Raw genomic sequence first — 113,003 nt, 5'->3', positions numbered from 1 at the left:
GCTGCGGACGCGTCGCTCCAACTGCGGTGCGATAGTCGGCCAATCCTCGTCCGTCATGGAAAAGAGGGCGGTGGTGCGCCAACTGCCATCCGTTCGCTGGCGGTGCTTGCGGAGCAAGCCCTCGTACTGCGCGCCCAGCTTGGCGATGGCGGCCCGGGATTGTTCGTTGAACTCGTCCGTGTGCCATTCGACGCGGACGGCGCCGAGATCGTCGAATGCCCGACGCAGCAGGAGAAGTTTTGCCTCCGGATTGATCCGGGTTCCCTGAGCGGACTTCGACAGCCACGTGTATCCGATCGCGAGACTGCGATACGCCGGGGCGATTTGATACAGCGAGGTGCTGCCCACTACGGCGTCGGTGCGCGTGTCGATCTGGGCGAACGCTACCCGATCCGGATTCGAGTCGGCTGCCTCGATGTAGGCGACCGCCTCTGCGTGAGTGTTGATCGGTGCGGCTGTCCAGCGGAAGATGCTCGGATCGTCCGACGCGGCAATCAGTGCGTCGGCGTGCTCACGGACCAACGGTTCGAGCCGGACATGCGTGCCGGTCAATGTAGGTGATTGAAACCAGCTTTCGGTCATCTGCTGAGCTCCGGTATCGGTGGGGTTTTCTCGACAGCCGTCCCGGCGAGCGGATAGCGCAGCGGTACCCGCAAGAACAGGAAGAAGAACACGGCCAGCAACACCACATGACCCCACACGCTGGCCTGCACGACGGCTTCGTACTTGCTCGGATCGAGGTTCATGTCGAGTTGGTAGAAGTAGCGGAAGATGCCGATTCCCAGTGCGGCATCGGCCACGAGATACGCGGCGATCCAGAACCATCGGATCTGAAACAGCACCAGGAACGGCAGCAGCCACAAGGTGTACTGCGGCGAATTCACCTTGTGCAGCAAGATGAATCCGCACAACATTGCCGCGCTCACCGCGATCCACGGGAAATAACCGTCGCGCACAAAGCGTCGCCAGCCCAGATACATCGCCAACGCGAACGACAACAGGATCATCAGAGGGGACAGGATGCTCACCAATGCGTCGTAGTCCGCGTTGAGTTCGCGTACACCGAAGCCGTAGAACGGTCGAAGACCCCAGAACCACAGCGAATTGGTGGTGATGTCGGCGCTGCGCTTCTCCTGGAAACTGAAGGACGCACGCCAACCGTCGTACGAGATGAGGGCAAACGGAAGGTTGACGAGAACCACCGTCGCCACCGCGGCACCAGCCGTCATCAGCGCGCCGCGTACGTCGTACTTCTTGCCGTCTCGGCCGCGTGTCAGGACATACGCGAGAAGCGGAAGAACAAAGATTCCCGGATACAACTTCAGGCAGAAACCGATGGCCAGGATGATCGACGCCAGTATCGCCCGCGTCCGAAAAGGTATGCGCTCGAACGTCATCACGAAGATCGCGCCGACGCTGGTTGCGACAACGGGCAGCTCCCAGTTGTGGAACGCGTACAACACCAGTGGCGGGGTGGCCGACCAGATCAACGCGTACGCGCCGCTCATCCGGCCAAGCATCCACGCCGTCAGCAAGCCGAACGGGGCCAGGATCAACGCGGAATGCAGCAGGAACTCGGCATCGTTGTGGGATCCGATTCCGCCCAGCCACATCAGGATTCCGCTGAGCACCGGATACTCGACGGTTCCGCCGTAGAGGAAACCTTCTGGCGTGATGCCTCCAGTGACAAACGGAAAGAGGTGCTGGTCGATGCCGCGTCCGAGCCACAGAAGCTGGATGTCGGAGTAACAGACGCGGACGTTCTTATCGACATCGAAGGCAAGGCTCCGGCCGTCCGGCGCGAAGGGCGCGCCGGCGCATCGCGCCTTGTTGAAGTAGCCCAGAGTCATGGCCAGCCCGCAGAGACCGACGACAAGCGTCAGGATCGACGCCGAGGTTTTCCGGTCCGTTCGCATGAAGCCCACCCTAGGGGCTCGCGCTGCAAGACGGTTCGACGAGCGTCCGTAAGCGTTCTGGGCGTTTCCTGTGATCGGGGACGCGATTTCGCTGGTCAGGGGCACCTCGTGTAACCTACGAGGGTTGCTGACGCAACGACCCTCCTGCCACGGATAGTCCGTGGCCGTTTTCACTTAGTCCACAGGAGGTGATGAGGTCTTATGCGTCATTACGAATTGATGGTCATCCTTGACCCCAGCCTGGACGAGCGCACTGTCGCTCCTTCGCTGGATACGTTCCTCAATGTTGTGCGCCAGCACGGCGGCACGATCGACAAGGTCGATGTCTGGGGTAAGCGTCGTCTCGCCTACGAGATCCTGAAGCATGCTGAAGGTATCTACGCGGTGATCGACATCAACGCCACTCCCGCCACCGTTGCTGAGCTCGATCGTCAGCTCGGTCTGAACGAGTCGGTTCTGCGCACGAAGGTTCTGCGCCACAACAAGTGATTTCTGTCGGTAGCGAACTCTAACCTCGCACCCAACAGACTTACATCAAAAGCAGGAGGAACCACATGGCTGGCGACACCATCATCACCGTCATCGGAAACCTGACGGCTGATCCTGAGCTTCGTTTCACCCCGGCGGGTGCTGCGGTGGCAAACTTCACGGTTGCTTCCACACCCCGCACCTTCGACCGTAATTCCAATGAATGGAAAGACGGCGATGCGCTGTTCATGCGTTGCAACATCTGGCGCGAAGCAGCCGAGAACGTCGCGGAGAGCTTGACCCGTGGCTCACGAGTAATCGTGAGCGGCCGGCTCAAGCAGCGTTCGTACGAAACTCGTGAGGGCGAAAAGCGAACTGTCGTCGAGCTCGAAGTTGATGAAATCGGTCCTTCACTGAAGTACGCCACGGCAAAGGTCAACAAGGCCAACCGTGGTGGCGGCGGTGGCGGCGGCAACTTCGGAGGTTCCTCCGGCGGATCGGGCGGCGGACGTCCGAGCGCTGCACCTTCCGGTGGAGACGATCCGTGGGGCAGTGCCCCTCCGGCTTCGGGCTCCTTCGGTGGCGGCGGCAACGACGAACCGCCTTTCTGATCCGTACCTGATCAGGGACATCCAGAAAAGAGCAAAGACATGCCGAAGCCGCCCTTGCGCGACAAGGTTATGAAGAAGAAGGTCTGCACCTTCTGCAAAGAGAAGAACACGCAGATCAACTACAAGGACACGACGTTGCTGCGTAAGTACGTCAGCGACCGCGGAAAGATCCGTGCTCGTCGTGTCACCGGCAATTGCGTCCAGCACCAGCGCGACGTTGCCATTGCCGTCAAGAACTCACGTGAGGTAGCACTGCTGCCTTACGCCACCGTGGCTCGCTAAGGAAAGGGAGGAAAGAACATGAAGCTCATCCTCACCGCTGACGTGGACAACCTCGGTGCGCCTGGCGACACCGTCGAGGTCAAGGACGGCTACGGCCGTAACTACCTGCTCCCCCGCCGGCTGGCAATCGTCGCTACTCGTGGCGCCGAGAAGCAGGTCGAAGGAATCCGTCGTGCACAGGAACTGCGCGCAGTGCGCGGCCTGGACCACGCCAAGGAGCTCAAGGCCGCTATCGAGGGACTCGAGTCCGTAACGCTGTCGGTCAAGACCGCCGGTGGTTCGGGCAAGCTCTTCGGTTCCGTTACCGCTGCTGACGTCGCTGCTGCGATCAAGGCTGCCGGTGGACCGGTTATCGACAAGCGCACCATCGCGTTGCCGAAGGCTCACATCAAGAACACGGGCAAGCATGCCGTGTCCGTGAACCTGCATCCCGATGTGGTTGCCAAGTTCAACCTGAACGTCGTCGGCGCATAGTCGATTCGTTCTCCGGGCGAGCCCCGCACACTTCGGTGTGTGGGGCTCGACCTTTTTGTGCACATAGCGACTCGATCCGGGGTTGGGGATAACTGTCACAGTGTGACGTTCAACTTGTTGATCCATGATCATTTGGGCTCCGCAACACGCCCGACACGCCGACGCGCCGACTGTCGAGATAGTTTTTTCATCAACAGGTGTGTGAAATTGCACATGCACATCTACCTGGGGTTTTATGGGAAACACCAAAAGTTGTCCCCAGGTTATCCCCAGATGGTGCACACGATTTTTCAGGAGTTTCCACAATTACTCCACAGATTCATCCACAGGGTCGTTTGTTTGTGGGCTGGCAAGTCCCTAACGTCGTCTCGGCGTCTATCTACCGACCGGTGATTTTCCGCCAGCACGATGTCGGTGGGGGCAGGTACAAATAGTGAGGGCCCTGCGTTTTTCTCGCAGTGTCATCGAGTGTTTTACGGGAAGGTCTCTCTGATGGCTGTTGTGGATGATCGAGGACCTTCCGACTACTCCGGACAGGATTACCCGGGGCCTCCCGAGTCCGAGCCTGATCAGGAATTCGGCCGCCAACCACCCCAGGACATGGTTGCCGAGCAGTCCGTCCTCGGCGGCATGCTGCTGAGCAAGGACGCCATCGCTGACGTCCTCGAGGTCTTGCGGCCAGGCGACTTCTACCGGCCGGCCCATCAGTCCGTCTACGACGTGATCCTGGACCTCTACAGCCGCGGCGAGCCTGCCGACCCGGTGACCGTCTCGGCTGAACTGGACCGTCGCGGTGAGCTCCGCAAAATCGGTGGCGCTTCGTATCTGGTGACTCTCACCCAGACAGTGCCCACCGCTGCCAATGCCGCCTACTATGCCGAGATCGTGGCCGAGAAATCGGTGCTACGACGCCTCGTCGACGCCGGCACCCGGATCGTTCAATACGGCTACGCCGGCACCGACGGCCAGGATGTCGCCGAGGTTGTCGACCGCGCGCAGGCCGAAATCTTCGAGGTCACCGAGCGTCGTACCACCGAGGACTTCGTGCCCCTCACCGAACTCCTCCAGCCCACGATGGATGAAATCGACTCCATCGCCAGCCGCGGTGGCATCTCCCTCGGCGTGCCCACCGGGTTCAAGGATCTCGACGAAATCACCAACGGTCTTCACGCTGGTCAGATGATCATCGTTGCGGCTAGACCTGGAGTCGGGAAATCCACCCTAGGAATGGATTTTTTGCGTTCCTGCTCCATCACCCATGGCATGGCCAGCGTCATGTTCTCCCTGGAAATGAGCAAAACCGAAATCGTCATGCGTCTGCTCTCCGCCGAGGCAAAGATCAAGCTCGGTGACATGCGTTCCGGCAAGATGACCGACGACGACTGGACCAAGCTCGCGCGTCGTATGAGTGAGATCAGTGAGGCGCCGCTGTTCATCGACGACTCCCCCAACCTTACGATGATGGAGATTCGCGCAAAAGCTCGACGGCTCAAGCAGAAACACGATATTCGCCTGATCGTCATCGACTACCTGCAGCTGATGAGCTCGGGTAAAAAGGTCGAATCGCGTCAGCAGGAAGTTTCCGAATTCTCCCGTAGCCTAAAGCTTTTGGCGAAGGAGCTCGAAGTTCCGGTTGTCGCAATCTGTCAGCTCAACCGTGGTCCTGAGCAGCGAACCGACAAGCGCCCCCAGGTTGCCGACCTTCGTGAATCGGGCTCGCTGGAGCAGGATGCCGATATGGTCATCCTGTTGTACCGCCCTGATGCGACTGAGCGCGACGATCCTCGCGGTGGTGAAGCCGACCTGATTCTCGGTAAGCACCGTAACGGTCCGACCGCCACAATCACTGTGGCGCACCAACTTCACCTGTCCAAGTTCGTGGACATGGCGCGAGGCTAGCAATGTTGTCGAGATGCAGCGCAGATTAGCGAGACACGCCCCGCTACTTTGACGGGTCTTGGGCGAGTCGCCGAAGTTCGTCAAAGTATGTGCGTCGGACCGCGCGGTAGGTCGAGGTGGCGGGGAAGATATTGGCGGAGCAAACCATTGATGGTTTCGTTGCCGCCGCTATGCCTCTCGTCAGGCAGGCGTAGACGGCGCGTGATCGTCGAACTCATCGCTCTTGGCGGCATGCTTGGCGCGAAGGGCCTCGAGTTGGGCAGACTTGGCCGCGGCCATGCGTTCGCGGGTGGCGGCGGTACGAGCCGGAGCCGGTGCCGGGGCGGGGTCGACGAGGTCGGCGTCGAGGTCGGCGTCGAGGTCGGGGCGACGCGCCCCGGGAGGCGCCCCGACCTCGACGGTGTGCATCGCCTGGCCCAGCAAGATGAACGGGAGGATGAAGACCCAGAGGAAGATTGTGTACTCGCCGCTGTGGAAGAACACGGCCAGGTAGATGCCGTAGCTCAGGAACGCGGTGCCGATGAGACCGTTGACAACGCGGCGGCCGGGGTGCAGCTCGGAGGTCACCAGCGCCAAAACGATCACGCCGATTCCGCTGACGAACAGCGCCGTCACATAGAAGCCGAACACGTATTTCCCCCGTCACGAGCGGATAGAACGATGATCACCCTAGATCACCGGCGCCGGGACCTCTAACGTTTCGCTAATCTTCGCTGCATCTCGACACAACTGCTGCTGCCCCGCTGGAAAATTGGCGGTGTGCGTTGCTGCCGAGTGCGTCGGACCTCCACCACGTTGGTGGACGATGACCTCTTAAAGTGGAGAAAAAGCAGCGAAGTCGATCTGCCGACGAGCGTTGGACAGTGCAGTGACCACGCAGGTGCCGAGCGGGCCTTTCCTGTCGTAGAGGGTGGCAGTACCGATCGAAATTCCCTCGGAGGCAACAGCATTGTCTGCGCGAAGACCCAGTTCGTAACCGAGAGGCAGTCGCGACAACGTGAGGGTCATGTCCGCATTGATGTACCCGGCACCCTCGGATCCCCAATGGCATATGAGGTTTGCGGTGTCACCGAGCACCGCGGCGCGTTGGAACGGCGAGATCGGTTCCCCGTCCACGAGCGCAGGCAGGCTGTGCCACGCATTTTTGCGGTCGCCATTCTGGTTCGCTGCAAAATCGTGTGTCCACTCACGGTCGCTACTCTTGAACAGCGGCGGCGACCCCAGCGGCGAAACGCATCCTTCCGGAGGCACCGGAAGGTCCAGTACCGGACTCCACACACGACCGGCCGGCTCCGATCCAGTAGTCAGGAACACCACCGAGGCTCGTGCCCGCACTTGCTCGTCCTGCACGATGAAAGCATCCGCGGCGGTGATTCGCGTGCCTTGGCGGACAACCTCGCTGCGTACCTCGATCGGGGCAGTCGAGACCGGCTTGAACAAGTCCACTGTCAGCCGGGCCGGAACGAAGCCGGTCGGGCAGTGAGTCTCGAGCTGGCGAGCGAGTAAACCACATACGGCATGACCGCCGACCTGGGTCGGTGCCCAGGCGCTGACCGCCAACTGCTCCGCTATGAGTAGCTCCCCGCGTTTGGTGAAGAAACTGACCATCGTTGCCGACTTCCTTTTCAGTTCATCTCGTCTGCTCGAATATTTCGAAACGTAACATGTTCTAGTTTATTCTGGGTGAATATCGGTTTGCGATACCGATTCCAGGAAGGCTGAACAGTGTTATGAGACAACGCTTTCAGCGTGAACACCCACCACAGGCTCGCCGGCCTCGCCATGCGTGCTGACCGTGCTGTCGACGCTCCTGTGATCATGCGGCGCAGGTTTCGTTCGCAGATCGCTGGGGCCGCGACGTCTGCGGCCCCAGCGCGTTCTCATTCGAAATGGTTCAGTTGGCGGAGGGATCCGTTCTCAAGCTTGACGGCCGACCATGTCGAGAGCGGCGAGGTGACTGAAGAGCATGCTGGTTCCGATCGGGTTTCCGCCGCCGGGATAGACGGTGCCGCTGGGTGCGGCCATCGTGTTGCCTGCCGCGTAGAGGCCCCGAATCGGATTGCCGGCGGTGTCGAGTACCCGCGCTGCGGTGTCGGTCCGCAGCCCTCCCTTCGTGCCGAGGTCGGAGATGCCGAAGGTGGCTGCGTGATATGGGCCGCTGTCGATTGCCACCAAGGGTGATTCACCATTCGTGAACGCACGGTCGTAGGCCTCGTCGCCGCGGCCGAAGTCTTCATCGACACCCTTGGCGACCATTGCATTGAACCGGGCAACTGTTGCGACCAGATGATCGGCTGGCACACCGATCTTCTCGGCCAATTCCTCGAGGGTGTCAGCTGTGTGCCACAGGCCGGCCGCCTCGTACTTCTCGGTCTCGACCGTGGAGACGTTGGTGGCCCGAACCGGTGGACGCTCGCCCTCCTTGTTGTCGTAGATCATCCAGTACGGCAGAGTGACCGAGCCATCCTCCATCTGGTCGATGACATCACGGCCGAGGCGGTCGTAGGCCGACGACTCGTTGACGAACCGCTTGCCGTCCTGATTGACAAAGATGCCGCCGGTGAACCACAGCGCAAACACCGAGCGGCCGTCCGGATGAGTCATCCCCGGAGCCCACCAGGCTTCACTCATCAGGTCGATGTCGGCACCGACTGCCATTCCAGCCTGGTGTGCCCCGCCGAGGTTGCCCCGGGGGCTCACGGTGTCGCGGGCGGTGCCGGGCACACCGTATTTCAGGCGAAGCTCATCGTTGCCCTCGAAGCCGCCGGCCGCGAGCAACACGCCTTTGCTGGCCCGGATCGCGCGGCACTCGCCGTGGTGATCGACAATTGCGCCGACGACAACACCCTCCTCGACTACGAGCTCGACAAGTGGTGTGTTCAACCGCAGGTCGGCGTTCGGATACTTCGCAATTGCTTTGAGGAGTCGACCGATGAGCGACTGGGCCCCGACCAGCACGTCGGGTAGCGGAGCCCCAAGACGTTCCGTGTCGAGAGGTCCTCGCATCGACGCGCGGAGGTCTCCCACCTCTACTGCCGGAATCGGCGTCGGGACGATGTGTCGCTGGCCGTCGAGTCGGGCCTTCGGCGCTTTACCGAAATAATCAGGCCACGGCCGCATTTCGAACTCGAGGTTCTCATCCTGTTCGAGGTATTCGATCAGCGGTGCTCCACCCCGGACGTACGTGTCCTGCAATTCGCGCGGGGTGCGGTCGCCAACTACCGCGTGGTAGTACTCGAGCGCGTCTTCGATCGTGTCGTCGGTGCCGGCACGCTGCAGGACCGGGTTGCATGGGAACCACACACCGCCCCCGCCGGAGTAGGCGGTGGTGCCCCCGAACTTGTCGGTGGACTCGACCAAGATCACCTCGAGTCCTTCTCTCGCCGCGGTATATGCGCCGGTGAGGCCTCCGCCACCCGAACCCGCTATCAACACGTCGCATTCTTCGTTCCAGTTGACCATCGTCACTGTCCTTTCGATTGATACTGATTTTGATGGAAGAGGGCCAACGCCCCGGGTGTTGTGTCGACAGGCGAGGAGCGTCTCAGCGCATCGGTTGGGAAACCGTCGCAGAAGAGTTCATACAAGAAGATGAATTGCATGCCATGGCAACCCCGCCAAAACTCTATAGAGAATATCTCTCGGAAACCGTTGTGTCGCAGTCAAAATTCTCGGCCGATGGGTTCACTTCCTGCAGCGCCTCACGCCGACAATAGGTGATCACACCTATTGCGACAAGCGAACTCCGAAGCGGAATATGAACATCTCGCGCGCTGTGTCGAACAGTATCGGCGTATCGGCGAAACCGAGAATCAAAAGACCAGCTCGCAGCGTTATGAAAAATACATTAACGGCGTAATATGCGGGGCAACAATATAATTGAAAATCTGTACTAAACTTCGTCGAGACTCGTCAGAGTTGGAGCGCGAGGTAGGTTGGATGAAGGCAAGACCTGATTCGGTTCGACGAACTAGGGATCTTCTCCGGGCCGCGGTGCTGCGTGGAGATTTCGTTGACGGCATCCTTCCGGGCGAGCGCGAACTCGTAGGTTCCTATTCGGTGAGTCGGGGGATCGTCCGCGAAGTTCTGACGCTCCTTCGGGACGAAGGGTTGATCGCGCGGACTCAGGGCGTGGGCACGCACGTGGTCGCCCCTACCGCGCACAGGCGTCTCGAGGACATTCAAGACACTGCAGAATCGAAGAGCGACAGTCTCTTCAATGAGAGATTGCGGCTGACATCGTTCGAGAGCACAGTGATCTCAGCGCCCGGTGCTGCATCGAGGGCGCTCGAGGTGCCAACAGGAACACCATGTTTGCGCGTGGACTACGCGGCGGGCACGATCAGTGGAGACGTAGACGCCGCAGCCACCAACTACGTGTTGTTCCCGGAAGCGCAGCGATTGATTGACACTCCCTTCGTTGTCGACTGGTATGCCTACCTCTCGAGTGCCGGAGTGAAAATCGGTGGGTCCGATTTCACGGTCAGTGCGGTGCTCTCAGATGAAACTCTGGCGTCGGTATTGAGAACCACCGAGGGGGCGCCCTTGCTGTTGTTGGAACAAACCATCCGAGACATGTCGGGGCGAGTCTTCAACTACGCGATTGCCCATGCACGACCTGACCGCTTGCGGGTCGTTTCCCATTCCGTGCGGGGCGCAGCGACTTTCGACAGGACAGCTGTCCCTGAACGAGGCGAAAGACCGAACCGAATCCAGTGACTGCCTAAGTGTGTGCGATGGCCGTGCTGAGACCGGCCGTCGTCGCGGGGTGCCAGCTGAGGCGTCGTGCGACCTGGTGGTCACCAACCTCGACGGTGGCGTTCGGGCGCGCCCCCGGCAAAAGCGTTCAAGGCAGTTGGTTGATGCTCGGACCGGCTGGCCTAGCGGCATGTTCTCACTGAGTGAGACCTGGGACACCCTGGTGTGCGTTGGATCGTAATCATGACGCAGACGGATCGCCAGTGTCTGTGCGAATGGCGGTGTTTCGGCTCGTTATGTACTAGTTCATGGAGACTGATGCTGCTGTCCATGTGTGCGCGGTGGTTGTAGTTACGGATCGGATGTGGCCGACTCGCTGCTGCCAGGCCCTTCCTGTTGGATCTGCCGTCTCGATAGCACAAAAATGTGAAAACTACTCCGGCACAGCGTAACCCGCATTTTGCTCCCAGGTATGGACGAAGTCTGCGTTCCTTCGCCTTGTCTCCGGTGAAACAAACACATGCACAAATATTCAATCCTGCACTTGCAATGAATAGGTGCGGCGTAATTCCCCGATGAGGAGTCAGAAATGGCACAGGTTGAGACCGTTCGAGGTTCGATTGATACGTCCGCGCTCGGACGAACCTATATGCACGAGCACATCTTCATTCTCAACACCGAGATGCAACAGAACTTTCCAGAGGAATGGGGAGACGAAGACGATCGCGTCGCGGACGCGGTCGCGAAGTTGCGGGCCCTGGCGGCGCAAGGTGTGCAGACAATTGTAGATCCAACAGTGGTTGGACTGGGCCGTTACATACCGCGGGTTCAGCGTATCGCCGATCAGGTACCCGAGTTGAACATTGTGGTAGCCACTGGCTGCTACACCTTCACCGACGTCCCGTTCTACTTCCAACATCGGGGGCCGGCGCTCAATGCAGTGATGGGCGCGGAGGTTCCTGACCCGATGGTCGATCTTTTCGTCAAGGACATCACCGTGGGCATTGCCGACACCGGAGTCCGTGCCGCATTGCTCAAGTGTGCGATCGATGCTGAAGGGCTCAGGCCGGGTGTGGAACGGGTAATGCGCGCAGTGGCGAAGGCGCACCACCTGACCGGCGCCCCGATTACGGTGCACACTCATCCGGAGAGTAAGACGGCCCTCGACGTCAAGCGAGTGATGTGTGACGAGGAAGGCGTCAAGCCCGAGCGGATTGTGTTGGGCCACAGTGGCGATAGCACGGATCTAGATCATTTGACTGAACTGGCGGAGAGCGGATTCATACTAGGAATGGATCGATTCGGTCTCAACGTCAATGTCTCTTTCGAAGAGCGGGCGGACACGCTGGTCGAGATGTGTCGACGGGGGTACGCCGAGCAGATGGTGCTCTCGCACGACGCGAACTGCTTCTTCGACTGGATGGACCCTGCGCTCAAGGACATGATGCCGGGGTTCGACTACCTGCATATCGAAAAGGAGGTCCTCCCGTACGTGCGTGAGCAAGGCGTCACCGAGGAGCAGATCACGGCGATGTTGTTCGAAGTTCCCCGCCGCTACTTCGAGAACGTCAGCACTTACTAGAGTGAGTTCTCGCGCCGCCGTACTTCTGGGCGAAGACGCTACGTCAGCCCGGAAGTATCGACGCGGCACCGTCAAGTTGTTGAGATCACCTGAGCGGCGACGATGCGGTGGCGTCGTCGATGTCGCTGAAAGTCATTGTCTGGGCGTGCCTCGTGCGATTCACAACCGGGCTCAACGATGATGCGTGGGTCAGTCTTCGGTGGTCCACGCCGAGAGCGCGGCCCGCTCGTCCGCGGACAGGCGACGCAGCGTACCGGCGTCAGGGTCGGCGAACGCGAGTTGGGTTGTGGCGGTGACCGCGGGCTTCGAGTCCGGCGCGGCGTGTGCGGAACGAACCTCGTAGCGGAGGGTGACATCGACGGCGCGGAGCTTCTCGATCCACATGGTGACCGCGAGTGGGCTGTCGGAGTGCTTGAGCGGGGTGCGGTACCGGACCTCGATCCCGGCGACGACGGACGTCTCGAAAAGGTGCGCGATCTCGGGGCCGGCGGAGAGCAGAGAGTCGATGCGGGCTTCCTCGAGGAGCGTCACCATGCGGGCGTGGTTGACGTGTTTGAAGATGTCCATGTCGGACCACCGGACGATGACATGTGAGGTGTAGGTGCGGGCGGTCATCGGTGGAAATCTCCTCGGCTCGTGGTGAGGTTGTCATTGTCGCAGGGCGGATGGCTTCTGGTGGAGACTTGCCCAGCCAGGCTTCGCGAGCCGTGATCCGATCAACGTCCGCTAGATCAGTGCGCCGGAATGCACCCAAGCACTCTCAGGGAGGCGCACCCCGCCATCCGGGAACGACTTGTGTGCAGAATTACCCACACACGCCGGCTAGGGTCCGGATCGGACACCTTCACCGATGTGGAAATATTGCCGCTACGGGTGGTCGAGTAGCGCCGCGACATCCAGCGGATTCGGCCACTGCATGGATTGCTCAGGAAGGGACTGCAAGCCGTCGGCGATGATCCACACTGTGCCCGTTGCGTCGACCGTGATTGCCGGTCGGATTGCGAAGATCGGTGCGCTTTTCACCGGTTCGAGGGTGGCGGCATCCAGGAGCGTGAGCAGTCGATACCGTCGTATCGGATCACAGTCACCTGGCCGCTGTCCGATCGGAGAGGCGTCGCTCGATGGATGAGCCACCGTACAAACATAGGTGCCAACCTGCCTGACGTGGAACGGTTCCCAATCGAGATCGTATTCATCGCCCAGTGACAGGTCGGGGAGGATCGTTGACGCCGTACCGTGATTGAACAGCCGCAGCGGGGATCCAGCGAGGAAGAGACGCTGCCGACGCGGGCCTGGAATCGATGACAGGACAGGCCCTGTGGTGACGTCACCAGCAGTGGTAACCCGCATCAGCCGTCTGCTCGATTCTCGATCGGATACTCTCGCCTCGAGTAGTACGAGAAACGAATCACCCTCTACAGCAATACTGTTGACGTACTCGTCCGGAGCCTTCACTGCAATCGGATCCGCCCCCGGTGTGTGCAACCACCACACTCCGCCCGGTGAGCAGGCCAGCAAGATTTCCCCGACGACAGCACCGGCGTGTACCGGGACGTCGCTGACGCGGCAAGGTTCGAATCCTGTTGTGCATCGATAGGTTCCGTCTGTACCGGCCACCCAGCACCCGCCCGGGGTGGCCCACACGTGCCGTGAAACTCCGGTCGGCCCGGGTAGGACATGTTCGGTGGCAACATGTTCGGAGTCGATACTGGCCACGATTGGGAGTCCGCTGTCGACCGTCCACAGCACATCTCCCGCCGCACTCACATCACCCGGAACGAAACGCGGCCGAACGGGGTGGGGTGGGACGTCGTCGAGGTCGAGTTCGATCCATGCCCCGCTTTCGCGATCCACCTCGTATACGTCGTCGCGCATGAACACGTCGGTGTCGAAGAACCGTGGTGATTCGGTGACCTCGCGCAGTGAGCGGTGTCCTGGCACGATCGCCCACCTGTGACTGTCGGGTTCTCGCCGGTATCGCAAGCTGAGCAACTGGACCCGCGTCACACGGCCACGCACTCGTGAAGTGATCTGGTGACTCAGCGTTCCGTAGAAGCGGCCGCTCAGCTCTACGTGGCCGGAGCGCGGGTGAAATCCTCGCCACGACGCCTCCCACCCGTCACCGCGTAGCACCCCGCTCCATTCCCAGCGGCGCGGTGAATCCTCCCCCGTGTACTGGAAGATCGGGGGATGCCCATCGGCTATGAGGACCGCACGAATCGTTACGGCGTCGATGTTCTCGGCCGGGAGTTCCGTGAAGTGAAGTGGGAAGTCGAGCACCATGCCGATCTTCGGTGGCGGTATCTCCCCATCTTCGATAGCGAGTCCTTCGATCTGCACGGCGAGCGTGCGGTGGCGGCTCATGCGCCTTTCGGTGAAGTCATAGCGTCGACAGTACCCAGCGTCAATCGGCGCGTAATGACTGGCGACATAATTGCCCCAGTAGCCTTGTGCCATGACTGGGCCGTAAATGGGAAGACCGATGGCGCTGCCCTTTCCCCCGATCGTCGAGCGCATGAGCGATCTGGCTGACGCGGCTTCGTTCTCCGTGCAGACGAACACGGGTAGACCGTTGAGCTTCGCACCGGATTCGGTGGCTGACGTCGACGTCTTTCTCGGCGAGATCGCCATCGAAGTTGAGGGCAGCGACGAGCTGGCGGAGTTGATTTTCAAACTGGGTGGCTGGCCAGTCGTGAAACTGCCTTCGGGGTACTACGCGAATCCGATCGACAAGGCTTTCAAGCGCGTGGATAACGGGTCCCAGGACAGCCTTGTGTCGTTCTGGACGGCAGCTGTTGGTGTCTGGGAACTACTTGTCCTGCACCGGAATCGCCCGCGAGATCAGCTCCGAGATCTTTGTCGCCGGCAACTCCCCGTCCGGTGCCTGCGTGATGTTTGTCAGGACAACGATGATCGTGCCGTCTGATTCTCGACGCGTCGTTTGGGTTTGGTAGCCGCTGATATGGCCCTGGTGTCCGGTGAGTCCGTTGAGCTTCGCGATGCCCATTCCGTAGGGCATCGCTCCGCCGGTGACGAAGTCGAGTCGTTCTTCTTGCATTTCGGGATCCAAGAGATCCCCGGCAACGAGGGCGCGGCCCCAGATCGCCATATCGTCGGCAGTGCAAATGGCTTCGCCCGCACCGAATCCCCAGGAGGGATTGGAGTTCGTCACATCGATCAAATCCGGTTTCGGTGCCGGCGGGCTCGGGTTGTCCCACTCAGCGCCGTACTGATAGCCGCGGCTGTACGGGACGGAAAGCGTCGAATCTTCCTGCGCCGGCATCGAACAGCCGGTCATCTGCAAAGGGCTGAAGATGCGATCCTGCACGAGGGCGCCAAGTGAGGCACGGCCGTGCTGTTCGGCGATAAGACCGAGCATTACGTAGTTGGTGTTCGAATAATCCCAGCCCGCCCCTGGCGCAAACTCGGCCGGTTGACCGACCGTGGTAGCGAGGAGTTCCTCCGGACTCCACACTCGTGCAGGATTGTTCGCAAGATCATTCAAGAATTGGTCGGGCGTGTAGGTAGGGATGCCCGACGTCATGTTGAGTGCTTGCCTGATGGTGGCACCGTTGGTATCAAGCGTCGGAAAGTAGGGTGCCAGTGCATCATCGAGGCCGAGCTTGCCTTCTTGGGCGAGCTGCAGGACCACCGTAGCGGTCAGTGTCTTACTGATGCTCCCGATTCGAAAGTGGTTCTCCACCTTCATAGGTTCGTTCGTGTCGATATTTGCGACGCCTGCCGCGATCTTGTAGGTGCCTCGATCGGGACTGGCGACAATGGCAACCAATCCAGGTATCCCCATTTCCTCCATCTGCTCGTTGATGACGGGTAGTACCGCGGACTCGAGCGAGGTTTGTGCAGAATCGGATTCCGTTGATGTCGAATTGGTTTGGCTGGCTTCTCCTCTCGCGCAGGCTGTCAGCGTCACCATCACAATCGCGAGTGTCGTGACTGTGAGTTTCATGGCATCTCCCTGAAGTTGACGACGTCGTCGTTGAGCGGAAGTTGGTTGGTTCGTTCACCGGCATTCGGCCCCGTCACGAAAGCGTCTGTTGCAGTGCATGCTCGGAGCATCAGGCAGCGGGCGGAAAGTCGACGATGGTGGAATACAGAGGGAGCTGATTCTCGCGCTCTCCGGCATCGGGACCCTCCGAGACATTGACGAAAATGCCTTCGCCGGTAGAAGAAGCCTCCACGCCTACAGCTCCGACGAACGTGAACCGGTCGATCTCGTATGCGACGTTGTCACCCGACAGCGGTAGCGGCGCTCGAGACACGTGAAAGTGGAGGTGCGGCGCAGTCGTGTTCCCCGAGTTGCCGAGTTTGCCGATTACCTGCCCTCGGGTGACCGTGTCACCGACCTTTACCGACGCGCTACCCGGGATCATATGCGCGTAGAAGGCGAAGTTCCCGTCACCGATGTCGATAATGACGTAGTTTCCGGCCAACTGATCAACGGCCACGCCCTCCGGAAGGATCTTGGGCGGAACATCCGGCATGTCCGACACCACGGTCACGACCTTGCCGTCGGCCACGGCCAACAGTTCGGCGCCGTATCCGGAGTAGTCCTCGTTTCGGGTTCCGTCGCCGACGGCGACTGCGTTGGCCTGATTGGTTTGCATCCAGTCGATGGCATAGCGCTCGGCGCCGTTCATCCTGCCGCCCAACGCCATCACTACACCTCGGTGCGCATTCATCACGCAACAGCTGTTGTCGGCAATCCAACCATCACCGGCAACCGGCGGCCCGATGATGACGGGCGAGGCCCCACTTGTACGAACCGTCCCGCCGATCTGGGTAGTGCTGTCCGGGTACAACGCGCCGTGTGCTTCCGATCCGGGCGTCGCCGCGCCGAGCGTGGCGCTGATGCGGTGTGTCACTTCGGCCGGAACATCGTCGCGGCTGTCGTAGACGTCATCGAGAAGGAGCACCACCGTGCGACCCGCGGCTATGTCGCCGGACGCCGGCGGAAACTGGAGAGTCCGTGCTGCCACCTCTGCTTGTCCTGCGGTGGTGACGACCATGCCGTCAGGCCCGTCGGCGAGGGTCTCGACCTGCGTGATCGTCACCGGGCGAGGTGTGACGTTGAGCAGCTGGATCTCGTAGGCCACATGAACTTTCCCGTCGGTGCCGGTGACCGGAATCGGATCCGGTCCGAGAGTGTTGATCACCAACGGCGTCGCCACATCTTTGTCGAGGGGATACCCCGGCGGAACCCCGCCGCGAGGATCGACGGTCGGTGTCGAAGCTGTCGTCGAGTCGGTGGAATCGATAGATGAACATGCCGCCAGCAGGGCTGCGCATGCAACGAGAACTATTGGGGCCCTTCGCATTGTCGGTGTCCTTACTTGGGGAAGTTGATGACGTCCGAATTGAGCGGGAGCTGATCGGTTCGCTCTCCCGCATCCGGTCCTTTCACGAGGGAATCTGTGGCCGTCGAGCCCACGAATGTGAAGCGGTCGATCTCGTAGGGCACGTTGTCGCTGGACAAAGGCGCCGGAGCCCGAGAGACATGGAAGTGCAAGTGAACCTCCGTGGTGTTGCCCGAGTTGCCCAAGTCTCCGATTACCTGGCCGCGGGAAACCTTGTCTCCGACCTTCACCGACGCCGATCCAGGGATCATGTGCGCATAGAAGGCGTAATTGCCGCCGCCAATGTCGATGATCACGTAGTTGCCACCGAGTTGATCGAACGTCAGACTTTGGTTGACTTGATGCGGCGGCTCGTCCTTCTTGTCAGACACAACTGACACAACGGTGCCGTCGGCCACCGCCAACAGCGATGCGTAGTAAGCGAAGTAGTCCTCATTCTTCGAGCCGTCACCATCGCTGGAACTGAGAACCGGGTCGTTCATATCGATACGCATCCAGTCGACGGCATAACGTTCGGTCCCGTTGATCCGTCCGCCCACAGCCATCATCGCTCCACGGTGCGATGTGATCACGCAACAGCCGTTGGCCGCCACCCAACCGTCACCGGCGAGGGGTGGCCCGATGGTCACTGGCGATCTTGCACTTGTCTTGACCGCTCCACCGATCTGAGTCACGGTGTCCGGATATCTCGCATTGAGGCCGGAATCCTGCGTGATGAAGGGGCCAAACGAGGTGACCAGCCGATGGGTCACCTCAGCCGGTACGTCCGCGCGAGTGTCGTAGACCCCGTCGAGTACCAACACAACAGTGCGCCCGACGGGGATGTCGGTAACCGGCGCCGCTTCGAAATTTGCCAACGGGAAGGTACGGGCCAGCACCTCGTCTTTCGTCAGGCTCGCTACTACCTCGCCGTCCGGTCCACCGGCCAGTATTTCGATCTCAGTGATGGTCGCTGGGCGCGGCGAGAGGTTGAGTACCGAAATTTCATAGGCGACATGGACTTTGCCGTCTGTACCGGTAACCGGAATCGGATCCGGCCCGAGTGCCGTAATGACAAGTGGCGCCATCACATCGGCATCAAGCGGGTAGCCGGGCGGGATGCCACCGCGGGAATCGACGGTCGATGTCGCCGACGATTCGGTGGAATCGGCAGCTGACGAGCAGGCCGCAAGTAGCGCGGCACATGCAACGAGGACTAGTGAAGCTCTACGCATGGATGGTGTCCTTTTATGAATAGGCAATTCCTCGCCGCCGTAAATCAGTCAGTTTCAGATCCATTCGTCGTCATGAACCCGAGAGCTGAATCAGATATGCCGGGTCGACGTATTGTTCGAGCATATGCACGAAATGCCAGTTTCATCAATGAATTTCGAATCTCGAAATTGCACGGCTGGAGAGCCGCACATGTAGTCGAGGCCACCCAAGCTCGCTCGCACACACGTGACCAGGTAATCAACGTCGTTGCATGGCCTTTCACAAAGAAATGCGTGTTTCCGGACTGGAATATTTCACCCTCCGCTTCACCCTACGTTTCACCCTCGGCTTCAGTGGGGTAGTACGAGAAATTGGCGATCCAGAGAGCAGCAGCTGCTTTCAGCTTCTCCAGCGACACCGAGGCTTGAAGAATTACACTGAGCAAGTTCGTCATTCGCACACAATCGCCTTCCGTTTCCCTCAGAGCTGGACGTTCAATCGCAGCGGGGCTGCCCGACGCCGACCCCGGCGAAATGCGCTGTCAAACAGGCGCTGTCAAGTTGTTTGGGATGCAGCAGTTTTCGGGAATAGCAGGCAATCACCCGGAGCGATCGGTCAAGCAGCGACGTTCAGTTCGGTAGCCTGATTCCATATTTGGAATCGAGCGGCTATCTCGGTGCGGTGGTCGGTGGCGGTCATACGGTGACGGGGCGAGTGGAAGTGTTGGGAGATCCGGCTGAAAACGGCGAGGAATCGTTGGGCTGAGCTGAGAGTGCGAAACCCTTTCATGGTGCGTTCGCGTTGCCGGGTCAGTTGATGGGAGTTCTCGCACCGATTGGTCAAATATTTGTTCTGCCGGTGCTCAGTTGGCGGCATCGTATTCGGGGTACTTGCGGGCAGAATCTTCGAGGAGAACAGATTGGCTGAAAATCGAGCTGGCTCCTTGGCTGTTCTCGGAAAACCGGGAACAGCTCACCGTGAGGGGCGAGCTGTTCCCAGGGTTGGATTTCGTCAGTCGGCTAGGAACTTCAGGACTTCGGGGACGAAGGTCTCGTGGTACTGGAAGATGCCGCCGTGCCCTGAGTTGGGGTAGATCGTGATTTTGGAGTTGGGCAGGCGCCTGGCCAGGTCCTCGGAGTGCTCGCTGGCGACCATGAGGTCGTTGTCGCCGTTGGCGACGAAGACCGGCGCGGTGATCTTCGAGAGGTCGTCCGGTGCGTGGAGTCCGCCGGTGGTGATGGCTCGGAGCTGCGCGATGCGGGCCTGGTTCGAGATCGGCTTGTCGCGGTCGGTGGTTCGTTCGGCGAGGCGGTCGAAGTAGGCGTTTGCGGCTTTCTTGCCCTCCGCGTTGCGGGGGAAGAAGAGGAAGTGGCGGGCGTCCTTGCGGGCCAGCGCCGCCTTGGCGTAGGCGCCGCCGACAATGAACGGCATCTTCCAGATTCCGCCGCCGCCGCGTGGTCCCGTTCCGGCAACGACCATGCGGCGTACGAGGTCGGGTGCCTGTAGGGCGATCATCTGAGCCACGGCTCCGCCCACGGAGAAGCCGAAGAGGTCGACTTTCTCGTGGCCGAGCGCCCGGATGAAGGCGATGGCGTCGGCGCCCATCTGCTCGAGGTCGGCTGGCACCTTGGAGTTGGTGCCGCCGATGCCTCTGTTGTCGAAGGCGATGACGCGGTGTTGGGTGGCGATGCCGTCGATGACGCGGGGATCCCAGTCGTCGAGGACTGCGGTGAAATGGTGCAGGAAGACCACTGGTACTTCGGAGTTGGCTCCGAGTTCGCGGTAGACGTAACGTACTCCGTCCACGTTGATGCTGCTGGTCGGCACGTCTTTCCAGGTGGTCATGAGATCTTCTTCCGTGATGTGGTTGTGGTGGAGCTCTGCTGGTGGGGTCCGCGCTGGCCAAGGCGAGCCAGGACGCCGAGCACCGACGAGATCAGGACGACCTGTCCGTGGTGGGCCGGTACCTGTCTTGGCGCCGTTCCTGCGTTCAGTGTGAGAGGAACTCGACGGCGGAGGGGGTGAACTTGTCGTGGTGTTGGAATATGCCGCCGTGCCCGGAATCGGGGTAGATGATCAGTTCGCTTCCGGGGATTCGGCGGTGCAAGTCTTCGGAGAGGTTCGACGGAACCATGCGGTCGTGATCCCCGTTGGCGATCAAGGTGGGCGCGCTGATCGCAGTCAGATCTACCGGTGTGGAGCGTCCCCATCGTTTGATGGCTTTGAGTTGGGTCTGGAATGCTTTGACCGAGACGGATGTATCGCGGTCGTCGGTCCGCTCTTCGAGTCGTTTGACGAATGCAGCAGCGGCGTGTTTGCCGGTGGTGTTGCGGTTGAAGAACAGGAATTCCTTCGGGTCGGACCGGGTCAGGGTCGCTCGCAGCAGGTCGTAATAGGTTGTGCCGGCGACCTTGTCGATGTCTTTACCGCCGGCGGGGCCGGTGCCGGTGAGGACGAGTCTGCGCACGAGTTCGGGGTGTTGGATCGTGAGTTCCTGGGCAACCATTCCGCCGAGAGAAAAGGAGAAGATGTCTACCTTTTCGAAGCCCAGAGCGTTGATGAAGGTGACGGCGTCATCGGCCATGGCCTCGATACTGTCGGGAACTTTCCCGGTGGAGGCACCGACGCCACGATTGTCGAAGGCGATGACGTGGTGGTCCTTCGCGATGGCGTCAACGATGCGCGGATCCCAGTTGTCGAGGTTCGCGGCGAGGTGTACGAAGAAGACGACGGGGATTCCGCCCTTCGGTCCGAGTTCGCGGTACGCATAGGTGACGTCGCCGGCGGTGACGGTTCGGGTGCGCGCCTTCGCGTAGGACGTGATGACGGGGCCGTTGTCGGTACTCATCGGGATGTTCCTGTTTCGGTGGTGGGTTTGTTGCGTCGGGTGTTACTGATGACAGCTTTGCCGCGGATCCGGCCCTTGCTCAGTGCCTGGAGCGCCTGCGGGGTCTGGTGGAACGGGAAGACCTGTCCGACGACAGGGCGGAGCACGCCGTCGTCGACGAGTCCTGTGATGTGGCGGAGTTGGTCACCGCTGGCGTGCATGAAGAGGAATTCGTAGCTCACGCCCAGCTTGCGGGCCTGGCGTCGGATGCCAAAGCTGAGGCCGGTGATCGCCAGGCGCAGTAGCGGATTGAGGCCGTTCTCGCGGGCGAAGGCGGGGTCCGGGGGGCCGGAGATCCCGATCGCCTTGCCGCCGCGACGCAGCACGCGCAGCGACTTTTCGAGGTTCTCCCCGCCGAGGCTCTCGAGCACGAGATCGTAATCGCGGAGGACCTGCTCGAAGTCCTGGCTGCGATAGTCGATGACGACGTCAGCGCCGAGTTCGCGGACGAAGTCCGCGTTGGCGGCGCTTGCTGTGGTCGCCACAGTTGCGCCGAGATGTTTGGCGAGTTGGATCGCGATGGATCCGACACCACCGGCGCCGGCGTGGATGAGAACTTTCTGTCCTGGCTGGACGTTGCCGCGCTCGACCAGCGCCTGCCATGCGGTTAACGCGACCAGAGGCAATGAAGCTGCTTCCTCGATGCTGATTGATGCCGGTTTGAGGGCAAGATCGGCCTCTGCGACTGCGATGCGCTCCGCGAACGTCCCGATGCGATCCTTGTCGGGGCGGGCGTAGACCTCGTCGCCGGGTTTGAAGGACCGCACTTTCGCGCCGACCTCAATGACAACACCGGCGAGATCGTTGCCGAGGATCAACGGAAGCGTATATGGGAGTATCTGTTTGAATTCGCCGGCACGAATCTTCTCGTCGAGTTGGTTCAGCCCGGCCGCGTCCACTCGCACGAGTACGTCATGCTCACCGACTACCGGCTCTGGGACGTCTGATTCTTGCAGTGGCCCTTTGTATTTGGTGACGACAAACGCTTTCATGGCGTTGATCCTTCTGCTGTGGGAACAGGCAGCTAGCGAGGCGTCGCGGTCATCTCTGTTCCGCGACGCCTCCGCTGGCTGTTCAGGCTTCGGTGGCCTTGAGCTGGGGGTAGAGCGCTTCGATGGGTGCGCTGAGTCCCGACTTGACCTGAGCGGAGGCTTCGTCGGCAAGGACTTCGTACTCGCCGGCCTCGACTGCGTCGAACACAGTGCGCACAAGATCCGCGGGCTGTGTCTTGGGATCAGTGGAGTTCGCAGCCATGGGGGTGTCGACGTAGCCGACGTGTACCCCGACGACATGCACACCCGCAGGTGCGAGTTCGAGTCGCAGGGAATTGGTCGCCGACCACAAAGCTGCCTTGGTGGCGCTGTAAATGCCGGCGACGGCGTACCAGCTCAGTAGCGAGTGGATATCGATGATGACCGACTCGTCCTTGGCAGCAAGGACCGGGGCAAAAGCGCGGGCAAGGAAGAGGGGGCCGAGGAAGTTGGTCTCGACGTTGGTGCGGATCTCCTCATCGGTGTGGGTGAGGATGCCTGGGCTGGACGGCGAGGCGCCGGCGTTGTTGATCAGAACGGTCACGTCCGGTGCGGCGGCGACGGCGGCCTGGATGGACGCGGGATCGGTGACGTCGAGGGTGAGGGGGACGATCCGCTCGTCATCCCACGTACGAGGTGTGCGCGCGGTGGCGTAAACCTTCGACGCGCCGCGGGCAAGAGCTTCGCGGACGAAGTGAGTGCCGATGCCGCCGTTCGCTCCGGTGACGAAGACGACGGATCCGTTGAGTGAAGGCATGTCAGGCTCTTTCTGTTGCGAGGATGGTGGTCAGACGCGCGCGAGTGTCGGGTAGTCGGTATACCCCGTTTCGCCACCGCCGTAGAGCGTGGTCGGGTCCACATCGTTGAGCGGGGCATCGTTGCGCAGGCGTTCGACGACGTCGGGGTTTGCCAGCGCGAACTGTCCCAGTGGCGCGATATCGGCCAGGTCGGCGTCGATGTCGTCGGCGATCTGCTCCCGCGTCCGTCCGTAGCGCACCACGAGTACCGCAGTCGGCCACACATCGCGCAGTGATCGGAGTAGTTCGTCGTCACCGACATGGTGCACGTGAAGATAGGCCAGGTTCAGTGTCGCGAGTTCTCCGACCAAGTGCCGGTATTGGGCGCGGACGCTTTCGACATCGCCTTCGTCGATGCCGCCGAGGGGCATCGACGGCGACAGACGGATCCCCACCCGGTCGGCTCCGATCTCCTCCGCTACGGCTGCGGCGACCTCGATCACGAAGCGGGACCGGTTTTCCACCGATCCGCCGTACTGATCAGCGCGGTGGTTCGAGTTCGGAGAGAGGAATTGGTGCAGCAGGTAGCCGTTCGCGCCGTGAATTTCCACGCCGTCGGCACCGGCCGCGATTGCGGAGGCGGCGGCGTGACGGAAATCTGCGATCGTGGTTTCGATGTCCGCGGTGCTCAGCTCTCGCGGCACCGGAGTTTTCTGCGGACCTGTTGCGGTGAACATGTCCTGATCGGCAGAGATGGCCGACGGCGCTACCGGCTGGCGGTGGTGTGTTGTGTTGTCGGGGTGCGACATCCGGCCAGCGTGCATCAGCTGGATGAACAACGCCCCGCGTTCGGCATGGACCGCGTCAGCGACATTCGACCAGCCCTCGATATGTGCCGGGGTGTAAATCCCCGGTGTGTTCGGGTAACCCTGGCCGTCGTCGGAGGGCTGGGTGCCCTCGGTGATGACCAGTCCGAGCGAGGCGCGCTGGCCGTAGTAGGTCGCTACGAGCGGGCCAGGGGTGCCGTCCGGATTTGCCCGGTTGCGGGTCATCGGCGCCAAGGCGAGTCTGTGCGGAAGTTCGACGCGCCCGAGAGTGAACGGCTGCCAGAGTGAAGGTGAGGTCATGAGTTGGGTGTTCCTTAGGTTGATCGGCCGGCCAGGTAGGTCACCGGCGCGAAGCAGATGTGACTTCTCGTGGGACGATCGAGATGAACACCTGAACCGCATCAATAGTGACTCTACTCAGAACTGAATGTACTCATAATTTATTCCGAAGGATATCCGTCATGTCATCCGTTCCCCAGCCAGCCGGACGGCGCGAGCGAAACAAGCAGCAGAAACTCGACCGCATCACAGCCGCTGCCAGTGAACTCTTCGCCGAGTACGGCGTCGACGAGGTCACCACCCAACAGATCGCCGAGAAAGCCGACGTCGGGACAGGGACGGTGTTCCTGTATGCCAAGACGAAGGGCGAATTGCTCCTACTTGTGCAGAACGCGAACTACAGCGGCGCACTCGAGCGGGGTCGTACAGATGCCGAAAACATCCCCGACGTACTCGAGGCGGTGATGGCGATCGTCCGACCGATCGTGCGATGCAACCGCACCCAGATCGACAACGGGCGCACCTACTTGCGAGAGATGGTCTTCGGTAACCCCGACGAACCGCACCACGCGGAAGCGCTCAACATCGTCGGCCAGACCGAGGAAGCCATCGCAGGCGTGCTGCGCCGAGGCGGACGGGTCGGTGAAGCCGATACCGCGACGCTGGCGCACGTCGTCTCGGCGATCATGTTTCTTGCGATGGCGGCAACGATCAATATGGCTCGTGGTGTCGATGAGATCGAGGAGGACATCAGGGGCCAGGTGGCCGCTCTCCTGCCGCATTGATCGCAAAGCCGACCCCGCGGAGTCTGTCGGCCGGCATTGCCTTTGCTGTCGGTGACGACGCCGTCGGAGGTGTCCGTTGGTCTGGTCGACCTTGTGGCCCAAGGGCGGTGGGACTTGTCAGGGATCGGCCAAGTGTTGTATTGGCGCAGGATCAGACTGCGCCTTCTCGACATTCACTCGATAAGTGGTACTTCCAGCGCGGCGAGGACCAATTGCGCGCGGGTCAGTTCGAGAAACGCCGAACTGCTCGGAGTCGGACCGGCGACGTAGAGATCAGCCGCGTCTTTCAGTTCCTCCAGCGATAGCTCGACTTGCTGAATTGCGCTGAGTAAGTTTGTTATTCGCACGACATCGCCTTCCATTGCTTCCTCCTGGATGCGCAGTGGCTCTCGCCCGTCGACCTAGTGGGGGAGAGTGAACGAGTTTCCAGGGGGCGGCTACGTGCCGCCCCCACGAAACATCGTGTCAATCAAGACTTGTCACGGAACCAGTACAGCTGTGGGCTGTGAATTTCCTTCGGACTTCGCGTCGGGGTGCTCGTCGAGTGCGCGGCCCTCGATATCGAGGTCGGGAATGATCTTGTCCAGCCAGCGCGGGAGCCACCATGCGCTCTTGCCCAGCAGCGCAAGCATCGCGGGCATCAAGATCATACGCACGATGAAAGCGTCCGCGAGGACTCCGACGACAAGCCCGAATGCGATCGACGCCGCGACCGCCATGGTGCTGGTGGCAAAACCGGCGAACACGAACACCATGATCGCTGCTGCCGCAACGAGAACCGGTCCGGATGTCTTGAAGCCGGATATCACCGCGTCCTTGGGCGACATTCCGCGGCTGTGCATTTCCTGGATGCGGGAGACCAGGAACACCTGGTAGTCCATGGCCAGCCCGAACAGCACTCCCACGAGGATGATCGGCAGGACGCTGAGCATCGGATCACCTTGCGGTGCAGGGATGATCGCATCCAACCAGCCCCACTGGAACACTGCGACGCTGCCGCCGAAGGCGGCGCCGACCGAGAGCAAGTATCCGAGTGTGGCGATCAACGGTACGAGTAGGGATCGGAACATGATGGTCAGTAGTACGAAGGACAGAAGGACGATCACCACGACGTATTTGATCAACGCTTGGTGCAGTGCGGCGTCCATGTCGATGCCGATTGCGGTCTCACCGGTCACTTCGAGGTGAACACCAGGCGCCATGTCTGCCCGGTCCCGAATGTTGTCGACCAGCTTCTCGGTGCTCTCGTCGATAGGGCCACCCGTCGGCACGAGGCGGAATAGTGCCGCGGTTCCGTCTTCACTGAGCACGCCCGGATCAACACTCTGTACACCGTCGAGGTTGGTGAGTTGCTCTTGCACCGCAGCGGTATTCGTTGCGTTGTCGCCTTCGGCGATCACCATCAGCGGACTTTGGATGCCGCCGAATTCTTCGACGATCAGATCGTAGGCGTGACGCTGCGTAGACGAAGGATCAAGGCCACCGGGAACGTTCTGCGCGGTTTTCATCCCGAGCAGCGGAATGGCCACGATCAGTAGGACACCGATGCCGGCGACGATCGAGATCACCGGACGCCGCACCAGGAATCCGACCCATGCTGCGAAAAATGCGTTACTACTGCGCTTTTCGTCAGCAGCATGTGACGCGACGGCAGGCACAGCTGCGACAATGTGGCGTTCCTTGCGCGGCAGCGCCCGCAGGCCGAGCGTGCGCATCAGCACCGGCAATAAGGTCAGCGACATCAGTACTGCGACAAGAACTCCGAATGCACCACCCATGCCCATGTCGGTGATGAAGCTGATCCCGACCACGCGCAGGCCGGCCAATGCGATGATGACGGTCAGGCCGGCGAACACGACTGCGGTTCCGGCCGTGCCGACTGCCCGGCCGACAGCCTTCTCGATGCTGTGACCATCGCGTAGTTCGGCGCGGAATCTTGTGAGGATGAACAGGCTGTAGTCGATGCCTACTGCCAAGCCGAGCATGGTGCCCAAGGTGATGGTGGTCGGTTCGATCGGGCTGATGGTGCCGTAGGCGAGGACCCCCAAGGTGCCGACGGCGACGCCGCTGAGCGCAACGAGCATGTTCGCGCCCGCGGCAAGAAGGGAACCGAAGGTGAGAAACAGAACGACGAATGCCACAAGGACGCCGGCAATTTCGCCGATGCCGCCTACCGAGGTCGCGGGTTCGAAGAGTTGCCCACCGACCTCTGCCACCAGGGTGTTCGGAGCGGTGTCCGCGACTGCCAAAATGGCGTCATATGCGGCATGTTGCTGATCTTCGTCCATCGCAGCGAAAATGACAGTCGAGACGGCGGTCGTCATGTCCGCTGAAACGAATGGGTTCGACGAGTCGAACGGGTCGCTGACTGTGACGACATCCGCGACAGTCGATGCAGAGTCGAGTAGACCGTCGATCTGAGTGCGCACATCGGTATCCGTCACGCTCGCGCCGCCGGTTGTCTGCATCACCAACTGCACAGTGCCCGGAGCTCTTTCGGGCTGGCCGGTGGACGGGAACTTCTGGTTCATCACCTCCATGGCCTGTGAAGCCCGGGTATCGGGAATCGACGCCGACGCGCTCTCCTCCGACGACCCACCCGAGACCAATACGCCCGCCAGCGCAAAAAGCGCGAGTAGCCACGCGAGGACGACAAGAAGTCGGTGGCGGGCGCTGAATCGCCCTATCCACGCTAGTACGAGGGGCATGATTCTCCTGACAAGAAAGTGAAAACAGTTCGCACGCAACAACTCATGCGAAGTGGACTGTTTCAGTTTCCCTGGGAAACGGCCCAACGTCGTCGTCCATCGAGACCGAAAAAACTACTGCAAATGAAGTACACCGGCCGGGGCAGGCAGCCCAACACGCGATCAGGCGACCAACCCAGCCTGATAGGCAAATACAATCAACTGGGCACGATCCCGGGCGCCCACCTTGATCATCGCGCGGCCCGCATGAGTCTTCACGGTGAACGGAGACAGGAACATGTCGGACGCAATCTCGGTATTGCTCTTGCCTGCAGCTGCGGCGATTACCACCTCGCGCTCACGAGGAGTCAGCGCAGAGAACCGAGCAGCCAGCGCCGCGTCCACTGTGCGCACGGGTTGTTCGGAGACTCGGCTGATTACCGACGCTGCAGCCGAACCCGACAGTGCGCCACCACCACTGGCTACTGCTTCGATACCAGTGGCTAGTTCGGTGGGACTGACAGCTTTGCTCAGGAACCCGTTGGCCCCGGCTTGCAGTGCTGCCAGCACTGTCGCATCGTGATCGAAGGTTGTCAGAACGATAATTTTGACCGTCTCTGCCGGCGCGAACTCGCGGATGCGTCGAATCGTTTCCACGCCATCGATGCCCGGCATACGAATATCCATCAATATGACGTCGATCTGGTCGGTCCTCGCCACTTCGACTGCCTGGTACCCGTCGGCGACATCCGTCACGACCTCGATACGGTCGTTTCCGGCGAGGATGGCACGCAGCCCTTGGCGAATCATTTCCTGGTCGTCGACAATCATTACCCGTATCACCGGATCGACCTCCCTTGGGTGGGTATGGTCGCTTTCACTGTGAACATCGTTTCGTCGCCTCCGATATCGAGCACACCACCGGCAGATGTCGCACGCTCACGCATCCCCACCAAACCGTAGCCTTCTCCCAGTCGATCTCTCGATCCGACACTGCCGCGTCGATTGGCTACCTCGACGACGATGAAACCGCCTGCGGATCTGAGCGTCAGGTCGACCTCACTGTCTCCGTGCCGATGCGCGTTGGTCAAGGCTTCCTGCACGATCCGATAGGTTGCCGCGTCGACAGTTGGATCCAACTTATCTGCAACTGTGTCGATTTCGGCACTGACGTTCAACCCGATCCGGCGATAGGAATCGATCAGTCCGGAAATCTGATCGACGCCCGGAACGGGTTGGGTCTGATCCTCGATGGGGCTCGAATCACCGCGCAATATATTCAGAATACTTTGAGTCTCGTTGAGTACCGCTGAAACGCCGACGCGGGCCGCGTCGAGCGCCTGCCGAGATCGTTCCGAATCCGGAGGCAGATTCACCTCCGCCACACCAAGATTCATACTCACTACGGCAACTTCATGTCCGACCATGTCGTGGAGATCGCGCGCGATCCGCAAACGTTCTTCTGCGACACGCCGATTCGTTTCACTCTCACGCGTGGCAATCGCATCCAGTGCCCGTTCCTCGAGTGCCTTCCAGTAGCGCTCTCGGTTGCGGAGAGCGTTTCCTGCGGCGGCTGCTGCTATCGCGGAAGCGAATCCCGCAACAGCGGCAGAGTCGAGAAGTCCGGCGGAATCGGCGTACACGGAAGCTGCGTAGGCCACGAAGCCTGCGACCAGGCCGGTGCCCAGCCCGGAGGTCCCACGCAGAGTCAGCGAAAAGACAGTGAAGACCGCAACAGTCCATGGCACCAAAGGATCCCAGAAGATTGCATCGATCACGGACCCTGCCAGTACAACAGTCAGACCAGCCCACGCATAGCGCCGCGATATGGCGACGCCGAGTGCAGTGACTGCGATGGCAACGTACCCACCGAGTGGTGCAGATTCGGCCACCATCCGAAATGCCTCGGTGCATACGGCGAGTATCGAGACCACCAGAGCTATCCGGTCCAGCGCCTCGACCTGCCGGAACCAGGGGCGCCGGATGAGGTTTTCGAATTCGAGCAAGGACATAGTCGCCATTCTCCTCCCCGCCCAGAGGGAGGCGTCGCGGAACGCGGCATCGTCGCTCGTCTGTGCTGGGGATTCGCAACGATCCGCCGCCGTGTGTCAGCGGTTGGTACGTCCTAGGTCCACGGGCAGTTGGATACCGGTGACGTGGCGGGCTTCGTTGGATGCGATCCAGGCAACAGCTGCCGCGATGTCTTCGGACTGGCTCACCTGGTCAGGGAGACTTCCCATGAACAGCAATCCGAGGTCCTGGCGCGTCTCCATCTTTTGATGCAGTTCGGGGACGGTGAGACCTGTGGCGACACCGTGGGGATGGACGGTGTTGACGCGAATTCGATACTTTGCCAGTTCGTTCGCCATCGTCTTCGCGAGACCTGTCACCCCGTGCTTGGCAGCTGCGTAGTCCGCAAGAAACGGTAGGCCCTTCAGTCCGGCGACCGAGCTGGTGAAGACGATCGCGCCGCCGGTCGCCTGTTCGATCAAGATCGGTACCGTCGCTTTGGCGGTGTAGAAGGCGCCGTGCAAGTTGTTGTCGATGGTGGCGTGCCAGTGATCTAGATCGATTTCCCAGGACAGGGATGCGGTGGTCATGCCTGCGTTGGCAACGACTACGTCGAGCCTGCCCAGTTCGCCGACTCCGTGTTCGACTGCGGCTGTGAGGGCATCGAAGTCGGTGATGTCGGTGATGCTTGTGACGATGCGTCGGCCGTGTTGTTCGACCAGCCGGGCCGTTTCTTCGAGGTCTTCCGTTGTGGCGCCGTCATATTCGGTGGTAGGCAAGTCTGCACAGATATCGAGGGCGATGATGTCCGCGCCTTCAGCAGCGAAGCGGACTGCTTCAGCGCGGCCTTGGCCGCGGGCTGCTCCGGTGATGAAGACGACCCTGCCTTCGTAGCGCCGGGCATTGGGTGCGTCGGGGATCGGCGCTTCGGGTATCTCGGCGGTCATGGGGCACTCCTCGGGTGGGGTTGTCTGCACGCTGTACCGATGATGCCGCGGTTTTCCGAGGCGCGAATCGTCCAGATGGATCAACTTCGACTACTGCATTTGGAGTAGATGTGAACCCGTTGCGACGCTCCCAGCGAGGTCGGCGACCGAGTTGCCGTACCTCCCTCTTTCGCAACGCTCGTGAGAATGGTGTGCTGGATGAGTCACCTCCCGGTTTTTTGGACCGGAGCGGATCATCCAAGTGTTCAAGGAAGGCGCCATGACCACGATCCATCTTCACCAGACGACCACCGCGACGCCCGAGCAGGTCCTTGCCGGGCTGACCGACTTCGGCCCGGGGCGCGAGGAAATCTTCGGCCGCAGCGCAGACAACTACCTCAAAGTGCACCACGAAGGCCCCCACGATGCCGATGTCACGGAGGGCTCGGGCGGTATCTGGGAACGACTGCACTACGACTGGACTGACCCGCATCGCGTCGTGATGACGACCACCGACTCGAACTTGTGGGGTGGCGCGTCCGGCCACACCTACACTCTGACGCAGCAACCCACAGGTATAACCGATGTAGATGCAGTTGTGGTCCGCGACGGGAAGAACCTCAAGGGAAAGCTCCTGGCATCAGTACTCGGGCTCTTCGGCTCTCAAGTGTTGGGTAAGTCGTTCAAGAAGTCTGTCGAGGCTATCGAAGCTCGGGGCGGCGGCGCGAACGGAGACGGTAAGTAGAGGCGCTAGAAGTGTGATCCTAAGGGCCGTAGGAAGATTTGCAAGTTCGACGATTACTGCGAAGGTAGTGTTCGCGGCGTAAAACTCAAATCTGTTTCGGGCCACTACACGGATCGGCGATCATTGACGGTATGGAGAACTCGAGCGCCGGCCGGCGCGAAATCGTCCGAGAGTCGTATTCGGCTAGATCCCAGGAGTACACCGATCTCTTCGGCTCGATGGAGTCGACGCACCCATCCGATCGGGCCCTGGTGACCAGCTGGGCCGCCAGCCTGACAGGTCCCGTGCTCGACGCTGGGTGCGGGCCTGGGCAGTGGACGGACTTCTTGGCCCAGTGCGGACTGGCTGTGAGCGGGATTGATCTGGTTCCTCAGTTCGTTGAACGCGCGCGTGCGCAGTTCCCAGATCTTTCCTTCGATATCGGGGGCTTCGAGGCATTGGACGCCGAGGCAGATTCTCTGGGGGGAGTGCTGTCCTGGTACTCACTCATCCACCACAATCCGCAAGATATCGAGGCGCCGCTCGCCGAGTTCGCGCGTGTGATTCGGCCGGGTGGTGGGTTGCTGGTTGGTTTCTTCGAAGGCGCAGCCGTAGAGCCTTTCGATCACGCGGCGACGACTGGCTATCGATGGCCGGTGGCCGAACTCAGCCGGGTTCTGGCTACAGCGGGCTTCGAAGTGGTCGAGACCCATACCCGAACGGGAAGCGGTTACCGACCCCACGGCGTAATTTCTGCCAGGCGGCAGAGCGGCGAGAACACGTAGACGCGCGAAGGGTGAAGCGAGGGTCCATGATGCCGCGAACGGCATCAGAAGACTGCCCGATCCAGTGGACGCGGAAGAGGTTCGAGCGCCCCGGCGCCGCGGAGACGCTCGAATGCTCTGACGACTGCGTCGACCTCACCGGCCGCCGCGATCTGTAACAGCACACCCCCATCCGGTAATGCGGCAATTTCTGCTCTCAGGCCATCGGGGATCGCGCCGGCGCGGGCGGCGGAAAGGTAGCCGACTCGGCCGATCACGGGATCGCCGACGCGATAGTCGGACTCGTCTTCGAGGGCGTCGAGGATGTTGTCGTCGGTGACGTCTCCGAAGTCCGGTTCCCACACCGCGGCGAGCATCCGAAGTAGTTCCGCCTCAGGAACTTCGGCGGTGTCCGGTGTACTGACCGCAAGAACCATCGACTGAAGAATTATCTCCGGTTCGCCACCGGCTAATCCAGATAACTCGAGTCCCCAATCGGGACCGCTACCGGATACGAGCCTCAATCCGATTCCCAGACGATCCGACCAGTCTTCGGCGGCCTGCGCGTTCTCGAGTACCTGTGCCAACTGGTCGACGGTCACGGCAGTAGCAGGTCCAGAGGAATGGATCTGTTGCCACGACCCGCCGACCGCCTCGGGCAACAGGAACTCGACTTGTTCCAAGGTTTGGCGCCACCGGGAGGCCACGGCCTGCACCGATTCCGGACGTCGTCCCCAGAAAACTCGAATAGCGCGTCGTGTCATCGAATCCTCCGGTAAGGATCGTCCATGGGCAGCCATATTCCGTCTTCGTGGATTCCGAGATCAGCGACGTCCTTGGTCAGAGCGTCGACGGCCGCGAGAACAGCAGGGCGCGTTTCGTTCTCGCGACACAGGAGTGACCACGTCCAGATTGCCGCCGGGTCGATCACCTGACGTGCAGTGAGATCGCTTGGCAGCGTGACGGTCTGCCCTTTGGGTGAGTTGACGACCGGACGGCCGACGGCACGGACGTGATCGAAGAATGCCGGACCGGTGATACCACCGTCGTTGATGCGCAGGATCTGTGCGCCGGTATCGCGAGCGAAGTCTTCGGCGTAGACGTTCCACGAATACCAGGAGGTGGTGTCGTCGTCGACGAGTACGACGACGTCGCGTGCCCGCACCGGTGTGGTGTCCTCTCCGGTGGAGACGGCGTACAGCCGATCCGCACCGAGCAGGCTTGCGCTCAGAGCATGTTGGGCGACATCGGTTTTCCGCACCCAGGCGATCGCCAGGTCGAGGCTGCCATTCGCCACCCGCGCGGCCTGCGCGTGCGATGGCACCACCCAGGCGTCGACGTGTAGTTGCGCGACCCCTGAAGTGCGCGCGATCAGATCCGTGGGGAGCCAATTGACGTAGCCGATCCGGACAGGCTCTGCTCCGGACAGACGCTCCGCGCGGCGTCGCAGATTCTCGGCTCTCTCGAGTAGCGCGCGGACGTCGGGGAGCAGCGCCGAGCCGGCCGGCGTCAGAGCGACGGAACGGCGGTCGCGGACGAATAGCTTGACGCCGAGGTCGCGTTCGAGTGCCATGATCTGCTGCGACAATGACGGCCCGGCTATCAGTAACCGCGCCGCGGCTCGGCCGAAGTGCAGTTCCTCGGCGACGACCTCGAAATATCTCAGCTGACGCAGTTCCACGGTCCTTGATGCTACGTGCGGTGGGAGGTTGTGCCTATCAGTCAGGAGCAAAGCGGTCGTGGCGGTCCGGCGCGGCCGGGGCACACGATAAGACCATGACCACAGTCCACAACGATGTCTTCCCGCGAGCGCACGCTGTCCAAGCTGCCGCTGCGCTGGCGGCGAGCATGGGAATCGGTCGATTCGTCTACACACCGATTCTGCCGTTGATGCACACGCAGGCCGGTCTGTCCGCCTCGCTCGGCGCCACCCTGGCGACGGCCAACTACGTCGGGTACCTGATCGGCGCGCTCGCGGGAATCCTCATTCCCGGCGTGGTGCGCTCGGCAGCGGTGATGCGTACGTCGTTGGTGGTCCTCATCGCGACTTTGGCGCTTATGCCCACTACCCACGACGGATCCATCTGGTTCGCCCTGAGACTCGTCGCAGGCATTGCCAGTGCGCTCGTATTCATGATCGCCGTCAGCGCTTTGCACGCGCACCTTCGGGGGCAGTCCCAATTCCTGGCCGGATGGGGATTCGGCGGAGTTGGGTTGGGTATCGCCTTGTCCGGTGTCCTCGTGTTCGTCGTCCGCCTCGTCGGCACCTGGAGTACGGCCTGGTTGGCGTCCGCGGCCCTGGCAGTGGTGTGTGCGGCCGTAGCCTGGGGGCTGACACCGGAACCGCGTCCGGCCATCACACCGGACGCGCCGGGAACTCCCAGTTCCCAACGCGGGTTCACTGCCTTGTTCATCAGTTATTTCCTGGAAGGCATCGGCTACATCATCGCGGGCACGTTCCTTGTTGCCGCAATCGATCTCGCCGCTCCAGAATGGGTCGGCAGCGGCGCTTGGATAGTGGTCGGTCTGGCCGCATTTCCCTCGTGTGCCCTGTGGGCCTGGCTCAGCCTGCGTTGGTCGCGGCCGACCCTCCTACTCGCTGCCCTGTTGATTCAGGCGGTCGGCATAGCGCTGCCTGCTCTGATCGGCGGCGTCGGCCCCGCGCTGATCTCCGCTTTTCTGTTCGGCGTGACCTTCCTCGGTATCGGGTCGATCGTGTTGGCCATCGGCGCGCACCTGCAGTTCCCACGCGCCGTGGCGTTGCTGACCGCTGGATACAGCGTCGGTCAGATTCTCGGTCCACTCGTCGTCACTCCGTTGCTGCGAGACGGGTACCGCGACGCACTGCTACTCGGTGCTGCCATCGTCCTGGCCGCTGCCTGTGCCGCCGCAGCATTGCGGTTCCGATTCCCCCATGATGTCGACGCGGCTCCCCGGAAAGTAACCCCGAATGAGGAGGCAGTTTTTGATGTCAGATGATGAAAACGGTCGGAGCGCTATCCGTCGTAGGAGTGGAGATGTTCGAATGAGTGCACTCACAACCGATCTCGATCTCGAGATCCCCATCATCGCGGCACCTATGGCCGGCGGTGCTTCCACACCGGCGCTCGTAGCTGCTGCTTCTCGGGCAGGCGGGCTCGGCTTCCTCGCCGCCGGGTACAAGACGCCTCAGGCTCTGTCCGACCAGATCGACGCCGTGCGCGCCGAGGGAGTGTCGTTCGGTGTCAACGTCTTTGCTCCCAACCCGGTGCCTGTCGACGTCGATGCCTACCGTGCCTATGCCAGGGCGATCCAGGTTGAGGCGGATCGCTATGACATCACATTGGCTGACGGTGAGCCGGTCGAAGACGACGACTATTTCGCGGACAAGATCGATCTGCTTCTGGCCAGCCCGGTTCCGATGGTCAGCTTCACCTTCGGCTTTCCCGCACCCGGCGTCATCAAGGCGCTGCGCATTGCCGGTTCAATTGTCGTCCTCACTGTGACTTCGGAGGCAGAGGCACTCCTTGCCGTCGACGCCGGTGCCGATCTGCTTGTCGTGCAATCTTCGGCTGCGGGCGGTCACTCCGGAACGCTCACTCCCCTGCAGGTTCCGGCCGAAACGCCGATCGCCGAACTGATCGCACAAATCCGTCATCGCACCTCTGTTCCGCTATTGGCGGCAGGTGGACTGGCGACCTCAGCGGATGTCGCAGCAGCCTTGCGTGCTGGAGCCGAAGCCGCGGTAGTCGGCACCGTACTGCTGCGCACCGAGGAGAGCGGCGCTTCGGCTCCGCACAAGGCAGCTCTGGCCGAGACGTCGCGTGGAAGCACCGTCGTCACAAGATCTTTCACGGGACGTCCTGCACGAGCACTTCGGAACGAGTTCATCGATCGCTACGACGCACAAGCGCCCATCGGGTATCCGGCCATCCATCACCTGACCAACCCGATGCGCAAAGCCGCTGTTGCGCAGGCAGATCCCGAGCGCATGCACCTGTGGGCCGGCACTGGCTATCGCCACGCGACGGAGGAACCAGCCGGGGTAGTGCTTTCGCGATTGGCTAACCTGTGACGGCGCGGACACCGGACATCACATTGCCCGAGGTGGTGACATACGACGGGCTGCCCAGTGGTGCACACTCGCTTCGAGTCAAGCGTCCTGATGATGCATTTCAGCGGCTGCAGACATTCCTGGAAGCCTGCACTGAACCAGTGTCGTTGCCGTCGTGGACGTTCGAGATCTACAAGGGTGGGCCATCCGAGCCGACCGCACAGTTGTCATCGTTCGCTACCGAGCTCTTCGGTGGGCCCCGCCACAAAGCGCAAACCCATACCGAATGGAACGTGGCGGCCGGATCCGTCAACGAAGCGCTCGATGCCCTCGTTGGTTCAGATGCGGTCACAACCTACGGACGTTCTTTGGCGGCACTGACCTACAGCGCGCCCGTACGCCTGATCGACCCGGACACCCGCGCGCCGTACCCCGGCATCACCCCCGACGCGTTCGGCCGCTTTGCCGTCGACGGATACGGCCGGCGTCTGGGGGAGTCGGGCATACGCGCAACCCTTGGCAACGCCGCATCCTCACTGTCTCTGTGGCTCAACCTGCCTGCAGACGAACGGTTGTCGTCCGGTGCTCGTCACCTACAAGACCATCTCCCGTTCCGGCTGTCCGCGAAACACTGGCGACTGTGGCGACCCACCCGTAGCGGAGGCTCGTACCGTTCCAACAAGATTCCTTCGCCCATCCACCTGCACAATTCGTGACTCTCGCACTTCAAGTCGGTGAAGGCCGAACCGCCGGATACCTCGGGTCCGTGCAGTAGGAGACCCTGCCGGCCAGAGCTTGTCGTCGTTCACCGCCGGATTTTCGAATGTCGATGGCCGCCCATCCCGGAGTGGGATGAGCGGCCGCGATTCGTATTGCGTTGGTATCCAACAGGCTAGGACGCCGAGGTCAGGACCCGAAGTTCTCGAGTGATCCGAGAAGTCCGGTCGCAGGTGGCGGAGTCTGGGTGACCTCGATCGTCACATCGGCGAGGACGGCCGGTGTACCGAAGCCGTTGGACGCGGTCATCGAGAAAGTGAACGATCCTGCCGTGGTGGGGGTTCCGGACAGGACGCCGGCCGCGCTGAGTTCGAGTCCGTCGGGCAATGTGCCGTCGGTGACGGTCACCGTGGGGGCGGGTTGTCCGGTCACGGTGAAGGTGTGGGTGTATGGCGTGTTGACGGCGCCCGTGGGAGGTGTCCCGTCGAGGGTGGGTGCCTTGTCGATCGCGATTACGGAGACCAATTGCCGGCTGCTGTCGACGACGTAGGCATGCGCGCCGTCGGGGGTGATCGCAATCCCACGAAGATACGCGCCGACCGGGATCTCTTCGATGACTGCCTTGGTGGCGAGGTCGATCACCGACACCTTGCCGGGGCTGGTGTCGTGGGTGACGTAGGCGCGGCTGCCGTCGGGGGTGATTGCCACGCTGCGAAGCCGCACGCCGACTGTGAACTCTTCGACGACGGTGTTGCTGGCGGTGTCGATCACCGATATATAGCCTGAATTGGTTTCGTGACTGACGTAGGCGCGGCTGCCGTCGGGGGTGATTGCCACCCCGCTGGGCCACCCGTCGATACGTATGGGACCGCCGATGACCGTGCTGGTGGCGGTATCGACCACCCAGACCCCGGCAGGTTCGACGGCGGTTATGTAGGCGCGGGTTCCGTCGGGGGTGAACGCCACCCCGTTGGAATAGGTGGGGATAGCGACTTCGCCGACCTTTGCATTGGTGGCGGTATCGATCACCGATACGTTGCCAGGAATGGTGTCGTGAGTGACGTAAGCGCGGGTTCCGTCGGGGGTGAACGCCATGCCTACCGACCGCGAGCCGACCTCGATGGGGTTGCCGATGACTGCATTGGTGGCGGTGTCGATCACCAACAAAGCGCCGGGATAGGTTTCGTGCGCTACGTAGGCGCGGCTGCCGTCGGGGGAGATCGCCACCCCGCGAGCCTGTGCGGCGACCGGGATGGTGGTGTCGAGGACAGTGTCCGCGGCGGCGATACCGCCGGCATTGCCGAGCGTCATGGCTAGCGCCAGAACCGCAGCGCCGAATGCCGCGGTGGTCCGAGATCGACTCTGAGATAATGCTTTTCGATTGAGAATATCCATAAAGAAGCAAACCCTTCCAGTCGTCAGCGCTCCGTACCGGGATGCGCAGCGGCCACAGGAAGGTAACCACCACATCGGAAGATATAGAACATTTCGCTTGTATGTAAGAGTTTCAAGTGGCCATTAGAGGACACATGCACCTGGTGGCCATGATCGCCCCATGGACTCCGCGACCCCTATCGTCGAGATGAGTGCTGAGATGAGTGCCAATCTCCAGGGTGGCATGACCGAAGCGGACCGAAAACGGTACGCCCGATTGCAAAGTCGCGACTAGCACCGGGTTTGGGCCACGCAGCAGTCATCCTTTGACCTCGTCGGAGACAGGCGTGTAATAGATCCATGAGTCAACGCAAGTCCACATTTTGAAGTTCGGCGGGTGCGACCCTCGAATCTCTCTTGTCGTGAGCACCAACGAAATTGAGGAGACAGACAATGATGCAAGATGAGGTGCCGCTGTCGGTCTACCGAATTACGAGCGACGATCTGGTAGACGAGTACCAATCCCTGTACAACAGGTTTGATCGCCTCACCCCGAACCAAAAAGCACGGTTCTATTTTGTGAACGAAGAAATGAAGGCCCGCGGGCTTGGACACGGCATGCCGACCCCCACCACGCACGATCGCAACGATGCCTGGGACGGGGAAATCTGAGATCGCTTTGGTTCCTCGGTACCCTGCAGCCGAATTCGATGACCAATACACGGTGTCGAAGACAGTCGCCGACTTTTCTTCTGTTGAACTATAGGCAGGTAGGGCGCAGTTTTTACAGATGAAGAGCGAAGAGGAAGAACGTTTGATCGCTCATGCGGTGACGCGGTTGTCCGCGAAGTATCCGTCGGTGTCCGCCGACGTTGTCGCACAAGTGGTGGCATCGGTGCACGCTCATTTCGACGGCCACCGATGCCTGGGACACCCCTCACGATCCGACGGTCGAATCTGCGCGGCTGTGCCAACTCGAGGCCGATTTCGCGTATGGCATGAATGAAGGCCGCAGTTATGCCCGTTTCCAGCACACAGTGACCGACGGCGGGCGTATCTAGTTCTTCGTTGAGCCGGCCCCGAAGGGCGCGAAGTCGAAGCACGCGGGGGGTGGGGGCTGTTGGGGCGGTGTGTGACTGGGCATCCGAAGGAACCGAGTAGAACTGTTCGAGGAGAAGCGGAGCCGCTTCTAATTGCTGTCCGACCGGTGCGAAGAGAAAAGCACTCGTACATTCTTTCGCCCACAGGTCCGAATTTCATCATTGCTTTGCCTTGGCCCCGTGGAGGAGTGTGAGAGAGGGGGATTGACCCGTCGGTGCCGTCGAGGCGCCGACCGAGAAGAAGGGTGTCGATCGTGTATGCACGCTCAACAACCATTGATGCGCAGCCGTCGTTCATCGACGTCGGGATCAAGCACATGCGCGATACCGTGATGCCCGCGCTCGCCGGCATCGACGGCTGCGCCGGACTGTCCCTGCTGGTCGACCACAGCTCCGGTCGGTGCATCGCCACCAGCTCCTGGACGGACGAGGATTCCCTTCGTGCGAGCGAAGGACCGGTCCTGCAGCTCCGCGCCGGCATGGCTGAGGTCTTCCATGGCGCCACTACCGTCGCGCGGTGGGACATTGCCGTCCTGCATCGTGACCACCGCTCACACCGTGGCGCTTGCGTGCGGGTCACATGGCTCGAGGTCGAGCCGGGCCACCTCGAGCGCGCAGTCGACGTGTACAAGATGGCCTCCCTGCCCATGATGCAAGACCTCGAGGGGTTCTGCAGTGCCAGCTTGCTGGTCGATCCTGCCGCCGGTCGCGCCGTGTCGTCGGTGACCTTCGACAGCGCTGCGGCGATGAATGGCAACAGGGAGGAGTCCGAGACCATCAGAACTTCGGGAATCCGTGAGTCCGGTGCGCGGCTTCTCGAGGTAGGTGAGTTCGAGCTGGCGATCGCTCATCTGCACGTACCCGAGATGGCCTGACAACGATCGTCGATGAGGCGTTAGTGGGCCTCGTCGCCCTGGTGTGTGCCTTCGTGCCCTTGGTAGGGGACTTCGTCGCTGTTCCTGCCGGTCTGATCACCGCGACGCCGTACTCGGCGGCGAAACGCTACAAAGCCGACCTCGCGCAAAGTTTGCCGATCGCCGCGATAACGCGATCGGTGCTGCGAACCACCCATACCGCGCGTCCGTCTCGTAATGACGGCATCAAGAATCGGTCCTTCTCAATAGGCCACTGCACAAATCCGCCGGCCAGCTCATCCTGGACTTCTCCGGCGATCAGCACTGTCAGCTCGAGCGTCGACTGTTCGATGTGTGGCCCGCCGAACCCGAGGCCCCTCAGCGGGCTAGTTCCCGCACTCTTGTGCTTCGGCCGCGGGCCAGGCTTGAGTGCGAGGTGGCAGTAACCGTCGTCGAGCAACGAGACCGTCCACTGGCAGTTCTCCATGTACGTATCGGGGGTGTACCGGCATTGCAGATCTCTGCCCACGGCCTGGCACGCCTCGACGACGTTGGCGGGAGCGTCGTCTGGTGCATCCGGCCCCGTGATCGGAAAGGTCCAGACCCCCACGTAGTCGATGTCGGGCACATACATGCCTTCACTGTGGCACGTTGTCAGAACGCGTCTTCCTCGAGTTCCATGATCTCGTTGTCGAGGGAACCCAGGATTTCCTTCGTCGAGGACAGGATGGGCAGGATGTTCTTCGCGAAGTACGACGCGATGACAACCTTGCCCCGATAGAACGACCGGTCCTTTGCAGGCGCGTCCCGGTCCAAGGCTGCCAACGCAACTTCGGCCTGCACCAGCAGGCGCCATCCGATGAGCAGGTCACCTACCGCGTACAGAAAGCGCACCGAGCCGAGGCCTATCTTGTACAACTCGGACGGCTGGTCTTGAGAAGCCATCAGATAGCCAGTGAGCGTCCCGGCCATCTCTTGTACGTCGGTCAGCGCAGTCTCGAGCAGTGCCCGCTCTGCCTTGAGGCGACCGTTTCCGGCGTCGCGGTCGATGAACTTTCGTATCTCGCCGGTCACATGCGCGAGCGCAACGCCACGGTCGCGGGCGATCTTACGAAAGAAGAAGTCCTGCGCCTGGATTGCCGTGGTGCCCTCGTAGAGGGTGTCGATCTTGGCGTCGCGGATGTACTGCTCGATCGGGTAGTCCTGCAGATACCCGGAGCCGCCCAGGGTTTGCAGGCTTTCGGTGAGCAGTTCGTAGGCTTTTTCGGAGCCGACACCCTTGACGATCGGTAGCAGTAGATCGTTGACCCGCGCCGCCAATTCGGCGTCTGCACCCGAAACCAATTCGGCAACATCTGCATTCTGATGCGCCGCGGTGTACAGATAAACCGCTCTGAGCCCCTCGGCGTAGGCCTTCTGCATTGCCAGGCTGCGTCGCACGTCGGGGTGATGGGTGATGGTCACGCGAGGTGCGGTTTTGTTTGTCAGTTCAGTGAGGTCCGCCCCTTGAACGCGCTCCTTGGCGTAGGCGAGGGCGTTGAGATATCCGGTAGACAGTGTCCCGGCGGCCTTGGTGCCCACCATCATTCGAGCATTCTCGATCACCTGGAACATTTGGGCGATGCCGTTGTGTACGTCGCCGACGAGCCAGCCGACGGCGGGTACGTCGGTGGCCCCGAACGTGAGCTCGCAGGTCGGGGACGACTTGAGGCCCATCTTGTGCTCGACACCGGTGACGTACACGCCGTTGCGCTCTCCCAGTTCGAGTGTCTCCGAGTCGAAGTGGAGCTTCGGGACGTAGAACAGGCTCAGCCCCTTCGTTCCAGGGCCGGCTCCCTCGGGACGAGCGAGTACCAGGTGGAAGAGATTTTCGGCAGTGTCGCCGACGTCGCCGCCGGAGATGAACCGTTTGACGCCCTCGATGTGCCACGTGCCGTCGTCCTGCGCGATTGCTTTCGTACGGCCTGCACCCACGTCGGATCCTGCGTCGGGTTCGGTGAGTACCATGGTGGCTGCCCAACCGCGCTCGAAACCTTCTTTTGCCCAATGCTTTTGCTGGTCGGTGCCGACGCCGTAGAGCACGCTCGCCATCAGCGGACCCATGTTGAAAAAGCTCGCCGATCCGTTTGCCGCGACCAACATCTCGCCGATCGCCCAAACCAACGGTGCGGGAGCGGGTACACCACCAATGCCTTCTGGTAGACCGAGCCGCGACCAGCCGGCCTCGTTCACAGCCTCGACGGTCTTGCGTAGAGGTTCCGGGACCACGACGGCGTGGTTCGGTGCGTCGAACTCGACGGGGTGCCGATCCGCGTCGGCGAAAGAGGCGGCGACGGGACCCTCGGCGAGCCGCGCGACCTCGGTGAGGATGTTGCGCACAGTGTCGGTATCGAGGTCGCCGTAGGCGTCGCCGTCCAGTAGCTCGCCGATCCCGAGTATTTCGAACAGATTGAACTCGATGTCGCGCACATTGCTCTTGTAGTGACTCATGATTCTCCGACCTCGGCTCGTCATCAGTACACAAGAAAGCCTGCCCCACAAAGAATTCAGTACGCAACCGTAGGTAGAACATGTGACGAAGCGACGGCGGCCGGAAGTGCCGTTGCTGCAAAATAGCGCGTCGTGGTCAGTTTGAATTCGGCGCAATCGCAAGATTTTGCTTGATGTACCGAGTGGTGTCGTCTGCGAGGATCTCGAGCAAATCTTTTTCGATACCGTCCAAGGCCTGCGCGGCGACATCGGCTGGGTCGATCTTCTGCTCGGCGGGTACATCCGCCGCCATGTCAGTGTCCATGTATGCGACGTGCAGTGCCGAGACGGTGATTCCGCGCGGCGCCAGTTCCTCTCGAGCAGCGTCCGTCATTGCCCACGCCGCCGCCTTGGCTGCGGCATAGGATCCGAGCGCGGCGGGGTGAAACCAGGACAGTACGGAAAGTACGTTGAGTATTGTTCCCCCGCTGTTACTTTCGATGACGGGAGCGAAGGCTCGGGTCACGGCGAGCGGGCCGTAGAAGTTCACGTCTATCTCGCGGCGCACGTCATCGATGTTGCCGCTAATCAGCGGCGCGGAGGTGGAGATTCCTGCGTTGTTCACGAGCAGAGTTGCATCCGACGCGGTGCGGGCGGCAGCCTTGATCGACTCCTCGTCGGTTATGTCCAGCTGCAAGGGAATGACGCCGGGCAGATCGACTGTTTCCGGATTTCGGGCGGCTGCGTACACCTTTGCTCCCCGCTCGACGAGCCCCGCGGCTAGATGGCGTCCGAGTCCTCGATTGGCGCCGGTGACGACGGCAACTGCATTGTTCAGATCCATGATGTCTCCCAGGGGTGAGGTACTGACGGAAATTTAGATTACGAATGCAATCTAAATTCACGCTAAGATAGATGTCAAATGAAATCCAAACGGGAGTGTGGTTGATGGGCCGTGTATCGCAACAGCAAGCGGAAGAGAACCGTCGACGTGTCGTGAAAACCGCCGCCCGCCTGTTCCGAGAGCAGGGCACCCAGCTCAGCGTCGCCGACTTGATGAAAGCGGCCGGGTTGACCCACGGTGGCTTCTACAAGCAGTTTGCCTCGAAGGAAGCGCTCATCGACGAGGCCACCGCCTATGCATTTGCTGAACTGTCGAAGACCTACAAGTCCGAATTCAGCCAGCATGGGGACCAGCGCGTTGCTGCTCAGCAGTCCCTGATCGACACCTATCTCTCCGTCGAGCATCGCGACAACCCGGCAGACGGATGCCCCGCCGCGGCTCTTGCCGTCGACATGGCGCGCGAACCAGAAGATGCCGAGGCTCGTCGGGTTTACACCCAGGGCGTCGGTGCTTTTGCCGAAGGACTCGCCGATGGCGATCAGGATGGCATTGCCCGATTGTGCACCATGGTCGGCGCGATTCTCCTCTCGCGAGCCACTAAGGGATCGACCGTCTCGGATGAGATTCTCACCGCAGCACGCGCTGCGCTGAAACCAACCGACGGGTGATTCGCGGCAAGACGATGGCGTGTCACCCGCGTGCCCGAAAACTTTTTCTCGAGAACTCCCATCCGTGTGCGAAACGGCTACGAATGCCACGCAGACGGTGTGTACCGTCTCCGTGCTCAACTGTGTCGAGACGGTGTTGACAGGAAGGGCAGAGTGTCATGCATGCACTGGTAGAAGCCGATTTTCCGTCAACTCACAGTCCGTTCGTTGAGCTCTCGTGAAGTTCTGGCCGACAATCACAGGAATGTGACCGACATGTCTATTTCTTCTTCTGGTACTCACGGAGGCGAGAATCCGCGCCCAAGCAATCCGGGTGTCGGCTTTCTCCAAATGTTCCTGGATGCGAGCCGTCAACCCAGGTCGCCACACGAAATGGCGGAAGAATCACCGCAGGAACCGCGCGCTTCCGACGACGAAAGACTGTGATGGATGCGGCCACGCCTTCGCCTGCTGCCGAGACGGCCAGGCGAACATCCACCGGAAACGGATTCGCCGGAAACGCAGGTCGATGGATCGCTCTCGTATGGGGGCTCGTCGCGTGCGCATTGATCGCCCAGATCATCTATCCCTTGGTGAGCGGGGACTCACGTGACGGTGTCACTGTTGCGGTAGTCGCCCTATTGGCTGCCGCATCGATTGTTCATGCGGTGATTGCCCGTGGGCCGGCGTGGACCTCGGTACTGTTCGCGGCCACCGCGGGGTTGGGTCTTGTCGCCGAAATGATCGGCACAGCAACAGGTTTTCCCTTCGGCAGTTACTTCTACGCCACTGATCGGTTGGGGCCTGACATTCTGGGTGTCCCGGCGGTGGTTCCACTTGCGTGGACTGCCGGGTTCTATCCCATTTGGTGCGCTGTGGGTTATGTACTCGAGCGAACCCGCGCGTCACCGAAGTGGCAGTCTCGCCAGCGAATCGTGATTACGGCTGCCGGGATGGTCGGGTGGGATCTCTATCTGGACACTCAGATGGTGACGGACGGCCAGTGGACGTGGACGTCCGGAAATCCGGGTCTTCCCGGCATACCGTCGATTCCGTTCACGAACTATCTGGGCTGGTTTGCCACCGCCCTGATAATGGCAGTTGTGATCGAGTATGTCGGAAAGCGCTTCGATACCCGCAGGAAGTACGGGCCGCAGGTTTCGGATGCCGCGCCCGTGGTGTTGTTCATGTGGACGTGGCTCGGCTCGGCACTTGCCCACGCTGCGCTGCTCGACGGGGACGAATTGAAGTCTTCGGCGATCTACGGCTTCTGTGCGATGGGTGTTGTGGGGATACCCCTGGCCTGGATGTGGACCTGGAAGCCCCGAGAGGACTCGGTGACGGCATGACCGCCGCGAGTCCACGAATCCTGCATCGCCTGACAGCGGCGGGTGCGGCGCTGGCCGGATTGTCTGCGGTGATGTCGATCGGGAATGCGCTGTTCATGCCACGCTTGCGGCGAACGGACATCAGTAAGCCCCACGAGAGCGTCGTTGTGTGCGTTCCGGCCCGCGACGAGGAATCCACCGTGCCCCGGCTCATTGCGGATCTGCGGGCACAAACATATGCGGGCGAACTTCGGGTGATAGTCCTCGATGACGGCTCCGGCGACGGCACACTGGTTGCCGCCCGCCGCGCCGCCGACGGCGATCCGCGCATCACGGTTATATCCACGTGTGTTCCGCCAAGCCCTGGTTGGACGGGAAAGGCCGCAGCGTGTCGGACCCTTGCCGATATCGGTCTCGACGACCGACCGGATGTAATCGTTTTTGTCGATGCCGACGTCAGGCTGTCGCCCGGTGCGGTCGAGGCGTCGGTTTCTGCGCTCCGCGGCCGAGAGGCAGCATTGTTGTGCCCGTGGCCCGAACAGAAGTCGGGCAGCGTTGCTGAGCATCTTGTTCAGCCGTTGCTGGCCTTTTCGTGGATGTCGACCCTCTTGGTACCTTTGGCGAACAGGTCGCTGAGACAATCACTTTCGGTGGCGTGTGGTCAATTCCTGATGTTCGATGCCGGCGCCTACCGTGAAATCGGTGGACACGAGTCGGTGGCCTCCAGTGCCACCGAAGATCTGGACATAGCTAGAGCTCTTCGCAGCCACGGCAAACGTACGGTTCTGGTCTCGGGTGCGGGTTTTGTCAGTTGCCGGATGTATCGCGACTGGCCTCAACTTCGGGAGGGCTACACCCGGTGGTTGTGGTCGTCGTTCGGCGGACGAATGGGCACCGCCGTTGCTCTTGCAGGCGTGAGCATCGTATATCTCCTTCCGCCGGCTGCCGCTGTTCTGGGAACGGGAAGCACACGACGCTTGGGGACTGCCGGCTACCTTGCCGCAGTCACGGCTCGGCTGTGCTCTGCGCAGTCGGAATCTGCCGGCAGAGCCAACCTCGCAGATCTGGCGCGGGCCTGCGCCCACCCCATTTCGGCAGCACTTTTTGCGACTCTTGTGCTCGATTCGCGTCGACGCTTCGCCCGAAACGAACTGTCATGGAAGAGTCGGCCGTTGAACGCCCGGACCATCGGCGTTGCCACCCTCGCTAGCACGATGAAGAAATGAGAATCCTGATGTCGGCCTCGAACCCAGCGCTTGTGACAGGTGATCGATCATGAGATCAGTGAGCGGGCAAGTCGATTCGGTGGTTGTTGTCGGCGCCGGCCTCGCCGGCCTCTCCGCTGCGCTCCATCTCATCGGAGCGGGCAAGCGTGTCACAGTCCTCGAGCGTGAGGCCGCGATCGGTGGGCGTGTCGGTACCTATCCGGTGGTCGATGACGCGGGTCGTTTCCTGTACGACATCGACAACGGTGCCAGTGTTCTCACCATGCCGAATTTGATCGCCGACGCATTGGCCGCAGTGGGTGAGTCTTTTGATTCCGTCACTCCTGCACTCACTTTGACGAAGCTTTCACCTAGCTATCACACGCGTTACGCAGACGGCAGTTCCATCGACGTGTACTCGGATCCGCTTGCGATGTCGGCAGAGGTCGAAAGGACATGCGGTCCAGGCGAGTCCGACGGATACCGCAAGCTTCGACGGTGGCTGGCGTCGATCTTCGACACCGAGTTCAGTCGGTACATCGACTCGAATTTCGATTCACCACTCGATCTGGTGTCGACGCCATCGGCAGTGCGCGACACCGCCACTCTGGCTCGGCTGGGTGGTTTCGGTCGACTCGGGCCGCGGGTCGGATCCTTTGTGAAAGACGAACGACTGCGACGAATCTTTACATTCCAGGCACTGTACGCGGGAATGGCCCCCGCCAAGGCGTTGGGCGTGTACGGCGCCATCGCGCACATGGACACCTCACTCGGGGTCTACTTTCCGGTGGGCGGCATGGCCAAAATCGCGGCGGTGATGGCCGACGCGTTCACACGACACGGGGGAGTGCTGCACACCGACGCCGAAGTGTCCGAGGTAAACATCGAGAACAAGCGCGTCACAAAGGTTTTGACGTCGGATGGTCGGAGTTATTCGTGTGATGCCCTCGTGTTGACTCCGGACTTACCTGTAGTCGATCGGTTGCTCGACCAGGCAGGTGCGCCGTCTACCGGTCGGCGACGCGGATATTCCGTCGTATCGCCGTCAGCCGTCGTCTTTCACGGCACGGTTCCGGTGGATGTGACGCAGTCGTGGCCGTCAAGGTCTCATCACACCATCGACTTCGGCGAACAGTGGTCTGAGACCTTTGCTCGGATCACCGCGCGTCGTGGCCGCGGGCAGTTGATGGATGATCCCTCTCTCTTGATCACCCGGCCGGCTGTCACTGATCCATCGCTGAACCTCGTCCGTGACGGCGTCAGAAGTGAACCCATCTCGATCTTGGCTCCTTGCCCGAATCTTGCCAGCGCGCCCCTCGATTGGGATCGTCTGGGGGTTCCGTACATGCGTGAAATTCAAGGAGTGTTGGAACAACGCGGATATCGCAACCTGACGTCGTCGATGTCCGTCGACCACCTCGACACCCCGCAAACCTGGCTGGACAAGGGAATGCTCGACGGCAGTCCCTTCTCGTCGGCACATGTGTTCCGTCAGACCGGGCCATTCCGCCGCAAGAACCTGGTTCCTGGTCTCGGCAACGTTGTCCTCGCAGGTTCAGGGACCACACCGGGTGTCGGCGTGCCGACGGTTCTCGTTTCGGGAAGGCTTGCCGCAGAGCGGATAACAGGATCGAACAACGCGCAATCGTCGGCTGCTCTCGGTGTCGAAGTCGGTGTCGGTCATGCGTGAACTCGACAAGATCGACCCGAGCCTCCACGACGCGTATCGACTGTGCCGCGACCTGAACGAGCAGCATGGCAAAACTTACTTCCTCGCGACCCGGTTACTGCCGGCTGACAAACGCGCCGGCGTGCACGCGCTCTACGGGTTTGCGCGGATGGTCGACGACATCGTCGACGTGGATTCCGGCGACAGCGAATCAGGTTATGTGCCAGCGCTTTACTCTGTCACAGTCGATTCGACGGGTACTTCGCCCACCGAAGCCGATCGTAGGGCAAGCGCAAAGCTTGACCTGTTCGAGGCTCGCATCCGAGATGCGCTCGACGGACAGCCGCTGGGGGAGAGTAGATCCGACCTGGTGCTCAGAGCGCTCGTGGATACCACTGCGAGATACAGCATTTCGCACGACTACTACTACGCCTTCCTGCACTCGATGCGAATGGACATACCAGGAACCAAGATGTTCCGCTCGCGGTATCGAACGATGGACGAACTGTCCGAGTACATGTACGGATCCGCCGCTGTCATCGGCCTGCAAATGCTTCCGATCCTGGGCACGGCGACAGATCGCGACAGTGCCGCCGGACCAGCGGTCGCACTGGGTGAAGCTTTTCAGCTGACCAACTTCATCCGGGATATGGGAGAGGATCTCGATCGTGATCGGATCTATCTGCCGACTGAGGAACTGAATGCTTTCGGTGTCGACGAAGGCCTGTTACGAAACTGTCGTGTCACCGGCCGCAGCGACGTCCGACTCGAGCGCGCTCTCGCGCATCTGATCGCACACACCCGTGCGGTGTACCGCACTGCCGAGCCGGGGATCGACATGCTCGACCCGGTGGTACGCCCCGCGATGCGCACGGCGTTTGTCCTGTACGGCGACATTTTGCGCGCGGTGGAAGACGGCGGATATCGCGTACTTCACAAGCGGGCACACGTTTCCCAGCGGCGCCGAATGTCGATCGCGGCACCGCGACTGGCTGAAACCGGATGGATCAGCCTCCGTACGCTGCTGACGCCGGCGCCCTGATCGAACGAAGAGAACGGGATTTCACATGGAATACGTCGTGCTGCTCGACGACGCAGGTCGATCCATCGGGATCGAACCGAAAGCGAGCGTCCATACCACTACAACTCCACTGCACCTTGCTTTCTCGGCGTACGTCTTCGATCGGAGCGGCAACCTCCTGATTACGAGGCGTGCACTGGACAAGGCAACGTGGCCAGGTGTCTGGACCAACAGTTGCTGCGGACATCCCGCTCCGGGCGAATCGCTCGAAGAAGCCGTCCGACGTCGGCTGAACCAAGAGCTTGGGATAGGTGTCGATGATGTCAGCCTTGCGCTCCCGTTCTTCCGATACCGCGCGGTGATGGACACTGGCATCGTCGAAAACGAGATCTGCCCTGTCTTTCGGGTGATCTACGACGGCCCACAACCGGTTCCCGATCCGACGGAAGTGGAAAGCGCGGAATGGGTTGACTGGCACAAGTTTTCGGACTCTGTTCTCGGTGGCGGTAGCGACGTCTCGCCGTGGTGTCGTGAACAGGTGCAACAGCTTCGGCAGCTTGATCTGGATCCGGCCCGGTGGCCCACCGCGCCCGCAACGGCATTGCCGCCCGCCGCGCGGGAAAATCAGGACCGGCGCCTACTGTACTAGTCAAATATCGAAGAATACTGTCTCTGCTCCACCGTCCGGGGTGTCTTGTAGTCGTATGTCGAAGGTGTAGACGGTCTTTCCGTTTTCGCTGCGTCGATTAGCTATCAGAGTGCTTCGGCGGTTGTGGAGCTCGATCCCCGAGAGGATCGGGTCTGCTTCGTTGAGTTCGGTTTCGTCGTCGAAGTACAGGCGGGTATGCAGTCCGATGTTGATGCCTCTGGCGAAGATGACGAAGCAGATGTGTGGGGCTTGGACACGGTCGCCATTGTGCTCGACCGGTCCGGGTTTGATCGTCTGGAACTCGAAGACTCCGGATTCGAAATCTGCGCCCGTGCGGCCCCATCCGGCAAAGCTCGGATCGACAATTTTGTCTTGTGGGTCGAGGTGATGCGAGTACTTGCCGGCCGCGTTAGCCTGCCAGATCTCGAGCAAGGCGTCGCGGACTGGGGATCCGCTGCCGTCGATGACACGGCCCTCGATCGTGATCCGTTCTCCGACTGTGTCATTGGAGACAAGATTGTTGTCGAAGTTCTTCTCGAAGATCTCGAATCCCGCCTGCTGTGGCGCAAGTCCGATGTGTACGTACGGGCCGCCCGTCTGCGACGGGGTTTCGGGAAATCGTGTCGCAAGAGATTGTGCGGCAAACTGATGGGCGACGTTCATCGTGATGCTCCTGGAATCGTGTTCTCGAAAAAGGTGGCTCGTCGTCCGCGGAGGGTGACATCGAAGCGGTAGGTTCGAGCGTCGAAAGGCACGTCGTTTGACGGATCTTCATGCGCAATGAGGCTGCGTACCTGATCGATTGACGGAATGGTTGCGGCAATCGGGCAGCGCTCGATCAAGGGGTCGCCCTCGAAATAGAGTTGCGTGATCAGCCGCTGCGCCCAACCGTCTGCGCTGAGTGACATATGAATATGTGCAGGACGCCAGGCGTTGGCGCTGTTGGCCCACGGGTACGGTCCAGGCTTGATAGTGCGGAAGACGTAGTAGCCGTTGTGATCGGTGAGCATCCGACCGCAACCGCCGAAGTTCGGATCGATCGGCGCGAGATACTGGTCGTTCTTGTGTCGATAGCGTCCGCCCGCGTTGGCTTGCCACACTTCCACGAGTGCGCCGGAGACCGGGTTTCCGAATTCGTCACGTACATAGCCGTGCACGATCAGCCTTTCGCCGATCGGCAAGCCGGCTTTGGCGAAGTTGAGGATCAGGTCGTTGTCTTTCGCCCCCAGGTCTTTTCCGTTGAACACGGGCCCGGTGATTTCGGACAGCGTGTTGCGGGGAGATAGCAAAGCCTGACGAGGTGAGCGCAGGATGCTCGTCTTGTAACCCGGCGTCAGTGCGGGAGGGTGCAGTCTGACGTCGCGCTCAACAAATTCGCCGATTGTCACGGTGGTCTCCTGTCGAAGGGATGTTCGCCCACCATATTTTCGATACTTAGTCATGTAAATTGACGATTTCTCGCCCTTTTCATAACCTCTGCTGATGGAAATGTTTGGTGGTCTGGGCGCATGGCCGGCGTAGCGAGTAGCCGAATTCAGCTTCGGCACCTGACCTGCTTTGTCGCCGTTGCGCAGGAGCGCAATCTCGGTCGGGCGGCACAGCGACTCCACCTGACGCAACCGGCGGTCACCAAGACGCTCAACGAACTAGAGCAGATGGCCGGGATGCGTCTCGTGGAGAGGGGCCGTCATGGTGCCCGTCTCACTCCGGCCGGCGAGTACTTTCTCGGCCACGCATCTGCGGCCGTCGATGCCATGACGTCGGCGGCACGGGCGTTGGTCGCCCCCGGCGTACCCAGTGTGCCGGTCCGCGTAGGTGCGCTTCCCACAGTCGCGAGTGTTTTACTACCGAAGGCGATTTCACAGTTGCACGAAACGTATCCGGAGTTGGGGGTACATGTTGTCACTGGAGTCAACGACGCACTTCTGGAAGGGATTCGCGCGGGCGACCTTGATTTGGTGGTGGGCAGAATGACGGATCCCGATGTCTTGCAGGGAATCGACTTCGAACTGCTCTACACCGAATCGCTGGCACTTGTCGTTCGCCCCGAACATCCTTTGACGGCGTTTGTGGAACCGGTGCCGATGCCGCGGGTACTCGAATTTCCATTGGTGGTGGCGACAACAGGGACGGTTCCGCGCCGACACACCGAAGTGTTTCTGCGCCGGCATGGGCTCACGTTGCCGAGCGGTTGTGTTGAAACACTTGATGTATCGGTTGCACGTACTCTCGCCCGCCGCAGTGACTCGGTGTGGTTCACACCCGAGCGCGTGCCGCAGACCGACCTCGACGACGGAACGCTTGTGCGCTTGCCGCAGTCGGCCCCTGGTACAGCCGAGCCCGTCGGACTGTTCCGGCGGACGAGTCAGGCTGCTGCGGGCGTCGAGACTTTGGCTGGGATTCTCAGGCGGTTGGCTACTGTGTGAAATCTTCCGAGCACAAATCCGATGGCTTCAGATCCAGTGCTCGGACGACGCCATGAGGCGATCCATCGTTGCTGCGGAGAAAGTGCTCGTGGGAACCGGTGGAGGCTTGCGGCCACGACGTGGAGCGACCAGTTCGGGGTACAGGGTGCGCGACACCTCACGAGCTGCGTCGAGCACCAATGGCGCTACCCGCTCGAGCTGAGCGGTCTGCGTATCGCTGCACAACGAGATGCTGCCGATCGGCCCTTCGTGCCCGCGAATAGCCGACGCGACGCACGCGACGCCCGGTGTTGATTCGCCGCACTCGAAGGCCAAGCCTCGACGCTGCCGAATACGGCTCAGCTCTTGATGCAGAACTGCGATGTCCGCGATGGTGCTGTCGGTGCAGCGCGGGAGCGTCACACCGAACAGGGTGTCCACCTGTTCGGGAGCGATGCACGCCAGCATCGCTTTGCCGCCTGCCGTCGAATGTGCAAGGGCGCGACCGCCGACGCGCGACGGTAGCGTCGTAGCAAAGCGTCCACCTACCTTGTCGAGGTAGACATTTTCGCAGTCGTCGAGAACTGACAGATGCACGACCATTCCGGTTTTCAGGTGTAGGTCGTGCAGCAGCGGTGCTGCGGCTGCACGCAGCTGGCCGTGGTCGCCGATGCCGCCGTCAAGTCCGAGTGCGCGTCGGCCGAGGCGGTAACCAATCGGCGCGTGAGCGACCCAGTCGAGCTTGACGAGCTGCTCGAGAATGCGGTGGACGGTCGATCGCGGCAACCGGGCGCGTCGTGCGGTTTCTTCGAGACTGAGGTGGGTTGCCCGTCCATCGAAGGCATCGAGAATGAGTGTCATCCGCTCGACCATCGACGGCGGTAAGTCTGTGGTGGACCGACCGCCGGCCGGTGGGGCAGAGGACTTCTTGTCGTTCATGTCGACAACGGCCATGGACGCCTTCCGTTCCGGGGTTTCCCGAGTGTCGCTTCAGTTGCCGTTGGCATCTGGCGTGTCCGTCAGGTGGTGACCCCTGTCACTTGCACTGTATAGTCCGATTGTACATTGATCAAGCGATCAAACAACCTGCATATGGCCCTTAAAGCCGAAGGGGTCATTCATGCAGCGTGCCTGCCGTACGCTGCCGACCCACGGAGATGCCCCATGCCCTGTGATGAAAATTCCCCGGTAGCGGTACTCGATCGCGCCTCGATATTGCTCGAGGCTTTCGATGAGGACGAGCGACTGACTTTGTCGGACTTGTCGAGACGGACGGGGCTTCCCGCGTCGTCGACCCACCGCATGCTCGGACAACTCGTACGTCTGACATGGCTTCAACGTGAGGGTCACACGTACCGGTTGGGTCGTAAGATATTCGAACTCGGTTCGCTTGCGTTGCATCATGATCGGCTTCACAGCGTGGCGCAGCCCGTCCTCTATCAACTGCACGCGACTACGGGTCTCGTGGTTCACCTCGCAGTCCCCGTCGGCGCTGACGTTCTCTATCTCGACAAAGTCGGTGGCTCCTTCGCCGTTCGGCTGCCCACCCGCGCCGGCGGGCGCCTTCCCGCGGCGTCGACGGCAATAGGCAAAACCTTGATGGCAGAGCTTGATCCGACCGCGGCGCTGACGCCGCCGCGTTCCACGCCGAACACGATAGTGGACCCAGTTCGACTGCGAAGGGAGTATGCCGACATTCGTAACCGCGGAATTGCCCACGATCGGAACGAGACGGTGCTCGGAGTATCGTGTGTCGGTGCCGCTATTATCAAGGGCCGCAGTCCGATTGGCGCGATCTCGGTAACCGGCCCTACCGGTACGTTCGATCCGATGGCTGTCTCGGTCCCTGTCCGCCTCGCGGTAGCAACGATCCGAAATCGACTGTCCGGAAACTGATGTTGCCGCGCTCTGCTGGGGCAGGGCGCGGCAACTGTGAGCTCACGCGAATTTTACGTATCCGCGTCGACGCGTGCGAGATTTTCCTGCACCTCGGTGGACCAGTTCTCCAGAGCGCGAGTGGTGTCCACCTCGTACTCGTAGCGTGCGGTCATTTCGTCTGTGACGTCCTTGACGTCTACATAGAACTGCTGGTACCAGCGGCGAAGTTGGTAGACGGGCCCGTCCTCTTCGGTGAGGAGCGGATTTTCGATGCGGCTCTTGTGTTTCCAGATCTCGATATCCTGGAGGAACTGCGTCTCGAGACCCTCGGTGAACATCTGAGCGGTGGCTTCGGCCTGCTCGTCCGAGTTGCCCGGCGTGCGTTCGACACATGTGCCGTACTGCAGGACAAACGAATTGTCGGTGACAGGGTAGTGGCAGTTGATGACCTTTGCCTCCACCGTGGTGTCACCGGAAATCGTCCACACCGTATCGAGCATGAAAGACGGACCGTAGTAGGCAGCTTCCGACACGGTCTCGGCATCTGGAAGGTCCATCTGTACACCGGTTTTGATGTCGTCCCGGCCTACCGAGCGCATGTGCTGTGCAGCGACCTGGCCTTCGAACACATTCTTGAAGTAGCCCGGCATCTGGAAATGAACGTAGAAGAAGTGAGCCATGTCGACAACGTTGTCGACGATCTCACGGCAGTGCGAGCCCTCCACGTGGAAGGTGCGCCACGACCACTCGCTCCACCGATCGGTGCCCCATCCCTCGATCTCCGGAATCGTCACGTCCTCCGGCGGCGTGTTGCCCTCCGGGTCATGCCAGGTAAAGAGCATTCCGTTGCGTTCGAGTACATTCCACGATCGTGTGCGTGCTAGCGGAGGGACGCGCCGCGCGTAAGGAATGCCAGTGCAGCGCCCGTTCCCGCCCCACCGCCAATCGTGGAACGGGCAGGCGATGGAGTCGCCCTTGATCTGCCCCATCGCGAGGTTGCCGCCCATGTGTCGGCAGTATGCGTCAAGGATGTGCAACTCGTTCTCGGAGTCTGCGAACACCACCAAGTCGGTGCCGAAAGCCTTGATTTGGTGCGGCTTTCCGTCACGAAACGTCTCGGCCAGGCCGAGGCAGTGCCAGCCTCGCGCAAATCGAGTCGGGTTCTTGCCTGCCTCGATGACCCTGACCTCGGGTTCGGCGATGATGTCGGTCATGAATCCTCCAGTGTGTATTCAGCGATGATTCGATCAGCGATGATTTGATACGTGCGAAAGGCCCTCAGGGCGAGGAGATTCGCGAAGCTTGCCGTTCTCAATGGCAGCCTGGACAGCGTCGCTCAGCCCGCTGCACGATTGCACGAGTGATCCGGGTTGCAGGGTGTTGACCTGGACGTCGCGGTAAGGGCATCGCACGTTCTCTGCAGCCGGCCATTGGATACCGGTATGGATCGAGCTGTACTTCTCGACGAGGACTCGCTGGCCGCACGATGCGCAGTCGACAGGCGCCATGACACTTCCTTCCTATCGTTCTTCCTTGAACGTAGAAGGAATGATCGTCAGGCGACAGGCCAATTCCGTTGAACTGAAAAGTTACCGGACAAGGGCCTGGCCACCGTCCACGGGCAATGCATGGCCTGTGATGTAGTGCGAGGCTGAACTGCAGAGGAACACGACAGCGGGTCCAATGTCGGTTTCCGGGTCGCCGAGCCTTCCCAACGGCACAGTCTTCACGTAGGCCGCAGCTTCCTCCGGACTGATCCGAGCCCAGTCGTCGAGAATCGGCGATGTGGCAAGCGGCAGAATCGCGTTGACGCGAATCCCGTCGGACGCCCATTCACACGCGGCGGTACGCGTCAGAACCCGAATTGCTTCTTTGGCGGCAGCATATCCACCGAATCCTGACGGATCCCAGCGAATTCCGGCTGCAGATCCCACATTGACGATCCGTCCGCCGTCAACCAGATATGGATGGAACAGGCGCATCAGTCGCCACGTTGCCAGTGGGCCCGAATCCAAGCTTTGTTGGTACACAACCTCATCGAGGTCGAGTAACAGGCCGTGTGCAGCTGTCTGCGCGTTGTTGACCAGGATGGTCGGCCCACCCATTCGACCTGCTACGTCCACAATCAGTCGATCGATCTGATCGGTGTCGGTCACATCGCACTCGAAGGCGAATGCGGACCCACCTCGTTCGCTGATCATATGAACCGTCTCGTCGAGTTTGGCCCGAGTGCGACCTACCACTGCTACGACTGCGCCGGCATCCGCCAGTGCTAGAGCCACCCCACGGCCGATGCCCTGGCCGGCGCCTGTCACAAGTGCTCTATCCCCACTGAGTGTTTTCATGCCCTCTTCTCTGATCGATACGGATGTGAGTTCACAACTTCAAAGTAAATTGCGCTCTGGCAGTTACATTCGCGGTACCTTCGGCCACTCTCCGAGCGCAGGTCGATACTGTAGGGGTCATTCGCTCGTTTCGGTGAGCGGTCGAATCAGACAGTCGAATGCGCGAAACAGCATCAGGAGAACAGACGATATGGAACCGCAGGAGCGACGACAGCAAATCCTCGATCGCGCCGGCGAGATATTCGCAGCAAAAGGGATAGCCGCCACCACGATTCGGGAGATCGGCGACGCAGTGGGAGTGCGCTCCGGTGCGCTCTACCATTACTTCCCTTCCAAAGATGCGATCGTCGCAGAGATCGTCAGGGTCTATCTCCAGGAACTTGTAGACAAGGTGCATGCAGTTACTGCCGTGGAGCCCACAGAACGTATCGAGGCGCTTTCCGAGATCGCTCTGCGTTGTTCGCACAAGTACCTGCACGCAACGTCCATCTGGCGTCGTGAGGGTGACTACATCCACGCGACAATTCTCGAGCAAGGCAACATCGGGGAGCTGTTCGGCCAATTCGAGAGGGAGTGGTCGAGCGCTCTTGCCGCCGGAGTTGCTCGGGGCATTTTTCGTGACGACGTTGACATCGATGTCGTCGACCACATGCTTCGATATGCCATCTGGTCATCGAGCGAGTGGTATACGCCGACCGAGGACAAGTCTGTGGATTGGCTCGCCCACGAAGTGGTCAAGGTGATCCTCGGGGGTCTACGCACCCCGAACGTTCAACCGTGAGTGTCTGCGCAGTGCGGTGGATCGTCATTCCATCCAGTGTGGCAAGAGCGCCCGCAAAAGCCACGACTGATTCCGTTGGGCGGAAATATTCTGGCCCACTGTGACATACGGCTACGCTCGCCGTATCGCCAGAGGGTGTGCCGAACTGTCATCTTCCAGTGCGATCAGTCGGCGGACGCAATCGAGTATCACACTTGGCCCAGCACGGCCGCTCCCATTCCGAGGGCGACTGCATCCTCGACGAGGGCTGCTCCCAGTGCCGGAACTCGCTTCGATGCCCACCCCCGGTACGCGTGGCCTGCATACGAGCCTGCCACCGCCGAGGCGGCGCCGATTGCGATGGCAGGGGCGACGGGTTCGCTCTGGGCCCGAGCAATCGCGTAGGCGGCGGCGCCCCCGGCTGCAGCTCGTGCGGTCAAGGACGGAGGCGCGAGCCGAGATGGTGTCGTCGGGAGTTTGTCCATGACGAACTCGCCACCGATTGCAACGACGGATCCACCGATCGACAGTCGTTCGTAGCGTGTGCCCCGGAATCTGAGCACCAGGAACGTGGTGATCCCGACTGCGCTGCGAAACCCGCTGGCCTTGCCGATTGCGGCGTAGAGAACTGCAGATCGAATGTTCATGAAGTTTAGTATGTCCGTTTTTGCTCTTCGGTGGAGCCAACTTCGAACTTCGCACGATGATCGATGAACGGCCTATTCGTCAGCTGCATCGGTCGCGTCGAGTAGTGCGACGAGGGCTCGATGGAGTTCTGCGATTTCGCGGCCGCCCTCACCTCCGAGGGCATGTGTGTTCTCGTGGTCCAGCTGGCGAACGATCTCTTTGGCTTGCAAGGCAGTTCGGTGACCCTCTTCGGTGAGATCGAGACGAACAGCGCGCGCATCGCGGGTATCGCGTTCGCTCGAGACGAAGCCGCTGCGCTCCAGCGCGCGTACCAGTTTGGAGATGTAAATCGGTTGCAGTCCAGTCTGTTCGGCGAGTTCGCGTTGGCTCGGTCTTTCGCCCGCACGGACAAGGCTGTGAAGGGGTGCGAGTACCGAGTATTGAGCGTGCGTGAGGCCGAGATGGGCGAGCGCACGGTCGACTCCCGCGCGCCAGCGCAGGCTCAGGTGCCAGACGAGTGCTCCGGTTGTCCATGATTCGCGGTCTTGCATGAAAATAGAGTACATGGCTACTATTTGAAAATAGAGTACATGGAAACTATTTTGAGGAGACGTCATGCCCATCACGCCTGTGCTCGACTCGAAAATGGCTCATCGGGAATCGGGTGACGGTCCGCCGTTCGTGCTGCTGCACGGTAATCCCACGTCGTCGTACCTGTGGCGGAATATTCTGCCGTCGGTTAGTGCCCTCGGCCGCGCTCTCGCCCCCGACCTCATCGGGATGGGAGAGTCCGGTAAACCCGCGATCGACTATGGCTTCGTAGACACCGCCCGCTACCTCGACGCCTGGTTCGACGCCTTGGAACTCGACGATGTTGTGCTCGTCGGACACGACTGGGGCGGGGCACTGGCATTCGACTGGGCTGCGCGGCATCCCGATCGCGTCCGCGGGGTCGCCTTCCTCGAGACGATCCTCCGTCCGATGACGTGGGCCGAACATTTTCCGGGTGGCGCCAGGGCGCGAGTCGAGGCATTGCGCACTCCCGGAACAGGTGAGGCGAAGGTGCTCGAACAGAACTTCTTTCTCGAGGTTGCTCTCGACAAGACCGTGCTCAGCGGACTCTCGGACGGCGATGCGGCTTCGTATCGTGCTCCGTACCCCACATCCGAGAGTCGCCGGCCACTGCTTGCCTGGCCGCGGGCATTCCCCATCGAAGGCACCCCGGCGGACGTACACACGCGGGTGGCGTCGTACGGAGAGTGGCTCGCGGGAAGTAGCGATGTGCCGAAACTCCTGATGACGTTCAACGGCCCGTCTGAACTCCTCATGATCGGCGACGATGAGATCGAATGGGGTCGATCGAATATCGCCCACCTCGATGTCATGGAATGCGGCCGCGCCGGCCACCTCGCACCCGAGGATCGGCCCGACGCCATTGCGTCCGCAATCGTCGAGTGGACCAGGCGCCACCGCCTGGATTGCTGAGGGGAAACGGATCCGATGTTTGGCTCTCGTGGTCGGGGTACTCGCTAGTGTATGCGGCTCGGTGTTCTCGACGTCGGTTCGAACTCAGCGCAACTGCAGATCGTGGAAGCGACTGCAGGGGCGCCGCCACTGCCGCTGCATGCACTTAAGGCGGCAACAGGTTTGGCTGAGTCGATCGATGCCAGCCAGTGTCTGGACGGCAACGGAATCGAGCGGGTATGCGAGGCGGTGACGCAATCGCTGGAGGCTGCGCGGCACTACGAGGTTGATCAGATCTATCTCTTTGTCACTGCCGCGATCCGCGATGCGGCGAACCGGGAGGAAGTTCTGGATCGTGTGGCCGCGGAGTGTGGATTACGTCCACAATTTCTTACCGGCCTGCAGGAAGCACGTTTGACGTATTTTGCCGTGCACCGCTGGTATGGCTGGTGCGCCGGCAGATTGCTGGACATCGATATCGGCGGCACGACAATGGAAATCACGCTGGGGCGCGATGCCGCTCCGGAGTTGGCGGTCTCACTTCCACTCGGCGCTGGGCGATTGACTCGCACCTTCTTCGATACGGATCCGCCGTCGGTTAAGCAGGTCAAAGAACTGCGTCGGTACGTACGTTCGTCCCTGCGTGAGACAGCGGATCGCCTTCTCTGGGAAGGGAAACCGCAGCGAGTTGTCGGCACGTCGAAGACCTTCAAGCAATTGGCACGACTGGCCGGAGCGCCGGCCCAGCGAAAGGGGCCATTTGTGCGACGCACATTGTCGCGCAAGGATCTTCACGGATGGGTTGCACGGATGGCCACTATGACCACCGATCGTCGTGCCAAACTGCAGGGCGTGGCGCGATCGCGCGCTCACCAGATTCTTGCAGGCGCGATCGTGGCCGATGAGACGCTCTACGCCCTCGATGTCGATTCGATCGATGTGAGCCCATGGGCCCTACGCGAAGGTGTCATCCTTCAGCATCTCTCCGCGGTACCCGATCCTCAGAACGATCTTCCACTCCAAGTGCTGTCTCCAGAGGTGCACGTGGACAAGGCGGTAGTCACGTCATTGCCGATCACCGAATCGTCACACGACCGCACTCGTTGACCAGGCGATCACGAATCGCGAATCGAGGAGAAGAAGACATGAACAAGACCATTGCATCCGTCGCGATCGCCTGCGCTGTTGTCTCTGCCGTCGCGTGCGGTAGTGACGATACCGACCAATCCACTAGTGACGGTAATGATTACGCTACGCAGCAAACCACCAGATCGCCGGCGCAGAGAACAGATGAGAGTGAGCCGACGGCGTCACCGACTGATCTGGGAATGATCGATCAAGCAAAACTTGCCTCGTTTGTTTTCGCTTTTCGAGCCGGCTACTCGGAACTGACGCAAGATCGTGACGACAGCAGCATCGAGCTCATCGTTCTCCAGTCCTGCGACGACATTGCGAACGGAGTGGACGAGCAGCAGGTCACGGATGAAATCCGAACGCTCGCTACACACAACGGCAATGAACCCACTCAGGATCAAGCAAAACGGATCTACGACATGGTCACCCCCGCCTGCCCGGGATGACCTGGTGCGACGCCTCCTCGCGGTTCGAAGTCAGGAATCCGCGCACCCGAGACCGTATACGGCATAGGCTGCTCGGATAACTGGTTGTGCAACATTGCGCACCCTCACCCCGCCAGGGGTTGTGCCACGCTCGGTTCCGGCGTGAGCGTGCCCGTGGAGTGCCAGATCGAGTTGAAACTCGTCGATAGGTTCGCCGAGGAGATACGACCCGAGGAAGGGGTAGATCTCGGGCGGTTCACCGTGCAGGGTGTCGCTGATCGGCGAGTAGTGCAGTAGTGCGACGCGGATATCTGCCTGGAGCGAAGACACCGCTGATCGGAAGCGTTCGGCGACGTCGACAGTATGGCCGGCGAACTCCTTCATTTGTGGTTCTCCGAACACGCTGGCGCATTTACCTGCGAATCCACCACCAAATCCTTTGGTGCCTGCAATCCCCAATGTTTGTCCGGCAATGTCGATGGTGACAGATTCGCCTTCCAGAACAGAAATCCCTTGCGCGGTAAGCGTATTCGTAATGTCTGAGACGGCATTGCTGTGGTAGTCGTGATTTCCGAGCACGGCGATTACCGGGATTCCCAGGTCTGCGAACTCGTCGGCAACAACCTTCGCCTCATCCCGGCCTCCGTGCCGGGTGAGATCGCCGGCTAGCAACAAGACGTCCGCATGGGTGGATACCATGTCGAGTGCAGGCCGCAACTCGCCGTGTGAATCTGCGCCGAGATGCACATCGCCGACCGCGGCGACCCGGATCACTGTAAGTCCTCGTAATCAGATTGTGGTTCAGCAGAACTCACGACATGGATGTCGTTGCAGACGGTAATGTCGGGGGCCAACTCCGTGACTACCGATTCTAGTTCCCGCTTTCGGGTGAGACTGTTCACCTCACCGCTGAGGTAGATCTTCGATCCTCGGATCGTCACCCGCACACCGAGTTCCGATGTTCGTGGATCTTCGGCGAAAGCTCGTCTGATGTGTGCCACCAGGTATTGCGGAAGTTGCTCTTCTGCCTTCATCCTCTCTGCCTCCATTCGCTTGCCTATTTTGTCGAAGCAATCTCGAGATCGTCGAGGAGCCCAAGAAAGGCCCGCGCATACGGCGAGGCTCGTGTCTGGTCGACAACTTCCGGCCAGTCGACTTGCTCTCGTAAATCTCGCGCGATCTGGAGCATGGGAACGAAGTCGCAACGGTGAGCATCGAGGACGTTCAGTTTGTCGATCATCAAGTCCGTCGCGCCGACGACGGGTGCGACAGCGGAACCGACCCGCATAGACGTTGCCCGGTCCAGGAACTCGTCGGTGATGTCGCGCCCTGAGGCAGAGAAAATAAGGTCGACGAGTACGTCGCTGTCGTACACCTTTGCCAGCCAATCCTCGGGCGGGTTAACCGGTTTCATTCCGGTCTCGCGTAGTGCGTGCAATGCCGGAGTCACGTCCTGCTTGCGCAGGAAGATATCGACATCGTGCCCCGATGGTGGTCCGCCGCGTGCATACACGGCACAACCGCCCGCAACAGCAAATCGAATTTCAGCTCTTGCCAGTGTGTTCACCGCTCGCGTCATAGTCTGCAACAGATCGTCCATGCTGGACCTGTCGTGGGTGGAGACGGGGGGAGGCGGATGCCGGGGTGGTCGTGTCGTCATTTTCAGGAGGTACCCGATCTCCTTCCGGCGAACCGTGTGGGCTCGAGATCGCCGACGAAATCGACCGACCGGATCGAATGCGTTCTCGGAGTTCTCACCACGCGGACAGTGGGTCGAAATCGCTCGGTTCCTCGACCGTTGGTGTGAAAGCGATTTGGTCTCAGTGTTACTGGGGGTGAAGCTTCCATAGAGGATACGTCGGACCGAGTCTGGGTACCACGATCAGACATGCCGTCGAGAGCACTGACGGCTTCTGACGAAGGAGATGCTCATGGCTACCTGCGAAACGTGCGGTAACGAGTACGACAAGACGTTTACAGTCACGCGTGGCGAACGCACTGCCACCTTCGACAGCTTCGAATGCGCCGCCCAGGCAATGGCGCCACAGTGCGCGCACTGTGGGTGTCGCATTCTCGGCCACGGCGTCGAAGCGGACGACACTATGTACTGCTGCGCTCACTGCGCTCGTCAAGAAGGTCACGACAAGGCAGCAGATCGCGTCGGTGCCTGAATCGACACGCTAGGCAGAGAGCGCCTCGATCAGCTTCGAGCAAAAGGCCGGGAGGTCGTCGGGTTTCCGGCTTGACACAAGGGTGTTCGGTCCGTTCGTGCACACAACTACGTCGTGGTCGACCCAACTGCCGCCGGCATTCGTGATGTCGGTGCGCAGGCTGGGCCACGACGTGAGCGTCCGACCATTCACTACGTCGGCCTCGACGAGCGTCCACGGTCCGTGGCAGATTACAGCGACAGGTTTTCCGTCATCGAAGAAACTGCGGACGAACGCAACAGCCTCTTTGTTCATGCGGAGGAAGTCCGGGTTTGCGACTCCTCCAGGTAGTACGAGGGCGTCGTAGTCCGATGTCGACGCTGATTCGACTACATCGTCGACGTCGAAAACATCGCCTCGGTCCAGATGATTGAATGCCTGGATTGTTCCCTGCTCGAGTGAAATAAGCGAAGGCTCAGCATGTTCCGAACGAACTGCATCCCAGGGATCTGTCAGTTCAACTTGCTCGACGCCTTCGGGGGCTGCCAGGAAGGCAACCCGCTTTCCTTTCAGCAACTCACTCATTGCTCTCACTTCCTCCGTTCATACTTCGAGCTCAGCGTGATGATGTACCTTCGCTGTCGTCGAAGAAGGACCATTCGTCTCCTCCGTGTCCTACCTCCATGCGCCACCCGAGCTCCGAATTGTCGGCGCACACGTCCACGAACCACGCGTGTGCGTCGTCGGCGCTCTCGATGTCACGGGTATCTATGACATCACCTGCGGGATTTATCACTCTGTATGTGGCCATTATGTACGCCTTCCCGAAACGCGTCCCGTTTAATCATTGTTCAATCTGCCTGATGCGCAATTGAATTGTGCGCCTCTGTTGACCACGGGCGGCCAATAAAGGTGCACCGCAAGCATTAGGCCTCCGGGATCTCCCGGCCGTAGTTCTCGAGTGTGATGCTGTCGGGATCGGGTCCACCGCGTACGCCGGTGTCGAGGGCGTCGATCGCAGCAAGCTGGTCGCTGGTGAGATCGAAGTCGAAGACGTCGAAGTTCTCGGCGATGCGGGTTGGCTTTGTCGACTTCGGGATAGCGGAGCGACCTTGTTGCAGATGCCACCGCAGCATTACCTGGGCTGCCGACTTACCATGCTGCGCAGCGATATCGAGCAAAGTCGGATCGTCAAAGGTGCTCTTCTCGCCGCCGCCGTAGGAGGTGATGCCGCCGATCGGCGACCAGGCCTGCGTCACGATGCCGTGCTCGGCGTGGAGGCGCTGCAGTTCCTTCTGCTGGAAGTACGGGTGAAGTTCGATCTGATTCACGGCTGGTACGACGGTTGTCTCGGCCAAGAGTCGGTCGAGGTGTGCGGGCATGAAATTGCTGACTCCGATGGCCCGGACCTTGCCGTCGGCGAGTAGCTTCTCCAGCGCCCGGTAGGCGTCGAGGGTCAGGTCGAAACGGTTGGACAGCGGCTGGTGCAAGATAAGAAGGTCGAGTTGGTCGACGGCGAGCTTGCCCGTCGCCTTGTCGAACGCGTGCAGGGTGGTCTCGAAACCGTAGTCGCTGATCCAGACCTTGGTTTCGATGAACACCTCGTCGGAGTTGACATCTGAACGCTCGATACCTTCACCGACCTCACGTTCGTTGAAGTACGCGGCGGCAGTATCGATGTGCCGGTAGCCGGTACGCAGGGCCGACTCGACCGCGGAAATCGTGACGTCCGGTGGGGTCTGGAAAACGCCCAGCCCGATGGCCGGCATTTCCACGCCATTGTTGAGAGTGATCGTATTTTCGGTCATGCTTTTCACCGTAGGGATGTTCGGGCGGGTATGACAGGTACTGTCATTATCCCCCAGCAGCGGCATACGGGGATTTCACTGCGGCCGGCGCCCTCGATCTGCCTCGCACCTGGACAGTCAATATTAGGCTGCAGGAATCGTCGCGATGAAATGCGTTGGTGCACGCTTAAATAGGAGCAGTGCGTCACATGATGCAGCACAGGCGAAACGCAAGGAGTTGGTATGACGACGATTGTGAAAGTGGAAGACGTCGAAGTTATGGATCGCGGAGGGTCCGTGAAAACGGTGCCACTGGTGACCAAGTCCTCCAGCGACGGAGAGGCACTGATCACGTCGGGTATGAGTGTTTATCCAGTGGGTGGTGGCGCTCCGAAGCACTCGCACAACTGCGACGAGCAGGTGACGCTTCTGGAAGGCCAGGGAGAGGTTGAGGTCGACGGAGTAGTGACTCCGTTGGTTCCTTACGACACGACGTACATTCCGAGTCCGAAGGTGCATGCGTTTCGCAATACGGGGGACAAGCCCATGCGAATCCTCTGGGTTTACACCGCATCTCGCGTAACACGAACTTTCTTCGATACGGGTATCGAAGTCGAGCATCTGTCGGCCGAAGATCAAATGGGGACATAACTTCGGTGCCCGATATTCTACAGTTTGCGCTAGTGAACAAGTGAAACAGAAAGTCCGGCAGTTGATGACAACTGCCGGACTTCCTGATTCGCTGTTGGACGCGTCAGCGCGCCGCAACCGTGGGAGAGGTAATGCTGTACGTTTCCGCGGCTGTCTTCAGCTCATTCCAGAGTGGTTCAGGGACCGGAATGCCGTCTCGGCTACGGTCGGCGAACGTCTCGGCTCCACGCTGTCCGGGCAGAATGACACGCTCGTAACCCTCTGCTACGGGAAGAGATCGGATGGTCTCGATGGTCGCATCGACGTCGGAGCTGAAGGTGTTCACCGCCACGGCCGCGTTGGGATCGATCGCGATGATTGCGGCGTTCTGCCGGTGCTTCTTGCCACCCGGAACGCCGGAATGGAAGTTGGGCAAGATGGGCTCACCGACGAGCGCGCTGGTCAGCAACTCGAACATCAAGGACATGCCGGAACCCTTGGCTCCGCCCACGGGAAGTGGAATCTTGGCCAGAGCAGGGTCGGTAGTGGGAACTCCTTCGGATGTGGTCGCGGCACCGACCGGGAGGTCTTTGCCGGCCTTCTTGAATTGCGCAATCTTGCCGAGTGCGATTACCGCAGTGGCCATGTCGAGCACAACCGTCGGATACTTACCGGTGCCCGGAACGGCAATGGAGAGCGGACTGGTTGCGACAGATGCGCCTGCCGCGCCTTCGTAACCCATGTTGGGCATGCCTGCGACGAGACCCATGCCGATCAGACCGCTTTCAGCAATTCGATTGGTGTAGTAGCCAAGTGCGCCGGTGTGGACCGTTCGACGCACGTTCACCCAGCCGACGCCGAATTGTGCAGCCTGAGCAATCGCTATGTCGGCAGCACGGGTGAGGGCAACGGGGCCAGCCGCCCGATCGGCGTCAACCACTGCCAGAGCGCCCTTTTCGTTGTGGACGACAATATTCGGCTCGGCGTTCGCCTCTCCGGTCCCGAACAATTCGAGGTATCGCGGAACGCGCGCGATTCCGTGGGAATCCACGCCCCTCAGATTTGCCCAGACCAGTACCTCGGCGATGGTGCCGGCATCGTCAGCTGAAACACCACGGGATTGGAAAAGATCTCGGACATAGTCCCGGAGTGCTGCGGGATCGATCTTTATCGGGCTTGGCATGTCTGGCCTCTCTTCGCGGAGTTGTTCTGTTGTACTGCAGTCGATTTACGGCTACTTGCCCGAAGCCTGCAGCGACCCCTGTGTCGCCGGCTCGGAGATGGGCCAGTCGAGGCATTCTGCGATACCGCGACCCATGATCCACTCGAGTTCCTGCTCGGTGAAATCGAAATGCTCGGTGAACTGCTCGACCGTGTCCGTCCACGTCAACCCGTGACCGAGCAAACGCGTGATGTCGGTACCGAAGAAACAACGCTCCGGACCCATCGCGTCCACCATCTCCCGAACGTACTTCGCGATATTGAGATTCGGGAACGGCTCGGTCGAATACCCCGGAATCGCCGACACCTTCACAAAGATATTCGGGTGCACATGCAGATCCGCGGTCTCCTTGACCCAGTACCCGATCGCGTCGTCGACACACCGAGCCATGATGCCCATGTGGTCGATGATGATCTTGAGCTCGGGATGCTTGCCCGCGATCTCACCGAGCTCCGCCTTCCACACCGGAGCATGCACCATAGTCTTGATACCCAACTCCTCCGCCAGAGGCCAGTACCAGTCGTTGGTGCCGTCGATCATCCAGTTACGGTCCTGCGGACGGTGGAACGTCAACCGCGTCCCCTTCACATGCGGATTCTGCGCAAAATCCTTCATCATCGCCGCACCCTCGACGGGCTTGTTCTGCGGGATACGAGCCATGATGCCGAACCGATCCGGATGTGCCTCACACGCCTCCAGCGCGTAATCGATGCGGTCACCTTCCCAGGACGGCGGCAAGATCAGTGCACGATCGACACCGGCCTCGTCCATCAACCCGAGAGCTTCCTCGTAGCTGAACGACTCCTCCCGATGACCGTTCAAACGGATACGCTCACGCGCACCCGGAAGCCACGGACGATCCGGAGCTTCGTCTTTCCAGATATGGATTTGCGAATCGACAATGAACATGGATCCTCTATTCTCCCGATGTGCGGGTGTCTGTGAAAACTTGGCCGCAGGTAGGACTGGGCTTCTGTGCAGAGACCGGGTGGTGACGGCGAACCGTTAGGTGTGCCAGGGGTGTTAGCCGGAAACTGTTTCGTGACGCTATCTTCCGCAAGTACATTCAATCCAGTGGCACGGACGCATCATTAGTTGAACGAATTTCGCGTGGTGTCGTCGGGAGCGTTTGCGACTGCCGGGAAAACTATGACGGTCGTCACTTTATGCAAGCATAGGTTTCGCGTATGACTGTGGACCCACACAATGCTGCTCGATTAGTTTGACGGAGATGGGTCAGGTCGAGGCGGCTGCATCCCCCTCGGGTTGTCCCTCAGCGGCTCTCGGCCGCTTTCGCCTACCGAGAAGAGGACGAGCATGACTGCCGGCGCGCTTGCTCACAGCATTCCCCAGGTTTGGCTTGCGCGTGCGCGTCCCGTATCGACGCTGAGTGAGAAGAATGCAATCGCATGAAATTAGCTGCAGCCCAGTAATATTCGCAACCTCCGAGTTAGACCTAGAAAGGACCATGATGTTCCGAAAGACACGACTCGCGATGCTTGGCGCAGTGTGTTCCCTTGCTCTGGCGCTGTCGGCATGCGGAGGTGGCGCCGCTGGTTCCTCGTCCTCGGCAAACTCCGGCCCGTCAGGTGATCCCGTTACGGGCGGTACCGTCCGCGCGGTGATGTTGAGCGAGCCTCGCAACCTCGACCCCGCGATTCTTCAGAATAATCTGCAGGGTCAAGGCATGCTCGGGAACTCGCTGTACGGAACGCTGATGTATGGCAACGAGCAGACCGACGAGACCATGTACTCGATGGCTGAGAACTTTTCGACCGGCGATGGTGGCAAGACCTTCGTGCTCGAGCTTCGTGACAGCCTTACATTTTCCGACGGGACCCCGCTGGGGTCGGATGCAGTGAAATACAACTGGGATCGGCTCAAGGACAAGTCACTCGGTTCCAACTCCACCCCTGACGCTGCGCTGGTCGAGTCGACGGAGGTTGTTGACGGGAAAACTCTGAAAGTTACTTTGACGCAGCCGACTCCGGCCTATGCAAATCAGGTTTCGCGCACAGCGATGAACTGGATTGCATCCCCGGCTGCACTGGCACAAGGGGCGCAGGCCTTCGACGCGAATCCGATCGGAGCAGGTCCGTTCACCCTGAAGAACTGGACCCGTTCGGGGAAGATCGAACTGGTCAAGAACCCGGGATACTGGGACGCACCGAGGCCGTATCTGGACGGAATCACGCTCACCTCGTCGGCAGATGAAGAGCAGCGACTGAATTCGGTGGTGAGCAGTGGAGCCGATCTGGTGCAGGCCGCCGATTGGTCGGTTGTGAAAAAGGCGTCGACTGCCGGGTTCCAGGTTCAGTCGATGCCGATGGCCGGCGGGACATTCCTCGCGCTGAATACGACACGAGCTCCGTTCGACGATGTTCGGATGCGTCAAGCGGTCAGTGCGGCAATCGACCTGGAGGGGCTGGAGCTCGCAGTGGGGAAGGGTTCAGGCATTATTGCCGACACGTTGTTCCCGGAGGAAAACCAGTTCTACACGGACACACCCTTGCATACCTACGACAAGGCCAAGGCACAGGACCTTTTTGATCAGTTCGCCGCTGAAGGCCACCCCCTGACCTTCACGTTCACGGCGTTCCCTGGACAGGAATTGGTTGCCCAGGCGGTTCAGGCCCAGCTCAGTCAGTACGACAACGTCGACGTTTCGGTCAATCGCGTGGACTGGGCAGAGTCGGGCCGTATATACGGGGAGAAGGGCTACGACATGATGGTGGCAGCATCGAACTTCATTGATCCCGAGCCGTCGTTGTTCCGGTCGTTCTACAGCACTTCGCCTCGAAACTCGTCGGGTATCAAGGATGATCAGCTCGACACGGCGCTTGTCGCAGGACGCACGGGCGCGTCTGCCGAGGATCGCAAAGCGGCCTATGAAGCAGTGTCGGAGCGCCTTGCCGAGATCGCGCCGGCCATCTTCTACTTGCGCACATCGCAGACTGCGATCGCATCCGAGGATGTCGGGGGGATCCAGATGTACGGTGAAGGTTCCCTGCTGACGGCTGGGCTGTGGCTCGCTGATCAGTAGCCACAAGCAGTAGTTCGAGACACGGTTTCTTGTTCTTCAGGCCTTGCCGGGCGTGAACATCCCCGAGCTGCGGGGCGCATTGTCGCTGAGGGACGATGCGCCCCGCTTTTTGTGGAACTGATCAAGGCCTCGGACGAATTGCCAAGATGGTCCGAATATTGATGTGAAACAACTATTTACGGTGTCAACAGCCGCACCCTGTACGCGTGTGAGCGCAGGATTGCTGCAATAGATGGCGACCGATTTCGAACGCTTTAGTTGAGTGGAATAGGGCTGGTTCGACGGCGCAGCTGATGTCACAGTGTATTTGCGTCCACTGACGTAATCCACATCACATGAACGTATCGGCGTCATATTGATGATCACTATTACCCAGGAGGTTTCTCATGCGTCTCATGCCACTAACCGATCTCAACGAACGTCAAGCCGAGATCAGTGCACGGATCGCCGGTCGCCGCGGTGCTGTCCGAGGGCCGTTCCTCATCTGGCTGCGCAGCCCCGAGCTGTGTGAGAAGGTCGAGGCCTTGGGTGCGTACTGCCGGTTCGAGTCGAGTCTGCCCTTGCGCTTGCGGGAGCTGAGCTTGCTGATCGCCGCACGATTCTTTGATGCGCAGTACTCGTGGAATGCTCACGTGGACAAGGCGGTTGAGTCCGGCGTCTCGCGTGAGAGTATCGAACGACTGGCCCGTCGCGAGGAGCCTGCTTTCGAGTCCGAGGACGAGCAGATTCTGTATCGATTCTCTCAGGAGATTCTCGGCAACCATTTCGTCTCGGACGAAGTATTCGCGGAAGCGCTGAATGCCTTCGGCGACAACGGACTTGTCGATATCATCGGCAGTCTCGGAAACTTCTCCATGTTGGCGATGCTTCTCAATACCTTCGAGGTCGATCTGCAACCTGACCGCACCTCGCCCTACCCGGACATCGAAGGCTATCGCCGCGTCGAGGTTCCGGCGGCCGCAAACGCGGGCTCGGCCTAATCTTCGAGACCTCCTCGGGAAGGTAAGCGGCGAGACACCTTCAGCGAATGCGTGGTGCTCTCGCCCACCTCCGATGCGACGGTCGAAAGGTCAATGATGATTCGAAATAGAGGATCGATGGCGTACTTATGACTGGCTCCTCGCCGTGCAATACCGCAATTTCGGGCAATCGCATGCGTGGCGTCGTGCTGATCGACATCGAGCGAGACCGGTTCTCGGCTGACGGACGAGCTATGGCTCACGAAATGACATCGCGAACATCCCGAGAGTTCGACACTCGGGTAGGTCGTCGCAGGTTGGTAAGGAGAGAAGTCCAATGAAGCTCTTGGCGAGAAGGATTGGCCGAAGTCTGCTCGTGATGCTCCTCGTCACTATGGCTGTGGTTGCGGTAATGGGCATCACGCCAGGTTCTGTAGCGCAGGTGATCCTGGGCGAGAACGCCACGCCAGACGCCATCGCCTCACTGAACAGCAAGCTCGGTCTCGATGTGCCCCTGTGGCAGCAGTACGTGAACTGGTTAGGTGATGCGCTCCACGGGGATCTTGGCACATCACCTCTCACCGGTCAGTCGGTCAGCTCGGCAATTCTCGACCGGCTGCCGGTCACCCTGGAGCTGGCGGCACTGGGATTGGGCATTGCGCTCGTCGTATCAGTTCTATTTGCAGTGCTCTGCGCGTCGTTTCCCGGAAGTGGACTTGATCGCGGTCTGAACGCGCTGTCGTCCGTATTCCTCTCTGTACCAGCATTTATTGCGGGCCCGGTGTTGATCTTCTTCTTCGCGATTCAGCTTGGCCTGTTTCCCGTCATGGGGTGGACACCGATCAGCGAGGGTCTCGGGCCCAACCTGAGATCCGCGTTCTTGCCGGCGATGGCTATTGCTCTGACAGAAATTGCCGCGTTCCATCGGTTGCTGCGCTCCGACTTGATCAGCACTCTGTCGGAGGATTTCATCGCTGCGGCGCGGGCCAGAGGCATGAGCGCCAAATATGTGATGTTCCGTCACGCGCTACGGCCGTCGTCGTTCTCGCTGATTACCGTTCTCGGTATCAATCTCGGAAGGCTGATCGGAGGCACAGTCGTTGTGGAAACACTGTTTTCGCTTCCAGGTCTTGGTCAACTCGCAGCGTCGTCGATGGTCTCGCGTGACGTGATCATGGTGCAGGGCGTGGTGGCATTCATCGCCGTTGTCTACGTGCTTGTCAATACCTTGGTCGATCTCAGCTATGGAGTAATCGATCCACGGGTGCGAAGAGGAGTCAAAGTATGATCGTCACGAATCCGGTGCACGATGTTCCGGTCAAGAGGCCAGTCGAAGCTCTAGTGGAAGATAGTCGGCATCTCCCTCACGTACCGGAAGCGAAGAAGTCGCGATCGATACTGGTCGGGTTGTCGTTCTTCTGGATTGGGCTGATCCTGCTGCTGGCAGTGTTCGCGGGAATCCTACCGATCGCGCCGTACGAGCAGCCGATAGGTCTTCCTCGACAAGGCATGGACTTCGCGTCGCTGGATACCTTCCTGGGTACAGACGCATTGGGCCGGTCCATGTTGTCGCGAGTGATTCACGGCGCACAGGTATCTCTGCTTGTCGCCACCATTGCGGGACTGCTGAGTTTTGTCATCGGCGGTTTGATCGGTCTCCTGGCCGGCTACTTCGGCAAGTGGAGCGACGCTATTGTCACACTGCTGGCCGACGTGATGCTGGCATTCCCAGGCCTCATTCTCCTGCTGGCTCTGACGACGATCATGACGCCCAGTGTCACGATTCTGATTATCGGCCTTGGAATTACGGGTATTCCGACGTTCCTACGGCTCGCGCGAGCGAACACGCTGACGTGGTCCGCGAGGGAGTTCGTCCGGGCTGCACTGAACATGGGCGCAGGCAACGGCCGCATCCTGTTCAAGGAGATTCTTCCCAATGTCCTGCCACCCCTGGCGGCGTACCTGCCGATCGTGATGGCGACCATGATCGTGGCGGAAGGCTCGCTCAGCTTCTTGGGCTTGGGTATTCCGCCGCCGACGCCGTCATGGGGCGGAATGATCAACGACGGCAAGGATTCCATCGCCGACAATCCACATTTGGTTTTCATCCCCGCCACGGTGATCTTCTTCACCGTCTTCGCACTGAATCAGATCGGCGACTACCTGCGGCATCGCTTTGACCGATCCATGCAGAGCTGATCGAAGCGTCCTGTCCCGCATTTCATCTGAGAGGTTGAACCGTTTATGAGTACTGATCCACTTCTCGCAGTGAGGAACCTGCGTGCATACATCGGTACGTCACGGGGAGTCGTTCGAGCAGTCGACGATGTGACGTTGGACGTCGACCCCGCTCAGTCGCTGGGGGTTGTCGGTGAGTCCGGCTCCGGAAAATCGGTGATGGCCAGGGCAATAATGGGCCTCATGCCTGGACGGTCGGCGCGCTCGGGTGAGGTGTACTTCCAGGGCCGTGATCTGCTGTCGCTGCCGCAGGGCGAGCAGCGTGACGTCTGGGGCAAGCACATCTCGATGGTCTTCCAGGACCCTGGTCGATCCTTGAATCCGGTTGTCCGGGTCGAACGGCAGCTGACCGAAGGGATGCGCAAGCACCTCGGTGTGAGTCGATCGGACGCGAAGGGGCGGGCCTTGGAGTTGCTTCAAGAGGTAGGAGTCCCGGACCCGGAGCGACGTCTGCGGAACTACCCGCACGAGATGTCCGGTGGAATGCGTCAGAGAGTGATGATCGCGATTGCACTGGCGGCGGAACCAGACCTGCTGATCGCGGACGAGCCGACCACGGCGCTCGATGTCACGGTGCAACGTCAGATCCTGGACCTACTGCGTAGTGTCCAACGCGAACGTGGCATGTCGATGATCCTGATCAGTCACGATCTTGCCGTGGTGGCGGGTCGTACCGACCGGGTCGCGGTGATGTATGCGGGACGACTCGCCGAGATCGGCTCGACTCGAAAGGTATTCGAGGCGCCAAGGCACAGATATACACACGCATTACTCGCTGCCACACCCACGATCGGACATGAGCGGCACACTCCGTTTCAACTCATATCGGGCTCGCTCCCGGACCCCACAGCTGATGTCACCGGGTGTCGTTTCGCCCCTCGTTGCGCGTATGCCACCGATGCGTGCAGGACATCAGCACCGACCATGACTCCGGTGGCGCTGGAACACGAAGTGTCGTGCTTTCACCCGGTTACCACTGTGGTGCCGGAACTTTCAGGAGGTGAGTTCGTTGGCAGGTAGCGGCGTCGCGCATCTGCGCGGGGATGACGCGCTGTTGAGTGTCACTGATTTGGTGGTCGAATACCACACAAATTCCGGCACGGTCCAGGCGGTGTCGACGGTCAGTTTCGATGTGTTACCAGGTGAGACGCTGGGCATTGTGGGGGAGTCGGGATGTGGTAAGTCGACGACGGGTCGCGCGGTGCTGCGATTGGATCACATCACTTCCGGACAAATTCGCTTCGCTGAACACCAGATCGAGCAGGCCGGCAAGAAGCAGTTGCGTGAGTTGCGCCGTGACATGCAGATGATTTTCCAGGACCCAGTAGCCTCGTTGAATCCGCGCCGACCAGTCAAAGAGGTTGTAGTCGAGGGCCTCTCAATCGCTGGTTCGAGTGTGCAGGAGAAACAGACGGCCGCGGAAGGGCTGCTGACTCAGGTGGGATTGGGGAGCGAGCGATTCGCCGACATGTTGCCTCGGCAGCTGTCCGGTGGACAGGCCCAGCGCGTGGCAATCGCGCGGGCATTGGCTTTGCATCCGCGCCTTCTCATCTGCGACGAACCGGTCTCGGCGCTCGACGTATCCGTTCAAGCGCAGATCCTCAACTTGCTGGAGGAGTTGAAGAGCAAGTACGACCTGACCGTGGTCTTCATCGCCCATGATCTCGGAGTGGTGCGTTCATTCAGCGACAAAGTGATGGTGATGTACCTGGGCAAGGTATGCGAGTTCGGCGATTCCATTGAGCTCTACGATAATCCGGCCCATCCATATACTCGCGCTCTTCTCGATTCGGTTCCCCTGACCGATCCTGATCGGGCGTTTGCCGGTCCTGCCCTCGAGGGCGACGTTCCATCGCCGCTCGCGCCACCGCCAGGTTGCAGGTTTCAGACTCGCTGTCCGCAAGTGCAGTCGCGCTGTACGAGTGAGGAACCTCAGATGCGTGAGGTTCGGGCGGGCCAGTTCGCAGCGTGCCACTATCCGCTTCACGAAACGGATGCTCTCCCGCTGGTCGCAAATTGACGGTGCGTGGTCACTACCGGGGCAGTGGATGTCCTCCTTGTCTATGTATCTCGTGTGAATTTCCTGTGAGTGACGGTCGAACCGGCGGATCGTCGCCTCACTGGTCTGTGTAATGGCGGTCCCCTGATCGAACTCCGATTCTTCATTTCTCGGTCTCGGTCAGGGCCTCGGTCCACCCGGTCAGGCTCACGAACACTGGTCGGAAGGGGCCTCCACGTGCTGGATTTCGCGCTTGCTGCGCACCGGTGAATTGGTGCAGTTGAAGTCCTGAATACTCTCCATAGCAACATTATTCGAACCAAAAGCCCGGTTCGACATGATCGCGCTGACGTCGAAGTCGAAGGGTCGTCCGGTCGGGGCGGTCGGCGGCTCGCATCTTGTCAGGTCAAGTCCGAGCCGAGATTTGCACTGGCGCAACGAGGTGCAGCGTCGGCGGTGGGCGCCGTCGTCCGAAATCTGTGCGTCGGGCGTTTATGCAGTGGGATCTCAGTGAGACTGGATTGTGCCTCGAGAAGATCTCCTTACTATGGTCTACGACACGTGGAGGAGAGAATATGGACCGCATCACAGTTATGCGCAGCTTTGTCGGCGTTGGTGAGCAGGGTGGATTCAGCCGTGCGGCCCGCCAGCTGGGGATTTCGGGTTCGCTTGTGTCACGGCATGTTTCCGAGTTGGAGAAGGAACTGGGCGTTCGCGTGGTGAACCGCACGGCGCGGGCTGTCAGTCTGACATCCGCTGGTCGACGCTACTACGACTTTGCACAACGGATGCTGCGGGAACTTGACGCGGAGGAAGCCGCGATCAGGGGATTACGTGATCTCGCGGAAGGCCCTCTCGCCGTCATCTGCCCCAAGTGGATCGGCAATCTGGATCTGGGCGAAGCTATCGCCGATTTTGCGGTGGATCACCCCAAGATACAAGTGCGTTTCGAAGTTGGTGGGATGTCGAACAGGGCCTTCGATTTCCTGGACCAAGGATACGACGTCGCTTTTCACACGCGGGATCTCCGTGACTCGACGATGCTCATTCGGAAGGTGGCGGACATCCGTTTCGTCCTCTGCGGTTCACCTGGATACCTGGCAAAACACAGTCCACTGTTGAGTAATCAAGATCTGAACGATCACGACTGTCTACTCCATCCGAACGACCCTGTCTGGCATCTACTGGACGCAGAGGGGCGTGAGTCTCACGTGCGTCCGCAGACCCCGGTCTATTCTTCGAACAGCTACCTCACATTGCGGAAGGCCGCGGTCCGCGGGCGTGGTTTGGCCCTGCTACCGGTCAGAACGGTTGCGGAAGACTTGGAAAATGCTGTCCTGCAGCAAGTTTTGCCAAGCTACAGCGCACCCACCCGGGCGTTGTATGCCGTTCACTCGCCTGGTGTTCACACGTTGCGCAAGGTGCGCGTCTTCCTTGACTACATCTCAGCCTGGTTCGCCAAGAACCCGATGCCGCAATTTGCGTCGGTATGAGTCGTTCTGCGAACGATTAGTATGCGCGAACTGCACGCCCAAGGCATTGAAGTTGCGGTTCGAGCGCAATAGCGTTCACCGTAATCCGTGTAAGCACAATGGCTTTGCGGTAGAAATCCGTGCCGGGACCGGCGTGGAGTGAGGAGCGCGAATCTGTGGCAATCCTTCGTATCGAGCGTGCACGCTACGGGGTCGAAGACCTCGAAACATGCGTACGATTCTTCGAAGACTTCGGTCTGACCTTGCAGGTTGCGGATCGAAATGGTGCTGAACTGGCTACGCGTGTCGGTCAAATAGTGGAATTGCGACGCCGCGACGACCCCACACTTCCTCCGGCCGTGGAGTCCGGGTCGACGCTGCGTGAGCTCGTGTGGGGCGTCGATACAGCGAAGAGTCTGGACGGGTTGATCGAGGACCTGCGGCGCGATCGCGTCGTTGACGTGGACGCAGACGGCGTGGCACATACACACGATGAGACCGGATTCGGCCTGGGCTTGGCGGTGGCCGCCATCGTCGACCCTCCCGTCACCACTGACGAGACGAATCGTTATGGTGCAGTGAAGCGTTGGAATGTGCCGACGTCAGCGCCAGATCAGGTGTTCCCGCTACGTATGTGTCACGTCGCGTGGAACATACCGAAGGACGGCCACCGTGAGGCTGTTGCCTTCTACGTAGAGCGACTGGCGTTCCGAATCACCGATGACGTGTTGCCGATGGGTACCTTCATGCAGTGCGAAGGTGACGACGACCAGCACAACTTGCTGCTATGCCACCGACCTGACCGGGCCGGTATCAACCACATTTCCTACGAGGTTCGTAGTTTCGACGAAGTGATCCTCGGCGGGAACCAGATGATCGAACGCGGTTGGCGCGAGGCCCGACGTCTAGGGCGCCATACCGTCGGGTCCAACGTATTTCGGTTTCTCCATGCGCCCTGCGGTGGCCGTGCCGAGTATGCCGCAGATATGGACCGAGTCGACGAGTCGTACACAACCCGCGTTCACGAGGTCACCCCACCGCATCACCGCTGGACAATGCTGACGAACAAGGATGGCGAGTCATGAGTCAAAGCCTTTCCCCGACTGCTCGAGAATCCGAGACGGTCGCGGGTGTTTACCCCCGAATTGCAATGTACATCGACGGACGCTGGACCGACGGGAGTGGTTCGCGCCGTGAACCGATCGTCAATCCAGCCACCGAAGAGGTTCTGGGATACGTGCCACTCGCCGAGAAGTCGGACCTCGATGCAGCCTTGGCTGCAGCCGAACGCGGCTTTGTGGTGTGGCGAGATATGCCACTGGACAAACGGGCACATATCTTGCACCGTGCGGCGACGCTTCTGCGTGAGCGGTCGGGAGAGATCGCCCGCATCATGACCATCGAGCAAGGCAAAGCCCTCGCAGAGTCCCGAGGTGAACTTGCCGGTGTTGCAACCACTCTGGACTGGAATTGTGAGGAAGGACTGCGAGCTCACGGCCGGATCATCCCTCGCGGGCCCGGAGAGACGCTCAGTGTTGTTCGTGAGCCGGTCGGCCCGGTTGCGGCGTTCACACCCTGGAACTTCCCGGCCGGTAGCCCGATGCGCAAGATCGCGGCATCGCTGTCGGCCGGCTGCTCGATCGTGATCAAGGCGTCGGAGGAGACACCGGCCACCGCCTGCGAGTTGGTGCGCTGCTTCGAAGACGCCGGCTTGCCTGGGTCCGTCCTGAACCTCGTGTTCGGTGTCCCGGCAGAAGTTTCCGAGCACCTGATTCCGTCGCCGATCGTACGTCTCGTCGCCTTCACAGGTTCTGTCCCGGTTGGCAAGTCGCTTGCCGCGATGGCCGGCGCAGCGATGAAGCCGTCGATGATGGAACTGGGCGGTCACGCTCCGGTCATCGTCTGCGCGGATGTAGACGCGGTAGCTGCAGCTAAGTCCAGTGCGCGTGCGAAGTTCGCCAACGCCGGTCAGGTGTGTACTTCTCCGAGCCGGTTTTTCGTGCACGAGAGCCTGTACGAGACGTTCGTGGGAGCTTTTGTCGCTGCCGCAGAACAGATCACGGTCGGCGATGGCTTGACCGCAGGTGTCCAGATGGGCCCGCTCGTCAACGAACGCAGACTTGCGTCAGTTCAGAATCTGGTCGAGGACGCTCGTCGTCGTGGAGCGAATGTCCTCACCGGTGGTCATCGTCTGTCCGGACCGGGATTCTTCTACACGCCAACTGTTCTGACGGACGTTCCGATGGATGCTGCCGTGATGATCGAGGAGCCGTTCGGTCCTATTGCACCGATCCTTCCGTACTCGGATCTAGATGACGCTCTGCACCTGGCGAATTCGCTTCCCTTCGGTTTGGCCGCTTACGCGTTCACGCATCGGGCCGACACCGCCGACGTTCTGACTCGCGGGCTGCAGGCAGGAATTCTGTCCATCAACCACGCCAGTGGTTCGGTTCCGCAGGCCCCGTCGGGTGGATTCAAAGAGAGTGGTTTCGGTCGAGAGGGCGGATCGGAAGGACTCGACGGCTATCTCGTCACCAAGCGTATCTCGCACCGGATGGCGATCTGATGCGCTGGTGCCGCATCGAGCACGAGGGGGCGAAACGCCACGGAATCGTCTCGGATGATGTCATCGAAATCGTCGAGGGTTCGCCGTTCGGGGTATATCGACTCTCCGGGCAGGTAGTGCCGGTAGAGGGTGTAGTTCTTGCTCCGCCGGTGATCCCTGCGTCGTTTCTGTGTGTCGGAATGAACTACACCAGCCACATCAAACATGCACAGCTGCATGGCATGTCCAGCGTCGAGATTCCGACTCGTCCAGAGGTGGGATATCGCGCGTCCAGCGCACTGATCGGGCACGGTCAGCCGATCGTGAAGCCGGCAGACTGTGAGGGGCGCTTTGAAACCGAGGGCGAGCTCGTTGCCGTGATCGGTCGTGGATTGCGGCGATGCACGCGTGACGAAGCAATCGAGAGTGTTTTCGGGTGGACGATCGGAAACGACGTGAGTGCCAGAAATTGGCAGCACTCGGACCGGTCGTTCTGGCGGGCCAAGAACAGCGACACATTCAAACCGATGGGGCCATGGATTACGACGGACGTCGATCCGATGCACTCGCGCACCGAGGTGCGGGTCAATGGCGAGGTGCGTGCTGAATTCAGCACGGGTGCAATGATCTTCGATCCATACGACTATCTGGTCGAGCTATCCAAGTACGTTACCGTCTCGCCGGGGGACGTGCTGTGGATGGGAACGGATGCCATGGTTGCGATGGCACCGGGCGACACGGTCGACATTTCGATCTCCGGAATCGGCACATTGAGCAATCCAATCGAGAGCGAAGTACCGCCGACGGCGGTTCGGAAGGAGCAGTAATGAGGCTCGAATTCGCAGAGGCGCGAGTCATGGTCGATCAGGCGCGTGAGCACGCGGCTGGTGTGGGTAAGGCCTTGAGTATCGCGGTCGTCGACTACGGCGGGTTTGCCGTGTTGGTCGAACGAATGGACGGCGCACGCCCGATGACTCCGAGTATTGCTCTCTCGAAGGCGTATTCGGCTGCCGTCATGCAGCGACCGACGTTCATGCTGAAGGGCTGGCGTGAATCCGACCCCGTCTTCTTCTCTCAGGTCGGCCGGATGGGGCATCATCCGATTGTCGCAACAAAGGGCGGGTACGCCCTCAAGCGTGACGGTGAGATCGTCGGTGGAATCGGTATCTCCGGTGGGACCGCTGACGAGGACGAAGAGATTTGCAGGGCAGTAGTGTCCGCTGCGGGATTCTCGCTGGAGTTCGCTGCCTGGGGCGGCGCACCCGCCGGCGGTCACTGACGTGTATTCGACTGTGCGCGAAAGCTAATCATTCGCAATCAGGTAGGGCGGAAGGGGTGTCGAGCGCTCTAGGCTGAAGTGAGTACACAGGGCAAAGAAAGGTGGTCGAACGTGAGTCAAGAGAATCGTCCGAACGACGGTCGCGGGCACATCCTGGTTGTAGGCGCCGGCATCGGTGGTCTGTCAACGGCTATAGCGCTGCGCGGGGTCGGGTATGACGTCCACGTGGTCGAGTTGAAGCCGGATATGCATTCATCTGTCTTCGGTGTCGGTATCATCCAGCCCGCAAATGCATTGCGCGCGTTGGATGCCATCGGTCTGCTCGACGCATGTCTCGCAGCCGGTCAGAGCAGTCCGGTGTGGGGCACCATGTGCGACGCGCAGGGCAACGCGGTTGCGGAGATGGCGGGTGCTCGGATCGAAAACTACCCGGCCATGAACGGCATCACCCGACCGAAGTTGCACCAGATTCTGACCGAGCGCGCACTCGCGGACGGCATCCGCATCGAATACAGCAAGTCGATCGAAAAGTTGCTTCCTGGAGATGATTACGTCGAAGCTGTCTTCACCGACGGTCTGCAGGACAACTACGAACTGGTTGTCGGTGCAGACGGAGTCCGCTCCGAAGTTCGCCCTTACGTCCTCCCCGAGGGGGTCAAGCCCCGGTACAACGGTCAGTCGGCGTGGCGCGTCAACTTGCCCCGTATCCCTGAGATCGACCGCATCATTCTGCAGCGTGGTCCTTCGGGTGTCTCGGGCTTTGTTCCGATCGCGCCGGATCTCGCGTACTTCTGGCTCAACTACGCGTGCCCGCAGGGATATCGACCTCCTGCCGATCAACTCCACACCGTTTTGCGAGATCTTCTCGAGGGTTACGGCGGATTGACTGCCTGGGTTCGCGACAACCATCTCAACAATCCGGACGGTATCGTGCTGCGCCCAGAGGAATACCTCATAGCGCCGGCACCGTGGCACAAGGGCCGCATTGTCCTGATCGGCGACGCCGTACACACGGTGACGCCGCACCTGGGTCAGGGTGCAGCGCAGGCGATCGAGGACGGCGTGGTTCTGGCCGAGGAGCTGAAGGCTAACGGCGCAGACGTCGAGAAGGCATTCGAAGCCTACGTTGGGCGCCGCTTCGACCGCTGCAAGTTGGTCGTCGAGTCGTGTGTCCAGATCGGCGAGTGGCAGCAGCATCCCACCCCGGACGCCGATCAGCCCGGGCTGACGCAGCGCGTCATGGATGCGATGGTCGCGCCGCTGTGACCGTAGATAAAGCGTAACAAGCACTTTCGGAATCATTCACTTCCCATCAGGAAAGAAGGTAAGAATCATGACAACGAAGTCGGTAACCCACAGCCTCCATCACGTGAACTTCCCCACCAGTGACCTCGACGCCACCGAGGCTTGGTACGGCAAGGTGTTCGAGATGACGCGTGTGCATCCTGTCAAAGCTCCGCCGAAGGGCACCATGCTGTTGACCCGCGGAAATTTTGATCTGCATTTCCGTCCGGTCGAGAAGGGCGAGGAGCAGACGGGCCTCATCCACTTCGCGATCGAGGTCGAAGACTGGGATGAGTTCATTGCTCACCTGGACAAGGTGGGAGAGGAATACATCGAGGAGCCGTACCGCGGCCACGATCTTTCCAAGACCGGTAGCGTCGTCGATCCTGACGGCCACCGCGTCGAATTCACCTGGCACCCCGATCGCACCTGGTGATGAGCAGCAAGCCTGTGGTCCGGGTCGGATTCGGCGACTACGACCACAACCGGGATTTATGGACTGGCGGTGTTGTCGTACCCGAGTGTGAGCTCGAATGTACGGCACTCTCCGCTCCGGAGGAGATCTTCTCTCGCTTTCTCGCGGGTGAGTGGGACGCCGCCGAGATGTCGTTGGCAGTGTCGACGGCGCTTCGCGGCAAGGGCGACGACTCGCTCGTTGTGCTTCCGGTGTTCCCGGCCAGGGCATACCGCCACGGTTCGATCTATGTGCGAGCAGACGGCCCGCAGGTGCCCGCAGATCTGAGCGGCCGAAGAATCGGAATTCCCGTGTGGGGCCAGACAGCCGGTGTCTATGTGCGCGGGCTGCTGGCTTCGGATTACGACGTTGATCTGAAGTCGATCGGGTGGGTCCAGGCGGGTGTCGACGAACCGGGACGCACCGAACCCGTTGACCTCGATACGAGTGGTTTCGACATCACGGCTGCCCCCGAAACCTCGTTGAATCAACTGCTGCTCGACGGCAAGGTGGATGCAGTCATCAGTGCGCGTCCACCGGAATGCGTTGTCAGCAAGGATCGCCGGGTCAAGCGACTCTTTCCCAAGTACACCTTCGACGAGATGGCTTACGCCGAGAAGACCGGGATCTTCCCGATCATGCACACTTTGGTACTGCGCCGTTCCGTGTACGAGGCGAACCCGGAGATTGCGGACGGACTGGTCAATGCCTTCACCGAGGCGAAGAACCGCTCGGTCGAGCGGTCGATGAGTCTCACTGTTCCGAGCTATCCATTCCCGTGGAGTGGAGCGCACGCACAGCGGGCGAAGGGATTGTTGGGTGCCGACTTCTGGCCGTACGGGATCGAGGCTAACCAGCGGAGCTTGGACGTATTCCTGGAATACTCTGCTGCCCAGTCGATCACACCACGCACGTTGACCACCAGTGAATTGTTCGACCGTGAGCGGTCGACGTCGATTCACGCCTGATTAAGGAGAACAAAAATGTGTCATGCGGATGTTCCTGAAGGTCAGGTAACGCCGAACGTCGATCGCCAGGACATCGCGATCTCGATCGGCGAGAACGTGGACATGCCGGCGACGCTCTTCACTGTCGACGGAGGCGGACCTGGAATCGTGCTGAATACCGATATTCACGGTCCCAGCCCGTTCTACGTATGCTTGGCGTCTCGTCTCGCCGTTGCCGGCTTCTCGGTTCTTCTGCCGGACTTCTTCTTCCGCCAGGGTCCTGCTGCAGGTCCCGACTTGGAGAGCGCATTTGCGCGGCGTAAGAGTCTGGACGAGGCCCAGACCGTTCGTGACCTTGATACCGCGACAACGTGGTTGAAGGACAAGATCGGTGGAGATCTTGTCGGTTCGCTCGGATTCTGCATGGGCGGAACGTATTCGCTGGATCTCGCGTCTCTGCGTGATGATCTGGTGACGGTGTCGTACTACGGGTTCCCGGAACCGCAGGCGACGCTGGTAATGCCCCCGCCGCGCCCCATGGATCTGGTCGACGACTCGAGCGGACCGGTTTTGGCTTTCTGGGGTGAGGACGACCATGGAATCGGTGTCGACGTTCCCCTCGCATACTCAGCGAGGGCGGAAAAGGTCAACTCTGGCTTCTCTTACGAGATCGTTGCGGGTGTCGGGCATGCATTCCTGGGCCATTCCCAGCTCGATGATCCCGAAGATATCGGTGCGAAGACCTGGAAGCGGACTATCGAGCACTTCCAGCGTCACCTCGTGTAGGCGCGTAGTCGAGCGTCCACACGCACGAAGACGTGCATGCCTGAACTGTTGGCCGACGTGCCACTGGTTCTGCCATGCCGGCGAGGCGCCACGATCGGGCGGTGCATACCGTACCCGCTGCCTCATCGCCTGATTGTGGTGCCCGCATACGTGGGCGGACAGTAGTGAGGAGCCTGGCATGAATGTGCCTGAAACCGACGGAGAACAGTTAGCCGGAAAGCTGATTCGCGTCGGCACGGTCGCTGCGTTCGTCGAGAGAAATGAACGTGTGGTCACGACCGTCGACGGACAAGAAATCTTGGTTCTCGCCGCCGGCGAGACGATCTATGCGGTCGGTAGTCGATGCACCCATCTTCCGTTTCGACTGGTGCAAGGTCCGCTCGTCGAGGAAACCGTCGAGATCGAGTGTCTGTTACATCAAGGTCGATTCAGCCTCGAGACCGGTGAGGCCACTAGAAAACCGTGCCGAAAACCTATTCCGACGTACCGGGTCGTCCAGGTTGACGGCGAGGTGTATGTGGACGCCACGAGGCGCATTCATTCTGATCGGAACCCGTAATCTGCTGCATGACAAAGCATCCCCTAGCCGAGAGTTCTCGGCGAGGGGATGCTCGTGTCCACGGTCAGCTCGGCTCCAAGGGAACCAGATCATGGCGCACACGGCTTTCCAAGTTCGGCAACACGCCGCCGCGAAGGTGGCGCTCGAAGTGGGGCGAGGCGAGATGTGCTTCGAATGCAGACTCGTCAACGTATTCCTCGAAGATGAGAAACTCAGCCGGGTCGGCCGCTGAACCGTTGACGCGGTAGACGAGATTCCCCGTCTCTGCTCGGCTGGGTTCGACCATGTTGCGCAGGGATTCCGTCACCGCGTCGATTGCCGACTCGCGAGCGCGGTAATGAGCGATCAATACGAATGTCATAGGTGTTCTCCTTGAATGTCCGTCACGTGTCGTCTACAGACTGACGTGTCTTCCTGGCAGGCGCGAGTACGCAACGCACGGGGAGTGGTGATTCTTAGCTTGCGAATTCTGTGCTCCTCTTTGGGATTCGGTGGCCGTAGCATCCATTTCTATAAGTCCCCGAAACTCATATTCGGGACCTACTTGAGAGGACGATCGGTTGACAATTCAACCCAGGCTTCTGCCCAGTCTTGTCGCCGGCGAGTGGCGCCGTCCGGACGAGGACCGCACATTCGAGGTCGTCAATCCAGCGGACGTCCGTATCACCGTCGCGCGCGTTGCGGCCATGACGGCCGCAGAGGTGACCCAGTTGTACGACGCAGCGGCAGTCGGTGCCGACGTGTGGCGGAACACTCCGGTGCTGGAGCGGGCTCAGATCATGGCCAAGGCTGCCGATAACCTGCGGGCCCGCGCTGCAGAGATTACGCGCGACCTTGTAGCGGAGATGGGCAAGACGACCGCCGAGGCCGCCGTGGAGGTCGGGAAGGCAGCGGACTTCCTCGACTACTACGCCGGCCTGGCGCGGTTGCCGCAGGGCCAGATACTCGCCGATGCACGTCCGAATACCCAGACGACTGTGCGAACCGAGCCGGTCGGCATCGTTTGCCTTGTCACACCGTGGAACGATCCACTACTGACACCGGCGAGAAAGTTGGCTCCCGCCCTGTACACGGGCAATGCCGTTGTTCTCAAGGCGGCCAGCGAAACTCCCGTCGTCAGTATGCACCTTGCGCAGGCGCTGCAGGACGCCGGTCTTCCGGCCGGTGTCCTCGGATTGGCAAGTGGAAAAATCGCTGAGATCGGCGACGCGCTTCTCGATGATCCGCTCATCAACGCGGTGAGCTTTACCGGAAGTACAGCGGTAGGCCGGTCGATTCAACGGCGCCTCGCCGGTCGTGACGTCCGCCTGCAAACGGAAATGGGCGGGAAAAACGCCGCGGTTGTCCTCGCCGACGCCGATGTGGAGCTGGCGGTCGCCGCTATCGCCGCGGCTTCATTCGGTCAGGCCGGGCAGCGTTGCACCGCAACCAGTCGTGTGGTCGTGGACGCAGCTGTGGCAACTGACGTGATCAGCGGAATTATCGCAGCTGCTGCGGCAGTCCGGCTGGGGCCCGGCGATGCCCCGGATACGGCCATGGGTCCGCTGGTGAGCAAGCGGGCACAGTCCGATGTCCTGGCTCATGTGGAGCGTGCCCGCGAGAGTGGGGCCGAGGTCGTCGTCGGTGGGCACGGACTCTCGACTGAGATGGCCGAGTACGGGTGCTGGGTGGCACCCACAGTTGTCACCAATGTCGAACGCTCCATGCCGATCTGGACCGACGAGGTATTCGGACCGGTAGTTGCTATCCAGGTTGTCGACGGTCTCGACGAGGCAGTGGCGGCGGCAAACGACACGACGTACGGACTGGCTGCGTCGGTATTCACCACGTCGATGAAGAACGCGTACTACTTCGCTGATCGTCTCGAGGCCGGTCAGGTATCGGTGAACCACCCCACTACCGGCTGGGATGTACATATGCCGTTCGGAGGCTTCGGAGAATCCGGCTCGGCGTTCAAAGAGCAAGGGCTGGAAGGACCCCGCTTCTACACGCGGGTCAAGACGGTCGCGATTCGGACGGATGTGGAACGATGACGGCGGGATCGCGGCGCGCCGGTATTGTCGGCGGCGGACTGGTCGGCCTGGCCGTGGGAAGGCGGCTTGCCCTTGACGGTTTCGAAGTGACGATCTTCGAAAAAGAAAAGGTGTTGAGCGCTCACCAATCGGGTCACAATTCGGGCGTAGTTCACTCGGGAATCTATTACACTCCAGGCTCTCTCAAGGCCACGTTGTGCCGACGCGGTGTTGATCTCCTCAAACAATTCTGTGTGGAACACGAACTGGTGTACCGCGAAATCGGCAAGGTTATCGTCGCTCGAAACGAAGCTGAAATTGCGCCGCTGCGAGACTTGCAGGAACGCGCACGGCTCAATGGCGTTCCAGATGTTCGTTGGCTCGGACAGGCAGAGCTTCGCGAAATCGAGCCGAATGTCGCTGGTATCGCAGCCCTCCATTCTCCGACGACAGCGATCGTCGACTATCCAGCCGTGGCGCATGCGATGGCAGCGGACATAGTCGCGGCTGGTGGGCAGATCAAGCTGGGCACCGAGATTCGCGATATCCAGGTGAACGGCGCTACGGCATCAATTGTTGCCGATTCCGGCAACTCGTACGAGTTCGATCATGTCGTCCTGTGTGCCGGTCTCCAATCCGACACTGTCGCAAGGATTGCCGGTGATGTAGCCGGCCCGGCAATCATCCCTTTCCGGGGTGAGTACTTGAGGCTCGTTCCGGCGCGGAAGGACTTGGTGAACGGCTTGGTCTATCCCGTCCCGGATCCGGCGTACCCGTTCCTCGGTGTCCACTTCACGCCGCGTGTCGACGGCGCCGTGGATATCGGGCCGAATGCACTTCTTGCAACCGCCCGCGAGGGATATCGTCGACGCGACGTGAACCTGCGCGAGTTTTTCGAGCTCTTGCGGTGGCCGGGATCGCGAAAGCTGTTCCACCAGCACTGGAAAACAGGCATCCACGAGATGAAGGGGTCGTTTTCGACTCGCGCCTACGTCAAGTCTGCACAGGACTACGTCCCGGCCTTGACCGTTGCGGATGTCGTGCGGGCTCCGGCCGGTGTGCGGGCGCAAGCCGTCGACGCCGATGGAACACTGGTCGACGATTTCCGGATCAGCAGGCTCGGCGCGGTGACAGCTGTTCGCAACGCCCCGTCGCCGGCTGCGACGTCATCTCTAGCTATCGGTGAATACGTTGTCTCGCAGATGTTTACACCTGGCTCTGGCGCAAATACCAATTAACGAGAATAGAGGATCCATGTTCATTGTCGATTCGCAAATCCATATCTGGAAAGACGAAGCTCCGGATCGTCCGTGGCTTCCGGGTGCGCGTGAGCGTATCCGTTTGAACGGTCATCGGGAGGAGTCGTTCAGCTACGAGGAAGCTCTCGGGTTGATGGACGAGGCCGGTGTCGATCGTGCACTGATCTTGCCGCCGTCCTGGGAAGGTGACCGCATCGATTACGCGCTGGAGGCGTGTGAGGCACATCCGGATCGGTTCGGCATCATGGCTCGTATCCCGCAGAACAAGCCCGTCGAGGGTGCGGCGATGATGAAGGATTTTGCGCAGAATCCGCATGTGAAGGGGACGCGGTTGACGTTCCACCGTCCGCAGGACCGTAACTGGATGATCGACGGCACCAACGACTGGTACTGGCCTCTGGCGGAGGAGTTGGGTATCAAGACTATGGTGCATGCTCCGGTGTGGAAGGCGGAGCTCGGTGAGATCGCGGGCAAGCATCCCGAGCTCAAGATCATCATCGACCACATGGGCATCATGGCTCGGTGTGTCGACGACGCGATCGGGTACTGGGTCAAGGAGACCGCGGATCTGCATGTGCACCCGAATATCTTTGTGAAGGTGTCGGCGATTCCGGGGTATTCGACCGAGCCGTTCCCGAATCTCAATATCGCGAAGTACGTTCGGGAGATGGTGGACGCGATGGGTCCGGAGCGTTGTTTCTTCGGTACCGACATCACGCGTTTGCTCGGTCACGGGTTGACGTGGACGGACACGGTCGAGCAGTTCACCGAGCATTTCGATTTCACCGAGCAGGAACTCGAGTGGATCATGGGTCGCGGTATCGCAGAATGCCTCGACTGGCCCGTTCTGGCGCAAGCGCAGGCACAGTCGTGAACGATCGTGTTGATGGCGGTGAAGCCATCCTCGCAGCGTGCCGCAGCATCGGAATCGACATCATCTTCTCGTCGCCCGGGTCCGAATGGGCACCGATGTGGGAAGCGCTCGCACACCAGGAGCGCGACGGCGTCGACGGGCCGCGCTACATCGATCTGATGCACGAAACACTCGCTGTCGCAATGGCAACGGGTTACGGGATCGTCACCCGTCGACCGCAGATGGTTCTCCTACATGCCGTGCCAGGTCTCCTGCAAGGTGCGTGTGGAATTCACGGTGCGCTCCTGGCGCAGGTCGGAATGGTTGTCTGCAGCTCCGAGTCGATCACGTACGGTGAGACCGAAGTAGACCCCGGGCAACAGTGGTATCGCAACCTTTCCATCGTCGGTGGTCCGCAGAGCGTTGCTGCCCCGTTCACGAAGTGGTCGACTCAGGTCGGCAGTGTGGAGACGCTGTACGGCTCGGTCGTCCGCGCAGCGGATATCGCGCGACGCGGTCCGGCTGGACCGGTCTACCTGAACGTGCCGGTAGAGGTACTCCTCGAACCGTGGGATGCGGATCGTGCAGTAGTTCGGCCGGCCCCGGCCCCCGGTCGCCGTATCAGTCTCGCGTCCGAAATCGACGACGCCGCCCGCCGCGTCCTCGCGGCGCAGCGACCCGTCATCATCACGGAGTCCGCCGGTAGACACCCGGATGGTTTCGATGCGTTGCTCGAGTTTGCCGAGCTGTTGTCGGTACCGGTGATCGAACCGCCGGCCGCAGTGTCCACCAACTTTCCGCGCAGTCACGAGTTACACGCCGGCGCAGCCGGTTCGGAGCTTATTCGTGAGGCCGATCTGATCATTCTGATCTGCTGCCGTGCACCGTGGTACCCACCAAGTGATCGCCCGGCAGCAGCAGACGTCCTGGTCATCGACGAGGTGCCGCACCGCCAGTACATCGACTATCAGATTCTCGGTGCCGATCAGTACCTCGAGGGTGAAGTCGGTCCGACACTGCGGGCGTTGAGTGCGACCGTCAAGTCGGCAGGGTCAGACGAGTGGCTGGTTGCGCAGCGACGCGAATTACGTTCCGCTGCAGCCCGTTCTGCCGTCGTATCGACGCCCGCGACGGACACAATCACGGCTGCGGATCTCGTAGATGCGCTCCGCGAAGCGCTGGACCCGGAGGCATCCGTCGTCGACGAGACGATTACGCACAGTCGTATAGTCGCCGACCGACTTCAGGCGGACAAGCCCGGGCGGTACCAGTACGTCCAGGGCGGACTCGGTCAGGGAATCGGTGTGGCGTTGGGCGTCAAGCTTGCCGAACCCTCACGCGAGGTCGCACTCACGATCGGAGACGGGTCGTTCCTGTACAACCCGATCGTGCAGGCCTTGGCAGCATCGAAGTCTCTGGATCTGCCCATCTTGATCGTGGTGATCAACAATCACCAGTATCTGTCCATGAAGCTCAACCATCTGCGCTTCTATCCGGACGGCGCTGCTGAGACCGACCAGAACTTCCGCGGGGTCAATCTCCACGACCAGCCGTCGGTTGCTTCCCTGGTCGAACCCTTTGGGATGCTCGGGCTGACTGTGACGCGACCCGACGAACTCGTCCCGGCACTGGAGCGGGCCCTGGCCAGCGTTCGCGGCGGCACGAGCGCACTTGTAGATGTTCACGTAGCGCGCTGATCAGCGCGCTCCATTCGGCTTGCATCCAGGAAGGCACTGTCATGTCTACAACTCGTGTTCGCGTCCAGGAGCAGACGTTGCGTGTGCTCGCCGGCAACATTTTCGTTGCGGCCGGCTGTTCCCTGGAGCACGCAGACCTCATTGCAGATGCGCTGGTGTGGGCGAATCTTCGTGGCTTCGACGCTCATGGTGTGTCGCGGATTCCGCGTTACCTGGAATTGTTCGACAGCGGGGAGTCCAACCCGGCGCCGGATATCACTGTGGATCAGACACGTTCAGCTGTCGCCATCGTCGATGCCGATTCTGCGCCGGGGCCCGTGGCACTGTCGACGGCTATGGATCACGCTATGAGCCTGGCGCGCACAGTGGGTATTGCCTGGGTGAGCGTTCGGGGCACCGTCCATACGGGCGCTCTCGGGTACTACACGGCACGAGCCGCCGACTACGGGATGGCGGGCATGGGGATTGTGGCGGGTATGCCCACACTGGGCTACCCCGGACGCGGCGGGGCAGTAGTGGGCACAAATCCACTGTCCGTCGCGTTACCCGCGGGAAAGCATCAGACAGTCCTGCTCGACACGACGACGGACTTCTCGGCGGCACCAGAGTTGCTGCCGCCGAGTGTAATTCCGTCACATGGCACCGGCGGCGCCGGAACGTCACTGGTTCTCGAGCTTCTTGCCAGCGGGTTGGCGTCGAATCCGATCGTCAGTCGCTTTCACTCCGACAAGCCGGGAGGCCGGCGTCACCGTCAGAATGCGGTGCTGATGGCCGTCGACATCTCGGCGTTTGTTGCTCCGGAAGAATTCATGGCGACGGTCGACGACACGCTCGAGGCCATCAGCAGGTTGCCCGTCGCTGATTCGACTACTGATATCTCATACCCGGGTGAGCCAGGGGTCAGGACGCTTCAGGAACGTCGGGTGGACGGCATACCGCTGCATGTTCAGCTTCTGGACGACCTCGAGACTGCGGCCGACAAGCTGGGAGCGGATGTTCCGTCAGACTTTCGCTAGCTACACGGGCGGCAACCGAGTCGAAGGTCGGCTCGGTTGCCGCTCATTCGGCGTGTGGTAGGCGTACGCAGAAGGTCGTACGCCCGGGCTGGGACTCTACCGTCATGGTGCCATGGTGTGCCTCGACGATCGAGGCCGCAATCGCCAGACCGAGTCCAGTGCTGTTGGTTTTTCGTGAACGACCCTTGTCTCCTCGTACGAAACGCTCGAACAGTCGGGGGAGGATGTCTTCGGCGATGCCGGGGCCGTTGTCGGTGACCGTCAATTCGACCGTCCGCTCATCGAGGTTGCCTGCCTGCACACGTAGTGCGACGGTGACGGTGGTGTCGGCAGGTGTGTGGACCCGAGCATTCGACAGCAGATTCGCCACCAATTGGTAGAGACGCTCGTTGTCGCCGTTCACCATCACTGCTGATTCCGGCACGTCCACGACCCACCTGTGGAGGAAAGCGGACACCCGAACGTCGTTGACGGCGTTGACGACGAGCTCCGCCAAATCGACCTCCGAGGTCTGTAGGCTCTGGCCTTCATCCAGTCGCGTGAGCAGCAGCAAGTCTTCGACCAGCGCGCCCATGCGTTTGGCTTCGGACTCGATCCGAGCGAGGGAGTACTCCGTCATGTCGGGCAGTTCGTCGCTGTCCTGGCGAGTGAGTTCCGCATATCCCTGGATTGACGCAAGCGGGGTCCGGAGCTCATGACTTGCATCCGTAACGAACTGCTTCACCCTCTTGTCCGCGGCTATCCGAATCGACAGTGCCTCGTCGACATGATGGAGAAGATGATTCAGCGCTTCACCGACCTTTCCCAATTCGGTGCGAGGGTCGGTATCCGATTTCTCCACGCGGACGTGCAAGGACACTTCTCCGACACTCAGCGGAAGTTCGGTGACTTGCTTTGCGGTTGCGACTACGCGGTTGAGTGGTTTGAGGGTATGCCGAACTACGAGGACCGTGCTGATGACAGTAGTTGCGAGGGCGAGAAGCGCGAGGACAGACAGGACCAGCGTTTCGTGAACAACGGCGTCGTTGGCGGCTTCCAGTGAAATTCCGACAATGAGCGATGAATTGCCCTTGTGTGCAATGCTTTCCATGCGCAATTCGCCGACGCCTGCCAGCGTGATGTTCTGTCGTTCGCCGTCGGCCCAGTCGTGGTTCCGAACTTGAGTGACAGCTTCGGCGTTCAGCGGCGCGGATTCGGAATCCGAGAACACCGCGGAATCCGCGACAATGCCGTTGTCCATGAGGAGGATGACTGTCCCCGGTGCCTGGCCGGCGTAGTCGGTCAGAGGCTTCCTTCCCCGCATTGCGCCTGTGGCAGAATCTGTTTCAGGATCGCCTAGGTATTTGTCGATCAAATGGCTGAACGAGGCCATCGATCCGGTCAACTGTGAATCGACCAGGCTGGTTACCGATGTGCGGAGCGAGATGATGCTCACGATGGCAACGACGAGGAGAATTGCTGCCATGACTCCTGTCATCGCGGTAACGAGTCGTCGTTGCAGCCCCCACGGACTACGGCGGGGCGCTGTTGCCGAGGTCGGCATTCAGTGGTCCTGAGACTCTTTGGGCCGCAGGATGTATCCGACTCCTCGCACAGTATGAATCATCGGATCGCGGCCGGCATCGATCTTTCGTCGTAGATAGGAAACGTAGAGATCGACGATGTTCGACTTGCCTGCGAAGTCGTAATTCCATACTCGGTTCAGGATCTGGGCGCGGGTGAGTGCCTGCCGAGGATTCTGCATCATGTAGCGAAGTAATTCGAATTCTGTTGTTGTCAAAGGAATTGACACACCACCGCGTTTGACCTCGTACGAACTCCCGTCGAGAGACAGATCACCGACGACGATTACGGTGTCATGCTCGGACATCGAATCAGCGGCTCGCCGGAGCAAACCTCTCAGTCGCGCCACCAGCTCTTCGAGGCTGAACGGTTTGGTCATGTAATCGTCGCCGCCGGCGGTCAAGCCGAGGACGCGGTCGCTGATCGAATCGAGGGCGGTGAGAAAGAGCACAGGCGTTCCCCGGCCAAGGACTCGTAGACGTTCGAGCATGCTGATTCCGTCGATATCCGGCAGCATGATGTCCAGGACTACCAGGTCGAACAGCTGCTCCTGTTGCAATTCCAGGGCGGTTTTTCCGTCGTGTGCGACGGAGACGATCCATCCCTCGTAGCCAAGCGCCAGGCTGACCAAATCGGTTATCGCCGGCTCGTCGTCCACAACCAACACACGAATCGGGGATCCGTCGGAACGGTACATCCGGGGTAGTCGAGCGAGGACTGCGCGTCGTCGGCCGAAGTCGGAGGACGCAGCACCCGGAGCAGATCTCGACACTGCACCATTATTCCTTATAAGCACGTTCGATAGTGCTCTCTACGGCTGGTGCACAGAAACTTCACATTTTTGCACATCGAATTCACCGGAATGCCGCTTAGCCTCGGACAACATGCAGAGGGCCGCGAGACATTTCAAGCCAGTGACGAGTCGGTACAGATCGTCCATGGCCTTGGCCTTCATGGCAGTCCTGATTGCAGTCACTGCTTCGATGTCCTGCGCACATGTGTCCTGCGCCGCACCGGCGAAGGCGAGTGGTTCGGCGATACCCGAACCAGGGCTGTCACAAGAACCAGCGCCGTCACAAGAACCAGGGCTGTCACAAGCCGGACAGACGCGGACGCCTGACGTTGGAACACAGCCTTCACTTGCTTCGCGAATGACACTGGCGACGGAGTTTGCCCTCGAACAGGGTGCGGAAGTTTCGATTGTGATCCTCGACCGGGTCGAGGGAGTTCGAGTTACCAATGGCAACGACGAACCGATAGATACCGCTTCGGTGTCCAAACTGTTCATCGCGGACGACATCCTCTTCCGCGAACAACAGGGTGAAGTCACGCTATCGGAGTATGAGGCCGGACTGATCGACGAGATGCTGCGTTCTTCCGACGACTCGGCTGCCGAGCTGTTGTGGAATCGCTTCGGCAGCAACAACATCATCGACCGCATCACAGCGCGGTACCCACTTTCGTCAACGTCCATCGGATCGGACGAGACATGGTGGGAAACACAAACGACCATGTCTGACATCGTGAGCTACTACGACGCCTTGCTCGACGGGAGAGGGGGCTTGTCGGCCGATCAATCTGCAGTCGTTCTCGGCGACATCGGGGATTTCACCTCAACCGCGGCCGACGGCTACTACCAACGGTTCGGCATCCCGGATGCGCTCTCCGGTGAATCCGGAATCGCGGTCAAGCAAGGGTGGATGTGCTGCATCGACGGAAACTGGATCCACCTGTCGACAGGCATCGCCGGCGACGACCACCGTTTCATCATTGCATTGGGGTCTCGTGAAACAGCGGCAAATTACGGGAGTGGAGACCTCGGCGCCGAACATGCGCGCTGGACTCTGACCGAAACGGCAGCGATCCTTTTCCCCGACGGTCGAATCGACTTGTGAAATCTGCAAGTGAACAAGGGAATTCGCGATGTCGACCGCAAACTTCGGCCCGTGTCCGGGAAAAGGTATCTTGCCGGGATTAACCGTAGCGACATTGGAATAGATCTGCGGAGCGCTCGTGATGACTTCGGCAGAGTACACAAATTCTGGGGCTTCGTAACCGGTGGGCGCGATCTCGCGGGCGCATTCCGCAGTGAGCACCGACAGTGAGATGTGGGCTTGGCGGCGTCAGACCGGCCGATGTGTCACTCCCGGCCCGGAGTTGTTTCCCATTTCTCATGAAGCTCTGCGCGCTGCTCCTCTTCGGTGGTGTGATCGACTCGCGCCATCGACCATCGCAGGATTGGTGGCGCCATCACGGACGTCACTACCGCCACGAATACGATGACCGCGTAGGCCTCGGCGCCGAAGACACCCAGACGAAGACCCACCATTGCAATCACGATCTCCACTGCGCCACGTGCATTCAACCCTGCACCCAACGCCACCGCTTCCAAGCGCGGTAGGCGAACGACCCGCGCACCCGCATAAGCGCCGGCGAACTTGCTCGCGGTAGCCACCACCAGAACACCTATTCCGGCCAGTAACACCGCCGGGTCGGTGAGTACCGAGAGGTCAACGCGTAAACCTGCGGTAGCAAGGAACAACGGTGCAAATACCGTCATCACCACGGTCCTCAGCGGGGCTAGCAACGCCGCTCGATTCTGGCCCACCACTACTCCGGCGACAAAGGCACCGAGAATCGCTTCGAGATGCAGCGCTTGCGTAGCCGCGGCGCAACCGAGGACGACGATAACCACCGTCGCGATGGTTGTCCGTTGATCGGAGAGCTTCTCGGCGCGATCCAAGACGACTTTCACGAGTGGCCGTAGCAACAGCAGTGCGGCCGCGACAAGCAACACCAACGATGCCACCGTCCACACGATCTTGCCTGCGCGCACGCCGACGGTCGCCATAGCCGACACCACTGACAGCATCACCCAGGCCGCAGCATCGACGACGGTTCCCGAGGCAAGCGTCAACTGCCCTACATTGCGATGCAGGAGTCCCATTTCCAGGAGAGTCTTGGCGATCACCGGTACGGCGCTGGCGGACAGCGCCGTACCGATCAGCACCGCAAAGGTGAGCTTCGACGTGCCTTCGCCGATCAGGCTGTCGGGGAGGAGAAAGCCCGCCGCGATGCCTGCACCCAACGGAATTACAAAGGCCCCGGCGCTGACCGACGCAACCACCCCGACACGCTTGCGAACGAATGCTGTATCAAGTTGCGCTGCAGACAAACCCACCAACAAGAGGATGCCGATCTGCCCCACTGCATCAAGAAGGTTCTGTTGCGCGGCAACCGCCGGAAACAGCCAATTCTCCACTGCGGTTGCAGTGCTTCCCAGGATCGACGGTCCCAACACGATTCCCGCTGACAACTCACCGACGATGCTCGGCAACCCAAACCTGTTTGCCACCTTACCTAATGCTGTAGCGACGCCTATGAGCACAGCGATTTGTGTCAGTAGTATCAGCAGTGCATGCTCACTGATCTGCGGTACGGGATCGGCAGCCGCCCAGATATTCACCGCGCCGCGACCGCAGGCTCTGCCCAAGCCAGCCCGTCAGGTGAAGGGACCAACCCGCCCTCGAGCAGTGGCGGTGGAGTCTGAATGGAATCGGTTGCGCCACGCGCTTGCAACGAATTCATCTCTTCCATCACTTCTCGTACTACCGGCGCGGCAAAGAGATGATTCATCCTCTGGCCGGAGGCGGTGTCCATGCCACCTGTTTTCACAGTCGCATCGGTCAATGCCTTGGTCGACGCGGAGAACCGCTTCACCACTGCGTCGGCATCGGTCAACACGTCCTCCTGCGAATACGCGCCCGCCACCAAAGACACGAAGGCCGTCATGTCCTGGCGGTCGAAGTTGGTGACGCGGCGCGCTTTCCAGAAGTACGAGTCTTCGGACTGCTCCATGTCGTAGAACGAGGACAGGAACTCGTAGAACACGGCATACTCGCGGCGGTACCGTCCCTCGAACTCACCGAAAGCGCGCTCCTCGGTCAATTCCCCGGACAACACGCTGTTGATCGAGCGTGCGGCAAGAACCGCCGAGTAGGTAGCCAGATGAACCCCGGTGGAAAAGACCGGATCAATGAAACACGCTGCGTCACCGACGAGTACCATGCCATTTCCCCAGAATTTGGTGTTGGCGTACGAGTAGTCCTTGCGGGTTCGGATTTGTCCGTACACACCCTCGGTCACCCGGGTCGCGTCCGAGAGCATGTCGTCGACAATGGCGCAGCGCTTGACGAACTTCGCCAACGCATGTTCCTGATCGCCCTGGATTTTCGCTGCGTGGTCCTTTGCGATCACCGCACCCACGCTGGTGAGTTCGTCGGTGAGTGGGATGTACCACATCCATCCTTCGTCGAATGCCGCGCACAGGATATTTCCTGAGTCAGGCTCGGGAAAACGCTTGCCCCCGTTGAAATATCCGAACAGTGCTACGTTCTGGAAGAAATCGGAGTAGACACGTTCGGTGCCCGCGTACTTCGTCAACCGTGTCTTGTTTCCCGAGGCGTCGACGACGTACTTCGCGCGCACCTCGCATACGTCGCCGTCCACATCCGTGTACGTGACACCGACCACCCGCCCGTTGTCGTCGAGGATGGGTCCGGTGACAGCGGCCTGCTCCCGGACGTCGACTCCGCAGTTCGAAGCGTGCTTCAACAGAATGTGATCGAACTTCATCCGTTCGACCTGGTAGGCGTATGACGTGGGACCGGCAAATTCGGGAGTGATTGCAAACAAGAAGTTCCACGGCACGGGATTCTTGCCCCAGCGGAAGCTGCCGCCACGCTTGCGCATGAATCCTGCTTCCTCCATTTCCTTCTCCACCCCGAGCAGTCGGCACACACCGTGGACGGTGGCGGGTAGAAGCGATTCGCCGATCTGATAGCGCGGGAACTGCTCCATTTCCAGCTGCACAACTCGGTGACCACCCTTGGCCAACAACGTTGCAGCGCTGGACCCCCCGGGGCCACCGCCCACTACGACGACGTCGACCTCGTCGATACGACTGCTCATTTCGATCCCTCTCGAGTCAGGTGTAACTCTTGTTGCAAAAAATTGAATACAGTGGCGCGCACCCGCCCGGGACGGACTCACTGTGCGAACGCGACGACATGAGCTCGATCCACAATCCGAAGACGACATCTGAATCCAAAGAAAGATTCAAGTCTTTAGAAATGGCTCTTTACTATTGTGGCCTCATCGATATCCTCTAACTATCCCAATTCGACAAACTCTAGCCTAGGCTAACCTAAATCTCGGGAACCGTGTTTGCTCGCTTTTGATGAAAACTGTTGCAGGCCTGCATCAACGGCGAGGTGGAGATCGGCTCCATCCACCAATTCGTCTTTTTACCATCGTTAGCCTAACCTAATTTTGTGCGTGTCGGGGCTGGAAGGTCAGGCCGTTACAGAACGCACATGATCCTCACATCTTTTGGGTCCGGCCCAGGTGGTCGCGATGCGATCGAGTCAGTTCGGTTTCTTACTCGGGAATCTCGGAGGCAATGAATGAAGGTTTGTGTCGTTGGAGCAGGCCCGTGCGGGCTGACAACCATCAAACAGCTTCTCGACGAGGGGCATGAGGTGGTCTGCTTCGATAAGAATGTGGACGTCGGAGGTATCTGGCTTCGCCACGAAGGCGACGGCGATCAGATGAAGGCTTACGACAACCTTCACCTGACCATCTCGATAAAGCTGATGGCCTACTCGGATCACCCGTTCTCGGGGGAGCGGGTGTTCTACACTCGCCGGCAATACTTCGAGTACCTCGAGGAATACGCCGATCTCTACCATCTCCGCAACCACATCCGGTTCGGTAGCGAAGTGACGAACGTCGAACGGAAATCCGATACGTGGACCGTGTCGGTCCGACGCGACGGTGTTCAGGTGGCGGAAGAGTTCGACGCAGTTGCCATCTGCTCCGGACCGTTCAAGACGCCCAACCGGAACATCGCTGAGCTCGCGAACTTCTCCGGAGAAATCGTCCATTCCTCGGAGTACCGCAACAACGAACGCTTTCGCGGCAAACGCGTCCTGATCGTCGGAATGGCGGAATCGGGCGCCGATATCGTCCGTGAAATCGGCGACGTGGCGGATGCCTGCACCCTGTCGATCCGGTCGTACAACTATCTCCTGCCGCGAGTGTTCAACAGCACCAGGACAACTGATCACGGCACCGTGAGATCGCACCACCACGAGATGCTCAGGCGGGCAACCGACTACCCGTTCCCACTCGACACCGTTTGGGGACGCAGTTCCCTGGCGAAGGCACTTTTTCTCGCCGTATCCGTGGTTCTCGGAGTTGTCACGACGGCCATGGGCGCTTTGCGCGTGCTTCGAGACAGGCTGATTCCGGGAATGCGCGCCGCCCAGCCCGCACTCAACCCGATGGGGGAGGCGGTCTATCCCCCGAAGTTCGACATCGGAACCCTCCACAACGACGAGAACTGGAACCTGATCAAGACCTGGAATCGCCGATCACACCCCGATGGAAGCTGGACACAGCGAACCATCTTCTGCAAGAACGTCAGCTTCATCCCGAGCATTGTCGATGGCCGAGTCGTGTTGAACGACGCGGGAATCGAGAAGTCCGACGGCAACAGAGTCGTCTTCAAGGACTCGAAGGAAGGCGAATTCGACACCATCGTGCTCTGCACGGGCTTCAACAACGAGGAACTCTCCATCGGCGAACTCCAGGTCAAGGAAGGAAACGTCCGCAACCTCTACAAGCATTTCCTCCATCCGGAACACCAGGGGAGCGCAGCATTCATCGGCTTTGTTCGCCCCTTCTCGGGCGGCATTCCCATCTGTGCGGAGATGCAGGCCCGATACTTTGCGCGTGTGCTCAGCGGCAAGCTGAAACTCCCTCGCAATCTCGACGAAGTCATCGGACGGGAGAAGGAGTGGGAAGAGCACTGGACCGCCTTGAGTCCGCGACACACCGAGGCCATACCGTCGCAGGTTCTGTACCTCGACGCACTCGCGCGTGAGATCGGCTGCATGGTTCCGATGCGGAAGATGATTCTCAATCCGAAGCTGTTCATCCAACTCTGGTTCGGCAGCTTCAATCAGGCTTGCTACCGAATCGTCGGGCCTCACAACATGGGTTCAGCTGCGCTTGACGACCTCTATTCCGAACTTGTCGACAATCGCCGGGAAATGGCGTTCCGAATGTCGATGTTGCAGCTGATGCCCTCCTCCGTTCATCCGAAGCACTTGATGTAGGGCACCGAAGCTGAAGTCGGTTTGTGAAATCTGCAAGTGAACAAGGGAATTGGAGACCTTCGACTTATCGCATCGTCATGGGTGATGGTCTCCGTCTAGCAGATGTGGCCGCAGTTCTGGCCACCGTGCCTTGCACACTTAGGTTGAAGTCGGTGTCATTGACGCCGCCGCGGCGCCGTCGATACGGTCTCAATGCTGGGGTCTGGAGATGCTCTCTCGGTAACGCCGGTTGAAAGTAGCTTGCGTGCTTCGTTTTCCGTCCACCGCAGTGGATCTCCTGCCTCAGACCCCGACAAGATAGGCGCAATAGTGCTCCAAACCTTTCGCTCACTTTCAATCCCCAACTACCGCAGATACGCAGCCGGTGCAGTCGTGTCCAACGTGGGCACCTGGATGCAACGCATCGGCCAGGACTGGCTGGTTCTCCAGTTGACAGACAACAGTGGGACCGCAGTCGGTATCACGACGAGCTTGCAGTTTCTGCCGGTCCTGCTGATCTCACCCCTCGCCGGTCTATTGGCAGATCGCTATCCGAAGCGTCGGCTGATGCAGGTGACGCAGGTAATGATGGCGGTCCCTGCGCTCATATTGGGCATCCTGGCGGTCACGGGTGCCGCTCAGCCATGGCACGTCTACGCTATTGCCTTTGTCTTCGGAATCGGAGCAGCTCTGGATGCTCCTGCGCGACAGTCGTTTGTGCCGGAACTGGTCGGACCCGAGGATCTCACCAATGCGGTGGGGTTGAACTCCGTATCGTTCAATACCGCGCGGGTTGTCGGCCCCGCATTTGCCGGTGTCTTGATCGCCGCGTTCGGTTCCGGCTCCGAGGCAGCGGGGTGGGTGATCCTCCTCAATGCATTGAGTTACATCGCAGTGATCTACGCACTTCAATCGATTGACCCCGACCTGCTCTCGTCGCCTAAGCCGCAGGAGCGCCGCAAGGGGATGTTGCTCGAAGCAGTGCGCTACCTGCGTGGTCGACCCGACCTTCTGTTCGTGTTCGTGATCGTTTTCTTCGTGGGTGCGTTCGGAATCAACTTCCAGCTGACCACGGCTTTGATGTCGACTCAGGAGTTCGGCAAGAGCGCCGGGGAGTTCGGTCTGTTGACTTCGGCGATGGCGGTCGGGTCATTCGTGGGTGCTTTGGCCGCGGCGAGGCGATCCACGATCTCCGGCCGTCTGGTGATGTTCGCGGCACTGGCGTTCGGTGGCGCGTTGGCAGTCGGTGGATTGATGCCGACGTATCTGACCTTTGCGATCTGGACACCGCTGATCGGACTCAGTGCCATGACCATGATCACCGCAGCTCAGGCCAACATCCAACTCAAGGTCCATCCGGAGTTTCGTGGACGTGTGACCGCGCTGTACGTGATGGTGTCGATGGGAGGTGCGCCGATCGGTGCGCCGATCATCGGATGGATCGGCGAGACATTCGGACCACGGTGGACTCTGTTTGTGGGCGCGGCGGTGGCTTTGTCGAGTGTGGTCGGAGCTGTGGCTGCATTCGGTTGGCCTACGCGGGCGGAGTCTTCGGATGCGGGGGCGTCCTACCCGAGTCAACCAGTTCGTTGAGGATCGAATACGCCGTCCCCGGAGTGATCTCACAGACTTTTCATCGATATATCGTGATATAGATATAAGTATATCGTTATTCATCCTGAATCCGTCCGATCAAGGAGACGTCTTGACTACCTATTTGACTGTGACCAGTAGCGAACACATCACTCCGTCGCTGCGGCGCGTGTGGTTCCGCAGCGACGACCTCTCGGCGTTTGTCGGCAGTGTGTCCACCGACCGCTACGTCAAGCTGGTCTTCCCCAAACCCGGTGTTGTGTACCCCGAGCCTCTCGACGTCCGCGCTTTGCGCGGAACTATGGCGCCAGAGGACCTGCCTGTGGTGCGTACATACACAGCGATTTACCCGGATATCGAGGCGGGGACGTTGGCAATCGACTTCGTGCTGCACGGAGATGAGGGTGTCGCTGGACCGTGGGCGGCTGCAGCTCAATCCGGTGACACATTGATGGTCAATGGTCCCGGCGGACGATATGCTCCGGACCCGACTGCCGATTGGCACCTGTTGGTGGGCGACGAGTCGGCAGTGCCCGCGATCAGTGCCGCAATCTCCGCCCTCTCCGACGCCGCGCCGGACGCTGTGGCCCGGGTTGTGGTCGAGGTGGACTCGGCCGCGCATGAGCCGCCGTTGAAGGTCGTAGCACCATCCGGCGCTGAGATCGTCTATGTCCACCGCGATGTGGATGGTGGACACAATGCGTTGGTGGACGCTGTGCGTGACCTCGCTTGGCTGCCGGGGCGCGTCCAGGTATTTGCGCACGGAGAGGCCGAATCAATCATGCACGGCCTGCGCCCTTACCTGTTGAGTGAACGTGGGTTGCAGCGGGATCAGGTCTCGATCTCCGGATACTGGCGCCGGGGACGTACCGAGGAGGGGTTCCGGGAATGGAAGTCCGAGATGGATCCAGAAGGTGGACGTGGGAGGGGTCGTCGCCGAGCCTAGGTCGGTGGGAGGTCGACGCGGTGGCGTGTGGGCTCCGGCTCAATTGCGCAGCAGCTATTGGCAATTGAGCCGGAACCGTAGCCGGACTTCGTGGTAGAGGTTCTCCTTTGGGGGTAAACCTTAGAGTGCGTCCTACGTCGCAGGAATCTATTCCTGAACGACTGGACGGCGAGTTACCGTTTCTGTACGCCACTTCTGGTGGCGATCCCAGAGGAGGAACTCGTGAACTCGATATTTCGAGGTCGCCGGTACGACGTGGCGATCTGCGGCGCAGGTCCGGTCGGAATGACCGCTGCAGCGCTACTCGCGGCCCGCGGCCTCGACGTGGTTGTGCTCGAACAGCGCATGACGACCAGCGACGAGCCGAAGGCGATCAGCATCGACGACGAGGCGTTGAGGGTCTACCAACAGGCGGGCATCGCCGAAGCTGTAATGCGAATCATGGTGCCAGGAACCGGAACCCAGTATTTTGGCAGTGACAACAAGCCGTTGTTTCACGCGCGTGCTGCTGTCCCCTACCGACTTGGATACCCGTTCAAGAATCCGTTTGCCCAACCGGATCTGGAACGTATGTTGCTCTCCGCGCTTCGTGAGCATCCGCGCGTCGACGTACACTTCGGCACCGAAGTAACTGGCGTGGAACAGGATCAGGATTCTGTCACGATCTCCACGACGGGTGGTTCTGTAGTAGCTCGGTACGCATTCGGTTGCGACGGTGGTCGCTCGACGATTCGTGAGCTGTTCGGAGTCACCATGAGTGGGCGGAGTTACGCCGACGTGTGGCTCGTGGTCGACACACTCGGTGACTTCCACACTGAACGCTTCGGGATGCACCATGGCGATCCGGAACGCCCACACGTGATCGTCCCCGGACTCGATGGCCGTTGCCGTTACGAATTCCGGTTGTTCCCCGGAGAGGGTGAGCCGACGGACACGCCCTCGTTCGAACTGATCGAACAGTTGCTGCGCAGGTACCGCGACATCACTCCCGAACAGGTTGAGCGAGCGGTCAATTACCGCTTCAACGCCGTCGTCGCGGACGACTGGCAGATTGGCCGATGTTTCCTGCTTGGCGATGCCGCCCATATGATGCCGCCGTTTGCCGGCCAGGGCTTGAACTCCGGAATCCGGGACGCGGCGAACTTGTCGTGGAAAATCGCCGATGTACTCGACGGGCGACTTCGTGAAGAGTCCCTGCACAGCTACCAGAGCGAGCGCAGTCCGCATGCGGCCGCAACCGTGCGCGCGTCCGAGAGGCTCGGCAGAGTCGTCATGACAACCTCTTCCGGGCTAGCTCGCCGACGTGACGAACTGGTCGGGGCTGCCCTGGCTACACCGGCAGGGCGGACCTTCTTCGAGGAAATGCGGTACCGTCCCGTCCAGCAGTTTACCGACGGACTGGTGATTCCTGGTCCGAATGTCGGTGTACCCGTGGGACAACCGAGGGCCTTCGACACGATCGAGAAGCGTATCGATCTGTTGGATCACTTCCTCGGCGACGGTTGGGCGCTGATCGGTGTCGATGTTGTCGACGCCGGCGAGTGGGCTGACGCATCGGATGTGGCAACCCTCTTCGATTCGACCGCCGCGTGCGTGCCTGTCGACGAAGTCCTGCCCCGGCTCTCGCAGCGAGTGCTGATCGACGTGGACGGCGGGCTGAATCGCGAATTCGATTGTTATCGAGGGCGATTCGTTCTCTTGCGTCCAGATCACTTTGTTGCCGCCGCGTGGTATCCCCACGACACAGCTCAGGTCGCCGATGTATTGCGCACCTGGACGCTCCGATTCCAGGCATCCCACTCCATACCACTATGAAAGGCTTAACCATGGAACGACCGAATCGTGTTGTCCTGCAAGAACGCGACGCTGCAGGTACCCTCACCTCTACTGCCGTCTCGCACATCGGATTCTATGTTCCCGATGTGTCCCTGGCAGCGTCCTTCTACGGCCGCGTTCTGGGTCTCGTAGTTCAAGGAGAACTCGAGAACGGTGGGCTGCGCCTGGGATGGGGTACCGGTCACCACGTCCTTGACTTGATCGAAGGCGAAAAGAGTCTGGCTTACTACGGCTTCGAGGTGCGTGACGCAGACGGAATCGAAGGAATCCGGAAGCGTCTGACCGCTGCGGGACATGACGTTACCGAACTCGATCCGTCTTTCATCGACTATGCGCTCGGCGCTCCGGACGGAATCTCCGTCCCCGATCCCGACGGCAACATCGTGCATTTCCACGGGCCAGTGGAGCGGCAGGGTGAGAATGCCGCTGACACGGGTCGTCGTCCGATCAAGTTCCAGCACACTACGGTTGGCACTGTTGACGTCGCAGCGATGGCGGCGTTCTTCGTCGATACCGTCGGGTTCCGTATTTCCGATCAGCTCGAGGACGGTAAGTTCGCGTGGCTTCGGAGTGATCGTGACCATCACACCTTGGCTGTCGTCGAGATCGGGAAGGCCGGCGACATCGACCACTATTCGTACGACCTCGCGGAGTGGGAGGACTTCAAAGCCTGGTGCGATCGGCTCACCGATCTTGGTGTCGACGTGAGTTGGGGACCGGGCCGCCACGGCCCCGGCAACAACTTGTTTGTCTTCTTCGACGACCCCGCCGGCAATCACATCGAACTTTCTGCCGAAATGGAAAAGTTCCACGATGACCGCGTTACCTATGTTCCGCGGCGCTGGAAGCCGATCCCGACCTCGGTGAACCTGTGGGGCGGCCAACTCGCAACGTGGCGCAAGACTAGCGAAGGAAACTGAGATGTCATACGCAACATATGAATTCAACGGATTGCGCGGTGTCGGCGAGGTTGACGGCGATCAGCTGGTCCCCCTTGCCGGGCTCACGGAGATCGGGGTTTCTACATCGATCGACGTCCTCGCCGCCGCAACGCGTCGCCCCGCGGACACCGTTGCGATCAAGGACGTCACGCTGCTCCCGGTTGTGCCGAATCCCACCAAGATTCTGTGCGTCGGCTTGAACTACCGGGATCACGTCACCGAGACCAAGCGGGATCTCCCGACCTATCCGGTGATGTTCGCCAAGTACGCCTCGAGCTTGCTCGGTGCATACGACGACATCGCGGTGCCGCCGGAGTCCGAGCAGGTCGACTACGAAGGCGAACTTGCCGTCATCATCGGGCGATCGGGACGACGAATCTCCGAAGAGAACGCTCTCGACCATATTCTCGGATACTCGGCGGCGAATGACATCACGATGCGTGACTTTCAGTACAAGACTCACCAGTGGATTCAGGGCAAGGCTTGGGACGCAAGCACTCCGGTCGGCCCCACTGTCGTGACGCCCGACGAGGTCGACATCACCGCGGCTGGCATACGCACCATCGTCAACGGAGAGAAGGTGCAGGAATCAGATCTTTCCTACCTGATCTTCTCCATCGCCAGCCTGATCTCGACCATTTCGACCTTCACCGCTCTCGAACCCGGCGACATCATCTTGACCGGAACTCCAGGCGGAGTCGGGTACCGGCGCGATCCTCAGCTGTTCCTGCATCCCGGCGACAGCGTCAGCGTCGAGATCGATGGCGTTGGTACCGTGCGTAATTCGGTAGTTGCGCAGCAGTAGTCCTGACCACACACCGCGAATCCGGCCGCGCCCGAAAATTCGGGTGCGGCCGGACGCATCAGGAAAGGAGCGAGCATGAGAACGCACGTCCGTTATTCGGGATGGTGGTGACTGTGACTACATTCCCCGGTGGCTATCGCGAACGCAACTCCACCGCAGACCGCACGCTGACCATCCTGGGCATGTTCTCCGACAATCGACTCCACATCAGTGCAGGCGACGTGGCCGACGCACTCGACTGTGCGCGGTCGACTGCATACCGATACTTGCAGACGTTGGTATCCACGTCTTTTCTCGAGGAGGCACCTGGTGGTGGATTCCGGCTCGGCATCCGGGTGATGGAGCTTGCCCGCCTGGCCCGGCGTAGTTTCAGCCTCACAGAGATCGCACTACCTGTCATGCGTGCGTTGGCCGATGAGCTCGGTGAAACGGTTCTTCTGACCCGGCTGGTCGACAATGCAGTTATCTGCATCGAGCGCTGTGAAGGGTCGAGCCAACTGATTCGGCTCAGTTATGAACGAGGTACTCGCCTCCCGATCAATGCCGGGGCCTCTGCATTGGTTCTGTTGGCCTGGCTTCATGAGACCCAGGCCCGTGACCTACTTGCCGGAGAACCTCTCCAGTGTTTTACCGAGAGCACGCTCGTCGATATCGAGTCTCTGATGAACCGACTGTCCGAGATTCGGACCAATTCCTTCAGTGTGTCTGTTGCCGAAGTCGATCCTGATGTCATCGGCGTTGCCGCCCCGGTTTTCGGCGACGACGGTTCGGTCGTCGCAGCGTTGAGTGTCGTCACCATGCGTCGTCGCGTGCCGTCGCAACGACTTGACGAACTGGTATCGGCCATATCAGCCGCAAGCAACAAGCTGTCGAGACAAATCTCCGTTGTCAGTTGAACAAGAGCGCTCGTCGTACACAGGGGGCCCACCCCGTTTGTGCCAACGCAAGACGCTCGGCTGGAATGTCCAGTCGAGCGTGCTGCGGCAGCGACTGATCAGTCAGCGAGCCAGAGTCCCGCCGTCAGCAGGGAACCTTCTCCGTACATCGTGATTCCACCGACCTTGTCGGATGCGATCGTGGTCTCCGAGGTGCGCTGGTAGAAGATGGCCGGCGACGTCTCGGCAAGACGTTCTGACGCAGTCTCATACGCGTCCTTACGGTCCGCAACAGACTCGCCGACGCGCCCTGCGACGAGTGCCGCATCGAGTTGATCGTCTTTGATGCCCGTTGCGCTCCGTGGCGATGTGCTGTGGAAGGAGCGGAACAACGCAGGTTCCGGGTCGATGAAGTTCGACGCCGCCACCATCATGTCGAAGTCCTTTTGCCCGTAAACCCTTCCCGACTCGGCCCAGTCGACGCGATTCACGGCAATCTTCACGTTGTCGTACTGACTGAGCTGTGCCTGAACTGCCTGGGCAACAAGTTCCTTGCCCGGGAACGCGGTGAAGGTGAACGTCAACGCAGCACCTTCGGCGGCAAACTGATCAAAAAGGTCCTGCGCCTTGGTTTTGTCGTAGGTGTGTAGCGGAGTGTCGGTGTAGAACTGACTGCCTTCCGGGAACAGAGTCTCGGCGCCGACGCCTGCGCCCTTGTCGATAGCGAGCCCCAGTGCGTCCAGATCTATCGCTGCGCTGACGGCTTGGCGTTTGCGAACGTCGTCGAACGGTGCCCTTGTCGTGTTCAAGGCGAGGAATGTTCCGCCGGCCATCGGCATCGTCTGAACCTGGAACCCGGCGGTTGTCGCCTTCTCCACGACGGACCAGTTCGCGGCCTGTACAACGTCGGCTCCACCGCTCACTACCGAATTCAACCGCTGCTCTTCATCTGCCGAGGAGGAGAGAGTGATTCTCTCGAGATACGGCCGAGGAGCGTCCCAGTACTTCGGATTCTTGACCAGTTCGATCTTGCCTGCACGAGTCCAGCTCTCCAAGGTGAACGGACCAGCTCCGATCGGATCGGCGTCAAAAGCCTGCGATCCCCGCGCCAACGCCTCCGGCGACGCGATCCAGTTCATCGCCGTCTGTGAGATCTGATGGGCGTATGAGGGAATCGCCTGTGTCAGCGTTATTTTCAGGGTCGCTGCACTCAAGACCTCGGACGATGCGACCAGTGCAGCGTCGGGAGTCGAGTTGGAGCCGAGCGACTTGTCCTTGAGTCGATCCCAGTTGTACTTCACCGCATCCGCGTTCAACGACGACCCATCGGAAAACTCGAGACCGTCTCGAAGCTCGAGGACGAATGTCTTACCGCCGTCATCGCTCGAGAGGTTCTCGGCCATCGAGTAGATGATCTCGTCGGTTTGCTCGTCGCCGTACATGAGCGTTCCGTACAGTGAATTACCTAGTGTTCCTTGACCTTGCAGCTTGTTCTGAAGGATCGCGGGATCGAGGTTGCGTGGTTCACTCAACAGTACGGTGCGCAGGGTGCCGCCGGAGACGGGATCACCCGCCGGTCCGGAAATGGACGAGGACTCGGAGCCTGCGGCGCCACCGCCACACGCCGTCAGAACAAGCGCAACGGAACACGCCGCTCCCACAGCCAGTAGTCGTGTACTTCGGAACAGTCGTGTACTTCGGAACATCCGTGTACTTCGGAACATCAATGGTCCTCTCTGAGGCTAACTCGGGATTTGAAGGACGCCAGGATTGCCGCTTCAGCGGGAGTGCGCGGCTTCGCCTGCAAACAGGTCTTCGACGCTCATCTTTCCGGGTGTGACGGACTGCTGCTCACAGTCTTGGAGAAACTTCTCGATGGTTGGAAGATTTGCCTCGATGCCGTATGGCCAGAAGTCGTCACCAAGAAACTCTTTGGTCCGCAACATGTTTGATGGCGCCCAGGGGAGAGGGTAACTCGGCACAGTAGTATTCGTCGCGCGTTTGACAGCCCGGTCTTTGGCCTTGGTGAATGCCTTCACCAATCCGACGTAGGCATCCGGGTGAGCCTCGTAGACCTCGCGACGAAGGGCGAGTACGTGCATGATCGGGTATTGGCCTGTCTTGCGGCTGTATGCCATCTCCTCGAACGTCCATTTTCCGAACAAGCGCTTTACCTCGGAGTCTTTGCGATCGAGACCTGCCGGTGGGCGCGTGCTGATTACAGCATCGACCTCGCGACTGAGGAGGAGTTCGTCCAAGGTGGTGCCGTCGACGCGTGTTACGTCGAATCCCGGAATATTCAGCGCGGTAGTCTTTTTGAGTTCCGATGTGCCTGTCCCGGGTTGAATCCAGCTGATGGACCTCAGGTCGACATCGTACTCGGATGCCAGCATGCCTCGCACCACAATGCCCGTAGACTGCGACCAGGTCGGAACGCCAATCCGCTTCCCGGTCAAGTCTTCCGGACTCTGCGGTCCATCCTTGTGTACGTAGATTGTGCCATGCCGGAACGAGCGTGCGGGGAACACAGGCAACACCACCAGCGAGTTGTCGCCCTGTCCAATCATCGCGGTGACGGTTGACAATGGCAACTCGGCTGCATCCCACTCGCCATCGCCGCTGAACCGACGGAATACTTCTCCGGGATTATCGAGTGGCGTGCAGTCTAATTCGCATTCGGGAACGGTAACGCGTCCATTCCAGAGATCTCTAGTGTGGTCGTAGTCGCCGAAACCGACACGAATAACCGGTCTGGTCATGATGATGCATCCTTTTTATCGCTGCTGATGAGTTTAATGTTCCTCGCCGATGTGCTCAGGTTCGCCAAGACGTTGGCTACCAGTGCCGTTCGGGATGCCACGTGAACTCCACGCGGTGGCCGTCAGGATCGATCAGGCTGCCGGTCTTCGAGCGATTGTGTACGCGAATCCGGTCGTCGTCGATGTACTGCACGTCCAGACCGTTCAGATGGGTATGGAACTCGTCCCAGTCACTCACCTCGACAGCAAAGTGAGTGATTCCGATGTTGGTCCGATCATCCGAATCGACGACGTGAAAGTGCAGATCGAACCGACCGTTGGTGAGCATCAGCAGATCTGCGTTAGCTGGGCCCTGGGGGTCGACCCGGGTGAGGCCGAAAACCTGGCCGTACCACTCCTCCGTGGTCTTCTTGTCGCGGATCGGGAAGTTGGCGTGGTGAATACTGTAGGCAATGCTATCGGCAGTCATGTTTCTTCTCTTCTCGGTGAGTGAAACTTGCGATCGAAGGTCGCTGCGGGACAGTCCAAGTCGATTCGGTCGACGAACTCCGTCAATCTAATAGTGCGGAATCCGGCGATTCCACTACCGAGTGCGCAACCTTTGATTGCATGAAAGTGGTGCCCGTCAAACCGATGGATCGCGTTTCTGTGGCGAGTTCCGGATACAGATGTGGGTTACGACCTATTTATTCGCGTGGTGCGATAGTTTCGCTCTATGCGTCGACGGAAAGCGAATATGCCATGACTTCAGATCCGGTAGCGACGGATTTCGACCCCGCATTGAAGCTCGCGCGATTCCTGCCGCGCACCGTGATCACTCGGCAGACTGCGGGACTCCTCCGTCGACTCACCGGATTAGGAGCCCTGGTGCCGCCAAAAGGTGGGGAAGTTGTCCGCTGCGACGCGAGTGTTTCAGTCCGGGTATTCCGACCCGCCGCGCCCGAAATCCCCAGGCCAGGTGTGCTCTTCATCCATGGCGGTGGATATCTCATCGGCAGCGCAGCGATGGGGGATGGAATGTGCCGGAACATCGCCGCGCAATTGGGTGCTGTTGCAGCGTCGGTGGAGTACCGGCTCGCACCGCATCATCCGTATCCTGCCCCCTTGGAGGACTGCTACCGCGCACTGCGGTGGTTGGCGGATCAACCTGACGTCGACGCGAGCCGAATCGCTGTCGTGGGGGAGAGCGCCGGTGGGGGCTTGGCCGCTGCTCTGACTCTGCTGGCCAAAGAACGCGGTGAGGTGCTGCCCGCATTCCAGTTGTTGTCGTATCCCATGCTCGATGACCGGACAACCAAACGAACAGACTTCGACGAGAGCCGATTCAGGGTGTGGAGTCCCCGCAGTAACCGCTACGGATGGAGCGCGTATCTCGGATCGTCGATCACGGATGTGCCGCCGTTGGCCGCGCCCGCACGGTACGAAGATCTCACGGGACTCCCGCCGACGTGGATCGGCGTCGGAACACACGACTTGTTCTACGACGAAGACTTCAACTACGCCAAGCGGCTCATCGACGCCGGCGTTCCGTGCACACTGTTCGAGGTACCAGGTGCCTACCACGGCTTCGATCAGATCGAAGCCCGATCGACCCCGGCGCGTAACTACCGCCGCGAACAGCTGAAGGCTCTAGCTGCCGTCCTCTCCACTTAGGGAATTTGACTGCACGGCATCTACTTCGGTTCTGGGCTATCGCCTTTCGATTCCGCAAACCATGCGGCAACTTGTGTGCGCGAGGTGAAGCCGAGCTTCACCAGTAGATGCTCGACGTGGCCCTGCGCGGTGCGCGGCGAGATCACCAAGCGGGCTGCGATCTCCTTGTTGGTGAGACCGTCAGCCACCAACGCGGCGACTTCGAGTTCGCGTTTTGTCGGCCTGCTCGACGGGCCGTTAGTGGAACTTCGTGGGCTGGTGCGTTCCTCGCCCAGTGCGTAGTCGACAGCGTCGCGGAACCGAAGGTCGGCGCCTTTGCTACGCGCATTGGTGAAGGCTCGCTCGCCCAGCGCGAGTCTGACTTTGCGTTCACAATCGTCTTGGAAGACGGCCATGCTCGGCACGACAACAGACGAACCTCCGACAGACCCGCTCGCTTTCTCAGCGGCGCCCATCAACATGGCTGCGCGTCGAGCATCCTTGCTGTCGATCGCGACCCACGACAATGCTTGCAGGCACACGCTGGCGTTCAACCGGTCATTGAGGTTGCGGCCCAATCGCAATGCCTGCTTCAGCAGTCGAGATGCCCGATCGCCATCGCCGTGCTTCCAGGCCGCAACAGCCAGCGTCCACAGGACGTACGACCGATACACCGTTTCGCCGTGTTCCTCGGTAATGGCAAGTGCGCGTTCGTTGTATTCGATTGCCCGGTCGGTGTCATCCATCAGTTCGAGCACCATTCCGAGTGTCAACATGGCAGTTACCTGGAAGGGCAGGTTCTTCTGTTCGGTGAACAATTGAGCAGCCTTTTCGAGGTGGATACACGACTCGGCAAGATCCTCGTTGAACAAGGCAAGATAGCCCTCTGCATGCTGGAGATAGGCGTTGATCAGCGGGTCGGTCGACTGGCCGGCGAGGACTCGCCCCTCCTTGACGAGTGCTTCTGATGTTTGAATATCTCCCTGGACCGCAGACAAGAGGCTTCCGGCATGAATTGCCCTGGCACGCTCGATGGTTGGCGGGCCCATTCGATATTCGCTGAATCTCCGTAACCATTGACGGCCTTCGGTGATTGCGCCACGAGCGAGCCAATAGGAAAACAGGGCCGTTGTGATCCGAGTGCCGATTTCAGGACTGTCGGACACACAGAACTCCAAAGCCTCCCGCAGATTGGACTTTTCCCGAGCGATAGTGGTGATCAACTCGATCTGCCGAGGACTGATCCAGTCGGTATCTGCTGCGAGCGCGAGAGCTTCGAACCAATCCCGGTGTCGGCGACGAAGTTCCGTGTACTCATGCTCTCCCGCTTCTTGTGCCTTCTGTCGCCCGTAGTCACGGATTGTCTCCAGCATCCGGAAACGCACGGTGTTGCCCGACATTTCACGGATCAGTATCGACTTGTCGACCAGAAACGTCACGGCGTCGAGCACGTCCGTCGGTGTCAGCTCGCCGTCGCAAATCTGTTCTGCGGCTTTGAGTTCGAATCCACCGGAGAACACCGACAGTTGCGCCCACACTGCTTGCTCCATCGGAGTGCACAGGTCGTAACTCCAGTCGATGCACATTCGCAATGTCTG

The 113,003-nt window shown here is 60.4% G+C and carries 114 protein-coding genes (2 of these 114 only partly in view); 61 read left to right on the top strand and 53 right to left on the bottom strand.

Features of this window, described 5'->3' with window-relative positions; all coding sequences use genetic code 11:
* Together CJ178_RS20015 and CJ178_RS20010 are read right to left on the bottom strand one after the other, a co-directional pair.
* Positions 1-582, bottom strand: partial view of a GNAT family N-acetyltransferase gene (locus tag CJ178_RS20015; RefSeq protein ID WP_095887479.1) — the 5' portion only. 3 nt of this gene lie to the left of the window's left edge; only the first 582 of its 585 coding nucleotides appear in the window; its start codon is at positions 580-582; its stop codon lies off the left edge, out of view.
* Positions 579-1,916, bottom strand: coding sequence for a glycosyltransferase family 87 protein (locus tag CJ178_RS20010; RefSeq protein ID WP_033237112.1), 1,338 nt, complete (start codon positions 1,914-1,916; stop codon positions 579-581). Before CJ178_RS20010 ends, CJ178_RS20015 begins: the two co-directional genes overlap by 4 nt.
* A 201-nt stretch (positions 1,917-2,117) precedes the next feature.
* On the opposite strand from CJ178_RS20010, the gene rpsF reads away from it, so the two are divergent.
* From rpsF to dnaB, 5 genes are all read left to right on the top strand, one after another.
* Entirely contained in the window at positions 2,118-2,405 is a 288-nt protein-coding gene (gene rpsF / locus CJ178_RS20005; protein WP_003941237.1) for a 30S ribosomal protein S6, read from the top strand.
* A 65-nt stretch (positions 2,406-2,470) separates the two neighbouring features.
* Positions 2,471-2,995 (top strand): single-stranded DNA-binding protein, encoded by a 525-nt coding sequence (locus tag CJ178_RS20000; RefSeq protein WP_033237097.1) that lies wholly within the window; start codon positions 2,471-2,473, stop codon positions 2,993-2,995.
* A 39-nt stretch (positions 2,996-3,034) separates the two neighbouring features.
* Positions 3,035-3,277, top strand: a complete 243-nt coding sequence (gene rpsR / locus CJ178_RS19995) for a 30S ribosomal protein S18 (RefSeq protein ID WP_003941245.1) — start codon at positions 3,035-3,037, stop codon at positions 3,275-3,277.
* An 18-nt stretch (positions 3,278-3,295) separates the two neighbouring features.
* On the top strand, positions 3,296-3,751 hold the full coding sequence (rplI, locus tag CJ178_RS19990; protein ID WP_033237098.1) for a 50S ribosomal protein L9: 456 nt from the start codon (positions 3,296-3,298) through the stop codon (positions 3,749-3,751).
* A gap of 492 nt (positions 3,752-4,243) precedes the next feature.
* Positions 4,244-5,650 carry a replicative DNA helicase gene (dnaB, locus tag CJ178_RS19985; protein WP_080711886.1) on the top strand — a complete coding sequence of 469 codons (1,407 nt, stop codon included), beginning with the start codon at positions 4,244-4,246 and terminating at the stop codon, positions 5,648-5,650.
* A gap of 180 nt (positions 5,651-5,830) precedes the next feature.
* On the opposite strand, the gene CJ178_RS19980 is transcribed toward dnaB, so the two are convergent.
* The 3 genes from CJ178_RS19980 to CJ178_RS19970 form a co-directional block, all read right to left on the bottom strand.
* A complete protein-coding gene (locus tag CJ178_RS19980; RefSeq protein ID WP_033237099.1) occupies positions 5,831-6,280 on the bottom strand; it encodes a hypothetical protein in 450 nt (149 codons plus the stop codon).
* 183 nt (positions 6,281-6,463) lie between these two features.
* Complete coding sequence (locus CJ178_RS19975; RefSeq protein WP_095887478.1) at positions 6,464-7,258, bottom strand: thioesterase family protein; 795 nt, start codon at positions 7,256-7,258, stop codon at positions 6,464-6,466.
* A 309-nt stretch (positions 7,259-7,567) separates the two neighbouring features.
* Positions 7,568-9,118, bottom strand: coding sequence for an FAD-binding protein (locus CJ178_RS19970; protein ID WP_257013273.1), 1,551 nt, complete (start codon positions 9,116-9,118; stop codon positions 7,568-7,570).
* 471 nt (positions 9,119-9,589) lie between these two features.
* On the opposite strand from CJ178_RS19970, the gene CJ178_RS19965 reads away from it, so the two are divergent.
* Complete coding sequence (locus CJ178_RS19965; protein ID WP_095887476.1) at positions 9,590-10,369, top strand: GntR family transcriptional regulator; 780 nt, start codon at positions 9,590-9,592, stop codon at positions 10,367-10,369.
* Between the two features lie 568 nt (positions 10,370-10,937).
* A complete protein-coding gene (locus CJ178_RS19960) occupies positions 10,938-11,930 on the top strand; it encodes a phosphotriesterase family protein (protein WP_095887475.1) in 993 nt (330 codons plus the stop codon).
* A 189-nt stretch (positions 11,931-12,119) separates the two neighbouring features.
* Here CJ178_RS19960 and CJ178_RS19955 read toward each other — a convergent pair whose 3' ends face one another.
* The 12 genes from CJ178_RS19955 to CJ178_RS19905 form a co-directional block, all read right to left on the bottom strand.
* Entirely contained in the window at positions 12,120-12,545 is a 426-nt protein-coding gene (locus tag CJ178_RS19955) for an acyl-CoA thioesterase (protein WP_033233801.1), read from the bottom strand.
* A gap of 252 nt (positions 12,546-12,797) precedes the next feature.
* On the bottom strand, positions 12,798-14,561 hold the full coding sequence (locus CJ178_RS19950) for a WD40 repeat domain-containing protein (protein WP_257013271.1): 1,764 nt from the start codon (positions 14,559-14,561) through the stop codon (positions 12,798-12,800).
* A 178-nt stretch (positions 14,562-14,739) separates the two neighbouring features.
* Positions 14,740-15,897 (bottom strand): serine hydrolase domain-containing protein, encoded by a 1,158-nt coding sequence (locus tag CJ178_RS19945; protein WP_095887474.1) that lies wholly within the window; start codon positions 15,895-15,897, stop codon positions 14,740-14,742.
* A gap of 109 nt (positions 15,898-16,006) precedes the next feature.
* Entirely contained in the window at positions 16,007-17,266 is a 1,260-nt protein-coding gene (locus CJ178_RS19940) for a M23 family metallopeptidase (protein ID WP_095887473.1), read from the bottom strand.
* Positions 17,267-17,277: 11 nt separating this feature from the next.
* Entirely contained in the window at positions 17,278-18,519 is a 1,242-nt protein-coding gene (locus CJ178_RS19935) for a M23 family metallopeptidase (RefSeq protein ID WP_095887472.1), read from the bottom strand.
* A gap of 311 nt (positions 18,520-18,830) precedes the next feature.
* Positions 18,831-18,953 (bottom strand): hypothetical protein, encoded by a 123-nt coding sequence (locus CJ178_RS33335; RefSeq protein ID WP_257013270.1) that lies wholly within the window; start codon positions 18,951-18,953, stop codon positions 18,831-18,833.
* 161 nt (positions 18,954-19,114) lie between these two features.
* Complete coding sequence (locus tag CJ178_RS19930) at positions 19,115-19,375, bottom strand: DDE-type integrase/transposase/recombinase (protein ID WP_084702556.1); 261 nt, start codon at positions 19,373-19,375, stop codon at positions 19,115-19,117.
* Positions 19,376-19,510: 135 nt separating this feature from the next.
* On the bottom strand, positions 19,511-20,344 hold the full coding sequence (locus tag CJ178_RS19925; protein WP_095887471.1) for an alpha/beta fold hydrolase: 834 nt from the start codon (positions 20,342-20,344) through the stop codon (positions 19,511-19,513).
* Between the two features lie 145 nt (positions 20,345-20,489).
* Positions 20,490-21,347, bottom strand: a complete 858-nt coding sequence (locus CJ178_RS19920) for an alpha/beta fold hydrolase (protein WP_095887470.1) — start codon at positions 21,345-21,347, stop codon at positions 20,490-20,492.
* Positions 21,344-22,378: an NADP-dependent oxidoreductase gene (locus CJ178_RS19915; protein WP_095887469.1), complete on the bottom strand. Its 1,035-nt coding sequence runs from the start codon at positions 22,376-22,378 to the stop codon at positions 21,344-21,346. The genes CJ178_RS19920 and CJ178_RS19915 overlap by 4 nt, the downstream gene beginning before the upstream one ends.
* An 82-nt stretch (positions 22,379-22,460) precedes the next feature.
* The gene (locus tag CJ178_RS19910) at positions 22,461-23,174 is read right to left on the bottom strand and encodes an SDR family oxidoreductase (RefSeq protein WP_095887468.1); all 714 of its coding nucleotides are present in this window, start codon (positions 23,172-23,174) and stop codon (positions 22,461-22,463) included.
* Positions 23,175-23,204: 30 nt separating this feature from the next.
* Complete coding sequence (locus tag CJ178_RS19905; protein ID WP_095887467.1) at positions 23,205-24,281, bottom strand: alkene reductase; 1,077 nt, start codon at positions 24,279-24,281, stop codon at positions 23,205-23,207.
* 161 nt (positions 24,282-24,442) lie between these two features.
* Here CJ178_RS19905 and CJ178_RS19900 point away from each other — a divergent pair, with 161 nt between their 5' ends.
* Complete coding sequence (locus tag CJ178_RS19900) at positions 24,443-25,045, top strand: TetR/AcrR family transcriptional regulator (protein WP_095887466.1); 603 nt, start codon at positions 24,443-24,445, stop codon at positions 25,043-25,045.
* Between the two features lie 173 nt (positions 25,046-25,218).
* Here the strand turns inward: CJ178_RS19900 and CJ178_RS32825 are convergent, their stop codons facing one another.
* The 5 genes from CJ178_RS32825 to CJ178_RS19875 all read right to left on the bottom strand — a co-directional run bounded on the left by CJ178_RS32825 (position 25,219) and on the right by CJ178_RS19875 (position 30,689).
* Positions 25,219-25,392 (bottom strand): hypothetical protein, encoded by a 174-nt coding sequence (locus CJ178_RS32825; RefSeq protein WP_179300785.1) that lies wholly within the window; start codon positions 25,390-25,392, stop codon positions 25,219-25,221.
* 132 nt (positions 25,393-25,524) lie between these two features.
* Complete coding sequence (locus tag CJ178_RS19890; protein ID WP_095887464.1) at positions 25,525-27,753, bottom strand: MMPL family transporter; 2,229 nt, start codon at positions 27,751-27,753, stop codon at positions 25,525-25,527.
* A gap of 162 nt (positions 27,754-27,915) precedes the next feature.
* Positions 27,916-28,563, bottom strand: a complete 648-nt coding sequence (locus tag CJ178_RS19885) for a response regulator transcription factor (protein ID WP_202026459.1) — start codon at positions 28,561-28,563, stop codon at positions 27,916-27,918.
* 8 nt (positions 28,564-28,571) lie between these two features.
* Positions 28,572-29,744, bottom strand: coding sequence for a sensor histidine kinase (locus tag CJ178_RS19880; RefSeq protein WP_179300784.1), 1,173 nt, complete (start codon positions 29,742-29,744; stop codon positions 28,572-28,574).
* A 96-nt stretch (positions 29,745-29,840) separates the two neighbouring features.
* Positions 29,841-30,689: a mycofactocin-coupled SDR family oxidoreductase gene (locus tag CJ178_RS19875; RefSeq protein WP_095888064.1), complete on the bottom strand. Its 849-nt coding sequence runs from the start codon at positions 30,687-30,689 to the stop codon at positions 29,841-29,843.
* A gap of 259 nt (positions 30,690-30,948) precedes the next feature.
* On the opposite strand from CJ178_RS19875, the gene CJ178_RS19870 reads away from it, so the two are divergent.
* Both CJ178_RS19870 and CJ178_RS19865 read left to right on the top strand, forming a co-directional pair.
* Positions 30,949-31,413: a hypothetical protein gene (locus CJ178_RS19870; RefSeq protein WP_033233906.1), complete on the top strand. Its 465-nt coding sequence runs from the start codon at positions 30,949-30,951 to the stop codon at positions 31,411-31,413.
* A gap of 131 nt (positions 31,414-31,544) precedes the next feature.
* Positions 31,545-32,177, top strand: coding sequence for a class I SAM-dependent methyltransferase (locus CJ178_RS19865; protein WP_179300783.1), 633 nt, complete (start codon positions 31,545-31,547; stop codon positions 32,175-32,177).
* 44 nt (positions 32,178-32,221) lie between these two features.
* Here the strand turns inward: CJ178_RS19865 and CJ178_RS19860 are convergent, their stop codons facing one another.
* On the bottom strand, positions 32,222-32,920 hold the full coding sequence (locus CJ178_RS19860; protein WP_095887461.1) for a hypothetical protein: 699 nt from the start codon (positions 32,918-32,920) through the stop codon (positions 32,222-32,224).
* On the bottom strand, positions 32,917-33,837 hold the full coding sequence (locus CJ178_RS19855) for a LysR family transcriptional regulator (RefSeq protein ID WP_095887460.1): 921 nt from the start codon (positions 33,835-33,837) through the stop codon (positions 32,917-32,919). The genes CJ178_RS19860 and CJ178_RS19855 overlap by 4 nt, the downstream gene beginning before the upstream one ends.
* A 95-nt stretch (positions 33,838-33,932) precedes the next feature.
* Between CJ178_RS19855 and CJ178_RS19850 the strand changes: the two genes are divergently transcribed.
* Genes CJ178_RS19850 through CJ178_RS19840 form a run of 3 tightly spaced genes read left to right on the top strand, consistent with a single transcriptional unit; the run spans position 33,933 to position 36,905 of the window.
* On the top strand, positions 33,933-35,135 hold the full coding sequence (locus CJ178_RS19850; RefSeq protein ID WP_095888063.1) for a YbfB/YjiJ family MFS transporter: 1,203 nt from the start codon (positions 33,933-33,935) through the stop codon (positions 35,133-35,135).
* A gap of 46 nt (positions 35,136-35,181) precedes the next feature.
* Entirely contained in the window at positions 35,182-36,210 is a 1,029-nt protein-coding gene (locus tag CJ178_RS19845) for an NAD(P)H-dependent flavin oxidoreductase (protein WP_095887459.1), read from the top strand.
* On the top strand, positions 36,207-36,905 hold the full coding sequence (locus CJ178_RS19840) for a hypothetical protein (protein WP_095887458.1): 699 nt from the start codon (positions 36,207-36,209) through the stop codon (positions 36,903-36,905). Before CJ178_RS19845 ends, CJ178_RS19840 begins: the two co-directional genes overlap by 4 nt.
* 190 nt (positions 36,906-37,095) lie before the next feature.
* Here CJ178_RS19840 and CJ178_RS19835 read toward each other — a convergent pair whose 3' ends face one another.
* Positions 37,096-38,301 (bottom strand): hypothetical protein, encoded by a 1,206-nt coding sequence (locus tag CJ178_RS19835; RefSeq protein WP_179300782.1) that lies wholly within the window; start codon positions 38,299-38,301, stop codon positions 37,096-37,098.
* Positions 38,302-38,733: 432 nt separating this feature from the next.
* On the opposite strand from CJ178_RS19835, the gene CJ178_RS19830 reads away from it, so the two are divergent.
* The 3 genes from CJ178_RS19830 (at position 38,734) to CJ178_RS19820 (ending at position 40,255) form a co-directional block, all read left to right on the top strand.
* A complete protein-coding gene (locus CJ178_RS19830; protein WP_092804864.1) occupies positions 38,734-38,952 on the top strand; it encodes a hypothetical protein in 219 nt (72 codons plus the stop codon).
* Between the two features lie 118 nt (positions 38,953-39,070).
* On the top strand, positions 39,071-39,286 hold the full coding sequence (locus CJ178_RS32500) for a three-helix bundle dimerization domain-containing protein (protein WP_143547527.1): 216 nt from the start codon (positions 39,071-39,073) through the stop codon (positions 39,284-39,286).
* 339 nt (positions 39,287-39,625) lie between these two features.
* The gene (locus CJ178_RS19820) at positions 39,626-40,255 is read left to right on the top strand and encodes a hypothetical protein (protein WP_095887456.1); all 630 of its coding nucleotides are present in this window, start codon (positions 39,626-39,628) and stop codon (positions 40,253-40,255) included.
* Positions 40,256-40,382: 127 nt separating this feature from the next.
* On the opposite strand, the gene CJ178_RS19815 is transcribed toward CJ178_RS19820, so the two are convergent.
* The 3 genes from CJ178_RS19815 to CJ178_RS19805 form a co-directional block, all read right to left on the bottom strand.
* Positions 40,383-40,868 carry a hypothetical protein gene (locus CJ178_RS19815; protein WP_033233781.1) on the bottom strand — a complete coding sequence of 162 codons (486 nt, stop codon included), beginning with the start codon at positions 40,866-40,868 and terminating at the stop codon, positions 40,383-40,385.
* Positions 40,869-40,888: 20 nt separating this feature from the next.
* On the bottom strand, positions 40,889-42,724 hold the full coding sequence (locus tag CJ178_RS19810) for an acyl-CoA dehydrogenase (protein ID WP_045065788.1): 1,836 nt from the start codon (positions 42,722-42,724) through the stop codon (positions 40,889-40,891).
* Between the two features lie 136 nt (positions 42,725-42,860).
* On the bottom strand, positions 42,861-43,547 hold the full coding sequence (locus CJ178_RS19805) for an SDR family oxidoreductase (RefSeq protein ID WP_095887455.1): 687 nt from the start codon (positions 43,545-43,547) through the stop codon (positions 42,861-42,863).
* 71 nt (positions 43,548-43,618) lie between these two features.
* On the opposite strand from CJ178_RS19805, the gene CJ178_RS19800 reads away from it, so the two are divergent.
* The 6 genes from CJ178_RS19800 (at position 43,619) to idi (ending at position 50,066) form a co-directional block, all read left to right on the top strand.
* Entirely contained in the window at positions 43,619-44,215 is a 597-nt protein-coding gene (locus tag CJ178_RS19800) for a TetR/AcrR family transcriptional regulator (protein WP_218833737.1), read from the top strand.
* 425 nt (positions 44,216-44,640) lie between these two features.
* Positions 44,641-45,543: a carotenoid biosynthesis protein gene (locus CJ178_RS19795; RefSeq protein ID WP_095887454.1), complete on the top strand. Its 903-nt coding sequence runs from the start codon at positions 44,641-44,643 to the stop codon at positions 45,541-45,543.
* Positions 45,540-46,748 (top strand): glycosyltransferase, encoded by a 1,209-nt coding sequence (locus CJ178_RS19790; protein WP_095887453.1) that lies wholly within the window; start codon positions 45,540-45,542, stop codon positions 46,746-46,748. Before CJ178_RS19795 ends, CJ178_RS19790 begins: the two co-directional genes overlap by 4 nt.
* A gap of 49 nt (positions 46,749-46,797) precedes the next feature.
* Complete coding sequence (crtI, locus tag CJ178_RS19785; RefSeq protein ID WP_095887452.1) at positions 46,798-48,417, top strand: phytoene desaturase family protein; 1,620 nt, start codon at positions 46,798-46,800, stop codon at positions 48,415-48,417.
* Complete coding sequence (locus tag CJ178_RS19780; protein WP_095888061.1) at positions 48,410-49,438, top strand: phytoene/squalene synthase family protein; 1,029 nt, start codon at positions 48,410-48,412, stop codon at positions 49,436-49,438. The genes crtI and CJ178_RS19780 overlap by 8 nt, the downstream gene beginning before the upstream one ends.
* A gap of 25 nt (positions 49,439-49,463) precedes the next feature.
* Positions 49,464-50,066, top strand: a complete 603-nt coding sequence (gene idi, locus CJ178_RS19775) for an isopentenyl-diphosphate Delta-isomerase (protein ID WP_045065779.1) — start codon at positions 49,464-49,466, stop codon at positions 50,064-50,066.
* Here idi and pcaG read toward each other — a convergent pair whose 3' ends face one another.
* Together pcaG and pcaH are read right to left on the bottom strand one after the other, a co-directional pair.
* Entirely contained in the window at positions 50,067-50,729 is a 663-nt protein-coding gene (gene pcaG / locus CJ178_RS19770) for a protocatechuate 3,4-dioxygenase subunit alpha (RefSeq protein WP_095887451.1), read from the bottom strand. It lies immediately after the preceding gene.
* Positions 50,726-51,613, bottom strand: a complete 888-nt coding sequence (gene pcaH / locus CJ178_RS19765; RefSeq protein ID WP_257013267.1) for a protocatechuate 3,4-dioxygenase subunit beta — start codon at positions 51,611-51,613, stop codon at positions 50,726-50,728. The genes pcaG and pcaH overlap by 4 nt, the downstream gene beginning before the upstream one ends.
* Here pcaH and CJ178_RS19760 point away from each other — a divergent pair.
* The gene (locus CJ178_RS19760) at positions 51,575-52,492 is read left to right on the top strand and encodes a LysR substrate-binding domain-containing protein (RefSeq protein ID WP_095887449.1); all 918 of its coding nucleotides are present in this window, start codon (positions 51,575-51,577) and stop codon (positions 52,490-52,492) included. The genes pcaH and CJ178_RS19760 overlap by 39 nt on opposite strands.
* A 27-nt stretch (positions 52,493-52,519) precedes the next feature.
* On the opposite strand, the gene CJ178_RS19755 is transcribed toward CJ178_RS19760, so the two are convergent.
* Positions 52,520-53,410 carry an IclR family transcriptional regulator gene (locus CJ178_RS19755; RefSeq protein ID WP_257013383.1) on the bottom strand — a complete coding sequence of 297 codons (891 nt, stop codon included), beginning with the start codon at positions 53,408-53,410 and terminating at the stop codon, positions 52,520-52,522.
* Between CJ178_RS19755 and CJ178_RS33330 the strand changes: the two genes are divergently transcribed.
* Together CJ178_RS33330 and CJ178_RS19750 are read left to right on the top strand one after the other, a co-directional pair.
* Positions 53,322-53,501: a hypothetical protein gene (locus CJ178_RS33330; RefSeq protein ID WP_257013390.1), complete on the top strand. Its 180-nt coding sequence runs from the start codon at positions 53,322-53,324 to the stop codon at positions 53,499-53,501. The two genes, CJ178_RS19755 and CJ178_RS33330, sit on opposite strands and share 89 nt — an antisense overlap.
* 134 nt (positions 53,502-53,635) lie before the next feature.
* Positions 53,636-54,367: an IclR family transcriptional regulator gene (locus CJ178_RS19750; protein WP_033233772.1), complete on the top strand. Its 732-nt coding sequence runs from the start codon at positions 53,636-53,638 to the stop codon at positions 54,365-54,367.
* Between the two features lie 53 nt (positions 54,368-54,420).
* Here CJ178_RS19750 and CJ178_RS19745 read toward each other — a convergent pair whose 3' ends face one another.
* The 3 genes from CJ178_RS19745 to CJ178_RS19735 form a co-directional block, all read right to left on the bottom strand.
* The gene (locus CJ178_RS19745) at positions 54,421-55,563 is read right to left on the bottom strand and encodes a Rieske 2Fe-2S domain-containing protein (protein ID WP_045065770.1); all 1,143 of its coding nucleotides are present in this window, start codon (positions 55,561-55,563) and stop codon (positions 54,421-54,423) included.
* A 33-nt stretch (positions 55,564-55,596) separates the two neighbouring features.
* Complete coding sequence (locus tag CJ178_RS19740; protein ID WP_045065768.1) at positions 55,597-55,857, bottom strand: hypothetical protein; 261 nt, start codon at positions 55,855-55,857, stop codon at positions 55,597-55,599.
* Positions 55,858-55,938: 81 nt separating this feature from the next.
* Positions 55,939-56,694: an SDR family NAD(P)-dependent oxidoreductase gene (locus tag CJ178_RS19735; RefSeq protein ID WP_095887447.1), complete on the bottom strand. Its 756-nt coding sequence runs from the start codon at positions 56,692-56,694 to the stop codon at positions 55,939-55,941.
* A 190-nt stretch (positions 56,695-56,884) separates the two neighbouring features.
* Here CJ178_RS19735 and CJ178_RS19730 point away from each other — a divergent pair, with 190 nt between their 5' ends.
* Complete coding sequence (locus CJ178_RS19730; protein ID WP_095887446.1) at positions 56,885-57,475, top strand: TetR/AcrR family transcriptional regulator; 591 nt, start codon at positions 56,885-56,887, stop codon at positions 57,473-57,475.
* 188 nt (positions 57,476-57,663) lie between these two features.
* Here the strand turns inward: CJ178_RS19730 and CJ178_RS19725 are convergent, their stop codons facing one another.
* Positions 57,664-58,101 (bottom strand): hypothetical protein, encoded by a 438-nt coding sequence (locus CJ178_RS19725; RefSeq protein ID WP_257013266.1) that lies wholly within the window; start codon positions 58,099-58,101, stop codon positions 57,664-57,666.
* Positions 58,102-58,173: 72 nt separating this feature from the next.
* A complete protein-coding gene (locus CJ178_RS19720; RefSeq protein WP_095887444.1) occupies positions 58,174-58,632 on the bottom strand; it encodes a MarR family winged helix-turn-helix transcriptional regulator in 459 nt (152 codons plus the stop codon).
* A gap of 64 nt (positions 58,633-58,696) precedes the next feature.
* Between CJ178_RS19720 and CJ178_RS19715 the strand changes: the two genes are divergently transcribed.
* From CJ178_RS19715 to CJ178_RS19705, 3 genes are read left to right on the top strand one after another with little or no spacing between them, the layout of a single operon-like run.
* Positions 58,697-59,566 carry a haloalkane dehalogenase gene (locus CJ178_RS19715; RefSeq protein ID WP_095887443.1) on the top strand — a complete coding sequence of 290 codons (870 nt, stop codon included), beginning with the start codon at positions 58,697-58,699 and terminating at the stop codon, positions 59,564-59,566.
* Positions 59,567-59,617: 51 nt separating this feature from the next.
* Positions 59,618-60,652 (top strand): Ppx/GppA phosphatase family protein, encoded by a 1,035-nt coding sequence (locus tag CJ178_RS19710; RefSeq protein WP_095887442.1) that lies wholly within the window; start codon positions 59,618-59,620, stop codon positions 60,650-60,652.
* 38 nt (positions 60,653-60,690) lie between these two features.
* Positions 60,691-61,125, top strand: a complete 435-nt coding sequence (locus CJ178_RS19705) for a hypothetical protein (protein WP_095887441.1) — start codon at positions 60,691-60,693, stop codon at positions 61,123-61,125.
* A 30-nt stretch (positions 61,126-61,155) separates the two neighbouring features.
* Here CJ178_RS19705 and CJ178_RS19700 read toward each other — a convergent pair whose 3' ends face one another.
* The 3 genes from CJ178_RS19700 to CJ178_RS19690 are packed head-to-tail and all read right to left on the bottom strand — an operon-like array spanning position 61,156 to position 62,704.
* Entirely contained in the window at positions 61,156-61,878 is a 723-nt protein-coding gene (locus CJ178_RS19700; RefSeq protein ID WP_204368958.1) for a metallophosphoesterase family protein, read from the bottom strand.
* The gene (locus CJ178_RS33325; RefSeq protein WP_045065752.1) at positions 61,875-62,138 is read right to left on the bottom strand and encodes a BON domain-containing protein; all 264 of its coding nucleotides are present in this window, start codon (positions 62,136-62,138) and stop codon (positions 61,875-61,877) included. Before CJ178_RS33325 ends, CJ178_RS19700 begins: the two co-directional genes overlap by 4 nt.
* Positions 62,139-62,161: 23 nt before the next feature.
* Complete coding sequence (locus tag CJ178_RS19690) at positions 62,162-62,704, bottom strand: nucleotidyltransferase (protein ID WP_233365555.1); 543 nt, start codon at positions 62,702-62,704, stop codon at positions 62,162-62,164.
* Positions 62,705-63,035: 331 nt separating this feature from the next.
* On the opposite strand from CJ178_RS19690, the gene CJ178_RS19685 reads away from it, so the two are divergent.
* A complete protein-coding gene (locus CJ178_RS19685) occupies positions 63,036-63,275 on the top strand; it encodes a hypothetical protein (protein ID WP_095888060.1) in 240 nt (79 codons plus the stop codon).
* A gap of 9 nt (positions 63,276-63,284) precedes the next feature.
* Here CJ178_RS19685 and CJ178_RS19680 read toward each other — a convergent pair whose 3' ends face one another.
* The 3 genes from CJ178_RS19680 to CJ178_RS19670 all read right to left on the bottom strand — a co-directional run bounded on the left by CJ178_RS19680 (position 63,285) and on the right by CJ178_RS19670 (position 65,062).
* On the bottom strand, positions 63,285-63,839 hold the full coding sequence (locus CJ178_RS19680) for a type 1 glutamine amidotransferase domain-containing protein (RefSeq protein WP_045065749.1): 555 nt from the start codon (positions 63,837-63,839) through the stop codon (positions 63,285-63,287).
* Positions 63,840-63,870: 31 nt separating this feature from the next.
* Positions 63,871-64,065: a hypothetical protein gene (locus CJ178_RS19675; RefSeq protein ID WP_092804825.1), complete on the bottom strand. Its 195-nt coding sequence runs from the start codon at positions 64,063-64,065 to the stop codon at positions 63,871-63,873.
* Positions 64,066-64,180: 115 nt separating this feature from the next.
* Positions 64,181-65,062, bottom strand: coding sequence for an aldo/keto reductase (locus tag CJ178_RS19670; RefSeq protein ID WP_045065747.1), 882 nt, complete (start codon positions 65,060-65,062; stop codon positions 64,181-64,183).
* Between the two features lie 222 nt (positions 65,063-65,284).
* Between CJ178_RS19670 and CJ178_RS19665 the strand changes: the two genes are divergently transcribed.
* Positions 65,285-65,692, top strand: coding sequence for a cupin domain-containing protein (locus CJ178_RS19665; protein ID WP_045065744.1), 408 nt, complete (start codon positions 65,285-65,287; stop codon positions 65,690-65,692).
* 103 nt (positions 65,693-65,795) lie between these two features.
* Here the strand turns inward: CJ178_RS19665 and CJ178_RS19660 are convergent, their stop codons facing one another.
* A complete protein-coding gene (locus CJ178_RS19660) occupies positions 65,796-66,854 on the bottom strand; it encodes an Ldh family oxidoreductase (protein WP_045065741.1) in 1,059 nt (352 codons plus the stop codon).
* A gap of 51 nt (positions 66,855-66,905) precedes the next feature.
* Positions 66,906-67,802 (bottom strand): amidohydrolase family protein, encoded by an 897-nt coding sequence (locus CJ178_RS19655; RefSeq protein WP_045065739.1) that lies wholly within the window; start codon positions 67,800-67,802, stop codon positions 66,906-66,908.
* Between the two features lie 562 nt (positions 67,803-68,364).
* Between CJ178_RS19655 and CJ178_RS19650 the strand changes: the two genes are divergently transcribed.
* The 16 genes from CJ178_RS19650 to CJ178_RS19570 all read left to right on the top strand — a co-directional run bounded on the left by CJ178_RS19650 (position 68,365) and on the right by CJ178_RS19570 (position 84,458).
* A complete protein-coding gene (locus CJ178_RS19650) occupies positions 68,365-69,936 on the top strand; it encodes an ABC transporter substrate-binding protein (RefSeq protein WP_045066795.1) in 1,572 nt (523 codons plus the stop codon).
* A gap of 386 nt (positions 69,937-70,322) precedes the next feature.
* On the top strand, positions 70,323-70,916 hold the full coding sequence (locus tag CJ178_RS19645; RefSeq protein ID WP_045065737.1) for a carboxymuconolactone decarboxylase family protein: 594 nt from the start codon (positions 70,323-70,325) through the stop codon (positions 70,914-70,916).
* A gap of 316 nt (positions 70,917-71,232) precedes the next feature.
* A complete protein-coding gene (locus CJ178_RS19635) occupies positions 71,233-72,183 on the top strand; it encodes an ABC transporter permease (RefSeq protein WP_045065732.1) in 951 nt (316 codons plus the stop codon).
* Positions 72,180-73,094 (top strand): ABC transporter permease, encoded by a 915-nt coding sequence (locus CJ178_RS19630; protein ID WP_052683426.1) that lies wholly within the window; start codon positions 72,180-72,182, stop codon positions 73,092-73,094. The genes CJ178_RS19635 and CJ178_RS19630 overlap by 4 nt, the downstream gene beginning before the upstream one ends.
* 45 nt (positions 73,095-73,139) lie before the next feature.
* Positions 73,140-74,153: an ABC transporter ATP-binding protein gene (locus CJ178_RS19625; RefSeq protein ID WP_045065730.1), complete on the top strand. Its 1,014-nt coding sequence runs from the start codon at positions 73,140-73,142 to the stop codon at positions 74,151-74,153.
* Positions 74,143-75,153, top strand: coding sequence for an ABC transporter ATP-binding protein (locus tag CJ178_RS19620; protein WP_095888059.1), 1,011 nt, complete (start codon positions 74,143-74,145; stop codon positions 75,151-75,153). Before CJ178_RS19625 ends, CJ178_RS19620 begins: the two co-directional genes overlap by 11 nt.
* A gap of 554 nt (positions 75,154-75,707) precedes the next feature.
* The gene (locus CJ178_RS19615) at positions 75,708-76,625 is read left to right on the top strand and encodes a LysR family transcriptional regulator (protein WP_045065726.1); all 918 of its coding nucleotides are present in this window, start codon (positions 75,708-75,710) and stop codon (positions 76,623-76,625) included.
* Between the two features lie 155 nt (positions 76,626-76,780).
* Positions 76,781-77,689 (top strand): VOC family protein, encoded by a 909-nt coding sequence (locus CJ178_RS19610; protein ID WP_045065724.1) that lies wholly within the window; start codon positions 76,781-76,783, stop codon positions 77,687-77,689.
* The gene (locus tag CJ178_RS19605) at positions 77,686-79,170 is read left to right on the top strand and encodes an NAD-dependent succinate-semialdehyde dehydrogenase (RefSeq protein ID WP_204368957.1); all 1,485 of its coding nucleotides are present in this window, start codon (positions 77,686-77,688) and stop codon (positions 79,168-79,170) included. Before CJ178_RS19610 ends, CJ178_RS19605 begins: the two co-directional genes overlap by 4 nt.
* The gene (locus CJ178_RS19600) at positions 79,170-79,976 is read left to right on the top strand and encodes a fumarylacetoacetate hydrolase family protein (protein WP_095887439.1); all 807 of its coding nucleotides are present in this window, start codon (positions 79,170-79,172) and stop codon (positions 79,974-79,976) included. The genes CJ178_RS19605 and CJ178_RS19600 overlap by 1 nt, the downstream gene beginning before the upstream one ends.
* A complete protein-coding gene (locus tag CJ178_RS19595) occupies positions 79,976-80,428 on the top strand; it encodes a GlcG/HbpS family heme-binding protein (protein ID WP_045065718.1) in 453 nt (150 codons plus the stop codon). Before CJ178_RS19600 ends, CJ178_RS19595 begins: the two co-directional genes overlap by 1 nt.
* A 111-nt stretch (positions 80,429-80,539) precedes the next feature.
* Positions 80,540-81,694, top strand: a complete 1,155-nt coding sequence (locus CJ178_RS19590; protein ID WP_052683424.1) for an FAD-dependent monooxygenase — start codon at positions 80,540-80,542, stop codon at positions 81,692-81,694.
* Positions 81,695-81,761: 67 nt separating this feature from the next.
* Positions 81,762-82,148, top strand: coding sequence for a VOC family protein (locus tag CJ178_RS19585; RefSeq protein WP_045065716.1), 387 nt, complete (start codon positions 81,762-81,764; stop codon positions 82,146-82,148).
* Positions 82,148-83,134 carry a hypothetical protein gene (locus CJ178_RS19580; protein ID WP_045065713.1) on the top strand — a complete coding sequence of 329 codons (987 nt, stop codon included), beginning with the start codon at positions 82,148-82,150 and terminating at the stop codon, positions 83,132-83,134. The genes CJ178_RS19585 and CJ178_RS19580 overlap by 1 nt, the downstream gene beginning before the upstream one ends.
* Positions 83,135-83,149: 15 nt before the next feature.
* Positions 83,150-83,899 (top strand): dienelactone hydrolase family protein, encoded by a 750-nt coding sequence (locus CJ178_RS19575; protein ID WP_052683422.1) that lies wholly within the window; start codon positions 83,150-83,152, stop codon positions 83,897-83,899.
* Between the two features lie 178 nt (positions 83,900-84,077).
* A complete protein-coding gene (locus tag CJ178_RS19570; RefSeq protein WP_052683420.1) occupies positions 84,078-84,458 on the top strand; it encodes a Rieske (2Fe-2S) protein in 381 nt (126 codons plus the stop codon).
* A 64-nt stretch (positions 84,459-84,522) separates the two neighbouring features.
* Here CJ178_RS19570 and CJ178_RS19565 read toward each other — a convergent pair whose 3' ends face one another.
* Complete coding sequence (locus tag CJ178_RS19565) at positions 84,523-84,819, bottom strand: putative quinol monooxygenase (protein WP_045065711.1); 297 nt, start codon at positions 84,817-84,819, stop codon at positions 84,523-84,525.
* A gap of 199 nt (positions 84,820-85,018) precedes the next feature.
* Here CJ178_RS19565 and CJ178_RS19560 point away from each other — a divergent pair, with 199 nt between their 5' ends.
* The 5 genes from CJ178_RS19560 to CJ178_RS19540 are packed head-to-tail and all read left to right on the top strand — an operon-like array spanning position 85,019 to position 91,295.
* Positions 85,019-86,491: an aldehyde dehydrogenase family protein gene (locus tag CJ178_RS19560; RefSeq protein ID WP_204368956.1), complete on the top strand. Its 1,473-nt coding sequence runs from the start codon at positions 85,019-85,021 to the stop codon at positions 86,489-86,491.
* Entirely contained in the window at positions 86,488-87,708 is a 1,221-nt protein-coding gene (gene lhgO / locus CJ178_RS19555; protein WP_045065709.1) for an L-2-hydroxyglutarate oxidase, read from the top strand. The genes CJ178_RS19560 and lhgO overlap by 4 nt, the downstream gene beginning before the upstream one ends.
* 16 nt (positions 87,709-87,724) lie before the next feature.
* Entirely contained in the window at positions 87,725-88,603 is an 879-nt protein-coding gene (locus tag CJ178_RS19550) for an amidohydrolase family protein (RefSeq protein ID WP_045065706.1), read from the top strand.
* The gene (locus tag CJ178_RS19545; RefSeq protein ID WP_257013265.1) at positions 88,600-90,279 is read left to right on the top strand and encodes a thiamine pyrophosphate-dependent enzyme; all 1,680 of its coding nucleotides are present in this window, start codon (positions 88,600-88,602) and stop codon (positions 90,277-90,279) included. The genes CJ178_RS19550 and CJ178_RS19545 overlap by 4 nt, the downstream gene beginning before the upstream one ends.
* A gap of 41 nt (positions 90,280-90,320) precedes the next feature.
* Positions 90,321-91,295: an Ldh family oxidoreductase gene (locus CJ178_RS19540; protein ID WP_095887437.1), complete on the top strand. Its 975-nt coding sequence runs from the start codon at positions 90,321-90,323 to the stop codon at positions 91,293-91,295.
* Between the two features lie 43 nt (positions 91,296-91,338).
* Here the strand turns inward: CJ178_RS19540 and CJ178_RS19535 are convergent, their stop codons facing one another.
* Positions 91,339-92,760 (bottom strand): sensor histidine kinase, encoded by a 1,422-nt coding sequence (locus CJ178_RS19535; RefSeq protein WP_257013264.1) that lies wholly within the window; start codon positions 92,758-92,760, stop codon positions 91,339-91,341.
* 78 nt (positions 92,761-92,838) lie between these two features.
* A complete protein-coding gene (locus tag CJ178_RS19530) occupies positions 92,839-93,555 on the bottom strand; it encodes a response regulator transcription factor (RefSeq protein ID WP_045065696.1) in 717 nt (238 codons plus the stop codon).
* A 454-nt stretch (positions 93,556-94,009) separates the two neighbouring features.
* Between CJ178_RS19530 and CJ178_RS19525 the strand changes: the two genes are divergently transcribed.
* Positions 94,010-94,753 carry a hypothetical protein gene (locus CJ178_RS19525; protein ID WP_052683417.1) on the top strand — a complete coding sequence of 248 codons (744 nt, stop codon included), beginning with the start codon at positions 94,010-94,012 and terminating at the stop codon, positions 94,751-94,753.
* 245 nt (positions 94,754-94,998) lie between these two features.
* On the opposite strand, the gene CJ178_RS19520 is transcribed toward CJ178_RS19525, so the two are convergent.
* Positions 94,999-96,246 (bottom strand): cation:proton antiporter, encoded by a 1,248-nt coding sequence (locus CJ178_RS19520; RefSeq protein WP_257013380.1) that lies wholly within the window; start codon positions 96,244-96,246, stop codon positions 94,999-95,001.
* 74 nt (positions 96,247-96,320) lie between these two features.
* A complete protein-coding gene (locus tag CJ178_RS19515; protein ID WP_045065691.1) occupies positions 96,321-97,829 on the bottom strand; it encodes a tryptophan 7-halogenase in 1,509 nt (502 codons plus the stop codon).
* A 494-nt stretch (positions 97,830-98,323) separates the two neighbouring features.
* Here CJ178_RS19515 and CJ178_RS19510 point away from each other — a divergent pair, with 494 nt between their 5' ends.
* From CJ178_RS19510 to CJ178_RS19480, 7 genes are all read left to right on the top strand, one after another.
* A complete protein-coding gene (locus tag CJ178_RS19510; protein ID WP_095887436.1) occupies positions 98,324-100,039 on the top strand; it encodes a flavin-containing monooxygenase in 1,716 nt (571 codons plus the stop codon).
* A 372-nt stretch (positions 100,040-100,411) separates the two neighbouring features.
* Positions 100,412-101,611, top strand: a complete 1,200-nt coding sequence (locus CJ178_RS19505) for an MFS transporter (RefSeq protein WP_257013263.1) — start codon at positions 100,412-100,414, stop codon at positions 101,609-101,611.
* 112 nt (positions 101,612-101,723) lie between these two features.
* Positions 101,724-102,557: a siderophore-interacting protein gene (locus CJ178_RS19500; RefSeq protein WP_045065683.1), complete on the top strand. Its 834-nt coding sequence runs from the start codon at positions 101,724-101,726 to the stop codon at positions 102,555-102,557.
* 222 nt (positions 102,558-102,779) lie between these two features.
* Positions 102,780-104,372: an FAD-dependent monooxygenase gene (locus CJ178_RS19495; protein WP_257013262.1), complete on the top strand. Its 1,593-nt coding sequence runs from the start codon at positions 102,780-102,782 to the stop codon at positions 104,370-104,372.
* Positions 104,373-104,383: 11 nt separating this feature from the next.
* Positions 104,384-105,313, top strand: a complete 930-nt coding sequence (locus CJ178_RS19490; protein WP_045065680.1) for a VOC family protein — start codon at positions 104,384-104,386, stop codon at positions 105,311-105,313.
* A gap of 1 nt (position 105,314) precedes the next feature.
* Positions 105,315-106,139, top strand: a complete 825-nt coding sequence (locus CJ178_RS19485) for a fumarylacetoacetate hydrolase family protein (RefSeq protein ID WP_045065677.1) — start codon at positions 105,315-105,317, stop codon at positions 106,137-106,139.
* 113 nt (positions 106,140-106,252) lie between these two features.
* Positions 106,253-107,035 (top strand): IclR family transcriptional regulator, encoded by a 783-nt coding sequence (locus tag CJ178_RS19480; protein ID WP_257013261.1) that lies wholly within the window; start codon positions 106,253-106,255, stop codon positions 107,033-107,035.
* A 98-nt stretch (positions 107,036-107,133) separates the two neighbouring features.
* Here CJ178_RS19480 and CJ178_RS19475 read toward each other — a convergent pair whose 3' ends face one another.
* From CJ178_RS19475 to CJ178_RS19465, 3 genes are all read right to left on the bottom strand, one after another.
* A complete protein-coding gene (locus CJ178_RS19475; RefSeq protein ID WP_218833736.1) occupies positions 107,134-108,738 on the bottom strand; it encodes an ABC transporter substrate-binding protein in 1,605 nt (534 codons plus the stop codon).
* Positions 108,739-108,792: 54 nt separating this feature from the next.
* On the bottom strand, positions 108,793-109,773 hold the full coding sequence (locus CJ178_RS19470; RefSeq protein ID WP_052683414.1) for a hypothetical protein: 981 nt from the start codon (positions 109,771-109,773) through the stop codon (positions 108,793-108,795).
* A gap of 76 nt (positions 109,774-109,849) precedes the next feature.
* Positions 109,850-110,242, bottom strand: coding sequence for a VOC family protein (locus CJ178_RS19465; protein ID WP_045065672.1), 393 nt, complete (start codon positions 110,240-110,242; stop codon positions 109,850-109,852).
* 272 nt (positions 110,243-110,514) lie between these two features.
* On the opposite strand from CJ178_RS19465, the gene CJ178_RS19460 reads away from it, so the two are divergent.
* Entirely contained in the window at positions 110,515-111,426 is a 912-nt protein-coding gene (locus tag CJ178_RS19460) for an alpha/beta hydrolase (RefSeq protein WP_095887431.1), read from the top strand.
* Positions 111,427-111,446: 20 nt separating this feature from the next.
* On the opposite strand, the gene CJ178_RS19455 is transcribed toward CJ178_RS19460, so the two are convergent.
* On the bottom strand, positions 111,447-113,003 hold the end of the coding sequence (locus CJ178_RS19455) for a protein kinase domain-containing protein (RefSeq protein ID WP_095887430.1). It continues 1,740 nt past the right edge of the window; only the last 1,557 of its 3,297 coding nucleotides appear in the window; its start codon lies off the right edge, out of view; its stop codon occupies positions 111,447-111,449.

Source organism: Rhodococcus sp. ACPA4 (assembly GCF_002300185.1).
In the GTDB taxonomy this organism is placed as follows: Bacteria; Actinomycetota; Actinomycetes; order Mycobacteriales; family Mycobacteriaceae; genus Rhodococcus_F; species Rhodococcus_F globerula.
This window is presented reverse-complemented; position numbering and strand designations above follow the sequence as displayed.

Bases quoted from the DNA above. Each gene is read 5' to 3' on its own strand.
- CJ178_RS19650 (WP_045066795.1), top strand. From the start codon at position 68,365: ATGTTCCGAAAGACACGACTCGCGATGCTTGGCGCAGTGTGTTCCCTT.
- idi (WP_045065779.1), top strand. From the start codon at position 49,464: ATGGAATACGTCGTGCTGCTCGACGACGCAGGTCGATCCATCGGGATC.
- CJ178_RS19465 (WP_045065672.1), bottom strand. From the start codon at position 110,242: ATGACTGCCGATAGCATTGCCTACAGTATTCACCACGCCAACTTCCCG.
- CJ178_RS19875 (WP_095888064.1), bottom strand. From the start codon at position 30,689: ATGACCGCCGAGATACCCGAAGCGCCGATCCCCGACGCACCCAATGCC.
- CJ178_RS19950 (WP_257013271.1), bottom strand. From the start codon at position 14,561: ATGGCGATCTCGCCGAGAAAGACGTCGACGTCAGCCACCGAATCCGGT.
- CJ178_RS19665 (WP_045065744.1), top strand. From the start codon at position 65,285: ATGACGACGATTGTGAAAGTGGAAGACGTCGAAGTTATGGATCGCGGA.
- CJ178_RS19780 (WP_095888061.1), top strand. From the start codon at position 48,410: ATGCGTGAACTCGACAAGATCGACCCGAGCCTCCACGACGCGTATCGA.
- crtI (WP_095887452.1), top strand. From the start codon at position 46,798: ATGAGATCAGTGAGCGGGCAAGTCGATTCGGTGGTTGTTGTCGGCGCC.
- CJ178_RS19485 (WP_045065677.1), top strand. From the start codon at position 105,315: ATGTCATACGCAACATATGAATTCAACGGATTGCGCGGTGTCGGCGAG.
- CJ178_RS19965 (WP_095887476.1), top strand. From the start codon at position 9,590: ATGAAGGCAAGACCTGATTCGGTTCGACGAACTAGGGATCTTCTCCGG.
- CJ178_RS19945 (WP_095887474.1), bottom strand. From the start codon at position 15,897: ATGAAACTCACAGTCACGACACTCGCGATTGTGATGGTGACGCTGACA.
- CJ178_RS19585 (WP_045065716.1), top strand. From the start codon at position 81,762: ATGACAACGAAGTCGGTAACCCACAGCCTCCATCACGTGAACTTCCCC.
- CJ178_RS19865 (WP_179300783.1), top strand. From the start codon at position 31,545: ATGGAGAACTCGAGCGCCGGCCGGCGCGAAATCGTCCGAGAGTCGTAT.
- CJ178_RS19905 (WP_095887467.1), bottom strand. From the start codon at position 24,281: ATGACCTCACCTTCACTCTGGCAGCCGTTCACTCTCGGGCGCGTCGAA.
- CJ178_RS19755 (WP_257013383.1), bottom strand. From the start codon at position 53,410: ATGAACGACAAGAAGTCCTCTGCCCCACCGGCCGGCGGTCGGTCCACC.
- CJ178_RS19955 (WP_033233801.1), bottom strand. From the start codon at position 12,545: ATGACCGCCCGCACCTACACCTCACATGTCATCGTCCGGTGGTCCGAC.
- CJ178_RS19625 (WP_045065730.1), top strand. From the start codon at position 73,140: ATGAGTACTGATCCACTTCTCGCAGTGAGGAACCTGCGTGCATACATC.
- CJ178_RS19675 (WP_092804825.1), bottom strand. From the start codon at position 64,065: ATGGCCACATACAGAGTGATAAATCCCGCAGGTGATGTCATAGATACC.
- CJ178_RS19690 (WP_233365555.1), bottom strand. From the start codon at position 62,704: ATGGACGATCTGTTGCAGACTATGACGCGAGCGGTGAACACACTGGCA.
- CJ178_RS19605 (WP_204368957.1), top strand. From the start codon at position 77,686: ATGAGTCAAAGCCTTTCCCCGACTGCTCGAGAATCCGAGACGGTCGCG.
- CJ178_RS19680 (WP_045065749.1), bottom strand. From the start codon at position 63,839: ATGAGTGAGTTGCTGAAAGGAAAGCGGGTTGCCTTCCTGGCAGCCCCC.
- CJ178_RS19630 (WP_052683426.1), top strand. From the start codon at position 72,180: ATGATCGTCACGAATCCGGTGCACGATGTTCCGGTCAAGAGGCCAGTC.
- pcaG (WP_095887451.1), bottom strand. From the start codon at position 50,729: ATGAACGTCGCCCATCAGTTTGCCGCACAATCTCTTGCGACACGATTT.
- CJ178_RS19635 (WP_045065732.1), top strand. From the start codon at position 71,233: ATGAAGCTCTTGGCGAGAAGGATTGGCCGAAGTCTGCTCGTGATGCTC.
- CJ178_RS33325 (WP_045065752.1), bottom strand. From the start codon at position 62,138: ATGAAGGCAGAAGAGCAACTTCCGCAATACCTGGTGGCACACATCAGA.
- CJ178_RS20000 (WP_033237097.1), top strand. From the start codon at position 2,471: ATGGCTGGCGACACCATCATCACCGTCATCGGAAACCTGACGGCTGAT.
- CJ178_RS19740 (WP_045065768.1), bottom strand. From the start codon at position 55,857: ATGGCGCCTGTCGACTGCGCATCGTGCGGCCAGCGAGTCCTCGTCGAG.
- CJ178_RS19490 (WP_045065680.1), top strand. From the start codon at position 104,384: ATGGAACGACCGAATCGTGTTGTCCTGCAAGAACGCGACGCTGCAGGT.
- CJ178_RS19975 (WP_095887478.1), bottom strand. From the start codon at position 7,258: ATGGTCAGTTTCTTCACCAAACGCGGGGAGCTACTCATAGCGGAGCAG.
- rpsR (WP_003941245.1), top strand. From the start codon at position 3,035: ATGCCGAAGCCGCCCTTGCGCGACAAGGTTATGAAGAAGAAGGTCTGC.
- CJ178_RS19475 (WP_218833736.1), bottom strand. From the start codon at position 108,738: ATGTTCCGAAGTACACGGATGTTCCGAAGTACACGACTGTTCCGAAGT.
- CJ178_RS19645 (WP_045065737.1), top strand. From the start codon at position 70,323: ATGCGTCTCATGCCACTAACCGATCTCAACGAACGTCAAGCCGAGATC.
- CJ178_RS19920 (WP_095887470.1), bottom strand. From the start codon at position 21,347: ATGAGTACCGACAACGGCCCCGTCATCACGTCCTACGCGAAGGCGCGC.
- CJ178_RS19795 (WP_095887454.1), top strand. From the start codon at position 44,641: ATGGATGCGGCCACGCCTTCGCCTGCTGCCGAGACGGCCAGGCGAACA.
- CJ178_RS19960 (WP_095887475.1), top strand. From the start codon at position 10,938: ATGGCACAGGTTGAGACCGTTCGAGGTTCGATTGATACGTCCGCGCTC.
- CJ178_RS33330 (WP_257013390.1), top strand. From the start codon at position 53,322: ATGAGTGTCATCCGCTCGACCATCGACGGCGGTAAGTCTGTGGTGGAC.
- CJ178_RS19530 (WP_045065696.1), bottom strand. From the start codon at position 93,555: ATGTACCGTTCCGACGGATCCCCGATTCGTGTGTTGGTTGTGGACGAC.
- rplI (WP_033237098.1), top strand. From the start codon at position 3,296: ATGAAGCTCATCCTCACCGCTGACGTGGACAACCTCGGTGCGCCTGGC.
- CJ178_RS19600 (WP_095887439.1), top strand. From the start codon at position 79,170: ATGCGCTGGTGCCGCATCGAGCACGAGGGGGCGAAACGCCACGGAATC.
- CJ178_RS19535 (WP_257013264.1), bottom strand. From the start codon at position 92,760: ATGGCAGCAATTCTCCTCGTCGTTGCCATCGTGAGCATCATCTCGCTC.
- CJ178_RS19575 (WP_052683422.1), top strand. From the start codon at position 83,150: ATGTGTCATGCGGATGTTCCTGAAGGTCAGGTAACGCCGAACGTCGAT.
- CJ178_RS19510 (WP_095887436.1), top strand. From the start codon at position 98,324: ATGAAGGTTTGTGTCGTTGGAGCAGGCCCGTGCGGGCTGACAACCATC.
- CJ178_RS19540 (WP_095887437.1), top strand. From the start codon at position 90,321: ATGTCTACAACTCGTGTTCGCGTCCAGGAGCAGACGTTGCGTGTGCTC.
- CJ178_RS19745 (WP_045065770.1), bottom strand. From the start codon at position 55,563: ATGACCGACATCATCGCCGAACCCGAGGTCAGGGTCATCGAGGCAGGC.
- CJ178_RS19660 (WP_045065741.1), bottom strand. From the start codon at position 66,854: ATGCCAAGCCCGATAAAGATCGATCCCGCAGCACTCCGGGACTATGTC.
- CJ178_RS19805 (WP_095887455.1), bottom strand. From the start codon at position 43,547: ATGGATCTGAACAATGCAGTTGCCGTCGTCACCGGCGCCAATCGAGGA.
- CJ178_RS19910 (WP_095887468.1), bottom strand. From the start codon at position 23,174: ATGCCTTCACTCAACGGATCCGTCGTCTTCGTCACCGGAGCGAACGGC.
- CJ178_RS33335 (WP_257013270.1), bottom strand. From the start codon at position 18,953: ATGACGAACTTGCTCAGTGTAATTCTTCAAGCCTCGGTGTCGCTGGAG.
- CJ178_RS19655 (WP_045065739.1), bottom strand. From the start codon at position 67,802: ATGTTCATTGTCGATTCGCAAATCCATATCTGGAAAGACGAAGCTCCG.
- lhgO (WP_045065709.1), top strand. From the start codon at position 86,488: ATGACGGCGGGATCGCGGCGCGCCGGTATTGTCGGCGGCGGACTGGTC.
- CJ178_RS19790 (WP_095887453.1), top strand. From the start codon at position 45,540: ATGACCGCCGCGAGTCCACGAATCCTGCATCGCCTGACAGCGGCGGGT.
- CJ178_RS19925 (WP_095887471.1), bottom strand. From the start codon at position 20,344: ATGACCACCTGGAAAGACGTGCCGACCAGCAGCATCAACGTGGACGGA.
- CJ178_RS19720 (WP_095887444.1), bottom strand. From the start codon at position 58,632: ATGCAAGACCGCGAATCATGGACAACCGGAGCACTCGTCTGGCACCTG.
- CJ178_RS19750 (WP_033233772.1), top strand. From the start codon at position 53,636: ATGCCCTGTGATGAAAATTCCCCGGTAGCGGTACTCGATCGCGCCTCG.
- CJ178_RS19885 (WP_202026459.1), bottom strand. From the start codon at position 28,563: ATGATTGTCGACGACCAGGAAATGATTCGCCAAGGGCTGCGTGCCATC.
- CJ178_RS19900 (WP_095887466.1), top strand. From the start codon at position 24,443: ATGTCATCCGTTCCCCAGCCAGCCGGACGGCGCGAGCGAAACAAGCAG.
- CJ178_RS19525 (WP_052683417.1), top strand. From the start codon at position 94,010: ATGACACTGGCGACGGAGTTTGCCCTCGAACAGGGTGCGGAAGTTTCG.
- dnaB (WP_080711886.1), top strand. From the start codon at position 4,244: ATGGCTGTTGTGGATGATCGAGGACCTTCCGACTACTCCGGACAGGAT.
- CJ178_RS19460 (WP_095887431.1), top strand. From the start codon at position 110,515: ATGACTTCAGATCCGGTAGCGACGGATTTCGACCCCGCATTGAAGCTC.
- CJ178_RS19725 (WP_257013266.1), bottom strand. From the start codon at position 58,101: ATGAACATTCGATCTGCAGTTCTCTACGCCGCAATCGGCAAGGCCAGC.
- CJ178_RS19850 (WP_095888063.1), top strand. From the start codon at position 33,933: ATGACCACAGTCCACAACGATGTCTTCCCGCGAGCGCACGCTGTCCAA.
- CJ178_RS19830 (WP_092804864.1), top strand. From the start codon at position 38,734: ATGATGCAAGATGAGGTGCCGCTGTCGGTCTACCGAATTACGAGCGAC.
- CJ178_RS19880 (WP_179300784.1), bottom strand. From the start codon at position 29,744: ATGTCCTTGCTCGAATTCGAAAACCTCATCCGGCGCCCCTGGTTCCGG.
- CJ178_RS19940 (WP_095887473.1), bottom strand. From the start codon at position 17,266: ATGCGAAGGGCCCCAATAGTTCTCGTTGCATGCGCAGCCCTGCTGGCG.
- CJ178_RS19915 (WP_095887469.1), bottom strand. From the start codon at position 22,378: ATGAAAGCGTTTGTCGTCACCAAATACAAAGGGCCACTGCAAGAATCA.
- CJ178_RS19730 (WP_095887446.1), top strand. From the start codon at position 56,885: ATGGAACCGCAGGAGCGACGACAGCAAATCCTCGATCGCGCCGGCGAG.
- CJ178_RS19565 (WP_045065711.1), bottom strand. From the start codon at position 84,819: ATGACATTCGTATTGATCGCTCATTACCGCGCTCGCGAGTCGGCAATC.
- CJ178_RS19705 (WP_095887441.1), top strand. From the start codon at position 60,691: ATGAACAAGACCATTGCATCCGTCGCGATCGCCTGCGCTGTTGTCTCT.
- CJ178_RS19615 (WP_045065726.1), top strand. From the start codon at position 75,708: ATGGACCGCATCACAGTTATGCGCAGCTTTGTCGGCGTTGGTGAGCAG.
- CJ178_RS19580 (WP_045065713.1), top strand. From the start codon at position 82,148: ATGAGCAGCAAGCCTGTGGTCCGGGTCGGATTCGGCGACTACGACCAC.
- CJ178_RS32500 (WP_143547527.1), top strand. From the start codon at position 39,071: ATGAAGAGCGAAGAGGAAGAACGTTTGATCGCTCATGCGGTGACGCGG.
- CJ178_RS19470 (WP_052683414.1), bottom strand. From the start codon at position 109,773: ATGACCAGACCGGTTATTCGTGTCGGTTTCGGCGACTACGACCACACT.
- CJ178_RS19515 (WP_045065691.1), bottom strand. From the start codon at position 97,829: ATGAGCAGTCGTATCGACGAGGTCGACGTCGTCGTAGTGGGCGGTGGC.
- CJ178_RS19890 (WP_095887464.1), bottom strand. From the start codon at position 27,753: ATGCCCCTCGTACTAGCGTGGATAGGGCGATTCAGCGCCCGCCACCGA.
- CJ178_RS19735 (WP_095887447.1), bottom strand. From the start codon at position 56,694: ATGAAAACACTCAGTGGGGATAGAGCACTTGTGACAGGCGCCGGCCAG.
- CJ178_RS19845 (WP_095887459.1), top strand. From the start codon at position 35,182: ATGAGTGCACTCACAACCGATCTCGATCTCGAGATCCCCATCATCGCG.
- CJ178_RS19930 (WP_084702556.1), bottom strand. From the start codon at position 19,375: ATGCCGCCAACTGAGCACCGGCAGAACAAATATTTGACCAATCGGTGC.
- CJ178_RS19935 (WP_095887472.1), bottom strand. From the start codon at position 18,519: ATGCGTAGAGCTTCACTAGTCCTCGTTGCATGTGCCGCGCTACTTGCG.
- rpsF (WP_003941237.1), top strand. From the start codon at position 2,118: ATGCGTCATTACGAATTGATGGTCATCCTTGACCCCAGCCTGGACGAG.
- CJ178_RS19550 (WP_045065706.1), top strand. From the start codon at position 87,725: ATGTTCATTGTCGATTCGCAAATCCATATCTGGAAAGACGAAGCTCCG.
- CJ178_RS19570 (WP_052683420.1), top strand. From the start codon at position 84,078: ATGAATGTGCCTGAAACCGACGGAGAACAGTTAGCCGGAAAGCTGATT.
- CJ178_RS19860 (WP_095887461.1), bottom strand. From the start codon at position 32,920: ATGACACGACGCGCTATTCGAGTTTTCTGGGGACGACGTCCGGAATCG.
- CJ178_RS19595 (WP_045065718.1), top strand. From the start codon at position 79,976: ATGAGGCTCGAATTCGCAGAGGCGCGAGTCATGGTCGATCAGGCGCGT.
- CJ178_RS19835 (WP_179300782.1), bottom strand. From the start codon at position 38,301: ATGGATATTCTCAATCGAAAAGCATTATCTCAGAGTCGATCTCGGACC.
- CJ178_RS19815 (WP_033233781.1), bottom strand. From the start codon at position 40,868: ATGTATGTGCCCGACATCGACTACGTGGGGGTCTGGACCTTTCCGATC.
- CJ178_RS20010 (WP_033237112.1), bottom strand. From the start codon at position 1,916: ATGCGAACGGACCGGAAAACCTCGGCGTCGATCCTGACGCTTGTCGTC.
- CJ178_RS19710 (WP_095887442.1), top strand. From the start codon at position 59,618: ATGCGGCTCGGTGTTCTCGACGTCGGTTCGAACTCAGCGCAACTGCAG.
- CJ178_RS19760 (WP_095887449.1), top strand. From the start codon at position 51,575: ATGGCCGGCGTAGCGAGTAGCCGAATTCAGCTTCGGCACCTGACCTGC.
- CJ178_RS19715 (WP_095887443.1), top strand. From the start codon at position 58,697: ATGCCCATCACGCCTGTGCTCGACTCGAAAATGGCTCATCGGGAATCG.
- CJ178_RS19810 (WP_045065788.1), bottom strand. From the start codon at position 42,724: ATGAGTCACTACAAGAGCAATGTGCGCGACATCGAGTTCAATCTGTTC.
- CJ178_RS19800 (WP_218833737.1), top strand. From the start codon at position 43,619: ATGTCAAATGAAATCCAAACGGGAGTGTGGTTGATGGGCCGTGTATCG.
- CJ178_RS19670 (WP_045065747.1), bottom strand. From the start codon at position 65,062: ATGACCGAAAATACGATCACTCTCAACAATGGCGTGGAAATGCCGGCC.
- CJ178_RS19685 (WP_095888060.1), top strand. From the start codon at position 63,036: ATGGCTACCTGCGAAACGTGCGGTAACGAGTACGACAAGACGTTTACA.
- CJ178_RS19870 (WP_033233906.1), top strand. From the start codon at position 30,949: ATGACCACGATCCATCTTCACCAGACGACCACCGCGACGCCCGAGCAG.